Genomic DNA, 115,343 nt, shown 5'->3' on the forward strand with positions numbered 1-115,343 from the left:
GTTTCCCCCCTCAGCGGCCTGGAAGACCGGCGCGGCACGCGCTGCAATGGCGAAAAACGCGCCGGCTTCCTGCCGTGGGCCACCCTGGGGCTGCGCAAGGGCGACAGCTGGAACAACCTGTTCCGCTACAGCGTGACGCCCGCCTTCAGCGACAGCGGCCAGCTCTTCAGCCTGTCCACGCCGCGCGACATCAGCATCGTCACGCGCAATGGGGGCGCGCTGCTGCAGGCGACGGCCTTGAACGATATCCCCGCCATGATCATGTCGCATGGCAAAAACGCGTTTGGCGCCACCAGCGTGCAGGGCCAGCGCCAGGCCGTGCCTTTCGGCAACAATGTCGACGAGCGCAACAATGCATCGAACGCCACCACCTTCATCAGCCGCGCCGCCAGCGGTGCGCAGCAGCCCGGCGGCGAATTCGACGATATCGTCGCCTGGCTGTCGCCGAACATCCTGTTCAACCGCATGGTGGCGGCACAAAGGCTGCCCCGCTGATGCCCATGCTCGCTCCCGCCCTCACCATCGCCCGCTACACCTTGCTCGAAGCGCTGCGCAGCCGCCTGCCGTGGCTGTTCGTGCTGGCCGCCTGCGGCGCCGCCGCCCTGGCCGGCTTCCTGCAGCAACTGGCGCTGACGGAAAGCGGCGCCGTGCAGGCGGCGCTGCTGGCGGCTACCCTGCGCCTGGCCAGCGTCTTCCTGCTGGCCACCTTCATCATCACGGGCATGGCGCGCGAAGCGGCCGACCGGGGCCTGGAACTGCTGCTGGCATTGCCCATGCCGCGCGCGGCCTACCTGCTGGGCAAGCTGCTGGGCTACGGGGTGCTGGCGGCCGTGCCCGCCGTGCTGTTCGGCCTGCTGATGGCGCTGTTTGCCGCGCCCGCGCAAAGCGCGCTGTGGGCCCTGTCCCTGCTGGGCGAATTGTGGATCGTCGCCGCCTTCAGCCTGCTGTGCGCGGCCAGCCTGCAGCAGGCCCTGCCCGCGCTGGCCGCCACGGGCGGCTTCTATGTGCTGGCGCGCATGCTGGGCAGCCTGCAGCTGCTGGCGCACGGCCCGCAGGCGGGCGACTCCGTGGCGCAGCGGGCCGCGGCAGGCGCTATCGACGTGCTTGCCCTGCTGCTGCCCCGCCTCGACGATTTTACGCGCACGCAGTGGCTGCTGTACGCGACCGGCGACTGGCAGGCGCTGGCCGGCGTGGCGGCGCAGACCGTCATCTATGTCGGCTTGCTGGCCAGCTGCGCGCTGTGCGACTTTTACCGCCGCAACATCTGATGGCCACCGCCCAACGCCCCTGGTCCACGGTGCCGCGCCCCCTGTGCTGGCTGCTGGCCGCCTGCCTGCTGCTGCAGCTGGGCTGGCGGGCGGCGCAGCAGCACGCCCCGGCCCAGGCGCGGCCCCTGCCTGCGCCGCCGCCGGCGGGCGTGGCGCGCCTGGCCAGCCTGGGCGAGCCGCTGGCCATGGCCAAGGCCATGCTGCTGTACCTGCAATCGTTCGAAGACCAGCCCGGCGTCAGCCTGCCGTGGCGCCAGCTCGACTACGACCGCCTGGCGGGCTGGCTGGACACGGCGCAAACGCTCGATCCCCGCAGCCAGTATGCGCTGGTGGCCGCCAGCGAAGTGTATGCGGGCGTGGCCGACCCGCAGCGCGTGCAGCGCATGCTGGCCTTTGTGGCCGCCAGCTTTGCCGCCGACCCGCAGCGCCGCTGGCCCGCCATGGCGCAAGCCGTGCTGATGGCCAAACACCAGCTGCGCGACCTGCCGCTGGCGCTCGGCTATGCGCGCGCGCTGCGCCAGCTGGCGACGGGGCCGCAGGTGCCGTCCTGGGTGCGCGAGATGGAAGCGTTCATCCTGGAAGACATGGACCAGCTCGACAGCGCCCGCCTGGTGATCGGCGGCCTGATCGCCAGCGGCCAGATCAGCGACCCGCACGAGCTGGCTTTCCTGGCGCGCCGGCTCGACGAACTGGCCAGGCAACAGGCCGACGAAATTGCCACCAAGAAAGCCAAGGTCGCGCCATGAGCTGCCGTCGGAAATGCCATGCGCGTACGGCGCCATTTGCAGTAAACTGCCATCCCAAGCACTCGCACTTTTTCCAAGGAAATCCCATGCTCCCACGCCGCCAGCACGGCTTCACGCTCGTAGAAATCGCCATCGTCCTGGTCATCATCGGCCTGCTGCTCGGCGGCGTGCTCAAGGGGCAAGGCTTGATCGACAGCGCCAAGGTGAAAAACATCATCCAGCAATCGAATTCGCTGACGGCCGCCGTCAACGCCTACCAGGACAAGTTCCGCGCCCTGCCCGGCGACGATATCCAGGGCACCGTGCACGTGCCCAACTCGGCCGGCAACGGCAATGGCGACGGCCAGATCGGCGACGGCCAGCCGCGCGAATTCACCCTGGCGCCGCAGCACCTGGCGCTGGGCGGCTTCATTACGGGCTCGTTCAACGGCACCTCGCAATTCATGACCAGCGCCCAGGGCGGCGCCGTCTACCTGTACAACGACGAAGTGGGCGGGCGCGCCGGCAACGGCATCCGTTTCGACAACCTGCCCGAGAGCTACGCGGAACAGATCGACAGCAAACTCGACGATGGTGTGGCCAGCACGGGCAGCGTGCGGGCGAACATGCCCTATGGCAATACCGGTGCTATCATTGCCCGCACCGCCGTCTTTTTCTGAGGCGCCAGTCACTATCGAAGGAATACCATGCCACTGCACCGCACACTGCTCCTCTCCCTGGCCGCCAGCTGCGCCTTGCTGGCCGGCAGCGCGCACGCCCAGTACGTGGGCCCGACGGCCGGCCCGGCCGCGCCCGCCAACGTGGCCGCCATCCTGAAAAATCCCGTCGACGACCAGGCCGTCGTGCTGCGCGGCCACCTGCTGCGCAAGGTGGGCAAGGAGAAATACACGTTCTCGGACGGCACGGCGGAAATCCGCGTGGACATCGACGACAAGGTCTTCATGAACCGCAAGATCGACGCCCGGACCCAGGTGGAAATCCGTGGCGAAGTGGAAAAGGACTTCATGGAAAGCCCCGAGATCGACGTCGACGTGCTGACCGTCGTCCCGTAAGCCCCCTTGCCTGCCCGCCGCCATGGCGGGCAGGGCGTCCAGCGCGCGGCGCCGTACCCTCTTCCGTATGCCTTGAGCAAGCTTTTTTCCACTCCAGAAACTAGGCTTGTCAGAACAATCAATTTCGTCTAGCATCTTTTCATTCAACGTCAGCCAGCGCCAGCGTGAGCCTGCCTGTCGATTCATCCATTCTGGGAGCTTTCCGGGTGCAAGATTTGCCTTCGATACGCTCGCGAATTTCATGGCTGGTGCTCGCCTGGGTCATTCCGACGGCACTGGTGTTTCTCCTGCTCGTGGCGCAAAGCTACACACGCGAACGCGACCATGTGGTCAGCGAAACGGCGCAGGCGGCGCGCGCCGTCGCCGCCGCCGTCGAGCGCGACCTGAGCGGCGCCCAGATGGCCGCGCGCGTGCTGGCCGCCTCACCCGCCCTGCAAGGCGACGACCTCAACGCCCTGCGCGCCGTGGCCGCCAGCCTGCTGCAGCCGGGCCTTGCCGTCAATGCCTTCATCGTGTCCGACGCCAAGGGGCGCCAGCTGGTCAATACGGCCCTGCCTGCCAGCCAGGCGCCGCCCCCCTTGCCGCAAAAATGGGCCGCCAGCATGGAACGCACGCGCGACTATGGCAAGCCGCGGCTGACCAGCCTGACCAAGACGCCCGACGGCGCGCCGCAGCTGGCCCTGAACCTGCCCTTGCCGCGCGACCAGGGCCCCGCCTATGTGCTGACGGCGCTGTATTCGCCCGATTACCTGCCCTTGCTGCTGCGCGAGCTGCACCTGCCCGCCTACCTGGGCGCGGCCATCATCAATGGGGACGGCATCAACGTGGCGCGCACCCTGGCGCCGCAGCGCTACGTGGGCCAGCGCAGCGTGGCACCCCTGCTGGAACAGATACGCCAGGCGCGCGAAGGCGTGCTGCGCCATGCCACGCTGGAAGGCCTGGACGTGTATACGGGCTTTCGCCGCGGCCCCGGCGACGCCTGGACGGTGGCCGTCACCATGCGCACCAGCACGGTGGCCGAAGCCCTGCTGCGCTCGGTAGTCACGGGCTCCGTCATCCTGGCCCTGCTGCTGGCGGCCGGCTTTGCCCTGGCCTGGCGCGTGGGCGGCCGCCTGGCCAGTACCCTGCAGGAACTGACCTTGCAGATACACGCGCTGGCACAGGGCAAACCCTTGCTTTCAAATAAGCACACGGACCGCGAATCGGCCGACATGGCAGGCGCCCTGGGCGCGCTGGAACGCGACCTGCGGCGCCACCGCACGCAACTCGAAAGCCTGGTGGCCGAACGCACGCTGGCCCTGGAAAAATCCACGCGCCTGCTGGAAACCGTGTATGCGACGGCGCCCATCGGCATGCTGTTCGTGGGCCTGGACTTGCGCATCGTCATGATCAACCAGTACCTGGCCGCCATCAACGGGGCCAGCGTGGCGCAGCATCTGGGCCGTCCCGTGGGCGCCATGCTGTTCGACGACGCCGTGCGCGCCGACGTGGAGCGCTGCGTGCGCCAGGTGCTGGAGACGGGCTTGCCCATCGTCGATATCGAATTGAAAGGCCACAGCGGGCAGCAGCGCGACCAGTTCAGCCACTGGATCGTGTCGTACCACCCGATCTTCGGCCCGGAACAGCAGTTGCTGGGCGTATCGGGCCTGTGGCTGGACGTCAGCGAACGCAAGCGCAGCGAAGCGGAATTCCGCCGTTCCAAGCACCTGTTCGGCACCATCATCGAAAACATCCCCGCCATGGTCTTCGTCAAGCGCGCGGACAAGCTGAGCTTTGAAATGGTCAACCGCCACGCGGAACTGACCCTGGGACGCTCGCGCGAACAATTGCTGGGCAAGACCGACCACGATTTCTTCCCGCCGCAGCAGGCGGCCGCCTTCGTCAGCGCCGACCGCAAGCTGCTGGCCACGGGGCAGATGGTGGAAATCGAACAGGAAGCCATCAACACGGCGGACGGCACCACGCGCCACTTCACCACGCGCAAGGTGGTCTTGCGCGACGACGCGGGACGCGCCAGCCACGTGCTGGGCGTGTCGATCGACATCACGGACCGCAAGCGCGCCACCGAAGTGCTGCACGCCACCACCTGGCGCCTGGAACAGAACGAGCGCTTCATCCGCACCGTCACGGACAACCTGCCCGGCATGGTGTCGTACTGGGGCGCCGATCTGCGTTGCCGGTTCGCAAATAATTTCTATAACGAGTGGTTCGGCCGCAGCAGCGCCGAGCTGGCCGGCATCCACATGAGCGAATTGCTGGGCCAGGAACTGTTCGACGTGTATGCACCGCACGTCGAGGGCGTGCTGGCGGGGCGGCCGCAAAGCTTCGAGCGCGACCTGCTCGATCCCGCCGGCCAGGTCTGCCACACGTGGACCAATTACATCCCCGATTTCGACGACGGCGGCAGCGTGCGGGGCTTTTTCGTGCTGGCCTCGGACGTGTCCGAGCTCAAGCGCACGGAATTGCGCCTGCACGAACTGAACGAACAGATGGTGCGCGCGCGCGACAAGGCCGAGGCGGCCAGCATCGCGAAGAGCGAGTTCGTCGCCAACATGAGCCATGAGATCCGCACGCCGATGAATGCCATCATCGGCCTGGCGCGCCTGCTGGAAGAATCGCCGCTGGAACGGCGCGAGCGCAGCTATGTGGGCAAGATCCAGATGGCCACGCAGTCGCTGCTCAACATCGTCAACGACGTGCTCGACTTTTCCAAGATCGAGGCGGGCCAGATGGTGCTGGAACAGCGCCGCTTCCAGCTCGAACGCATGCTCGACAGCGTCGGCGTGCTGCTGGCCAGCAGCGCCTGGGCGCGCGGCGTGGAGCCCGTGTTCGTGCTCGACCCGGGCGTGCCGGACGAACTGGTCGGCGACGCCCTGCGCGTGGAACAGATCCTGATCAACCTGGTGGGCAACGCCGTCAAATTCACCTCGCATGGCGAAGTGGTGCTGGCCATCGCCAAGGTGGCAGAGGATGCGGCCAGCGCGACGCTGGAGTTTTCCGTGCGCGACACGGGCATCGGCATCGGCGCGGCCGAGCAGGAACACATCTTCGACGCGTTTTCCCAGGGCGACAGCGGCACCAGCCGCAAATACGGCGGCACGGGCCTGGGGCTGGCCATCTGCCGGCGCATGGTGGAATTGATGGGTGGCAAGCTCAGCGTGAAAAGCGCGCTGGGCGAAGGCTCCGACTTCCGCTTCCGCTGCCGCTTCGACAAGGTGGCGCCGCCGCCCGAGCCGTCCGGCAAGGGGGCTGCCCGGGCCCTGTCGCTGCTGATCATCGACGACAACGCCAGCGTGCGCGCCATGCTGGAAGACTGGTGCGCGGCGCAGGGCTGGCACAGCCGCAGCGCCGATGGCGGCGCGGCCGGCCTGGCGCTGCTGCGCCGCCACGCCGGCGGCCCGGACGGCTTGCCGCCGGCCGCCCACGTGGATATCGTGCTGCTCGACGCGGCCATGCCGGGCATGGATGGCATTTCCATGCTCACCGAGGCGCGCGCCGATGAACGCCTGGTGCTGCCGCCCGTGATCATGCTGGTGGCCGACCAGGACAGCGAAAACCTCGAACGGCTGGCCGACAGCCTGATGCTGGCCGGCATCGTCTCGAAGCCGGCCACCCCGGCGCGCCTGCTGGCGGCCGTGACGGCCGTGCGCGAAGGCCGCAGCACCCCTTCCGCACTGCCCGTGTCCACGCCCCTGTCGGGCTTGTTGGCAGGCATGCGCGTGCTGCTGGTGGAAGACAATGAAATCAACCAGGAAGTGGCGCAGTACATTTTGCTGCACTCGGGCGCGCGCGTGGCCGTGGCCGCCAATGGCCGGCTGGCCGTCGACCTGCTCGCCAGCACGCCGGACGCCTGGGACGTGGTGCTGATGGATTTGCAGATGCCCGTCATGAATGGCTATGATGCCACCCTGGCCATCCGCGCGCTGGGCTTGTCGGACCTGCCCATCGTCGCCATGACGGCCAACGCCATGGACGAGGACCGCCTGCGCGCCATCGCCAGCGGCATGAATGCCCACGTGGCCAAGCCCATCGATGTGGACGAGATGATCCAGACCCTGACCCGGCTGGTGCCGGCGCTCGCGGGCGGCAGCGGCAGCGCTATCCAGGCCGGCAATGCCGCCGCGCAGGCGCCGGACGTGCCGGCCACGGTGCCCGGCATCGACCTGGCGGCGGCCCTGCACCGCTTCGGCGGCGATTACGGCGCCTTCCTCGCATTGCTCAAGCGCTTCGAGAATTCGCAGGGCGACGCCGTCGAGGAAACGCGGCGCCTGCTGGCCGAAGGCCAGGCGCAGCAGGCGGCGCAGCTGCTGCACCGCGTGTGCGGCGTGGCGGCCAACCTGGGCGCGGCCCGCGTCGCCAGCCTGGCCAGCGACACGGAAAAGGCGCTGCAAGGGGGCCGCGCACACGCGGCAACAGCCCTGCTGGGACAACTGGAACTGGCGATGGCCGAAGTCATCGCAGCGGCACGCACCCTGCCCTCGCCCCGGCGGCGCAGCCAGGCGGCAGCAGATGCCGGCGGCAGCGCGCCGGTCGAGCTGCGGGCCGGCCTGGCCAAGCTGCTTGTCCTGATCCGCAATAATAATCTGAAGGCGCTGGCGCAATTCCATGCGCTGCACCCCGCCATACAACAGTCAGACCGGGAAGCGGCCCTGGCGCTGGCCAACGCGATCGAGACGCTGAATTTTTCCGAAGCGGAAAAACTCGTGCTCGATCAGCTGAAACGAGAGGAAAACAAGTGAGCTGGACCAACCTTGCCATGAACGGGCGCATCCTCATCGTCGATGACGCCATGGAAAACATCCAGATCCTGCACCAGCTGCTGCGCGAGGACCACGACGTGCTGTTCGCCCTGAGCGGCGAAAAGGCGCTGGAAATTGCACATAATCAACTGCCGGACCTGATCCTGCTCGACGCCGTCATGCCCGGCATGGATGGCTATGCCGTGTGCAACGCGCTGCGCGAATCGGCCCTGCTGAGCGCCATACCCGTCATCTTCGTCACGGCCCTGAACCAGCCCGAGGACGAGACGCGGGCGCTGGAAGCAGGCGCCGTCGATTTCATCACGAAGCCGTTCAACGCGGCCGTCGTGCGCGCCCGCGTGCGCAGCCAGCTGACCATCAAGCGGCAGGCCGACGCCATGCGCGAACTGTCGCTGACCGATTCGCTCACGGGCGTGGCCAACCGGCGCAGCTTCAACGATACGATGGACAGCGAATGGCGTCGCTGCGCGCGCGACGGCGTACCGATGGCCATCATCATGGCCGACATCGACCATTTCAAGGATTACAACGACACGTATGGCCACCAGGCGGGCGACCTGTGCCTGCAGCAGGTGAGCGCCGCCCTGCGCCGCTGCGCCGTGCGCCCGCCCGACCTGCTGGCCCGCTACGGCGGCGAGGAATTCATCGTGCTGCTGCCGCAGGAAACGCGCGACGGCGCCGAAGTGGTGGCCCAGCGCATCCTCGACGAAGTGCGCGCGCTGGAAATTCCCCACGCCAGGTCCAGCGTCGGCCCCCACGTCACCGTCAGTTTAGGCATGGCCAGCGTCATGCCCACGGAAGGCATGGACCCCAGCGCCCTGATCCGCGCCGCCGACGCGCTGCTGTACCGCGCCAAGCATACGGGGCGGGACAGATATTGCGCGCCGGAGCGGGAGTGAGCAGGCAGGCTAGCGGCTGCGTGCCGGCGCAGCATTGGAACGATTGCCCCCGGAGGGCCGTCCCGTCGCGCTGGGCCAGCCGCCCGCATTGCCCGGGCCTGGACCTCTGCCCGTAGCGCTACTGCCCCTGGCGGCCGCCTTGCCGCTGCCCGTGGCGGCCTTGCCGGCGCCGCCCTTTCCGCTGTTTGCCTGGTTGGACATCATCGCCTCCTTCGCCGGAAACCGCCGGCGCGCCACCAGCGTACACTTGGCGCACGCGCAGGAGCGCACAACTGCCTGCCTTCCCGCGAAGCGGGTGCAAGGTACGGCTCAGGGATAGCAGCGCATCAGAAACTCCGCTACGCACACGGGTTTCGTATCGCCTTCCCTCTCCATGGTGACGGCCCAGTTTACTTGCGCCCCTTCCGGCAAGTCGTCGACGGACAGGATGTCGAGCCGCGCGCGCAGGCGGCTGTTCACGGGCACGGGCGCGGGAAAGCGCACCTTGTTCAAGCCATAGTTGATGGCCATGCGGATGCCGGCCATGTGCAAGGCCCCCTGCAACATGGCGGGCAGCAACGATAACGTCAGGAAGCCGTGCGCCACGGTGCAGCCATACGGCGACTCGCGCGCGCAGCGCTCCGCGTCCACGTGGATCCATTGATGGTCGTTGGTGGCATCGGCAAAGGTGTCGATGCGCTGCTGGGTGATGGTCAGCCAGTCGGAAACGGCCACGTGCTGTCCCGCCAAGGCCTGGAAGCCCGCGATGCCCGCGATATCACGCATGGTTTTCTCCTGCCGGGCGGCGGCCGAACATGCCCATGCCTTCCACCGTCGTCACCACTTCGCCATGCTGGTTGCGCACGCTCCACACGGAAATGACGATGCCGCGGTCCGGCTTCGACGTGGACGGGCGCACTTCCTTGACTTGATAGGTCAGGTGCAGGGTGTCGCCCGCGCGCACGGGCTTGAGCCAGCGGATGCTGTCCAGGCCGGGCGAGCCCATGCTGGACGAATGCTTGAGCAGGTTATCCACCACCAGGCGCATCATCATGCCGCACGTGTGCCAGCCGCTGGCGATCACGCCCTTGAAGATGGTTTTTTCCGCGGCCGCGTGGTCGACGTGGAAGGGCTGCGGGTCGAAATCCGTGGCGAAGGCGATGATTTCCCGCTCCGTCACGTGGCGCTGGCCCAGGTCGATTTCCAGTCCCTGCGTAAAATCTTCAAAATACCAGTGCTTGGGTTTGATTCCGGTCAATGCGGTCATGCGGTCTCCGTCGGCAAGAAGCCCGGCTGGGCGATAAAGCGCTCGATGTGGTGCTCCACGTCGCCCAGGGTCAGGGCGATCATGGACAGGCGCTTGAAATGGTGGGCGGCAGGCAATTCGTCCGTCACGCCCATGCCGCCATGCAATTGCACGGCTTGCTGGCCGACAAAGGTGGCGGCCAGCCCCACCCGCGCCTTGGCGGCGGACACCGTGCGTCGCCGCTCGGCCACGTCGTCGCTGTCGGCCTTGGCGGCCGCCAGCATGGCCATCGAACGCGCCTGCTCCAGGTGGATGAACATGTCGGCCATGCGGTGCTGCAAGGCCTGGAACTTGCCGATGGGCGCACCGAATTGCTGGCGCGTCTTCAGGTACTCGAGGGTGGCGGCAAAAATGGCGTCCATGGCGCCCACGGCTTCCGCGCACAGCAGGGCCGCGCCATAGTCGAGCGCCGCGTCCAGCACGGGCCAGCCCTGTCCCGCCTGGCCGACCAGGGCGTCATGCCCCAGCACCACTTGCACGAGGGTCACGGTGGCGGCGCGCTGGCCGTCGATGTTGCGGTAATCGCGCACGGTGACGCCCGGCGCATCGACGGGCACGAGGAACAGCGAAATGCCGTCCGTGCCGTCCTGGCGGCCGCTGCTGCGGGCCGAGACGATCAGGGCGCCCGCCTGCGCACCATGGATGACGACGGTTTTCTCGCCGTCCAGCACGAAACCGTCGCCGCTGGCCGTGGCCGTGGTGGCGATGTCGTGCATATCGTGGCGCGACTGCCGTTCGCCCAGCGCGCAGGCCAGCTTCATGCTGCCGCTGGCCACCTGCTCCAGCACGCCGTCGTGTCCGCCCGCCAGGGTCAGGAAGCGCGCGCCCAGCACGGTAGCCAGGTATGGTTCGACCACGAGGCCGCGTCCCAGTTCCTGCATCACCAGCAGCATGTCGACAGCCGTGCCATCGAAGCCGCCCGCGGCGGCCGGCAGCGGCAAGGCCGTCATGCCCAGCTCGGCCAGGGTGGCCCAGGCAGCGCTGGAGACGCCCGTGGCCGAGTGGATGATCTGCTTGCGCGTTTCAAATGGGTAATCCTTGTCGACCCAGCGCCCGAGCGCATCGGCAAATTGCTGCTGTTCCTGATTGAATTGAAAGTCCATGTCGTCTCCTTCTGGCTTACAGGCCCAGGATCATCTGCGTGATGATGTTTTTCTGGATTTCATTCGAGCCGCCATAGATCGATGTCTTGCGGTAATTGAAGTAATACGCGGCCAGCGGCGCGGCCAGGTCGTCGCCGCCAGCGCCATGCGGCGCGCTGCCGTCGAGGAACGATGGATCGAACGGCAAGGCTTGCGGGCCGATCGCTTCCACCATCAGTTCCGTCAGCTGCTGCTGCAGTTCCGAGCCGCGCACCTTCAGCATCGATGCCTGCGGTCCCGGCCCCTTGCCTTCTTCGCTGATGACGCGCAAGACCGTCATTTCCAGCGCCATCAATTCGATTTCCAGGGTGGCGACCTTGGCCGCAAAGGCGCGATCGTGCAGCAGCGGCGCACCGCGCTTGGTTTGCTGCATGGCCAGTTGCTTGAGGAAGGTCAGTTCGCGCTTGGAGCGGCCCACGGCGGCAATGCCCGTGCGCTCATGGCCCAGCAGATACTTGGCATAGGTCCAGCCCTTGTTTTCCTGGCCCACCAGGTTGCTGACAGGCACGCGCACATTGTCGAAGAAGACTTCGTTCACCTCGTGCTCTTCATCGAGCATGATGATGGGACGCACGGTGATACCCGGCGTTTTCATGTCGATCAGCAAGAAACTGATGCCTTCCTGCTTGCGCACCGTGCTGTCCGTGCGCACCAGGCAAAAGATCATGTCCGCGTGCTGGCCCAGCGTCGTCCAGGTTTTCTGGCCGTTGACGATGTAGTGGTCGCCGTCGCGTTCGGCCGTGGTTTTCAGCGAAGCGAGGTCGGACCCGGCGCCCGGCTCCGAGTAGCCCTGGCACCACCAGTCGTCGCAGTTCAAGATGCGCGGCAGATAATAGGCTTTTTGTTCCGCGTTGGCGAAGGCCATGATGACGGGCGCCACCATGTTGACGCCGAACGGCAGGATGGGCGGCGTGGCCGCGCGCGCGCACTCGTCTTCCCAGATATGGCGCTGAACGGACGTCCAGCCCGTGCCGCCGTATTCGACGGGCCAGGCCGGCGCGGCCCAGCCTTGTTGCGCGACAATCTTGTGCCAGCGCACGTAATCATCCTTGGCCAGGCGCAGATGCTGGCGCACCTTGCGCTGCAAATCCGCTGGCAAATGGGTGTCGAGGAAGGCGCGCACCGTGTCGCGGAACGCCGTCTCCTCGGCCGTGTAATGCAGGTCCATGTCTGTCTCCTTGTTCTTATCGGTTGCCGTGATGACTGCACGCAAGGAAGTTCAGCGCACAAAAAAGCACGACCGTTCTCAAGGATTGTACAACAGAATGGGAGCAGCGCCAGGGGTTTTACGCGGGCAGGTGCGGCAAGGAAAGCGGGTAGAACGGGCTGAATGCCGCCGTTGGCACGTGGCCCCTGTGCGCGACAGGATATCGATGAGATTGCGAAAGGGTCGCGTACGCAAAACCGCCGTACGCCCAAGATTCATCGCGAGGCCATAGCGCTTTTCGCGACTACCTTTTCAGCAACAGCCCCCGCAGCAGCAATTCCAAAGCTGCGATTCCTTTTATCAAGCGCGCATTGCCTTCCTCACCGTCTGCGATCCAGAACGCCGCTTCTGCCAGGCTGCCGTAGATCAGCGAAGCCAGTGCCTCTGGGCAAGCGTCAGCCACGATGCCTTGCTGAATCAGCTGCTCGATAAGCTTCTGCATCGACTCGAGGCAATGGCGCTGCGAGTCCGGGGCAGCGCCACCGAGGACTGCCCTCGCATCGCGTAAGACGATGCGCTGAATTTCCGGTTCCACGGCCATCTCGAGATAGGCACGGCAGCGGCTGCGAAAGCCTTCCCACAAGTCGTCGGCGCCGTCGGAGATGGCTTGCAGGCGGCCATCCATTTCCGCGTCGATCTGTTCGACCACCGCCAGCAGCAAGCCCTTCTTGTCGCCGAAATGATGATACAGGGCGCCACGCGTCAGCCCTGCCTGCGCCGTAAGGTCGTCCATCGACGTGTCGGCATAACCGCGCTCGCTGAACACTTTGCGGGCCGTGGCCAGCAACGATGCGCGGGTTTCTTCCATTTCCACACGGGTGCGGCGAACCATTGCTTTCTCCTTACATACGCAGCGTATGATTATTTACATGTAGTGCGTATGAATATATACTATTCATACGCGATGTATGTATTATCACGGCGACGTGTTCCCATTGCAAGCAGGACACACGCCGTTTATCGAATGATCAATCAAGGATATGCCCCATGAGTACGTCTCACCACGCTTCCACAGAATCCTCTGGCCGCCATCCGTGGCTGGCGGTCTGCGCCGTCGGCATGGCCACCTTTTCGGTCGTGACGACGGAAATGCTCCCCGTCGGCCTGTTGACGCCGATTGCTGGCGCCCTGGGCACCTCCACGGGCACCGCCGGCCTGATGATCTCGCTGCCAGCATTGCTGGCGGCCTTGTTCGCGCCGCTGGTCGTGCTCGCATCAGGCAGCCTGGACAGGCGCAACATCCTGTGCGGTTTGCTGACGCTACTGGTGCTCGCGAACATTGCCTCGGCCCTGGCGCAGAACATGGCGTGGATGCTGGCTGCCCGTGTTCTCGTCGGTTTTTGCATGGGCGGCATCTGGGCCATCGCCGGCGGCCTCGCTTCCCGGCTGGTTGCGGCACGCTCGATCGGCCTGGCAACGTCGATCATCTTCGGTGGCGTGGCGGCCGCTTCCGTGCTGGGCGTGCCGCTAGGCGCACAAATCGGCGAGGTTGCAGGATGGCGCTGGGCATTCGGCGTCATGGCCCTGTTCAGCAGCCTGGTACTGGCGCTGCATCTGGCCGTCATTCCCGCGCTGCCCGCTGCCGGTGCGGCAAGCTTGCGCCAATTCGGCAGACAGCTGCGCAACAGGCAGTTGCAAGCGGGGCTGCTTCTGACCCTGTTGCTGGTGAGCAGCCATTTCATGGCCTTTACCTTCGTGCGCCCGCTACTGCTGTCCATGTCGGGGTTTGATACGCAATGGCTGGGCACGCTGCTGTTTGCCTATGGCTGCGCGGGCATCCTCGGCAACTTCCTGGCGGGCATGGTTGCCGTGCGGCGTACGGTGCCAACCATCATCGCCATCTCGGGCGGCCTGCTGCTCACGCCGCTGCTGTTCCTGGCTATCGGCGACTCCGGCATCGGCGGCGGCGTGGTGTTGCTGGCCTGGGGACTGGCTTACGGTGGCGTATCGGTCGGCCTGATGACCTTGATGATGAAGGCGGCGCCCGGGGCCGCGGAGATCGTCGCCGCGCTGTATGTCGGTGTCTTCAATATCGGCATTGCCCTCGGGGCATGGACCGGTGGCCAGGCCGTGGACAGGCTGGGCCTCTCAGCCAACCTGTGGCTTGCCGCAGGATGCGCCGCTGCCGCCTTGCTTCTGTCTTTTGGCATGAACTTTATTGAAGCCAAGAAGCAGCCTGGCCCTGCAAGAGACTGACTATGGCCGCCATCAGCCGTACAGATGCAGCAGCACCTGCACGGCCACGATCTTGACGATGGTCATGCTGGGGAAAATCATGGCGTAGCCCAGGTTCGGGCGGTCCGACCTGGCCAGGCGGTTGGCGAACACCAGCACGGCCGGGTTGCCCGTGGCGCCGGCCGCGATGCCCAGCAGCTCGGGAAACGGCAGGCGCAGGAAGACCTTGCCCAGGATTACGACAAGGGCTACCACCACCAGCACCGTCACGGCCCCCAGCGCCAGCATGGGCAAGCCGTCGGCGCCCACCTGCTGCACGAAGGGCAGGCCGGACGCCATGCCCACGGAGGCGAGGAAAATCGTCAAGCCATAATTGCGCATGACCAGGTTGGCCGACAGCGGCAGGCGCCAGCTGATCTTGCCGACCCTGCCCAGGCGCCCCAGGATCAGCGCCATCACCAGCGGGCCGCCCGCCAGGCCCAGGCTGAACGAGCCTATCCACGGCAAGGGGATAGGCACCAGGCCCAGCAGCACGCCCAGCACCATGCCCATGCCCAGCGACACATAGCTGAACTCGGCCGTGGCCGTGATGGAATTGCCGAACAGCTTGCGCACGTCGGCCGCATGTTTGGCCGGCGCAATGGCCATTACCCGGTCGCCGAATTCCAGGGTCAGGAAAGGATGGGGCAGTATCATGGCGTCGCCGCGGCGTATGAAGGCGATCTGCAGGGGGAAATCCTTGCCCAGGTTCAATTCACCCAGCGGTACGCCGACGATTTCCGCATCGGACACGAACACTTCCGTGCCGTCGAAATCGCTGCGGTCCTTCATCAGCCGGCCCGGGTCCAGGTGCCCCAGCGCCGTGCGCGCCGCTTCCACGCCCGCCACCGTGCCCGACACCATCAGCGCGTCGCCCACGCCGAGCACCAGGGACGGGTCGGGCAAGCGGTTCTGGTGGCCCTGGCGCACGCCGATCACCTGCACGCCGGCCAGCGGGCCATCGGCCAGTTCGGACAGGGCGGCGCCCGCCAAGGTCGCTTCATCGATGGTAATTTCCGACACGACGATGGGTGCGGGCGGCGGCGTCAGCACGGGTTTCAAGATGCGCCCGGCCAGGTACAGGCCCAGCATGGGGCCCACGACGCCGAACGGATAGGCGACGGCATAGCCGACGGCCGCGTCGCCATTGCCGTGCGACGCTTCCAGCGCCGCCTGCAGGGCCGCCGTGCTGGTCATGGCGCCGGCAAACACGCCGCTGGCCATGCGCAGCGAAATATCGATCCACTGACCGCCCCAGACGGAGACGGCCAGGCCGCCCATGACGGCGGCAAAGGCGATCAGGTTGTGTTTCTGCCCCGCACCGCGCAAGCCGGCAAAAAACTGCACGCCGTACTGCACGCCTATGCCATACAGAAACAGCAGCAGGCCGATGGAGCCGACCATCGGCGGCGGCACGGACCCGGGGGCGAAGGCGCCCAGCGCCAGCCCCGCGAACAGCACGCCGCCCACACCCAGCGAAAAGCCGAACACGCTGATGCGCCCCAGCGCATAGCCGGCGCCGATGACGAGAAACAGGGCAAGGATGGGCGTGGACTCCAGCGTATGGCGGAAGAGATCTAGCATGGGTGCAACCTTATTCTGGGGATCGCCCAGTTTAGCATGCACAAAAGCAACACGATGGCGATGATGGCAAGCAAGCGTGCGCAGGTTTGCGCATCAAAAACGGGCAAAAAAAAGCCCGCTGCGGGAGCGGGCTGAATCTAATTCCTGTGAGGAAGTAGAGGAGACAAACGCATCATGCCGCATCGCAGCATAGCTATCCAATTGCATGTTGTGATGATGGAAATATGATTTATCAATATCTGCTCCCTTCCCCACCCGTTCACGCCGCTTGCCGCCCCGCCTCCACGCGCAGCGCTGCGCGCACGGCGGGACGCTCGCCCACGCGCGCGATCAGGTTGTTGACCTGCGGGAAGGCCGACAGGTCCACCCGGGCGTATGCCGACCAGCCGAGGATGGTGTACAGATAGGCATCCGCGATGGAATAGCACTCGCCCAACAGGTACGGTCCGCCGGCCGCCAGTTGCCGCTCCACATAGTCGAGGCGCGCCGCGATGCGCGAGCGGGCCACGTCCTGCGCCTGGGTGCCGTATTCCGGATGGAATAGCCAGGGGCTGTAGGCCTTGTGCAGCTCGGTGGCGATAAAGCCCAGCCACGACTGCAGCTGCACGCGCGCCAGCGTGCCCGGCGGCGGCGCCAGGCCGCTGGCCGGCGCCAGGTCGGCCAGGTATTGCACGATGGCCGTGCCCTCCAGCACGATCGTGCCATCGTCGAGCGCCAGCGCCGGCACGTACAGGTTCGGGTTGATGCGCGCATAATCGGCGCCCGTTTCCGTGAGGCGAGGAATGGCCTTGATATCGACGCGCTCGAGTTCCAGCGCAAGGCCCGCCTCGATGGCGACGATATGCGGCGACAGCGAACACGTGCCCGTTGCGTAATACAGCTTCATGATCAGTCTCCTGAAAAAGTTACACGGATGCGGGATCGATTTTTTCCACATCGATGCCGTACTTGCGGATGGCGTCGCCCACCAGGCTGCGCGCCACCCGCCCCTCGTCGGCCAGTGCCGTCAGCGCGGCCAGGACGATGAAATGGCGGTCCACTTCAAAGAAGGTGCGCAGCGATTCGCGCGTATCGGAGCGGCCGAAGCCATCCGTGCCCAGGGTGACGAAGCGCCTGTCGGCAACAAACGGGCGCACCTGGTCGCCGACGATCTTCATGTAGTCGGTGGCCACCACCACGGGGCCTTGCCGGCCGGCCAGGCATTGCGCGATATACGGCACCCGCTGTTCGCTGTCCGGGTGCAGCATGTTCCAGCGCTGCACGGCCAGGCCGTCGCGCCGCACTTCAGTCAGGCTGGTGGCGCTCCACACATCGGCCGCCACGCCGAAATCCTGCTGCAGCAGCATGCCGGCGGCGATCACTTCGCGCAGGATGGAACCGCTGCCCATCAGCTGCACGCGCACTGCCGCTTCCGGGCCTTGCTGCAGCAGATACAGGCCCCGCAAGATGCCCGCCTCGGCCCCTGCCGGCATGGCCGGATGCGGATAGTTTTCGTTGAGCAAGGTGATGTAGTAAAAAATGTCTTCCTGCTCGGCAAACATGCGGCGCAAGCCATCGTGGATGATCACGGCCAGCTCGTAGGCAAACGTGGGGTCGTACGAAATGCAGTTGGGAATCACGGACGACAGCACGTGGCTGTGGCCATCGTCATGCTGCAAGCCTTCGCCCATCAATGTCGTGCGTCCCGAGGTGGCGCCCAGCAGGAAACCGCGCGTGCGGGCATCGGCCGCCGCCCACGCCAGGTCGCCCACGCGCTGCAGGCCGAACATGGAATAAAAGATATAGAACGGGATGGTGGCCAGGCCATGGTTGCTGTAGGACGTGCCGGCGGCGATCCAGGAAGAAATCGCGCCCGATTCGTTGATACCCTCCTGCAAGATCTGCCCATCCTTCGCTTCCTTGTAATAGCTGAGCTGGCCCGCATCCTGCGGCGTGTACAGCTGGCCCAGGTAGGAATGGATGCCGATCTGGCGGAACAGGCCTTCCATGCCGAAGGTGCGCGATTCGTCCGGCACGATGGGCACGATGATCTTGCTCAAGGCGGGGTCTTTCAGCAGGGTGCCGAGGATGCGCACGAAGGCCATGGTGGTCGACGCGCCCCGCTCGCCGCTATCGTTGAGCTGGGTGGCGAACGTGGACAGCGGCGGCACGGGCAAAGGGGCCACCTTGCCGATGCGGGCGGGGATATGGCCGCCCAGCTGCGCCCGGCGCGCGGCAAAGTAGCGCGCTTCCTCGCTGTCCGGCGCCGGTTTCAGATACGGCATTTCTTCCAGCCGGGCATCGCTGACGGGCAGCGCGAAGCGGTCGCGGAATGCGCGCACGGCATCGGCGCTCATCTTTTTCAGCTGATGGTTGATGTTCTGCCCTTCGCCCGCCTCGCCCATGCCGAAACCCTTGACGGTCTTCGCCAGGATCACGGTGGGACGGCCAGGCGTACGCATGGCCTCGGCATACGCGGCATGGACTTTTTCGGGGTCGTGTCCGCCCCGCGTCAGCTGCCAGATCTCGTCGTCCGACAGGTGCGCCACCAGCGCCAGCAGTGCCGGATACTTGCCAAAGAAATGCTCGCGCACATATGCGCCGCTCTGCGATTTGAAGGTCTGGTAATCGCCATCCACGCATTCCATCATGCGCTGACGCAGCAAGCCGCTCGTATCCTGCTGCAACAAGGCATCCCAGCCGCTGCCCCAGATGACCTTGATCACATGCCAGCCCGCCGCGCGGAACGTGCCTTCCAGCTCCTGGATGACCTTGCTGTTGCCGCGCACGGGACCGTCGAGGCGCTGCAAGTTGCAGTTCACCACGAAGATCAGGTTATCCAGGCGCTCGCGTCCGCCCAGCGCAATGGCGGCCAGCGATTCCGGCTGGTCCATCTCGCCATCGCCAAGAAAAGCCCACACCTTGCGGCCCTGGTGTTCCTTCAAGCCACGGTATTCGAGGTAGCGCATGAAGCGGGCCTGGTAGGCGGCCGTCAGCGGGCCCAGTCCCATGGAGACGGTGGGAAATTGCCAGAAGTCAGGCATCAGGCGCGGATGCGGGTAGGAAGACAGGCCCTCGCGCCCCGCTTCGCGGCGGTAATTGTCCAGCTGGGCTTCCGTGATGCGGCCTTCCAGATAGGCGCGGCCATAGATGCCGGGCGCGGAATGGCCCTGGATGTAGACCAGGTCGCCCGCGAACTGCTCCGTGCGGCCACGGAAGAAATGGTCGAACCCCACGTCGTACAGCACGGCCGCGGACTGATAGGTGGCGATGTGGCCGCCCACGTTCGAGTGTTTCGCCGCCCGCAAGACCATCACCATGGCGTTCCAGCGGATGTAGGCGTTCAGGCGGCGCTCGATGGACAGGTCGCCCGGATACGCGCCCTGGCGCTCGGCGGCGATGCTGTTGGTATAGGCGGTGGTGACGCGGCCATGCAGGCCGCCGTGCTGCGCGGCGTCAAGATCGACGAGCTGGTCGAGCAAATAATGGGCGCGCGGACGCCCTTCCACGGCGACGACGGCTTGCATCGCCTCCAGCCATTCTTGGGTTTCCTGCGGATCGATATCGGGCACGGCGAGGGATGTGGGCATGGCGGTCTCCTGAGTGGGCAGTTCATCTACACAAATGATTGCCAATGCAATCATTGCAATTGCAATCGCTATGCCGGCCATTGTATAGCGCTATAATTGCATTTGCAACTGTGATTGATATGGAGGAGTACCGATGTCTGACACCGCGCCTGAAACTGGATCGGCGCCTGCGCCCGACCTGTGGTTTTCGTTCGTGCGCACGCACCGATTGATGATCCGCGAGATCGAACGCCGCCTGGCCGCGGCCAACCTGCCCGTGTATGCGTGGTATGACGTGCTGTGGGGCCTGGAAAGCGGCCAGGACGGTTCGCGCCGCATGCACGAGCTGGCCGATGCGCTGGCCATCGAGCGCTACAACCTGACGCGCCTGGTGGACAAGCTGGAAGCGGACGGGCTGGTGACGCGCATGCGCTCGATGGAAGACGGGCGCGCCGCCTTCGTTTCCATCACGGAAGATGGCAAGCTCTTGCGCAAGAAGATGTGGGCCTTCTACCAGGCCACGGTGGCGGACCTGTTCCTGGCGCAATTTGACGGCGGCGCGCAGCAGGACTTCAGCGCCGCCCTCGCCCGCGCCGCCGAGGCGGCACGGGGCGCCGCTCAGAACAAGGCGTAGCGCCGCAGCGCATAGTCGACGCAGGGCATCGGCAGCGCACCATCGTCGGCCAGCGCCTTGAGCGCCATGACGGCCAGCCAGGGCGCGCTCGCTTCCGTCGCGCTATCGGCGCCGACGGCGATGAAGCGGCCGCGCACGTAGCCACCGATCTGGCCCGCGATATGCTGGCCATAGCCGGTGACGGCGATGACGGGCGCGGCGCTGCCGCCGAGGCAGCGCTGCACATGGGCCAGCCTGGGGACGGCGCGCGGATGGCGCACATTCCACTGCTCCGCCGCCTGCGCATCGCGCGCCAGGCGCGTATAGCTGGGACAACTCCACACTTGTGCGGCAATGTTCCAATCCTCTTCCAGCAAGCGGGCCGCATCGGCAACGACGGCCAGCATCGCTCCCGCCCCGCACAGGCGCACGCGGCATGGCGCCGGCCCCGGCGGCGACACGCGGTACATGCCCAGGCTGGCCGCTGCCGCATCGGCGGCCGACAGGGGCGCCGCCACCGCCGCCTCGTCATGCATGGCCAGGTAGAAATAGCCGGGCTGCCGTTCCACGTACAGGGTTGCCAGGGCGGCGCGCACGATGGCGCGCACTTCCTCGCCGGTGGCCGGGTCGAACGGCGTGCAATCGGGCTGCGCGGCCAGCCATGCGGGCAGCGCGGGCTGCACGCCCTTGTGCCAGCGCGAGGCTTGCGTTTCCGCATCGTTGCAGACGATGCCACGCGCGCGCGCATCGACCAGCACCCCGCGCAAGGCCTGCAGCGAAGCGGGGCGGCACAGGTACAGCAACGGTTTATCGGCGCCATAGCGCAGCGGCCAGGCGCTGGCGGACGCTCTCACGTTCCAGGCATCGTCTTGCCGGTGCGGCACTTCCGCGCGCACGATGCGGATGGCGTCCGCCACACCGGCATCCAGCTGCAGGCTGCCCGCCATGGCGCCCAGCGCGCGGCGCGGCGAGGCCTGCTGCGACAGCAACGGCGGCTGGGCGGCCAGCGCGGCCAGGCAGGCTTGCGCGGCCTGGCGCGCGGCGTCCGGTGGCGGCAAAGGAATCAAGGGGGATGAAGGCATGGCGGCTCCTGTCGCGATCATGCTTGCGCATGGCAGGCATCATCTGTACGATTGCAAATGCAATGATTGTAGTTGCAATCCTTTGCACGGGCAAGCGATATGCATGCCGGTCCACTTCCCTCTTCAAGGTAAAAAATGACGCTGAACAATCCTGAAACCGTGCGCATGGCGTATGCCGTGAAACTGACGAATGCGCAGATCGAGGCGGCAAAGCAGCTGTATGCCACGCACTTCGGCGGCGCCGACAATCCGCAGGCGCTGGCCGCCATCATCGCGGCGCTGGCGCGCAACTACAGCTCGGCCGTAGCGGCAAATGTGCTGTAGCTAAAAAACAGGCAAAAAAAAGCCCGCTGCGGGAGCGGGCTGAATCTAATTCCTGTGAGGAAGTAGAGGAGACAGGTGAATGATGCCGCATTGCAGCATCATTATCCAATTGCATGTTGTGATGATAGAGATACGATCCATCTATATCTCAGCCATATCCCTCTCACCGCCCTCTCATCTCCCTCTTCCCTGCTTACATCAAGTTATCGCCGCGCAAGGTTTTCGCTGCCGCTACCATGTTCGCCAACGCCGGAATGACTTCTTTCCAACCACGCGTCTTCAGGCCGCAATCGGGGTTGACCCACAGGCGCTGCGCGGGAATGCGCTCGGCTGCCTTGCGCATCAGCGTTACCATCTGTTCCTGGCTCGGAATGTTGGGCGAGTGGATGTCGTAGACGCCAGGGCCGATTTCATTCGGATAGTTGAAGTCATCGAAAGCGTCCAGCAATTCCATGTCGGAACGCGACGTTTCAATCGTGATCACGTCCGCATCCATGCCGGCGATCTGCGCGATGATGTCGTTGAATTCCGAATAGCACATATGCGTGTGGATCTGCGTTTCATCGGCCACGCCATTGGCCGTGATGCGGAACGATTCTACGGCCCAGCGCAAATACTCGGCCCATTGCGACTTACGCAGCGGCAAGCCTTCACGCAGCGCCGCTTCGTCGATCTGGATCACGCGGATGCCGGCCTGTTCCAGGTCCTGCACTTCGGCCCGCATGGCCAGCGCCAGCTGGTAGCACGACACGGAACGGGGCTGGTCGTCGCGCACGAAGGACCAGTTCAGGATGGTGACGGGGCCCGTCAGCATGCCTTTCATCGGCTTGTCCGTCAGCGACTGGGCGTAGGTGCTCCACTCGACCGTCATGGCGCGCGGGCGACTGATGTCGCCAAACAGAATGGGCGGCTTCACGCAGCGCGAACCGTACGATTGCACCCAGCCAAACTGGCTGAAGGCGTAGCCGTCCAGCTGTTCGCCGAAATACTCGACCATGTCGTTGCGTTCCGCTTCGCCGTGCACAAAGACGTCCAGGCCCAGGGTTTCCTGTTCCTTGACGCAATGGGCGATTTCCGCCTGCATCAGTTTCTTGTAGCTGGCTTCGTCCAGCTGGCCGCTGCGGAACTGGCTGCGCGCCTGGCGGATTTCCGCCGTCTGCGGAAACGAGCCGATGGTCGTCGTCGGATACAGCGGCAGTTGCAGCAGCGCAGCTTGCTTGGCGGCACGCCCGGCATAGGCGCTGGCGCGCTGGCCCAGGCCGGCATCGATACGGGCCACGGCCGCCTTGACGTCCGGATTGTGCACGCGCGGCGACTGGCGGCGCGCTTCCACGGCCGCGCGATTGGTGTCCAGCGCGGCCTGCACGGCGGCGCGGCCATGGTTCAGGGCGCCAGCGATGGTGTGCACTTCATCGAGTTTTTGACGGGCAAAGGCCAGCCAGGAGCCGATATCGGCATCGAGCTTTTGCTCGCTGTCCAGGTCGACGGGCACGTGCAGCAAAGAACACGAGGGGGCGATCCACAGGCGCGCCTGCAGGCTGCGGTGCACGGGCTCCAGCCAGTCCAGCGCCTCATTCAGGTCCGTCTTCCAGATATTGCGCCCATTCACCACGCCCAGCGACAAGACGCTGGAGCCTGGCAATTGCGCAATCACTTGCCCCACTTCATCGCGGGCGTTGATGGCGTCCAGGTGCAAGCCCTGCACGGGCAGCTTGCACGCCAGTTCCAGATTGCCTTGCAGCTTGCCGAAATACGTGGCCAGCAGCAGCTTGACGGCATGGCCCTTGCTCAAGGCGGCGTAGGCCGTGGCCAATGCCTGCTGCCAGGCGCCGTCCAGCTCCGTAACGAGGATGGGCTCGTCGATCTGCACCCACTCCACGCCCTGAGCGGCCAATTCCTGCAACAGTTGCACGTAGACGGGCAGCAAGCCTTGCAGCAGCGCCAGCTTGTCGGAATCGTCCTTGGCCTTGCCCAGCCACAAGTAGGTGACGGGGCCGATCAGCACGGGCTTGGCTTTCACGCCCAGTTGGCGCGCTTGCGCCAGTTGCTGCAGCAAGCGGCTGCTGTCGAGCTTGAATTGCGTGTCGGCAGCAAATTCCGGCACGATGTAGTGGTAATTGGTGTCGAACCATTTCGTCATTTCGCCGGCGTGGACGCAGCTGCAATCGCTGTCGCTAGCCGAACGGCCGCGGGCCACGCGGAAATAGTTGTCGAGCGCCGCCCCCGTCAGCTTGCGCACGCGCTGCGGCAGGTTGCCCAGAGTAAAGCTCAAGTCCAGCACCTGGTCGTAGAAGGAAAAGTCACCCACGGGCGCCAGGTCCAGCGCGTCCTGGTCTTGCCAGTGGCGCTGACGCAATTCGGCGCCGTGGCCTTCCAGCGCGGCCAGCGTGCTATTGCCCTTCCAGTACTCTTCCAGCGCGAATTTCAGTTCGCGTTTGGCGCCGATGCGCGGGTAGCCCAGATTGTGTGTCGTGACGGTCATGGTGGTAATTCCTCCTGGTGAAGTATGGAGACATCATAGAAGCTTCCATCCATGAAAAATAATGGTAAAATTTCATTCATCCATTATTAATATTCATGTGAACCCATCCATGAGCACATCCGACATGAGCGACACCACCTTGGCAGCGGCCGACCTGGCCACCTTGCAGGACGATTTCAAACGCGCCAGGCTGGCCTGGCCGGAAGGCAAGAACAAGGTGCTGCTGCACTCGTGCTGCGCGCCGTGTTCGGGCGAAGTGATGGAGGCGATGCTGGCGTCCGGCATCGATTTCACGATCTTCTTCTACAATCCGAACATCCACCCGCTGAAGGAATACGAACTGCGCAAGGATGAAAACATCCGCTTCGCGGAGAAATTCGGCATTCCCTTCATCGATGCCGATTACGACCGCGACAACTGGTTCGCGCGCGCCAAGGGCATGGAAAACGAGCCCGAGCGGGGCATCCGCTGCACCATGTGCTTCGACATGCGTTTCGAGCGCACGGCCCTGTATGCGCACGAGCACGGCTTCCCCGTCATCACCAGCTCGCTGGGCATTTCGCGCTGGAAAGACATGAAGCAGATCAACGGCAGCGGCGTGCGCGCGGCGGCCCATTATCCGGAACTGCTGTACTGGGAATACAACTGGCGCAAGGGCGGCGGCTCGGCCCGCATGATCGAGATCAGCAAGCGCGAAAACTTCTACCAGCAAGAGTATTGCGGCTGCATCTATTCCCTGCGCGACAGCAACGAACACCGGGTGGCCATGGGCCGTGAGCGCATCCACCTGGGCGTGAAGTTCTACGGCCTCAACGACGGCACGGAAGACAAAGAGGACAAGGACAGCACGGAAAAATAGGCAAAAAAAAGCCCGCTGCGGGAGCGGGCTGAATCTATTTCCTTGGAGGAGATAGAGGAGACAAGTGAATGATGCCGCGTTGCAGCATATAAAACCACTTTATATTCGTGATGTCAGAAATACGTAGCAGTGATATTAGGGGCAACAGATCATTCCATGCGGCAACTTTTACGCGGCCGCTTCCGTTTTCCCGTCGCCAGAACGCAACATATTCTTGATGCCGCGCAAGGCTTGCCGTACCCTCGCCTCGTTTTCAATCAGGGCAAAGCGCACGTATTCATCGCCATATTCACCGAAACCGATGCCGGGCGACACGCTCACCCTGGCTTTTTGCAGCAGCAGCTTGGCAAATTCCAGCGAGCCCAGGTGGCGGTAGGCTTCCGGGATATGCGCCCAGATATACATCGACGCCTTCGGTTTTTCCACCATCCAGCCCGCTTCATGCAAGCCTTTGACCAGCACGTCGCGACGGCGCTGGTACTGGGCGCAGATCTCCGTCACGCAGCTTTGGTCGCCTTCCAGCGCGGCAATCGCAGCCACCTGCACGGGCGTGAAACTGCCATAGTCGTGATAGCTCTTGATGCGCGCCAGGGCCGCCACCAGTTCCGCATTGCCCACCATGAAGCCGATGCGCCAGCCCGCCATGTTGTAGCTTTTCGACATGGTAAAGAATTCGACGGCCACGTCGCGCGCGCCGGGCACCTGCATGATGGACGGCGCCTTCCAGCCATCGAAAGTGATGTCGGCGTAGGCCAGGTCATGCACCACCAAAATATTGTGCTGTTTCGCCAGCGCCACCACGCGCTCGAAGAATTCCAGTTCCACGCATTGCGCCGTGGGATTGGACGGGAAACCCAGCACCATCATCTTCGGCTTCGGATAGCTTTCGCGGATCGCCCGTTCCAGCTCGGCAAAGAAATCCACGCCCGGCCCCATGCGCACGGAGCGGATATCGGCGCCCGCGATCACGGCGCCCCAGATGTGGATGGGGTAGCTGGGATTGGGCACCAGCACCGTGTCGCCCCGGTCCAGGGTGGCCAGCATTAGGTGGGCCAGGCCCTCTTTCGAACCGATGGTGACGATGGCTTCGCTGTCCGGGTCGATGTCGACCTCGTAGCGCTTCTTGTACCAGTGGGCAATGGCGCGGCGCAATCGGGGGATGCCCTTGGAGGCGGAATAGCCGTGCGTGTCGGGGCGTTTCACCGTCTCGACCAGCTTGTCCACGATGTGGGCCGGGGTGGCGCCGTCGGGATTGCCCATCGACATGTCGATGATGTCCTCGCCACGGCGGCGCGCGGCCATCTTGAGTTCGGCGGTGATGTTGAAAACGTAGGGGGGAAGGCGATTGATGCGCGAAAAGCTGCGCGGAGCTTGGCTGTCGGTCATGGTTATCTCTGTACGTAAGCGCCCGGATCCGTCCGAGCGACGTTGGCGCAGTGGCTGCGCCTGCAACGATACTAACCCGGCTTCGCAAGAACTGGCAAGTGCGTAGTCTAGCCGCTACAATAGCGACTGATCGAAAATGAGCGCACCGGTTGGTAACCCGGTAAGTGCCTGGCACCGTCCAGCATGCTCCCGCCCACGCGGACCCACGGCGCTGACCCTTGGCTGTTACACCAGCCGGGGAGGTGGTCTGGTTCGTGCATTTTTTCCGCCACGCCATCCCTCCCCTGCTTTGATTAGGAAAATAAACGGATGGCAACACACGACACGGCAGTAAGCAGCATGACCCTGGACCGCGCCGGCATGGAGCAGCAGCTGGCGCAAGCGGTGCGCCACTTCATCGATTGCGCGTTCGACGGCGAAAACCTGTCGCGCCTCGATTTGCAGGGCTGCACGTTTGAACGCTGCACCTTTGCCGACACCAATTTGTTCGCCTGCAAGCTGGCACGCAGCATCTGGCGCCGCTGCCGCGCGGGCAGCGCCGATTTCGAATCCGTGGACGCCGTCGACGCCAGTTTCGAAGGCTGCGACTTGAACAACACAAAATGGCGGCGCGCCAAGCTGGCCTCGGCCACCTACCGCGGCTGCAAGCTGACGGGCGCCTCGTTCGAGGAAGTGGCCCACCTGGGCCTCACCTTCGAAGACAGCCTGCTGGTGGGCGCCGACCTGCGCGGCTTTTCGTTCCGCAAGGCGATACTCAAACAGCTGGACTTTTCCGACGCCTACCTGGCCGGCTGCGACTTCCGCGACGCCGTCTTCGAAGGGGGCAGCCTGCGCAACGCCACCATCAAGCTGGCGAAGTTCCAGGGCGCCGACCTGCGGGGCGCCGATATCGACGGTTTCAAACTGAGCGAAGCAGCCTTGCTGAAAGGCGCCGTCATCACGCATGCGCAGGCGGCCAACTTCATGCGCGCGCTGGACCTGGTCGTCATTTAAACGGACAAAAAAAAGCCCGCTGCGGGAGCGGGCTGAATCTATTTCCTTGGAGGAGATAGAGGAGACAAGTGCATCTTGCGGCATCGCGGCATATCACGCCACTTTATCTTCATGATGATAGAAATACCTATCGGTGATAATGAGGCGCCGCCGGGGTTTCAAGCCGTGCGGCGCGAGGCCAGCGGTAAAAATTCTCCCAGCCACACCAGCATGGCCAGGCCTGGAAACGCCATGCCGGTCAACAAGGTTGCTGGCCAGCCATAGCTGGCGTACACCCAGGCGCCAATGGCCGAGCCGGCCGCGCCGCCGGCAAAGAACAGGGCGAAATACAGGCCGTTCAAGCGGCCCCGCACTTCCGCGCCCAGGCTGAAGATGGCACGCTGGCCCAGCACCAGGTTGGCCGCCACGCCCATGTCAAGCACGATGGACGCGATAACCAGCAAGCCCAGCGCCACATGTTTCGACTCGGGCGCAAACATCGGCAAGGCAAACGCGGCGATGCCCAGCGCCAGCGCGGCAGCCGTGGCCGGCAAGGTGTGGCCCGCGTCCGCCAGGCGGCCCGCGATGGGCGACGCCACGGCGCCCGCCATGCCCACCAGGGCAAAGATGGCGATGCCCGTTTGCGACAGGCCGAACGCGGGGCTCGACAGCACCAGCGGCGTGACGGTCCAGAACAGGCTGAAGGCGCCGAACAGGCCCGCATGATAGGCGGCGCGGCGGCGCAGCACGGGTGTGCCCAGCAGCAAGTGCCACAGCGAAGCCATCAAGGCCGGATAACGCATGTTCGACACGGGCTGGCGCACGGGCAAGGCGCGGCGCAGCACCAGCGCCAGCAGGACCATCAGCACGGCGGCGCCGCCGAACACCACGTGCCAGCTGGCGTGCGCGGCCACCAGCGAAGCCACGGGACGGGCCAGCATGATACCCAGCAACAAGCCGCTGACCACCTTGCCCACCGTCTGCCCCCGCGTCGCTTCCTGCGACAGGTGGGCGGCAAACGGCACGATCACTTGCGCCGCCACGGAACCGAGGCCGATGGCCAGCGCGGCGGCCAGGAACACGATGGCGCCCGTGGAGAGGGCTGCCACGACCAGGGCCGTGGCCGTCACCAGCAAGGCCGTGACGATCAGGCGGCGGTTTTCCAGCAAGTCGCCCAGCGGCACGACAAACAGCAGGCCCAGCGTATAACCCACTTGCGTCAGGGTGACGATCAGCCCGGCCGCCTTGGCCGACAGGCCCGTGGAGGCGCTGATGGGCCCGACCAGGGTTTGCGCGTAGTACAGATTGGCCACGATCAGGCCGGAAGCGATGGCCAGCAGCAGCACCATGGCCGGCGCAATGTCGTGGGGGGCAGAAGATGAGGCCTTGTTCATGTTGTTTCCTCGGTTCGATAGGGATGTCGCTATTCTAGGCAAAGCCGGGGCAAAGATAATTAGGGCATAATCATCCTACACTTTTCACATAAGATGAACAATGAAAGCTATCCCATGGACAAGATCAAGGCCATGCAGACCTTCGTGCGCATCGTCGAGGCCAACAGTTTTTCCAAGGCGGCCGAGACCTTGAATTTGCCGCGCGCCGCGCTGACGGCCACCCTGCAAAAACTGGAAGCCTACCTGGGCACGCAATTGCTGCAGCGAACCACGCGCCGCTTGTCCCTGACGCCGGAAGGGGCTGACTACTTTCGCCACTGCATCGACATCCTGAAAGCCGTCGACACGGCGGAACTGGCGTTCCGCGGCCCCGACGCGAAAAAGCCCCGTGGCTTGCTGCGCATCAACCTGCCCAATACGGTGGGTCGGCGCCTCGTCATGCCCCATATCGCGCAATTCCACGCCGCCTGGCCGGACGTGCAATTGCAGCTGAGCCTGACGGACCGCCTGGTCGACCTGACGCAGGAAGGCATCGATTGCGCCTTGCGCGTGGGGACCTTGCAGGATTCCGCCTTCATCGGCAAACAGGTGGGCCTGATGCGCTTCGTCACGTGCGCCGCGCCTGCCTACCTGGCAAAGCACGGCACGCCGCAGACCCTGGCCGACCTGGCCACGCACCGGGGCATCATGCATTACTCGGGGCGCACGGGACGCGCCTTCGACTGGGATTTTCTGCAGGATAATGAAGTGGTGCGCGTGCAGATGGCGGGCCCCATCGCCGTCAACGATGCGGACGCCAGCGTCGATTGCGCACTGCAAGGGCTGGGACTGGCGCAGGCGGCCCAATACCAGGTGCGCCAACACCTCGACAGCGGCGCCCTGGTGGCCGTGCTGCCCGCCTGCCCGCCCACGCCCATGCCCATGTCCTTGCTGACGCCGCAAGGCCGGCTGGCCACGCCCAAGGTGCAGGCGTTTGCGGGCTGGATCACGGCCTTGCTCGATGCCAATATGGATCTGCAGCCGCCGCCTGCCGGGGCGGCCGCCGCATGGGCCAGCTAGCCGGGACGAGCAGGCGCACGCATGCGCCGCCCCTGCCGGCTCTGGCCGTTACGGCATGGCCGGGCCGCTGGCCAGTCCGGCCGGCAGCAGGATGCCTCCGTCGAGCACGCTCAATTGCAAGCCCGGCAGCACCTGGCGCGATGCCGTGCCGGCAACGACAGGCGCGGCTGGCGCGGCCGCCCCTTTGCCGCTATGGGCATGCTCCGCGACCACCATATTGCCCGCCAACGGCACGGCGGCGACGGAAGCGGCCGCTGCCGTCACCGCGTTACGCAGGGCTTCCGCCGGCTTCACCTTCAAGCTGCCGGCAACATAGCCGATCGCATAGTTGTTCGATGTCTGCCCTGCGGCGGCAACCCTGTAGTTGCCGGCAGGCGAACCTGCGCCAGCATCCGTGCTGAACAGCAATTCGCCGCGCAGTTCCGATGCCACGCTGTCGCCTGCCAGCAAGCCCGCATAGCTGGCGTCAAAGACAGGATTAGGGCGTCCCTGGTCTTTCTCGGCATTGTTCACCGTCACGGTCAATTTCGCCTGTGCAATATCGGCCCGCGTCGACGCCGCCGTGTTGACCACATAGTTACCAGCGTCCAGTCCGCTCAGGCGTATGCCATCCACGCGCACCGTCTTGCCCTGTCCCGCATTCTTGTCGGCAAACTGGGCAGCATTACTGCTGATGCTGAGCTGGTCGCCTGCGAGACGGTCATCGCGCCAGTTCACGCTGGCAGCGACGCTCGCATCGTATACCTTGTTGACGCCCGTGATAGCCACCGTCAACGCTGCCGGCGTGATGCTGGCCGTCAAACCGCCCGGGTCGGCCACCGTGTAGTTGCTGGCCGAGCCGCTGGCAGTATCGACCAGGACCGTGCCCGTCACCGTCACTGCCTTGCCCTTGCCCGCGTTCTTGTCGCCGAAGCTGGCCGTCATCCCGGCGATATCCAGGCGTTCGCCTTCGACCAGGCCGGACAGTACACCGCCGCTGAGGCTGGCCTGGCGCGTACCGTCATAGACTTTATCTCCCGCCACCGCGCCCGTCACCGTCAAGGCCTTGGGCGTGATGCTGGCCGTCAATCCGCTCGGGTCGGCTACCGTATAGTTGCTGGCCGAACCGCTGGCCGTGTCGGCCAAGGTCGTTCCCGTCACCGTCACTGCCTTGCCCTTGCCCGCGTTCTTGTCGCCGAAGCTGGCCGCCATGCCGGCGATATCCAGGCGTTCGCCGTCCACCAGACCGGACAGCGTGCCGCCGCTGATGCTGGCCTGGCGCGTGCCGTCGTAGACCTTGTCGTCCGCCACCGCGCCCGTCACCGTCAAGGCCTTGGGCGTGATGCTGGCCGTCAATCCGCTCGGGTCGGTCACCGTGTAATTGCTGGCCAAACCGCTGGCCGTATCGGCCAGGGCCGTGCCCGTCACCGTCACGGCCTTGCCCTTGCCCGCGTTCTTGTCGCCGAAGCTGGCCGCCATGCCGGCGATATCCAGGCGTTCGCCGTCGACGAGGCCGGACAGCACGCCGCCGCTGATGCTGGCCTGGCGCGTGCCGTCGTAGACTTTATCGCCTGCCACCGCGCCCGTCACCGTCAAGGCTTTGGGCGTGATGCTGGCCGTCAAGCCGCCCGGGCTGGCCACCGTGTAGTTGCTGGCCAAGCCGCTGGCCGTATCGGCCAGGGCCGTGCCCGTCACCGTCACGGTCTTGCCCTTGCCCGCATTCTTGTCGCCGAAGCTGGCCGTCATGCCGGCGATATCCAGGCGTTCACCGTCCACCAGGCCGGACAGCGTGCCGCCGCTGACGCTGGCCTGGCGCGTACCGTCGTACACCTTGTCGCCCGCCAGCGCGCCCGTCACCGTCAAGGCCTTGGGCGTGATGCTGGCCGTCAAGCCGCTCGGGTCGGCCACCGTGTAGTTGCTGGCCAAGCCGCTGGCCGTGTCGGCCAGGGCCGTGCCCGTCACCGTCACCGCCTTGTCCTTGCCCGCGTTCCTGTCGCCGAAGCTGGCCGTCATCCCCGTCACACCCAGGCGTTCGCCTTCGACCAGGCCGGACAGCGTGCCGCCGCTGATGCTGGCCTGGCGCGTACCGTCATAGACCTTGTCGCCCGCCACCGCGCCCGTCACCGTCACGGCCTTGGGCGTGATGCTGGCCGTCAAGCCGCTCGGGTCGGCTACCGTGTAGTTGCTGGCCAAGCCGCTGGCCGTGTCGGCCAGGGCCGTGCCCGTCACTGTCACGGCCTTGCCATTGCCCGCGTTCTTGTCGCCGAAACTGCCCGCCATGCCGGCGATGTCCAGGCGTTCGCCGTCAACCAGGCCGGACAGCACGCCGCCGCTGACGCTGGCCAGGCGCGTGCCGTCATAGACCTTGTCGCCCGCCACCGCGCCCATTACCGTCAAGGCCTTGGGCGTGATGCTGGCCGTCAAGCCGCCCGGGCTCGCCACCGTGTAGTTGCTGGCCAGACCCGTATCGCTGGCCAGCACGGCGCCCACCGTCACGGCCTTGCCGTTGCCGGCGTTCTTGTCCGAAAAATAGCCGCTCAGGCCTGACAAGATCACATTTTCCGAGCCGACGAAACCGCTCAAGGTACCGCCCGTTAAGCGCGCGTCGGCCTTGCCATCGTAGATTTTGTCTTGCGCCGCGACGCCGTCGAGCGTCAGCGCCTTGGGCCGGATGGTGCCCGTGATGACGGCGTCCGTGGCGGCCAGGATATAGTTGCCGCTGTCGGCGCCAGCCAGCGTGATATCGCTGACATACACCGTTTTGCCGCTGCCCGCATTCTTGTCCGCGAAATTGCCTCTGGCGGAGACCACGGCAAGACTGTCGCCGCTCACCATGCCGTGCAAGACGGCCGAAGCGCCGCTCAGGCTGGCACGCAGGCCGCCGTCATAGACCTTGTCGTCGGCCTTGAGGCCCGTCACGCTGCTGATGGTGGCCCTGGTGATCGCGCCGCTGAAGTCGCCGATTGGCGCCAGCGTATAGTTGCCGGCCGCACTGCCACCCAGCGTGGCGCTGGCCGTAATGACGAGATTGTTGCCGACATTCTTGCTGGCATAGGAGCCGGATAGCAAAAAGTTCAGCTTGGCCACGTCATCGCCCAGCACGCCACTGAGGCTGCCGCCAGACAGGACGGCGGAGGTGTTGCCGTCGTACACCTTGTTGCCCGCCGAAACGCCATTCAGGCTGATCTGGCGCGGCGTAATGGTCACGCCGCCATCGACATAGCTAATCAGGTAGCCATTCTGGGCCGAGGAATACACGCCGCTGGCCCGCACCACATAGTTGCCGGCATTGACCGGACTGCCGGACGCGTTGTCATAGGTCAGCGAGCCTTGCAGCAAGGAAGGATCGACCACCCTGGAATAGCTGACGGTGACGGGATCGCTGGCCAGACCATCATAGACCTTGCTGCTATGCGACACCGTCACCACCAGGGGCGTCAGGAAGGAACGCAGCAATGGCGTGCTCTGTCCTTCGTAAATCACCCAGGTATTGTTCAAGTCCCAGGCCGGGCTGCCCGCGCCGTTGCTGCCGTTGTAGCTGGCCAGTTTTTTCAGCTCGGCCGAGCTCAAACCTGTGCCGCCCTGGCTGCCCGCCTGCCCGCTGACCTGCGTATCCCAGTAACTGCCCGTGGCATCGGCGGCGGAGGCGCCGCCTGCCAGCCCGCCCAGCCCCGTTGCGCCGCTGACGGCAACGGCCGCATAGCTGTTGCGGATGCTGCCGCCGTGGCTGTCGCCAGCCAGGCCACCCACATTGACGCCGCCCGTCGCGCTGCCCGCCGCGTAACTGTTGACGATTTCGCCCGTATTGCTGCCCACGAGGGCGCCAACCTGCGCATCGCCCGCGACATTGCCGGTAACGAAACTGCCGCTGATTTTGCCCGCGCTCGCGCCGGCAAGCGCACCCACATCGCTGCCGCCGGTGATCCTGGCGTCGCTCAAGCCCAGGTCCGAGATGCTGCCGTTTTTGCCGAGACTGCCGATCAGGCCGACGGCAGCGCCTCCCTGCCGGAAGATGCGCAAGTCGGAAATAATGTGGCCGGCGCCATTGAGGCTGCCCGTGAACGGCGACGCGGCATCGCCGACAGGCACGAAACCGCCGCCGGTCCAGATATCGCCGCCGGCCGTCGCCCCTGCGCTGAAGCTGCTGCCCAGGGTATAGGCTGCCGCCTTGTCCATCGCCATCAGCTGCAGCTGGTGTGGGGAATTGATGGTGGTCGAGTATTCGCCGCTGAACATCGGCAAGGTGCCGCCCTTGCCGTTCATGCTGCCGTCCGCTCCCACCGTCACCCAATTGTTGCCCGTGGCGCCAGTTGCCGTCGTAAAGTTAAATGAGGTATAACTCGATGGATCGCGCATCGCACCGTCCGCCAAGCCAACGATATTGCTCGTTCTGCCGTTGCCTTGGCCCAGGCCCGTCAGGCCGTGGTTGGCGCTGCTGTTGTAATAGGCATTGCTCACGTTGCCACCGAAATCATTGTAGCCAACGATGCCGCCCCGGTTATCGTGCTGCGCATTGACCGCGCCGAAGGAATAGACATTGTCCACACTCCCCCGGTTCCGGCCGACGATGCCGCCCGCATAGTTGCCCGCATTGACGCTGCCGGTGGCATAGCTGTTGCTGATCCTGCCCGCATAAACGTCACCGACGAGGCCGCCAAAACCCTGCTCGGACTGCACATCGCCGGAAGAGTAGACATTGCCGGTCGCATAGCTGTTGCTGATCGTCCCGCCCAGCCGGCCAGCCAATCCGCCGGCGATGGAACTGCCCGTCACGCTGCCCGTCGCATAGCTGTCGCTGATATTGCCTGAGGTGAATGCCGCCAGGCCGCCCGTAAAGACATCGCCCGCGATGTCGCCCGTGGCAAAGCTCTTCGCGATGGTGCCAGCGTTTTCAAGCACCAGCCCCCCGGCCGTGCCCTTGACTACGGTCACCGTCATGCTGCTGCTACTGTTGCTGACGATGCTGCCACGTTGATTTTCAGCAACCAGCCCGGCTGCACCGCCACCATAATTCGGACTGTGCTCGATACTGCCGCTGCTGCGGCTGTTGTTGATCACGCCGCTATTCACGCCCACCAGGCCGCCCGCGTAAATATACCCCGTCAGCTTCAGCTCCCCGTACGCACTGACGTTATCGATCAAGCCCGCGTTTCTTGCCGCCAGCATACCCATCCGGATCTGCCCGTACTTGCCTTCCGGCGCCTGTATCCGGGTATTGACCAGATTGAGGTTGCGCACCACGCCCGACGCGCCGATGGCGCCAAACATGCCGACATCGGCATAGTCCGTCAGCCGGGTGAGGGACAATCCCGTGACGTCATGGCCAAGGCCGTCAAGCCTGCCCGTGAATGGCGTGCCTGCGCCACCGATAGGCACGAAGCCCGTGCCACCGCCCCAGTTGAGCGTGGCATTGGCGTCGATGTGGCGGCCCAGCGCATAGTTGCCTCCCAGGTTAGCATTCATGCCCTGCAAATCGGCTGCGCTCAGGCTGCCAGCAGTACCTACGCTGTTGATCACCGTATAGCTGATCACTGCGCCATCCGTGCCCTGCCTGGTGCTGAAGTTATTACCCGATGGCAAGTCCACTTCCGCCTTCACGTTGTAGGTGGACAGGTTGCCGGCGGCCACACCGCTCTGGCCATACTCGAGCGCCAGGCTGGCCGTGCCGGAACCGCGCAGCGGCGCATTGATATTGATATTGTTGTGCGCCGTCAAGGTCAGCTTGTTGGCCGACCAGCTGATCGTGTCGTTGACATTGATGTTGCCTGCGGCGCCGCCGCTGGAGACCGTTGCGATGGTGACATTGCTGGACTTGAGCGCATTGCTGTAAAACGCGCCGGTCTGGTTGCCGCCCGATGCCGCGATCGTGAAATCGGTCGGGTCGATCAGCCACATGCCCGTCGCGCCCTTGGCCGACGCCGTCGTCACCTTCAGACCATCGTCGATCTTCACGTGCGCGGCCGAGGTGTCGATGAAGCCGCCATTGCCGCCCTCGGGCGCGCTGGCGTCCAGGGTGCCCGCCGCGTTTACCGTGCCGCTTTGCATGTCGCCCAGCAGCTTGATCGTGCCGCCGCGCGTGTCGATGCTGTGTGCCTCGATCACGCCCGTGTTGTTGACCACGGTTTTCAGCAAGTCGCCCGCCGCCTGCGCCGTCAGCACCACGCTGCCGCCATCGGCCTGGATCAAGCCGCCGTTATTGACCAGTGCGCCTACGGCACCCCGGTCCACCGCCACGTTCAGCAAGCCATCGCCCGCCACGTCCAGGGTGATGGCGCGGCCCGCCGCCAGGGCCACCGAGCCCAGGCGGGCCTGGATCGTGCCCTCGTTCGACACCTGCGCACCCAGCAAGGCCACATAGCCGCCCGGCGCGCTGATGCTGCCCTGGTTCAAGACCTTGCCCGTGCCATTGCCGGCAAACTGGTACTTGCCCGCCATGAAGTCGGCGTTGCTGATATCGAGGGTCGAGGCCACCAGGCCCGCCGTGTTCACGGACGCGCCGTGGCCGAACAGCACACCGTTCGGGTTGACGATGAACACCTTGCCATTGGCCGACAAGTTGCCCAGGATGGTCGTGCCGTCATTGCCCAACACGCGGTTCAGGGCCACCGCGTTGCTGTTGGGCTGCTGGAACTGCACCGATTCGCCCTTGCCGATATTAAAACTGGCCCAGTTGATGACGGCGTTCTGGCTGCCCTGTTGGATCACGGTATTGCCCGGCGTACCATTGATGGAAGCCTGGCCCGCCACCACCGTGCCACCCGCCGGCCCCGCCAGGGCCAGGGCCAGGGAACCATACCCGAGCATCAGCGCCGCCGCCATGCTGGTCAGGGCGAAATGCGCGCCGCCCCCGCTGCTGCCCGGCATCGAGCGCTTGCCGGCGGATTTGACGTTTTCGGAAACGGCGGCGTAAGCGCCGGTGGCCTGGTTCCAGATGGAGCGGTAGATGCGGTTCATGGCAGTGTCCTGATAATCTTGATTTAATTTATTTTCAACATCTAAAAAACCGTAGCGAGCGGATGTGAGTTGCGGCTGAGAAGCGCAGCTGTGCGCACGCACAGTGAGCATCGCAAGCTGCAAATCGCGACGCGCAGTAGGTTTTTAAAAGTACTTGACGGCTTGCAGCCAGAAGCGGCCTGCCGCATCCGGTGCCGAGGTCGCCTTGGCATTGCCCAGCTTGTGCGCGTAATACGCCTTCAGCACGAGCGCGTTGGCGCCCGTCCACGTCGCGCCCACACCGGCGCCGCTCAGGGTGCGGCGGTTCTCGCCGGCGCTCCAGGCATCGCGGTTCAGCTTGACGGTGCCCGTATCGGCAAACGCCAGCACCTGCAGCTGGCCGGGAAAGGCCGTGAACGCCGTCACGTTCTGGCGCAGTTCCACATTCAGCACATAGCCTTGGTCGCCATACGCCTCGCCGCCCGGATAGGCGCGCACGCCGCCCACGCCGCCGATGCCCATCTTTTCGGACACATCGAGGTTTTTCGACGCGGCCTGGCCACTGAGAGTGCCGAACAGGCTCGTCTCGCCGCCCAGGCTTTGCACGCGCGCGCCATTGAAGGCAAGCTTGTGGAAGTGGCCGTTGCTCTTCACCGTCACCTGGTCGAGCGCCAAGGTTGCCGGCGTCCCGATATCGATCTTGCCCGTGGTGTACGTGACGGAATACGTGCTGGCGCCGCCACCGCCCCAGCCATCCTTGCTGTCGCCATTCAGATTCAGCATCCACACCTTGGCCTTCTTGTCGTTGACGCTGCCCGTCGATTCCGTACGGTCCTGGAAGGTCTTGTCGTCATAGCTGACCTGCGCATACAGATTGTTGCTGCGCGAGCGGATCAGCGGATAACTGCCGTAGGCGCTGGCGATCTTCGCCGTGCCCTTGGCGTCGAGCACGGCAAATTCCTTGCCCAGCTTGTAGTCCATATACGTGTAGGCGCCGCCCAGGCGCAGCAAGCCTGCCTGCCCCTGGTAGGCCAGGCGGCCATAGTTCAAGCCGTCGGCCGAGGTGAACGCGCGCACGGTGGCCACGTCGCCGATGCCGGCCAGTTCATTGATGTTCAGGGTGGTGCCGATGCGGTTGCGGCCCGTATAGCGGTTGCCCTGGTTATCCAGGTCGATGCTGCCGTTGAACCGCGATCCCGGCTGCACGTCGACGATCAGGTCGGACGCGCCCAAGGACGCCCCCGGCGCCAGGGTCGAGCTCACCTGCACGCCCGGCAAGTCCGACAGCAGCAGCAAGCGCCGCTCGAGCGGCGCCGTGGCGATCGCCTGCCCGTCCAGGCCCGCCAGCACGGTGCCGGCCAGGCCATTGGACAGATTGCTCTGGTTGCGCAGTTGCACCTGGCCATACTGGCCAGGCAAGACGTTGATCGTGACAACGCCATCCTGGATATCTTGCGCGGGCAGATAGGCTTGCGCCAGGAAATAGCCGCGGTTCTGGTAATAGCTGGCAATTTTGGACGCCATGGCGCGCAGCTCGCCCAGGGTCAGCTCGCTGCCCGCGGTAAACCCCGTGGCGGCGACCAGTTCGCTCTCGGTGAAGACTGGCGGTGCCGTGATCTGCAGGCGCTGCACGGTGATGCGCGTGGTGTCGCCCACCGTGGTGGCGGGCACGTTGCCCTGCTGGACACGGATGGCGGGCGGCGCTTTCGGCAACGGCGGTGCGGCGGGAATCTGCTGCAGCTGGCTGCCGGCGCCAGGAGGATCGACGGCCCAGGCGGTCTGTATCAGCGCCAGCAAGGGCAGCAAGGTCAGGGGAAGTAGTTTACAACGCAAGATAAGCCTCTCGGTCGCCGCTGGGGCATGACGAACATGAATAAAGGAAAAAGCATGCGGTGCCGGCAGCGGGCGCCATGCCTCAGGCGCAGGCAGCCATGGCCCTACGCACTGCGTGGCGGATACGCGCTTTGCTGCCGCGCTTGACCGCGCTGCCATTACAGAAAGCCAAATAAAATTTCTTTGTGGGAATGTAACAAGAATGGGAAATTTATAACGGAGCAAATCTGAGCGATTCCCGACAAATTCAGTCGGGATTTACGGCTCGCTGCGGCATGAAGATGAGGGAACTTGGGGAATGCGGCGGGCGCCACGCAAAAAGCAAGGCAAAAAAAGCCCGCTACAAGGAGCGGGCTGAATCTATTTTCTTGGAGGAGAATAGAGGAGACGGGTGAATTATGCTGCATCGCGGCATATCAATCCAATTGATTGTTGAAATGATAGAAATACGCCAGACAGATAACTGACGGGGCGAAAAAAAACCGGCTCCGCGAGGAACCGGTTTTTTACGGCACAACAACGTTTACTTTGCTGCCGCCACCGGCGTTGCCTTGGTGTCCGCGCCATACGGCAAGACCTTGGACGCCATGCGGGTATCGGCCTTGATCAGCGCCACTTCGTCGGCCAGGATGCGCGCCGCTTCGTTCAGCAGCACGTCCTTGGCGCTCTTGGCGGCCGTTTCAGCGTCCAGTTCCGCGCTCAGGGCCCGCTCGTCGCCCTGCAAGCCGTCGTCGGTGCGCAAGGCGCCCTTCACGGCGGCGATCTGCTTGGCCGTCTTGCTGGCCGCTTTCGCGCCTTTCAGCACGTCTTTCGGATCAGGAATCACCACCAGGTCGTCGGACGGATTCGAAATCTGCGCGATCAGGCGTTTTTCACGGGCCTTGGCGCGCGCTTCCTGGGCATCGCGCTCCTTGCGGCGCACGGTTTCATTGAGCGAGATCTGGTTTTCCTTGCGTTGCTTGACGACCAGGGCTATGTCATCGAGCAAGTACTGGAAATCCTTGTCCTTGGCCACGCGCGCTTCATGCTTCTTGTCCAGCAGCGGCACGATTTCCTTCAGGTCGCCCGTCGGCATGTATTGCGCCGGCTTGATGGCCACCCATGGCAGGGCATTGTCATAGCTCGATTCGCCGAAGTTTTCCGTGTCCGACATGGCTGGCAGCTTGATGTCGGGCGTGACGCCGCGCAGCTGCGTGGTGCCGCCATTGATGCGGAAGAACTGGGCGATGGTCATTTTCAGCTCGCCGAAACGGGCTTTCTCGCTGCCGCCGAAACGGTCGAGGTTGAACAGGGTCTGCACCGTGCCCTTGCCGAAGCTGCCTTCGCCGATGATCACGCCACGGCCGTAGTCCTGCACGGCGGCGGCGAAAATCTCGGAAGCGGAAGCGGAGCCGCGGTTGATCAGCACGCCCATCGGGCCATCCCAGGCCAGGCCCGCGTTCGTGTCGCTTTCCACATCGACCTTGCCTTCGGCATTGCGCTGCATCACGACAGGGCCTTTGTCGATGAACAGGCCCGTCAGTTCGACGGCTTCGTTCAGCGAACCGCCGCCGTTGTTGCGCAAGTCGATGAGGACGTTGTCGACCTTGTCCTTCTTCAGCTCGCCCAGCAAGCGGCTGACGTCGCGCGTGGCGCTCTTGAAGTCCTTGTCGCCGCGGCGGCGCGCTTCGAAGTCCTGGTAGAAGGTCGGCAGGGAAATGACGCCGATGCGGCGCTTGACGCCGTTGTCGCGCACTTCGATGACGGATTTCTTCGCTGCCTGCTCTTCCATGCTGATTTTCTTGCGCACCAGCGGCAGGACCACGTGCTTGGCATCGGGGCCGGCGTCGGCCGGCAGGATGTCGAGGCGCACGGTGGAATCCTTGGCGCCGCGGATCAGCTGCACCACGTCGTCGATGCGCATGCCCAGCACTTCGGTGATGGGGCCGCTTTCGCCCTGCCCCACGCCCACGATGCGGTCGCCCACTTTCAGCTTGCCCGACAAGCCGGCCGGGCTGCCTGGCACCACTTCGCGCACGACCGTGTATTCGTCGCGCGTCTGCAGCACGGCGCCGATGCCCTCGAGCGACAAGCGCATGGCGATGTCGAAGTTATCCGAGGCGCGGGGGCCCAGGTAATTGGTATGCGGCTCGATCGACATGGCGTAGGCGTTCATGAAGATCTGGAACACATCCTCGCTGTTGAGCTTGCGCGAACGGGTCGTGTAGCTTTCATAGCGCTTGTCCAGCGTCTCGCGGATGGCCTTGTCTTCCTTGCCCGCCAGTTTCAGGCGCAGCCAGTCGTTCTTGACGCGCTTGCGCCACAGGTCGCGCACTTCCTCGTCGTTCTTCGGCCAGGCGGCCTTTTCGCGGTCGATCTGGTAGCTTTCGTCGGCCGTGAAGTCGAACTTGGTTTTCAGCAGCTCACGCGCATACGCCATGCGCTCGTCGAAACGCTGCTGGTACAGGTTGTAGATGGCAAACGGCGCCGTCAGGTCTTCATTGATGATGGCGTCATCGAGCTTGGTGCGCAGCGGCGCGAAACGGTCGATGTCGGCCTGCACGAAGAACAGTTTTTCCGCGTCCAGGGACTTGAAATAACGGTCGAAGATTTTCTCCGACATGGCGTCGTCGAGCGGCATGGCCTTGTAATGGACGCGCGTCAAGACGCGCGATGCCCACAAGGCGGCCTGCGTTTGCTGGGCCAGCGGCTTCATGGGGGGCGGAGGAGCGGCGCTCTTGTCCGTCTGGGCTGCGCCAGCGTGGGCTGACAGTGCAAGCACCAGGGTGACCAGCATCATTTGCTTCTTCATCGGCTTCTCCGAAAATTAGTTAAATCAATTCCAGGCGGCGCAGCTGCTCATGCGCCAGCCAGCAAGACAGTAAGGGGAATACACGACTGGTCTGCATATTATTCTACAGGATACGGCCTGGCAGTCTCCCATGGAATATCAGTTTCTTCCCGGAAGCTTAAACGCGGATTAAAGGCGGCGTCTCATTCATTACAAAGTGAAACATTCGTGAGCATATGCATCGCCCGCCAGTCCCCGCAAATCGCAATACACCCATGCAAATCCGAAAAGTCAATGGGCTATTTCTGCAATCCTTGATCCAGGTGATGTTTTTATGCGAAAAAGTAATTCTTGCGGGAAACACTTAGTAACAAAACGCAAGCGACATGCTATCATCGCGCCCTGAAATCCAGCTTGCCTGCGCGCGGCTCCCACGCCCGTACGCCTCCGTTTCAAGCGCATTCCCCACCAGATCCCCTCCCCGCGTGTCATGTCATGACCAGGAATGGCCGAGCTGATTACCATTTGCCAGACTCACACTATGCCTACAATTTCCTTCTCCCTCCGCCACTGCAGTGTCGGCGGCAAGATTACCGTCTTCACGTTTGCGCTGGTCAGCCTGATCCTGGCCAGCCTGACTGCACTGATGAGTATCAACACGTCCCGCGTGCTGGAACAGCGCGCCGAAGCGGCCGTCACCAGCGAACTCAATAGCGTCATGACGACCACAGAAGTCTTCCATACGGCCATGGTCAACGAGGCGGCCAGCTTTGCCCGCCTGTTCGCGGCCGAATTTCCCGGCCCGTTCACGGTCGACACGGGCGCCATGGTGGCCGTGGCCGGCAAGGCCACGCCCGCCCTGGCCAACGGCGGCAAGGTGCTCAACCTCGATACGGCCCTGGTCGACCGCTACACGGCGCAGACGGGCGTGATCGCCACCATCTTTGCCGCCAACGGCGATGAATTCGTGCGCATCAGCACCTCGCTGAAGAAGCAGGATGGCGAACGGGCCGTCGGCACCCAGCTCGACCACAACCATCCAAGCTACGGGCCGCTGCGCGCGGGCCAGCGCTTCGTCGGCATGGCCACCTTGTTCGGCAAGCAATACATCACCCAGTACGACCCCGTGCGCGATGCGGGCGGCAAGGTGGTCGGCGTGCTGTTCATCGGCCTCGATATCAGCAAGAATCTGGCCATGCTGAAAGACAAGATCCGCCAGGTCAAGATCGGCCAGACGGGCTACATCTATATCGTCGACACGGCGCCCGGCGCCAACTACGGCCACATGGTGCTGCACCCGAACAGCGAAGGCAAAAGCGCGCTCGACTTCAAGGCCAGCGACGGCCGCCCCTTCATCCAGGAGATGCTGGCGCAAAAGGACGGCGCCATGCGCTACACGTGGATGGCGCCCGGCGAAACGGCTGCCCTCGCACGCGAAAAGCAGCTGTACTACCGTCAATTCAAGGATTGGCAATGGATCATCGCGGGCGGCACGTTCACGGACGAGATCACCGTGGAAGCGCGCCAGCTGCGCAACCAGCTGGCCATTTCCGGCTTCGTCGCCCTGCTCGTCTTTGCCCTGCTGCTGTACTGGCTGGTGCGCGCACTCGTGTCGCGCCCGCTGGCCGCCGCCGAAACGGCCGCCGCGCAAATTGCCGCCGGCGACCTGACCGTGCACCTGGATACGAACAGCCACGACGAGATCGGCCGCCTGCTGCGCGCCATGAACCGCATCAGCGACAACCTGTCGCAAGTGGTCAGCAACGTGCGCGGCAGCGCCGGGCAGATCGCCACGGCGTCCGGTGAAATCGCCAGCGGCAACCTGGATCTGTCGAGCCGCACGGAACAGCAAGCCAGTTCACTGGAGGAAACGGCCGCCTCGATGGAAGAATTGAGCTCGACCGTCAAGCAGAACGTGGAGCACGCGCAGCAGGCAAGCCGCCTGGCGCAGGCCTCGTCCGGCCTGGCAGCCGAAGGCGGCGCGGCCGTGGCGCAGGTGGCCAGCACCATGGACGCCATCCGCAGCTCGTCGAGCAAGATCGCCGACATCATCGGCGTGATCGACGGCATCGCCTTCCAGACGAATATCCTGGCCCTCAATGCGGCCGTGGAAGCGGCGCGCGCCGGCGAACAGGGACGGGGCTTTGCCGTCGTCGCCACCGAGGTGCGCACCCTGGCGCAGCGCTCGACGGCCGCGGCGAAAGACATCAAGGATCTGATCCAGGCATCGGCCGGCACGGTGGACCTGGGCCACGCGCAAGTGAGCCAGGCCAGCGCCACCATGGATACCGTGGTATCCAGCGTGCAGCAAGTGAGCACCATCATGGCCGAGATCGCGCAAGCCAGCGAAGAGCAGCGCAGCGGCATCGAGCAAGTCAACCAGGCCATCGCCCAGATGGACCAGGTGACCCAGCAGAACGCGGCCCTGGTGGAAGAAGCGGCCGCGGCCGCCGACGCCCTGCAGGAGCAGGCGCAGGAGCTGAACCAGGTGGTGGGCGTATTCAAGCTGTAAGCGGCGGCAGGATGCTAAGATGGCGCAGACCACAGCGCCAGGAGACCCGATGCACAACGACTATGTTTTGATAGCCCGGCTGATGATACCCACGGATGCGCACGTCATCCGCGGCTGCCTGGCAGCGGCCGGTATCGACGTCATCCTCACGGATGACCAGCACATGCAGGCCAATCTGCTGCTGGCGCCCGCCATCGGCGGCGCGCGCGTCATGGTGCGGGAGAAAGACTTACCGCGTGCCAATGAAATCCTCGCCGCCTTCGAACGGGGCGACCTGGCGCTGGCCGATGATGCCGACGTGGGCGCGCCGGCGGCCGAGTAAACTCAGGCGTAGAAACAGCGCCCGCACGCCTGGCGGTAACTTTCGTTGCCGCCAATACTGATCTGCTCACCTTCCTTGATGCGGCGGCCCTGCTCGTCCACGCGGATGTTCATCGTGGCCTTCTTGCCGCAAGTACAGATATTCTTCAATTCCTCGATATCGTCGGCCAGCGCCAGCAGATAGGCCGAGCCGGGGAACGGTTCGCCCTTGAAATCCGTGCGCAAACCGTAGCAGATGACGGGCACGCCCTTCACTTGCGCCAGCTGGTGCAGCTGCTGCACTTGCGCCGTGCTGAGGAATTGCGCTTCGTCCACCAGCAAACAAGCCACCTGGGGAATAGCGTCCAGGAAATTCGTGTCGGCATGGAAGATATCGACCTGGCGCTGCGGGCCCAGGCGCGAGGTGACCCTGCCCACGCCATAGCGGCTGTCGATGGCCGCCGTGTACAGGCGCACCTGCTGGCCCTGCTCTTCATAGTTGTGCGCGACCTGCAACAAGGCCGTCGACTTGCCCGCGTTCATTGCGGAATACCGGAAATAAAGTTTTGCCACTGCCGCCTGCCCTGTTCGTCTGGTTTTTCAGGATACTGTTTAGCACCTTTTCGAGGCGTGATTATAAATCGCAATGGCGGGCTTGCAGCAGCTTAATACGGGCGCCATTGCCGAGGCAAGGCGCCTGAAAACGGTGCATACTGCGATGGTTCACATTCCCGGGCATATGCGAAAGCCGCATATGCAAGCATTAAAACATTCGTTCGCAGGCCATGTCCGCAAGCCTACACTCCGCCCTTTTGCACGGAAAGCGGCTCGGGACACAATCCGGAGCGGCTGTTTCGCTGACAGGAGCCACCATGAATGACCGAATGCCCCCCCCACCCTCGCCGCCGGCGTTATACAAGCTGATCGGCAATACCCCGCTGGTCGAAGTGACCAGGCTCGACACGGGCCTGTGCCAGCTGTTCCTGAAACTGGAATCGCAGAATCCCGGCGGTTCCATCAAGGACCGCATCGGCCTGTCCATCATCGAAGCGGCCGAAGCCGACGGCCGTTTGCAGCCGGGCGGCACCATCATCGAAGCGACGGCCGGCAACACAGGCATCGGCCTGGCCCTCGTCGGCCGCATCAAGGGCTACCGCGTGATTCTGGTGGTGCCCGACAAGATGTCGACGGAAAAAGTGCTGCACCTGAAAGCCCTGGGCGCGGAAGTGCACACCACGCGCTCGGACGTGGGCAAGGGCCATCCCGAGTACTACCAGGATTACGCGGCGCGCCTGGCGCGCGAACTGCCGGGCGCCTTCTTTGCCGACCAGTTCAACAATCCCGCCAATCCGCTGGCCCACGAAACGACGACGGCTCCCGAAATCTGGGAGCAAAGCGGGCATGACGTGGACGCCATCGTCGTCGGCGTGGGCTCGTCCGGCACCCTGACGGGCCTGACACGCTACTTCCGCAAGGTGCAGCCGAAGCTGGAATTCGTGCTGGCCGACCCGCAAGGCTCCATCCTCACCGAATACATCGAGTCAGGAAAAGTATCGGACACGAGCGGTTCGTGGGCCGTGGAAGGCATCGGCGAAGACTTCATTCCCTCGATCGCCGACATGGACAGCGTGCGCCGCGCCTACACCATCAGCGACCAGGAAAGCTTTGATTCCGCGCGCGCCCTGCTGCTGGCCGAAGGCATCCTGGGCGGCTCGTCCACGGGCACCCTGCTGGCCGCCGCCCTCAAGTACTGCCGCGAACAGACGACCCCGAAGCGCGTCGTCACCTTCGTGTGCGACACGGGCACGCGCTACCTGTCGAAGGTCTACAACGATGGCTGGATGCGCGACCAGGGTCTATTGCAGCGCGCGCCGTCCGGCGACTTGCGCGACCTGATCGGCCGCCGCTACGACGAGGGCGACGTGGTCAGCGTGGCGCCGGGCGACACCCTGCTCACCGCCTTCAACCGCATGCGCGCCAGCGACCTGGCGCAGCTGCCCGTCATCGATGGCGGCCAGCTGGTGGGCATCCTCGACGAATCGGACCTGCTGCTGCACGTCTCCGGCGACGCCGCCCATTTCGCGTCGCTGGTGGGCGCCACCATGACGAGGCAGATCGAAACGCTGGCGCCGTCAAGCGGCTTGCCCGCCCTGCGCGCCACCCTGGACCGGGGCCTGACGGCCGTCGTCGCCGACGCCGACGCCTTCTATGGCCTGATCACCCGCTTCGACCTTCTCAACCACTTACGCAGGACACTATCTTGAGCCAGCACACTCCCCGCAAGAGCCACCTCGCCACCCGCGTCATCCACGCCGGCCAGTCGCCCGATCCGTCGACGGGCGCGATCATGCCGCCCATTTACGCCACCTCCACCTTCGTGCAGGACAGCCCCGGCGTGCACAAGGGACTCGATTACGGCCGCTCGCACAATCCCACGCGCTGGGCGCTCGAGCGCTGCGTGGCCGACCTGGAAGGCGGCAGCGCAGCGTTTGCGTTCGCCTCGGGCCTGGCCGCCATCTCGTCCGTGCTGGAATTGCTGGACGCGGGCAGCCATATCGTGGCCGGCGACGACATGTACGGCGGCACCTACCGTTTATTTGAGCGCGTGCGCCGCCGCTCGGCCGGCCACCAGTTCACGTATGTGGACCTGACCAATCCCGAAAACCTGCTGGCCGCGCTGCGCCCGGAAACGAAGATGGTGTGGGTGGAAACGCCCACCAACCCCATGCTGAAACTGGCGGACCTGCGCGCGATTGCCGACATCTGCCGCGAGCGGGGCATCATCGCCGTGGCCGACAACACGTTTGCCAGCCCGCTGGTGCAGCGCCCGCTGGAACACGGCTTCGACATCGTCGTGCACTCGACCACCAAGTATCTGAACGGCCACTCGGACATCATCGGCGGCATCGCCATCGTGGGCGCGGAAGAACGCCAGGCGGAATGGCGCGAGCAGCTGGGCTTCTTGCAAAACTCCGTGGGCGCGATTGCGGGGCCGTTCGACAGCTTCCTGGCCCTGCGCGGCGTGAAAACCCTGGCCATCCGCATGCAGCGCCATTGCGAAAGCGCCCTGGCGCTGGCGCAGTGGCTGGAGCAGCAAAAGGAAGTGCGCAAGGTGTTCTATCCGGGCCTGGCATCGCACCCGCAGCACGCGCTGGCGCAGCGCCAGATGGACGGCTTCGGCGGCATCATCTCCATCGACCTCGATACCGACCTGGCGGGCGCGCGCCGCTTCCTCGAGCGTTGCGAAGTGTTCGCCCTGGCCGAAAGCCTGGGCGGCGTGGAAAGCCTGATCGAGCACCCGGCCCTGATGACGCATGCCAGCATCCCTGCGGAACAGCGGGCAAAGCTGGGCATCGGCGACGGCTTGATCCGCCTGTCCGTGGGCATCGAGGATATCGAGGATCTGCGCCACGACCTGCGCACGGCGCTGGACGCGATTTGATATTTCAAATCAACCCAGGACCAGAACGACCGGGGTCGTACCCTGAGGGTACGACCCCAGCTCTTGCTGCGGGTTTCCTTATTCCCCCGGCCGGTACCTGCGTTCCAGGTGCTTCGCCACGTCTTCGGGATAGAACAACACTTCCTTGAACTCGCCGCGCGCATACATGGCCGCCTGGTCCCTGAAATGCGGGGAGCGCGGGTCGCCGCTCTGGCCGCCGGCGAGAATGCTTTTCGCCTTGATGCGGGGACCGAATTCCACGGCCGCCACAAAGCTGTTGCCACGCTCGCCGTAGATCCTGCGCGTGGTGCTCTTGCTGCTCTGGCCGTACGCGGCCAGCGCGCCCCAGTTGCCGGAGGCGTAAGGCACGGGCAGGCTCGGCTGCGCATCGTCGAACGGCTGCACAATATCTCCCGTCAGGCGCTGAAAGCGGTTGATCTCGCCCCACGGCGTTTGCCAGTTGCCGAAATCGCGCTGCAGTTTATCGGCCGCCGTCGCCAGTGCCGCCAGGCGCTGCGCTGCGCTGACCTTGTCCGTGGCCATGAAGTCGACCACAGGCACGCCCAGTTCCCTCGCCTGCTTGCCCGCCAGTTCGGCCAGCTCCTGGCCCCAGAACACGGCCAGCGAGGTGGCCGTGGAATCGAGCGCATAGCGCCAGTCCCAGGCCCGCAGCAGCGCGATCTTGCCGGCCAGCGCCAGCTGTTGCGCGTCGCCGGCCGGCAGCGCATCGTATGCCGCGAACAGCGGCGGCAGCAGGGATTCGAAGGCAGTCAGTTCGCTGTCGTAGGAGGCGGCGATCAGGCTGTCCAGGGTAAAACCGGTCTTGTTCTGGAAGACCTTGACGGCGTGCAGGCCGCGCGCGTTTTCGCCATACACGGACATGTAGGCCGGATAGTCGCTCTGGCGCGGACTGTTGGCGCCGGCCGCCGAATACGGCCAGTTGTTCGTGTTCTGTATCCAGCCATTCTTCGGATTGAACAGGGTGATGGTTTGCGCCACCGTGTGCAGTCCCTGCCACTCGGTGGCCGGATCGCTGCCGTCGACGGGCTGCTTCCAGTTGAAGCGCGGGTCGCGCACGGGGATGAAATTGCCGTGGAAATAGGCGATATTGCCATCCGCATCCGCATACACGGTGTTGTTCGACGAATTCGTGCGCAATTCCATCGTCTTGTAGAACGCCGCATAGTCGCGCGCCTTGGTGCGCGAGTACGATTGCGTGAGCGCCTTCAAGGGCTCGCTCATCAGCCGCACGGCCACCCATTTGCCGTCCTGCGCGCGCACGATGGGACCGTGGTGGCTGTAATAGACGGTGATGGTTTTCGACCCCATGGCGCCATCGGCCAGTTTATATGGCAAGGTGATGGGCACGGCTTTCAAGGGGCGTAAGCCGCCGTCATAGCGGTAGAACCAGGCGCCGTCCTTGTCCACGATGCTTTCCAGGTATTCGTCGATGACGTCGCCGCCGCCCGAGGTATGCATCCAGCCGAGGCGCTCATTGAAACCCTGGTAGACGAAGAACTGGCCCCAGGTGACGGCGCCATATGCGTTCAAGCCTTCGCTGCTGCTCATGTGCACTTCGGGACGGAAGTAGAACGAGGTGTGCGGGTTGATCATCAGCAGCGCATGGCCATTCCTGGTGATGGCGGGCGCGATGGCAAAGCCGTTCGAGCCGCTTGGCTCGGGGTCCAGGCCCGACGCCAACCCGGCTTCGACGCTGGCCAGCGCCACGGCGGCAGGACTGGCCTGCTGGCCGTAAAACGCCGCGAGCTGCGCCAGGTTGATCGATTCGATATCGCCGCCGATGCTGCCTTCGCTGAAGCTCAAGGCCATCCACGGCTCGAAATGCGCGATCAGCCGCGGCTTCACCTGCGGGTGCGTGGCTAGGTAAAAGTTCAGGCCATCGGCAAACGCATCCATCAACTTGCGCAGCCACGGCGGGCTGGCGCGGTACTGCGCCCGCAAGTCAGCCGGATCGATGAAGAGCTTCATGCGCAAGTCGCGGTACAGCTCCCGTTCGCCCTCCACTTCCGCCAGGCGCCCCATGGCGTTGATGTAATTGAGTTCGACTCTCGCAAAATCGTCCTCGGCCTGCGCATACATCAGGCCAAACACGGCATCGGCATCGCTCTTGCCCGTCACATGGGGGATGCCCCAGGTGTCGCGCGCGATGCTGACATTGGCGGCCTGCGCCTGCCAGCGGGCCATGTCCGCGGCAGCAACGGCGCTGGAAGCGGCGGGCGCGGCCAGCGCGGGAATACTGGCGACGGCGACGGAGGCAAACAGGGCACTGCGACGTAACATGCACAAACTCCAGATCAGGATGCGTCAATCAAGGCGGCGATGCGCTGGTTGAGTTCCACGTTCTCCGCCTGCAGCTGCGCCACCTTCTGTTTCAGGCTGGCGATCTCGCCGCGCAGGCGTTCCGCTTCGGACGGTGCCTGGGCCGCGTTCTCGGCCCACGGCTCGTTGCCCGTCTCCGGGGTATCCTGCGGCACGTGGACTTTCGGCTCGCGCGGCGTGCGCGTGGCGGCGCGCTGTTCGCGGATTTCCTTGGCCGCCTGGCGTAATAACTTCTTGCCGCCGGCGACGGCCGCCACCTGTTCTTCCGGCGGCAGCGACGCCACGGTGGCTGCCGCATTGATGGAGATCGTGCCCGAGCGGACCGCTTCGACCAGTTCCGGCGACGCCGCTTTCTGGATCTTCTCGATCTGGCTGATCTGGTTGCTGCTCAGGCGCGCCGCCTTGGCCACCTCTTCGCGCGTGCTCATGGGTGGCTTCGGCGCGTTTTCGCCTTCGGGCGCATCCTGGGCGCTGACGGGCGCCGGACTGCGCGCGGCGACGATTTCCTTCTTGCGCAAGGCCAGCACGCCGCGCTGGAAGTCCGACACGCTGCGGCGCGCCAGGTGATTGTCGATCATCCACAGCATGACGTCGTCGAGCGAGGTAAAGCTGGTGTTCTGGATGGTCTTGAATTCGATGCCGTGCTGGCGGCAGATGGCGTAGCGGTTGTGCCCGTCGATCAGCACGTCGTTCCACAGCACCAGCGCGTCGCGGCAGCCTTCGGCCAGCAGGCTGCGTTCGAGCGCCGCGTATTCGCTGGCGGTCAGCGGGTCGATATACGACTGCAGCACCTGATTGATAGTGATATTCATGGTTGTCCTCAATATTGCGGCGCGATGGTCCGCGCCGGCACGAATGCTACACCATCCGCCCCCCATACAGCTGATCGAAGTCCGCCATCGTCCGCCACAGTGGAAAAAAGCGCATTTTCCCTTTCTTTCACAGACAACTGAACTTATCATTTGGAAATATTTAGCCCCCCGTCCCTGACGCACGCCGGCTTGTGCATGAGCGCGCCCAGGACAAACAAGGAAATCAATGAAAAAATTATGCCGCATCGCCATCGCTGCCCTGTTACTGAGCGGATGCGCCACCATGGAAGTCCGCGAGACGAGCCGCACGATGGAGCGCATCGGCCATGATCCGCAACTGAACATCGTTTCAAAGGTCACGGCAGGTGAAGCGCTATTGTCCACATTCCAATACACAAGCAAAACGGGCTATCAGATCTACGATGGACGCGCCGTGTCCATCGGCGGCGGGCGCGTTGCCGTCATCCAGGGCGACTTCCTGTACCGCGCCGATATTGAAGGCAAGCCCGCTTACTGCACCGAACGCCAGGTCTTCAACATGCTGCTGCCCGGGATGACCAGGAATGCCTGTTTTGCCGACCGCAACAATGATGGCCTGCTGGACCAGGTGATGGTCGCCAGCGATCTGATGTGGTGGCACGAAGATGTCAACCCCGGCATCAAATTCGGCCCGGGAGTGGAAACCGCGCCTATCGACAGGTCCATCAATTCGCAGTTGCTATACCAGGGCTACAGCAATCACACCTTGCGCATTGCCTACAGAGAGTATGCAGGCGACCTGGCACGGCCGTCGTTTTCGCAAGACTTGTCGTTTGAGATCACCAGTTTTCCCGCGGAAGTCACCTTCCGGAAAATCCGCATCCAGATACGCAGCGCAGGAAATCAAGGTTTGGAATACCAGATCCTTGGCGGCTATTGACCCCCGCGTGCAAGCGGCGACCCAACGAGCCATAGCATGAAAAGAAAGTCCGCCACCGCGCTCATTTTTGCCGTCGCCGCCATCGGCTTCACCTGGGTCAGTCCCTACATCGCCATGTACCGCATCAGCATTGCGGCGAAATCCGTGCGCCTGGAAAACCTGGCGCAGCAGGCCGACCTGCCTGCCCTGCGGGCCAGCGTGGCGCGCCAACTGCGGGCGACGGGCGAAACGGCCAGCGAGGCAGAGTTCAAGGAAATGCTCGACACCATCGTCTCGCCGCCCGGCCTGACGGTACTGATCCTGCACGGCAAACAGGGGCCAGACGGCAAGCGCCACGACTTCGGCATGGCGTACCGCTCGTGGAACGAAGTGGTGCTGCGGCGCACGGGCGCCGGCCCCGCCGCCAGCCAGTTTGTACTGCGCCGCCATGGCATCTGGGACTGGAAATTGACGGACATCACCCTGCCGCCGGAATTACTTTGAAGAAACTTGATCTAAAACAACATTTACATAAACCTCTATATTGATTTTGGGAAATATTATGTAGAATGCCAACACTTCAGGCGCACCGGGTCGCCAGGCATCCGAGAGATTGCACAATGAAAAGAATGATGCTTCTCGCTGTAGTGGCACTGGTCACGCTGGCCGGCGCCTTCTATGGCAGCCCGTATTTCACCATGAACAAGATCCGTGCGGCGACCATGGACGAGGATACCCAGGCCCTGGCGGCGCAGATCGACCTGGCGCAGCTGCGCGGCAGCCTGGGAGAGCAACTGCATGCGCTGTTTTCGGCGCCGGAAGTGGCCGACGACATCAGTCCCGACGTCATCGATCCCTTGCTTGACACCATGCTGATGCCCGAGGGTATCGTCGCCCTGATGAAGCTCAATGACCGCTACGAAAACCCGATCGCCAAGGTCAGCGATATCAGCGGCCGCAAGCGCAATACCAAGCCCGACTACAAGCTGCGCTACACCTCGTGGGACAGCGTCGTGGTGCAGCGCGCCCACAGCAAAAGCCATATCGGCGAGCTGACCCTGGCCCGCGACGGCCTGTGGCGCTGGAAACTGGTATCGGTGGCACTGCCGAAGAACTTGCTGGCCGACGCGTAAGGCGCCGGCGCAGCCCTGCTCCCCGGGCGGTCAGCGCCGGTCCGTCACCCTGCCCGTCGTATCGGCAAACCAGCGGCTATGCGACACCACCTGCAGCGCGCCGGCCGCCACCTGCCCCGCCAGCCACGCCAGCAATTCATCGATGACGGCATACGAAGTCTGGTACGTCGACTCGGGCGTCCTGACGATATCGTGGCCGTTCACAAAGACAAAGCTGTCATTGCCCACCGCCTCTTCGATGGCCGTTTGCACCTGTGCAAACGTGACATCGTTCGTCAGGCTCACGGAAGCCGTGTTCAGGATAAACGCAGCCTTGTCCTTGCCGGTAAAAAACACCTGGTCAAAGCCGCTCTCGGCCGTGTAGCCGGCAGCGCGGGCCGACAGGAAACCGGCCTTGCGCATGGCGTCGATGGCCGTATCGGTCCACAGCGATTCGACCCAGGCATGGTGCGATGGGCCATCGCCGCTGATGCCTGCCGTGCGCATCTGGTCGCGACCCACCTGCAGCGCCGTCACATAATTGGCGGAACCCTGCACCACGACATTGTCGTGCACGCTCTGGTGCAGGATGAAGTCGAACAGGCGCGACGGGTCGTCGAAGCGCACCTTCATGCGCTCGGCCGACATGTAGTCGGGCTGTCCCAGCAGGGATGTGACGATGGCAAACGAGGCAGGCAGCCCGTAATACTTCAGGCGCTCCATCAGATACGTATCCCAGGAAGCAAAGCCGTCGTCAAACGACAGTATCACCGTGGGCAAGGTACGCTTGGGCAATGCCGCAAACATGCCCAGCCAGATCGTTTCCGGCTGCGTGGTGGCTGCGGACAGTTGCACCGTAAACTTGCCGCGCGCCAGGGTCGCCGCCGTCGGCACACCTTCGCAATCGAGCGGTGCGTCCAGCTTGGGCACCCACCATTCATTGTCGATGAACATCACCGTGTCCGCCCCGGCCGAGCCGCCGTAATGCAAGGCATTCAGCGCACCGTACCAGTAATTACTCCATTCGCTATCGCCCAGGTAAATCATGCCGCCGATCTGCATGATGGCGGCATTCGTGGAGCGCAAGGCAAAGGAAAAGCGCCGCAAGTCCCAGCCGAAGGGAATGCGGGGCTGGCCTTTGCCCGTCGCACCCGACGTGCCCACGCGCACGACGGTGCCTGCAGGCAAGCCCGCAGGCAAATCCACGCGCAAGGAGGGATAGCCATCCTTGAACGACATGGCGGCATCGAGCGACACCGTGCAGCCCGGCGACACATCGCTGTCCCAGAAGGACAGGTCGTGCGTGGGCATGAATTCCAGCGGCGTATTGGTGACGGGCGGCGGGGGCATGGAAAAGCGAGGGGGTGCGTCGTGGCAGGGGCTGGTCATGGTGCGGCTTTCAAAAGTACTGCGCGCGGCGCCCGACGGACAAACACCGCACGGCAGAAGATGGTCGATAAACATCGCCTCTGGCAAATCTTTCAGCCTCGGGTACTTGTCAACTATATCATTTGATTGCCAATATACAAATAAATAATGCCAATAGTTCATACTTTTCGCGCCCGCCGTGGCGCAGACGGCACGCCTGGCCTTCACGCCAACGCCAAACGCCCGTGCGGCACTGCTATCATCAGGCTTTGATTTCCATCGGAGGCAGCATGTCAGACCTGGTACAACACGCGCTGGCCCACGCGGGCAAACCGGCCACCACGCCCTGGGTGGTGACCTTGGTCAGCGGCGAAAAACTCACGGGCCCCATTTCCCCGCTCAGCGACGGCTGCTATGCGATCGGCCTGGGACAAATCAAGTATTTTTCCAGCGACAAGGTGGCCTGCCTGAATGTGTCGGGCGCGGGCGCATTCCCCATCTGAAGACGCGGCAGCCCGCGCTCAGGCCGCCAAGCGCTCGGCGCCCTGCTGCGTGAGTTCGGGCAAGCGCGCCAGCGCCGCTTTCAAGGCGGCAAAACACTGGGCGTCGATGGCCGTGTCCACCGTTTCAGCCATGATCTCGAGCGCTTTCGGGATGGGGATCGGCCCCCGGTAAGGCCGGTCGGCCGTAATGGCGTCGAAAATATCGGCCGTGGTAATGATGCGCGTTTCCAGGCTGATATCGTCCGCCGTCAAACCCCGCGGATAGCCCTTGCCATCGAGCCGTTCGTGATGGGCGGCGGCAACGACCGCCAGTTCGGCAAAGGCATGGATACGCGACAGTATCGTTTCCGTGTAGCGCGCATGCTGCTGCACGGCTTGCCACTCTTCCGCGTCGAGTTTGCCAGCCTTGTCCAGCACGCTATTGCTGACACCCAGTTTACCCACGTCATGCAGCAAGGCGCCCCGCTTGAGCCAGCGGCGCCGTTCCGGGGTCACGCCCATGGCTTCGGCAATCATGTCCGTGTACAGGGCCACGCGGGCGCTGTGGCCGCTCGTGTACGGGCTTTTCGAATCGACGACCTGGCCGAACGCGGCGGCGATGTCGTCGAGATAATCCTCGTCGACGGGCACGCAGCGGTTCGCCGGCTCCAGCGCCGCCACGGCGGCCGTGATCTCCTGCGAGCGCAGCATGGACCAGAAATTGCCCGCCTGCGCCGCCCGCTCGAAGGCCTGCACCAGTTGCGGGTCGAACCAGCTGCCCGCGCGCTGGCGCACTTCGGCCTGGGCAGCGCGCGCGCCATCGGCCGTATGAAACACGTCGATGACCTGCGCCAGCAAGGCGATGCGGGAAAACAGGGGGATCGCCGGGCCTGCCAGCTTGTCCGGCTTGCCCTGTCCATTGTGGTGTTCATCGAGGCTGTAGATGCCCTGCGCCACGGATTCCGGAAAGCGCAGCAAACGGGCGATGTCGGCGCCCCGCTGGCAACGCGTGGCGATCAGGTCCTGCGCAATTTGCGGCCCGTCGCGCAGAATCGTCATCACGGCGCGGAAGCGTTCGGCCAGGCCCGCCTTCAGGCCCGTGTGCTTGAGGACGAATTTCAGCACCTGCGGCAGGCTGTCGCCCACCGTCTTGAAGCCTTGCTTGAAAGACAGATCGTCCGTCAGGTACAGCTCGCAGATGCGCGCCGCATTGCTGCTGCAGCCCAGATCCTTGAGCAGCAGGGTGTAGTACAGATTCCACAAGTCTTCATCGGGCATGCCCAGTTCGCGTCCCACATGCATGCCGATCCAGCAGCAGCGGATGCAATGGCCTTCTGGCTGCCCTTCCGTGATGTCGAGCGCCTGGCTCAGGGCGCCGATCAGTTCGGAAAGCTGGATGCCGTCACCGGCCGGCGCGCTTGCGGATATAATTGACATAGTAGAAATATAAGTTTCCCATTTGGAATAATTTATATTCTACGCGAAGTCGGGCTTGGATATGTCTCATGGCAACATCGAAGGCAGGTCCTGCGCCAGGCGGCAACGGCAGGCCGGTAGCGGGCCATCGCGCAATGTGGCATCACAACAACATCGGGTGGCGCAAAAAAAAACGGCGCGCTGTCGCGTTTTCCACACCGCGCCCCAGCCGTTGATACGCCATGGCGCCCGGCGTTTTGTGCTGTCGCAGGGAAAACTGCCGTCGGCCGCACCATTGTTTGCGTTGCCGCATGCCTGCCGGCACTCCACTATGCACCCGCCAGATATTGACGACAAATACGATTTTATTCGTGTATTGAGTCGAAACAGATATGAATAGCCGCCGCTGGAAAATGGCATGAATACCAAAACTTTCCGTGCTAGCATGATTTTTCGTCTAGCGGACTAGCGCCAGCCTGGACCTTTCGAACAACCTTGACCGACAGGAGCCGTTTCATGATGACACCGCATGCCAGCACCGTACGCCACACCCTGATTGCCCTGGCAATCGCTGCCGCCTTTCCCTTGCAAGCGATGGCGCAGGACAGCGTCGCGGAGCCAGCCGCCCCGGCGGCACAGGCCGGTCCCGGCCAGCTGGAAACGGTGATCGTGACGGCGCAGCGGCGCGCGGAAAACATCAAGGACGTGCCCATGTCCATCGCCACCCTGAAAGGCGACAAGCTCGACACCCTGACGGCCGGCGGCGCCGACATCCGCTTCCTCAACAGCCGCTCGCCCAGCGTCTCCGTGGAATCGGATTACGGCCGCACCTTCCCCCGCTTTTACATCCGTGGCCTGGGCAATACCGACTTCGACCTGAACGCCTCACAGCCGGTGGGCCTGGTCATGGACGACGTGGTGCAGGAAAATGCCATGTTGAAAGGCTTTCCCGTGTTCGACGTGGACCAGGTCGAGGTGCTGCGCGGCCCGCAAGGCACCCTGTTCGGCCGCAACTCGCCGGCCGGCGTGATCAAGTTCGATTCCGCCAAGCCCGTCTTCAAGACGGAAGGCTACCTGAGCGGCGGCTTCGGCAAGGATGGCATGAAGAACCTGGAAGGCGCGTTCAACGTGCCCGTCAGCGACACGGTCGCCCTGCGCTTTTCCGGCCAGACGCAGCGCCGCGACGACCGCGTGCACAACCCCCGCCCCACCGGCACGCGCGACTTCGAAGGCTATGAAGACAGCGCCGCCCGCCTGCAGGTGCTCGTCAAGCCCACGCGCGACTTCACGGCGCTGTTCAACGTACATGCGCGCAACCTCGACGGCACGGCAACGCTGTTCCGCGCCAACATCCTGAAACAGGGCACCAACGACCTCGTCGACAATTTCGATTACGGCTCCTACCCGACCGACGGCATCAACCGCCAGCACCTGAAAACCAAGGGCGGCAGCATGCGCCTGAAATGGGACTTGCCCGGCGTGACCCTGCATTCGATCACGGGCTACGAAAAGCTCGATTTCTACAGCCGTGCCGACGTCGACGGCGGCTATGGCGCCGTGTATGCCCCGCCCATGGGCCCCGGCTTCATTCCATTCGTCGTGGAAACGGCCGACGTGATTCCTAACCACAAGCAGATTTCGCAGGAGTTCCGCGCCGAATCGTCTGCCCGCGGCCCGCTGCAATGGATAGGCGGCTTGTTCTACTTCAAGGAAGATATCCAGATCGACAGCATCAGCTTTGACAGCCTGGCACCCGGCAATCCGCAAAACAGCGCCTACGCCACGCAAAACCAGAGCTCGAAATCGTATGCAGCCTTCGGCTCGCTGAACTACACGGTCTCGGAAGCCCTGAAACTGCGCGCCGGCCTGCGCTACACGAGCGACAAGAAGGATTTCTCGGCCAAGCGCGTGGAAGCGACCACGGCCGGCCCCTTCAACTTGCATGACACTTCGCACAACGTCAGCTGGGACTTGAGCGGCACCTATGTGCTGACGCCGGAAACGAATGCCTACGCGCGCATCGCCACCGGCTACCGCGCGCCGTCGATGCAGGGCCGCCTGAACGGCCTGGCCGACCGCCCCTCGTTTGCGGGCGCCGAGAAAGCGCTGTCCGTCGAGGCCGGCATCAAGCAGGACCTGTTCGACAAGCGCGCGCGCCTCAGCGTGGCCGTATTCCAGTACCGCGTGAAAGACAAGCAGCTGACGGCCGGCAGCGGCGCCGTCAACATGAACCAGCTGATCAACGCCGACAAGGCCACGGGCCGGGGCGTGGAACTGGACTTCCAGGCCAATCTCAGCGATTCGCTCAGCATGACCCTGGGCGGCAGCTACAACCACACTGAAATCCAGGACAAGAAACTGTTCGTCCTCAGTTGCGGCAATGCGCAAAACAACCCGGCCAGCGGCTGCACCGTCACCGACCCCGTCGGCCCATTCAAGGGCACGGCCTACATCGACGGCAACCCGCTGCCCCGCGCGCCGGAATGGCAAACCAACTTCACCCTGAAATACAGCATCCCCCTCGCCAATGGCGAGTTCTACGCCTACACGGACTGGGCTTACCGCACCAGCTACAACTTCTTCCTGTATGAAGCGAAGGAATACAAGGCCAAGGAATTGCTCGAAGGCGGCTTGCGCGTCGGCTACAAATGGGACAAATACGAAATCTCCGCCTACGGCCGCAACATCACCAACCAGATCCAGTCGCTGGGCGCCATTGACTTCGACAACCTGACGGGCATCATCAACGAACCGCGCACATATGGGGTACAGTTCAAGGCGACGTTTTGATGCTTGATCGGCGACAATAAAACCCGGCCTCGCTCGTGTTGGGGACGGTTCCCCCCCGACACGGCACCTAAGTTGCTGCCAGAAACCCGCACGCGTAACCGCAACTGGTTTTGTCGGATTTAATCAGGAATACAGGAAATGGCGGGACGCAAAAAAAGCCACTAGCCCGTTGATTGCATTGGGCTTAGTGGCTTTTTTATGCTGCCGAATTCTGTGCGCTGGTGCCCGGAGCCGGAATCGAACCGGCACGCCCTTACAGGCGGGAGATTTTAAGTCTCCAGTGTCTACCAGTTTCACCATCCGGGCAGCGCGGCGAGATTCTAGCACAGGTGATGCTCATAACGCCATTCTGTGCCGAATGGAAGTCATTCTGGATGGCGTCTGCGGACTGGCGTGATCGGACCGGGCGGCGCCGCACGCAATGTAATCGCTGGCTCAGCCCTGCATGGCCATGCTCGGCACTGACCTGTTCGAATGGCATGCAGTGAGCACGGTATTGTCATCGAGGTGGAATTCAACAACCTCGAAACGGTCGACATTTCCATCAAGCTGAACCTGAGCGAGCGCGCGGCCGTCAAGACCGGCGAAGCTGGCCGTCTGGACATCAAGCACCTGGCCGAAATACAGCACATGCCGGCCTAGGCGGACGAGTTCTGGAAGCTGTATGACGGCGATACCCTGCTGGCCGAATAGCGAACGCCCGAGGCGACACCGTGAGCGGCGACCTGCACGCTTTGGCAACCTGGGCCGGCGCGTTGCTGGCCAAGCTGCAGCCGGCCCAGCGCCGCGCCATCAATCACAAAGTGGCCATCGACCTGCGCCGCAGCGAGGCGCAGCGCATCAAGGCCCAACAGGGGCCAGATGGCACAGCCTATCCGGCGCGCAGGCCGCGCGAGGAATTCAAGGGCAAGAATGGACGGATCATGCGGCAGAAGGCGGCGCCGTTCGCCAAGATCCGCACCTCAAAACACCTGAATGTAAAGGCCGCCGGCGACGGGATCGAGATCGAATTCTTTGGCTGGGTGGCGCGCGTGGCGCGGGTGCATCAGTTTGGCCAGCAAGACCGCGTTACCAAAAAAGGCCCCGCCCACAAGTACTGGGAGCAACCCCTGCTGGGCTTGAATGATCAGGATCGGACGTTAGTACTCGAATCACTATTACATCACATCAGATCGGGGTGAATAAAGCGATGAATAGGTGCAAACCGACAGTAGAGAAATTACTACCAAGAAACAATTTAAAATGCTAACATTATTTTTTTTGGTATATTTTATGCAAATCTCTCAGGAGAAATAGTGAAATTTTATTCGGCAAATATCCTCCTCATTTTCATAGCCAGTTTCCTCTCGATATCACCTTCACCTGCCAATGCCGACAGCACCGTACATATACACGAGTGTGGTCCTGGAAAAAATGGGCCTATAAAGAGGATGGTACGGAATATTGCAAAACTGACTATACTCCTAGCCCGATCAATTATGGTTTTGGTGGTGCCAAGCCCGGAGACGGAGGCCAAGGTGGTTCGCCGAAAGCTGCACCTACATATGAGAATAATTCGAATATAGATAAAGACTGCCTGTCCGGTGCTCCACAATCGACTGACAATCCAGTGGTTATCGCTACCGGTGAAAAGCACAAGACAGAAACGGATTTTTTCCCAAGGAGAGTACGGGCTTGGACTGGAACGGACCTATCGCAGCCGCCAGGCAACCGGTACATTTTTCGGGAAAAACTGGCTGTCAAAATATGATGTTCCGAGGATTATTGCCAGCAATGCAGGCTGTATCAGAATGGGTTCCATGTGCATTCCAGCGTCAGCGATGGTCACTGATGCAAGTGGAAAACAGTTTACGCATCGCTACAAACGTGATGTCGGCGAGGAAGGTAGCTATATCTATACGCCAGGTGGTAGCGATACGGTCGGGGAATTGCAATATACCTCCGATGGCTGGACTCTGTTCAAAGGAAAACTTATTTACTCCTATGATACGGGCGGGCGCATTCTTAGCATTGTCAATTTGGCTGGCGTAGGTATTTTTTATGAGTACAACGGCGTTAATCGCGTCAGCAAGATCTCCAATCACATAGGTCAAAACATTCAATTTACCTATGGGAGCAATGGCCTGGTTGCCACAGTGCGCGACTCGGCAGACAGTCAATGGAGCTACGAATATAGTGCTTCTGGCCTCCTGGCAAAAGTGACATCGCCGGGCAACTCACCAGACATTCGACAGTACCATTATGAAAATGCCGATCCAGCCTTGCTCACCGGTATTTCGATCAATGGAGAGCGCTATAGCACCTATAGCTACTATCCAGACAAACGCGTACAGCAAAGCCGTTTGGCCGGCGGTGAGGAAGTCGATACCTTCGTTTACGACGCATCGGGAACCACCATCACGACTGCCAAGGGAGACGTGACACGCCATGGTTTTTCCAACATAAACGGTGAGCTCAAAAACACCAGCATTTCCCGGGCAGGAAGCACTACCTGCAGCGCTGCGGCTGCTGCAAGCAGCTATGACGCCAACGGATATTTAAGTACTACGACGGACTGGAATGGCGTAGTGACATCGTACAGCTACAGCGTGGACGGAAAATTGTTGCAAAAAACGACAGCCACTGGCACACCCGCTGCATCGACTACTCGCAATAGCTGGGGTGGCGACAATATAAACCAAACCGAATTTCTCGATTCGACCAATCAAGTCTATGCGCGCATTCAATACAGCTATGTAAATTCAGGACTGGCGACAGGCAAGCTTGAAAGTACCACGTACTCGGATGTCCTCAGCGGAAGCCAACGTGTGCTGCAATACACCTATAATTTCCATGGCAACGAAGCAATCGCCAGCAGCACAGTCAGCGAGTCGTTGCCATCTGGCGCCGCAACATATACATCCACATACGACTTGTCCGGGAACCTGATTTCACGTACGAATCCCTTGGGACAAGTGGAAACTTGGGGCAACTACAACGGGCTCGGCTTACCGATGACCTATGTGAACCTCAATGGCGTCACGACCAGTTACACCTACGACCCACGCGGTAATATGTTGTCACAAAATACGAATGGACGCACCACCGCTTACACATATAACCATGACCGTCAGATCAGCACGATCAGCAATTCAGACGGCAGTGTGCTGCGCTACAAATACAATGCGGCGGGCAGGCTGGAATCTGTCGGAAATGCGCTCAATGAACTCGTAAACCTGGCTGTCGACGTGCCCGGCAACAGCGTGCGCAACAGTTCCCCCCGCCAATATGCGCAGCTCAATGGTACTGTTCCGGTTGCCGTTGGCACGACGGACTTTAGCGCCACCACCGTCCTTGATTCTTTGGGCCGGCCCTATACTCAACTGGGCAATAATGGCCAACGTGTCGAAAAACGCTACGACAATAATGGTAATCAGACAAGCAGTACGGATGTTCTAGGGCGCGTTACTGATTATCAATATGATGCCGCTAATCGGCTAGTGCACAGCACCGCGCCGGACGGCGGAGTAACAACTTTGGAGTACGATGAGCAGGGCAATTTGGAATCGGTAACCGATCCTCGTCCACTACAAACCCGTTATACCTACAATGGGTTTGGCCAGGTTATGAGCGTCGTCAGCCCAGATACAGGAACCACAACATTCAGCTACGACAGTGCTGGCCGCCTGAGTTCAGAAAGCCGGGCAGATGGTAAAACCATCATATATTCCTGGGATAGCCTTGGACGCAAGCGCTCTCGCGTCAGCAATGGTGTCAGCGAAATTTTTAACTATGACGAAGGCGCATACGGCAAGGGGCGCTTGACAAGCTTTAGCGATGCAACTGGTGAAACCCGCTACACCTATAACGCCCAAGGAGAATTGATTACCCAATTTAACCTTGTGTTAGCGAATCATTACATAACAAACTGGACTTATGACAGCGCCGGACGCCTCACAAGCATGACCTATCCACGCGGCATGGTTCTCAACTATAGCTATGATGGTATCGGCCGTCTCTCCAAGATCACAAGTAATTTGGCCGGCACATGGGCAACCATAGCCGATTCCTTCCTGTACCAACCCGCTGGCGGCCCCCGTTATGCCTGGCGTTTCGGCAATAACTCTCCGCGCTTACTACGACTCGATGCCGATGCGTTGGTTACCCAGGTCTTCGGAAGCGCCCAAAACACCGCCTATACCTATTCCAACGTAGGTCAGGTAGGCGCAATGACCGACTCTATCAATCCGGCAATGTCGCAGTCGATTGATTACGATCAGGCAGATCGGGTAGCTGGCATTTCACGCAGTGGCGACCAGCAGGCCTTCTCATGGGATCTCGCGGGCAACCGAACTGGACATAATAGAAGGGGTAACAGCTACAGCTTCATAACGAGTCCACATAGCAACCAATTGGATTCCTGGAGCGGCAATGGTCAATTTCGGCAGTTCTCCTACGATGCCGTCGGTAATGTCGCAAGCGAAACACGACATGACGGTAGTCATAGCTATTCATACGATGCATTCAATCGCCTTTCGGGAATCAATGTCAACGATACTGCTGCAGGCGAATATTATGTAAATGCATTGAATCAGCGCAATTTTAAGAGTACACAGGCAGGTTGGGTACTGTCGATCCACGGCCCCAGTGGCGAGTTGCTGTTAGAAGAGGGAATACTCAACAGCAGCTATGTCTGGTTAGGGGGAGAATTGCTTGGTGTGCTGCGCAACGACCAGTTCTACGCCAGCCATAATGACAAACTGGGCCGGCCGGAAGTGCAGACCAACAGTACCGGGGCTGTCGCCTGGCGCGCCGCCAACGCGGCATTCGACCGCACCGTCATTGTCGACAATATCGGCGGCATGCATATCGGTTTCCCGGGACAGTATTACGACACTGAATCAGGATTGTGGTACAACTGGAATCGCTACTATGATGCATCGCTGGGGCGGTATTTACAGAGCGATCCGATTGGATTGGAGGGGGGGACGAATACCTATGCTTACGCGCTTGGAAATCCAGTATCATACTTTGACGCTAATGGACTTGCCGTTAATTGCAAGGTTGTTCTTAGGTTACCAGGATTTAACATTGAAAGTTGTGATGAGGATGGGAAAACAACTCCTAGCGATCAGGAGGCAAGAAGTGCAAAAAGGATGTCTGAAAAAGAACTTGATAAAGCCTGCAAAAACAATAATTACAAGAATGCGCACGAAATGAAACGTGACTTGAAATTAGATTCAAGATATGACATTTTCTCCGACAAGAACGGAAATATGTATTCCGGACCACGCCAAGGGACCGGATTACCTAAATATCTACATATGAATATTAAGGGGTGGTAAACATGGAGAGCATTGTGAAGGTTTGCTTTGAATTACTTGGAACAAAAATTTCACCAAAAGAAATATCTCAGAAAACAGGGATCTCTCCGAGCACCGAATTGATGCGCGGCGAGAGAAACAAGTTGCGAGATCTTCCAAGACAAAATATTTGGTCATTGGATTCAAGTCTACAATCTGACGAAGTTTCTGAACATTGGCAAGAATTAGAAGGAGTCCTTAATCCCTCTCGTCAGACAATCAAAGAAATTGCTAAGGATGGTACAGCAAAAATAACAATTGTCATCACTAGCGACCATAGGCTGCCATCTATAACGATACCGTCTTCAATGGCAGAATTTGCGGGCTTTGTAAATTCTGTTATTGATATTGATCATTTACAGCAATAGTTTTCTTAATAATAATATTTACTTTTCCAGCCTGACTTCTATCAAATCGAGATCCGTAAGTAGCATGCTCCAATCACTCCATCTTAGCCGTAGCCACTAAGCTGCATATCAACCCGCCCCCGCGTGCATCCGCACGCGGACTTCGGCAACATGCACTGCATGAACGCCGACCTGTCCGACCTCTCCCGCTTGCTGCAAAACATGATTCGCCTGGGCACCATTGCCGAAGTGGACGGCGCCAAGGCGCGCGTGCAGCTCGGCCCTACACTCACCACTGAATGGCTGAAATGGATCACGCCGCGCGCCGGTAACACGCGTTTTTGGTCCGCGCCAACCGTCGGCGAACAGGTCGTGGTGCTGTCCCCAGGCGGCGACCTGACGCGCGGTACAACCCTGCCGGCCCTGTTCTCGCAGGCATTTGACGCGCCGGAACTGAACCAGTCCGTCCATACAACCCATTATCCTGACGGCGCCGTGGTGCAGTACGACCATGCGGCCCACGCCCTGACGGCCAATTTACCCGGCGGCACGGCCACCATCACCGCCGACAAGGTGACATCGAACGCTCCCAGCACCATTTGCACGGGCGACCTGACCGTCATGGGCAATCTGCTTGTCGAGCAATCGGCAACGGTCAACGGCGCCACCGCGCTGAACGGCGGCGTGAACGCCAAGGCCGGCGCGGCTGGCGGCGTGGCCATGGCCGTGCAAGGCACGATCAAAGCCAGCGAGGACGTGCTGGCCGGCGCCATCAGCCTGGCCAAGCATCCACACGGCGGCGTCAAGCAAGGTGGCGACCAGTCAGAGGGGCCGCTACCATGATGGGCATGCACGCCGCCACCGGGCGCAGCCTGATGGGCCTGGGCCAGCGTCATCGTCACGGTGCTGGCCAACAACGACACGGGCATTGCCAGCGCCGAACTGCTGACCACTGTGGCGCGCGCGCTCAACGCCGAGGAAGTGCGTACCCTGGGCGACCGACTGACGGTCCAGGCCGCCCAGGTCATCGACTACCAGATCGAGGCCACCTTGTTTATCGGCGTCGGCCCGGAAGTGCTGCGCAACGACCAGTTCTACGCCAGCCATAACGACAAGCTGGGCCGGCCGGAAGTGCTGACCGGCTCGAATGGCGCCATTGCATGGCGCGCCGCCAACGCGGCATTTGACCGCACCGTCATCATCGACAATATTGGTGGCATGCATATCGGCTTTCCAGGCCAGTATTACGATACCGAGTCAGGGTTGTGGTACAACTGGAACCGTTACTATGATGCCTCGCTAGGACGGTATGTGCAGAGCGATCCGATTGGCTTGGCTGGTGGGATCAACACCTATGCATATGTTGGTGGCGATTTTACATATCCGACACGTGGCGATCTTGAGAAAATTCCACCAAGTGGTGAGGGCGGGATCTGGCACAACGCTCCCCCAAATCCGAACTATAAAGGGAGAAAATATTGAGAACCTTTCACCGACGGAAGGGCATCCTAATAGCGACAGGGCTATCAATTATTGCGTTGCTCGCCATTGGATGCGCCGTTTATTTTCAGCAGTCACGAATCCCCGCAAATGAAGCGCAGCGTGGAGATCGACCGTTTAACCTTACTCAGCGGGATTTTTCTCAAATTGTTGCCGAAGCCGAAAAAGGCAATTGTGTTTCAGCATATAGGCTCGCGCAATATCATTTGTATTCATCGCTAGAGTTACAGCAGGCGGAAAAATATTTCTGGCTGGCCGCGAAATGTCAGAATGCCGGCGCGTTGGTCGGTCTCATCACAATACTTCGGAAGCCGGAGAATGACGCCGAAATTGACGACCTGTTGGTTTCTCTGAAGAAGATTGACGCAAAAAAGGGGGAATCGGCTTCCGAAGAGGTCGCACTTCGGAGGGCAGAGCGACCATCAAAGTAAGCTTTGCTGGGCACGTTGGCGTCAGGCGTATCCCGATTGTGCCCTTTCCGTATCTCACCCGTATCCTATCGTAGGCTATTGCAGAGTGATCCAATTGGACTAGTCGGAGGTATCAATACCTATGCATATGTTGGGGGAAATCCCATTTCGTCTATTGACTCTAACGGACTCGAGACGTGCGTGCTGGTAACAACCAATTCATGGGGATTTCGAGAGCATGCGGCACTTTACATGTCACAGGCGGGCGAAAGAGGACAACCGATTTTATTTGATCCTAGCGGTTCGTACGCACAAAGCAACGGCGGCCGCACTGGTGATGTCGTAGAGGGAAGCACAGCGAGTATAGGTAAATTTTCAAAATACCACACCAACTCGAAAATTGAGAAAAATTGCAAAGATACAAGCAAAAAAGAGGAACAACGGTTATTGCAAAAAATTGAAGGAATGCAAAGCCCAGGTATCGCTCAATGCGCCGTAAATGTTTCAAACGTATTAAATCAGTCGCCATATTTTCCGAACGTAACAAGCGGAACTCTATTCCCAGGAAATATTTTTCGTGACGCAGGTAAAAAAATAATGAAATTAAATATTATCTTTATAGTATTAAGTACCATCTTACAGGTCTTATGGACCTGCTTGATTGCTCGACACTATAACATTTTTGCAATTACGTGCAAATTACTCACTTTTATTTCCCTATCAATATACATATTAAACCGATCTATTTTTACTTATCCATGGTACAACCGAGTACTTTTAGGTGCAATTATAGGATTTATCGGAGGGATTGCAGCGGCGTTTGCTGCAGAACTTGCACTCAGGGGAACATCTATTCTGATTCGAGAATATCCAATTAGCAACTTTTATTTTTTCCCCACACTACTGTTGGGCTGGGTATATGGAGCTATCTTATTCACTATCGGACCTTCGGCATTAGAATCCAGATTAGCAATACCAGTAGATTGGAAGGAAAATATCCCAACTATGCCAGGAGCATATTTAGACTCCGTAAAAAAGAAGGAGCAAACTCCTTTCGAGCACTAGACATGGGATTTAGAGAATGGGCTAAATTGCCACGTTTCCGGAGCTAGATCATGAAAAAATTTTATGAATTTATTGTTGTTTTCTTTGTTTTTGGATTAATTGGTTGCTATTCTGAGAAATTTATAGACATTAGCAATAAAGAAGGCTACTCCAAATTGATCGGAAAAACCTATGAAATTACAGGACCGATAATTGGCCATGGAATCAGAAAACACTCAAATGCGCCAGTTGACTATGTCACGTTGATGCCTCCCCCTGGCATAGGTGGACATCAGATTGCATTTGCCAATTTAGTTCCTATTGGATCAAAAATTAAGATTATCAAAGTCTTAAAAAGCAATCGATTGATCGACTCAGATATAACTTTAATTATTGAAGTCTACGAAGGCGATTTCACATCAAATGTTCCTATAAGAATTGATCTAACAAGAGGTAATGAAGGAAGTAAGTCCACGTTATTGAACGAGAAATTTTATAGAAAGATAGACAACCAACGATTATAAAGCCATTAACTCGCTTATCAACCCGCCCCTGCGTGCATCCGCACGCGGACTTCGGCAACATGCATTGCATGAACGCCGACCTGTCCGACCTCCTCCGCTTGCTGCAAAACCTGATCCGCCTGGGCGCCATCGCCGAGGTCAAAGGGGCCAGTGGGCGCGCGCAGCTCGGGCCGACACTTGCCACTGAATGGCTGAACTAGGCCACTCGGCGCGCCGGCAGCACGCGCACCTGGTCGGCGCCCACAGTCGGCGAACAGGTGATCGTCTTTTCCCCAGGCGGCGACCTGACGCGCGGCATCATCATGCCGGCGCTGTACTCGCAGGCGTTTGACGCGCCCGAAACCAGCGACACTGTCCACACCACGCACCACCACGACGGCGCCGTGCTGCAGTACGATCATGCGGCCCATGCCCTGACGGCCACCCTCCCCGGCGGCACGGCCACCATCACCGCCGACAAGGTGACGTCGAACGCGCCCAGCACCATCTGCACGGGCGACCTGACTGTCATGGGCAATTTGCTTGTCGAACAAGCGGCCACCGTCAACGGCGCCACCGCCCTGAACGGCGGCATGAACGCCAAGGCCTGCGCCACTGGCCGCGTGGCCATGGCCGTGCAAGGGACGATCAAGGCCAGCGAGGACGTGCTGGCCGGCGCCATCAGCCTGGCCAAGCATCCACACGCCAGCGTTAAGGCCGGCGGCGACAGGTCGGGCGGGCCACTGTGATGCTGGGCATGCACGCCGCCACCGGGCGCAGCCTGACGGGCCTGGGCCACCTGCGCCAGTCCGTGACCGACATCCTCACCACGCCCATTGGCTCGCGCATCCGGCGCCGCCGCTATGGCTCCGAAGTGCCCGAGCTGATCGACCAGCCCCTGAATAGCGCCACGCAATTGCGCATCTATGCGGCTACCGCCTTTGCCCTGCGCCGCTGGGAGCCGCGCCTGCAGCTCGCCAGCGTACAGCTCTCGCGCGACACGGACGGCGCCATCGCCCTACTGCTTGATGGCACGGCCAATGGCCAGGGCATCACCCTGTCCGTGCCCGTCAAGCAAGGCGTCACTGTATGAGCACGCCCATCGACCTGACCCAGTTGCCGGCGCCCAGCGTGGTCGAGGTTCTGGACTTCGAAACCATCCTGGGCACACGCAAAGCCCACCTGGTGAGCCTGCTGCCGGAAGCCGAGCACGCCGCCCTCACAGCCCTGCTGGAGCTGGAATCGGAGCCGGCCACCAAGCTGCTGGAAGAAAACGCGTATCAGGAAACCGGAAACCATCCTGCGCAACCGCCTCAACGAGGCGGGCAAGGCCGTTATGCTGGCGTTTGCCCTCGATGGCGACCTCGATCAACTGGGTGCCAACGCCAACGTGGCGCGCCTGGTCATCACGCCGGCCAATCACCTTTCCAGGTCGTATCATGATACCGAGTCAGGGTTGTGGTACAACTGGCATCACTACTACGATGCGACGCTGGGGAGGCATTTGCAGAGTGATCCAATTGGACTTGCGGGAGGCATCAATATCTATGCCTATGTTGAGGGTAATCCAATCTCGTACGTAGACCCGACTGGACTGGCACCTGGTGATCCTTACAAAACTGCCAACGCGGCCACCATTACTGCAATCAATGACATTGTTGGACTGACTGCGAGTTCTGGCGTCGAGTACGGCGGGCGGGTGTATCGTATGCCAAATGGAAAATATTCCTACACAGCGCTTGCTAGAGGCAACAAGAAAATAAGGGAAAAGTTCCTTCTCCGATTTACCCCACACAAGGTACGAATGATGACATTTATCATACTCACTCGAATACCCTAACTGCGGCGAAGGGCACTGGCAATCCGAACATAGTCTCATCTGGCAACCAGTATTGGTCTGATCAGAAAAACGTTCCAGCGTTCGTGGGTACGCCGGCTATTTGCATCTGGAATTTGAAGGCAATATGGTTTACCTTCATCGTGAGGACTTCGCGAGGTCGATACTTCAAAATGGCATCTGCATTGAAAAATGGCACATCAAAATATAGCGAGACCAATTCTGGCGCATCACACTGTAAAGCAATGAATAGTTCCGTTGTTGAAAATTGCAGAAAATCTTGCAACTCAAAATAAATTTCCTCACAAACTTTCGATGAATATCATAAGATCATAAAAATGGATAAAACATTCAATAAAATAATTAAAATAAATTTCACTTTATATACATTATTTATGGCTTGCCTTTTATTTATCCCAAAAACAGCAAGTTTGTGGTGCATATTTACTGCGCCGCTTATATGGGCTATGTGGATTTTTTATTCCGCGACTAATGAAAAAACAATAACGAGAAAAATAATTTATCTATGGTTAATGGCCGACCTCATGTCACTACTCCTGGCTTCAAACACTTATGCCGACTATTCAAGAAGGAATGACTCTGAAATTTATTACATCATCGTATTTCTTCCCATATTCCTACCTGGATTTATATTATCACTACTAACCAATTCTATATTTGACTGGGCAATATTTTTTAACTGGCTTAACGAAGCAACCCTACAACAAGGAATATCTATCGAAATACGGAACTGGTTTGAATTTTCTGCATTTTCCCTAATGTCAACAATTATTTTCCTTTTAATTACTTCCAGTATAAGAAAAATCAATAACAAAAAAAAGCAAAAAATAATTCCCCCATCAAAAGAAATATAGGCATTCATGCAAAATTTTAATGTGAATCGAAAATAGTCAATCTAGCTAGGATCTCCTGCCCTATACCTGGGCGCCATCGCCGAGGTCAAAGGGGCCAGTGGGCGCGTGCAGCTCGGGGCGACACTTGCCACTGAATGGCTGAACTGGGCCACTCGACGCGCCGGCAGCACGTGCACTTGGTCGGTAACCTGACGCGCACCATCAAAAAAACAGGCAGAAACAGCCAGGCGCCAAAGCTACGCCACGACGCAAGAGCACGTTTACACGGGCAAACAGGCGGACTAGCGACGCCCCTGCATGTGTGGTGGCTAATTGAAGAAATACGGAACATCATCCGCGAGAACAGAGAGAAACCTTGCCAACCTACAAGACTGAGTGACGGCAAGGAAACAGCATGAACATGCAACATATGCGCACGCCAAGAGGCTGCCCCACTATTGGCTTGCGATAGAAATCCTGCCAGCCTGGCGTGCCCAGAATCGCCGCACTGAACGCTCGCCGACTGCATGGAGGCCTGAATGTTGCCGCCCGATTTTTCAGCACAATAATCCCGAAGTCGACGTTCGCATCCGAACATGCAACTAATCCGACGCTCCGCTAACTAATAGACAGCAAGCCTGCCGCATCGTAGCCTGGGCAAGCCCGTCGCTACAGGCGGCAGGAGCAAACATTCAAAATGTCTGGGGAGATTTCTGCGTTCTGGCAAGCCACCTCAGCATGAATTCAAATATAGCCTACGCGGGAGGAATGATCATGCAGGATAGAAATGTTTATTGGGATGAGGTGAGGATGCAAAATGAATTTCATCAGCCATCGATCCTGGCAATCGGCGATAGCTGGTTTTGGTATTTATTTCCCGGCGGGTCGCTCTTGAATAAATTAGGAAATTTAGTTGAGACGAAAGAACATTACATTCTGGCTCACGGCAACAATGGTGCCGAAGCCTACGATTATGTATACGGAACCTACAAAAGAAGAATCCAAACGGCGCTACAACTGCATGGGGATTCGTTGTCAGCGGTATTTATCAGCGGTGGAGGCAACGACTTCGCCGGCCTGTCCGACCTGCGCCCGCTACTATTGAATGACTGCTCCGCTTGCACTACAGCGGAAGCCTGCTACCGGCATGGCGACGACGAGCAAAGCCTGGAGTGGCTGTTAAACAAGGTGATCGGAAGCTACATCGCTCTTATCGACAAGATCATTGGGGCGACATGGAATACGGCGCAAAATGCAAACGGGCCCACGAAAATCTATTTGCATAACTATGACTATGCCCGGCCAACCGGCATCCATCTTCCTTTTATCGAAAGTACCAGCTGGCTGCGCGCTGCGCTAGTCGTCGCAAATGTGCCCATTCACCTGCAAGATGCCTGTATCCGTTTTTTGATCGACGAGTTCACCGTGCGGTTGAAAGGGCTGGTCGCTCGTTACCCCGGCCGTGTTCGTCTTATCGATAGCCGCGGCACATTAAGTGACAACGACTGGGCCAATGAACTGCATCCAACACCGACGGGTTTCGAAAAAATTGCTCAAGTCTGGCGCCCCATACTGCAAGCTGACGGGCTTGCAGCATAGTGAGCACTGCCCACATGAAGGCTTTCTCATCTGAACTTCTCCCATGCATGGATAAAGTTGATGCCAGAGAGAGCCTCCGGTTCCGGCCCCCCGCCACTGGCATTTTTGCAACAGCACCGCTCGCTAGGCTCGCTCCCACGCGGTTCCCTACTGATATAATACTTACAATCAAGTAATACCACGAAATCTGCGCCTCAAGGCTCCCGCAACCGTCTGTGTCCCGCTACAGCCCATGAGCTCCTTTTTCGACCACGAGATCATCAAACAGCTGCACAGCGGTTCCCGCTCGCAGGTTTACCGCGCCCGGGCTGCCGATGGCACGGCGCTGGTCGTCAAGAAACCGAATCAGCCCTTCCCCTCCTTTCAGCAATTGGCACAATTCAAGCGCGAGTATGCGATCGCGCGCCGCTGCCGCCACCCTGGCGTGGTGCATCCGCTTGCCCTGCAGCTGCATGGCGGACGCTGGACGATGATCCAGGAAGATACGGGGGGCCAGGCGCTCGACCAGATTCTGCGCGCGCAGGTGGCGGCGCGCAGGACACCGTCGCAGCCCGCGTTGGCGCTCGACGATTTTTTCGACATCGCGCTGCAACTGTGCGCCGCGCTGGAGGAAGTCCATCGCCAGGGCGTGATCCACAAGGATATCAATCCCTCCAACCTGGTATGGAATGCAGAGCAGCGGCGGCTGCAGCTGACCGATTTCGGCATCGCCTGCGAACTGCCATACGAAAGCCAGGGCATCGTCAATCTCAGTACACTGGAAGGCACGCTGCGCTACATGGCGCCGGAACAGACGGGGCGCATGAACCGGCGGGTCGACTGGCGCGCCGATTTCTATGCGCTCGGCGCCACCTTGTACGAATTGCTGGCCGGCCAGGCGCCGTTCGAGACGGGCGACGAGATGGAACTCGTGCATTGCCACATTGCGCGCAATCCCGACTGGTCGCACCCGGCGCTGGCAAGCTTGCCGGGCCAGCTGCTGCCGATCATCCAGCGGCTGCTGGAGAAAAATGCCGATCAGCGCTACCAGAGCTTACAGGGCCTGCGCAGCGACCTCGCAGCCTGCCGCGCGGACAAGCCGGCACAGGCCCTTAAACTGTCCGACCACAATGGCCGCTTCCTTGTCCCGCAGACGCTGCATGGGCGCGAAGATGCCATCGCCGCGCTGCTGGCGGCGTTCGAACGCAGCGCGGCGGGCACCTGCGAAATGCTGCTGGTGGCCGGCCACTCCGGCATCGGCAAGTCGGCGGTCATCAACGAAGTGCAAAAGCCGATCATCGCCCGGCGCGGCTGTTTCCTGTCCGGCAAATTCGACCAGCTGCAGCGCGACGTCCCCTATGCCCCGCTGATCCAGGCCTTCCAGGGACTGGTGCGCCAGTTGCTGGGCCTGCCCGAGGAAGCGCTGCGGCAGTGGTCGGGGAAACTGCACGCCGCCCTGGGCAGTGGCATGGGCGTGCTGGTCGAACTGATACCCCAGCTGGCATTGATCGTCGGCCCCACCGACGCGGTGCCGGAGTCGGCACCGACGCAGGCCCAGCACCGCCTGGACCGGCTTTTCCCCCGCTTCGTCGACGTCTTCGCCACCGCCGGGCATCCGCTGGTGCTGTTCCTCGACGACCTGCAATGGGCCGATGCGGCCACGCTGCGGATGATCGAACTGCTGATGGTCTCCGGCGACAATTGCTGCATGCTGCTGATCGGCGCCTACCGCGACAACGAAGTGGGCGCCGCGCATCCGCTCAGCGCGCTGCAAGACAAGCTGCGCGCACGCGGCGTGCGCCTGTCGACGCTGTTACTGCGCGCACTGACCGAGCCGCAGGTGGCGCAAATGGTATCGGCCACCGTGCGCGTGCCTACCGCCGGCTGCGCGCCATTGACCCGCATTTGCTACCGCAAGACTGCCGGCAACCCATTTTTCCTCAACCAGTTCCTGGCCGCGCTCAATGAGGCGGGCCACCTGCACTACCGGGCCGCCGACGATTGCTGGGACTGGGATCTGCCCGCGATAGAACAGGCCAGATACACCGACAACGTGGTCGAGGTACTGCTGGAGAAAATCCGCCGCCTGCCCGAAGTGACGCAGCGCCTGCTGCAACTGGCCGCCTCCAGCGGCAACCGCTTCACGCTCGACACGCTCGCGCTGGCGGCAAGCCGCACGCCCTGGGACACGCAGCAAGACTTGTGGCCGGCGCTCAAGGCAGGACTGATCCAGCCGCTCGACGAACGCTATAAATACGTGCATGGCGGCACCGACGCGGGCCAAAGCGGCGTCCGCTACCGGTTCCTGCACGACCGGGTGCAGCAGGCCGCCTACCTGGTCGCCGATGCCGGCACGCGCGCGGCCAACCATCTGCTCATCGGACGCCTGCTCCTGCGGCACGCACCGCCGGAACGCCAGGATGAAACGCTGTTTGAAATCGTCGAGCAGCTCAACGCCGGCCGCACGCTGATCGACGATGCAGGCGAGCGCGTGCAGCTGGCCGCGCTCAATCTCCAGGCCGGCGTCAAGGCGCGGCGTTCTGCCGCGTTCCAGGCCACCCTGGAGCACATGCGGATCGGTCTCGGCCTGCTGCCGCCTGAAGCATGGAACGGGCACGCCGGCCTCTGGCTCGACCTGCAGCTGGGCGCGGCCGAAGCGGCCTACCTGTGCGGCCAGTTCGATGCTGCCGAGGCGATCTATCCGCTGGTGCGGGCCCGCTCCCTGACGCCGCTGCTGCAGGTACGCTGCATTGCCATCCAGGCGCACCAGTATCAACTGCAGGGCCGCCTGCTCGACGCCATTGCCGTGCAGCGCGATGGCCTCGCGCAGTTGAATATCGACATACCGCACGAGGTGGCGCAGATGAAGGCGCGCTTCGCCGACATTCTTGCCGAACTCGGACGCCTGCATGGCGCACAGGCGCCCGACACCTTGCTGGCGGCCCCCGAAATGTGCGAGCCGGACGCGCTGGCCGCGATGCAGATGATGCAGGGCCTGTGGATGGCCAGTTACTACGCAGGCCAGCAGGACCTGAGCGCGCTGATGGTGGTATCGATGACGCGCCTGTCCATGCAGCGGGGAAGCAGCGATTTCAGCGCTGTCGCCTATATCGGCTACGCGATGATGCTTGCGCTGTACGGCGGGGACGTCGCGCGCGGCTACGACTTCGGCGCGATGGCGATGGCGCTGGCCAGGCGGCGTGGCAACCTGCAGACGCGCACGCTCACGGGCCTGATGTTCGGCGCGCTCTGCAATCACTGGACGCAGCCGCTACGCAGCTCCGACGCCCTGTACGAAGAAGCCTTTGGCTGGGCACTGGAAATCGCCGATTTCGTGCAGGTGGGCGTGGTGGCAGCCGTGCGCGCCACCGACCGGATGATCCTCGGCGACTACCTGCCGCACCTGATGCACGACATCGAGCACGACCTTTCACTGATGCGCGCCAACGGCCAGCAGGCGATGGCCGATTGCTGTGTCGCCGCCGCGGTCCAGCCGATCAAATGCCTGATGGGCCTCCTGCCCCGCCACGACAGCTACGACGACGCAACGTTCAGCGAGGCGCGCTTCCTCGATCAATATGGCGGCTCGCACCTGTACCGCGCCTACTATTTGCAGGGGAAGATCCGCAATGCCTGCCTGTTCGACAGCGCCGACGCCGAGCTGCTGGCCGGCCAGCTCGGCATCATCACCCAGATCATGCGCGGCCAGGCCAAGGTCGTCGAATCGAGCTACTACGCGGCGCTGATATGGATACGCGCGTTACGGCGCGCTCCAGCGCGTGCCGATGCGGCCGAGGTGCTGGCCACGATCGCGGCGCTGCAGGCGAACCTGGCCGGCTGGGCCCAGCAAGGCTCGGACAATAGCGGCGCCAGGCATCTGCTGGTGATGGCCGAGATGGCGCGCTATCAGGGGGATCTGCAGCTGGCCACGCGCTGCTACCAGCAGGCCATCGACGCCGCCGGCCTGGCGGGCTACGTCAACGTCCAGGCGCTGGCCAATGAGCTGTGCGGCGAATGCTGGCTCGAGCAGGGGCACGCGCGCGTGGCCGCAGTTTTCATCCAGGACGCCATCGCGCATTACGGCCAGTGGGGCGCGGAAGGCAAGGTGGCGCAGCTGCGCGCGCGCCACCATGCGCTGCTGTCCAGGATGGACGGCCGCGGCGCGCCGACACATAGCGGCCCCCACGCGCGCGGCAGTTCCGCGCTCGATCTGGTGTCGCTGCTGAAAGCGACACAGATCCTGTCGAACGAAGTCGGCCTGCGCAACGTGCTGACGCGCCTCATTTCCATCGTGTGCGAAAACGCCGGCGGACAGGTGGCGCGACTGCTGCTGCGCGCCGAAGACAGCTACCAGTTGGAGGCCAGTATCGATGGCGACAGCGATGGCGATGTCGTCACCGTGCTGCAAGCGCGCCGGCTCGACCTGAACGCCGCCAGCGACCCGCAGTTTCCCCTGTCGCTGCTTCGCTACGTCATCCGCACCGGTGCCGAGGTGATCGAAGACAGCATCACGGGCGTCTCGCGCTTTGCCGCCGACCCGTACGTGCAGCTGCAGCGGCCGCGCGCCGTCATGTGCCTGCCGATCCGGCACGGCGGGCAGATCGACGGCATCCTGTACTTCGAGAACCGGCTTGCCGAAGCCTCGTTCACGAGCGAGCGCGTCGCCTTCCTGCGCATGCTCGGCGCGCAGGCGATGATCTCGATCTCCAGCGCCCGGCTGCATGACAGCCTGGAACGGCGCGTTGCCGAACGCACCGAGCAGCTGGAGGACGCCAACCGCAAACTGGCGACCCTGTCCATCACCGACGGCCTGACCGGCCTGGCGAACCGGCGCCATTTCGACGACGTGCTGCGCACCGAATGTGCACGCGCCACGCGCGTCGGCCAGCCGCTTGCCGTCATCATGCTCGATGTCGACTACTTCAAGCGCTACAACGACCGCCACGGCCACCAGGCCGGCGACGCATGCCTGATCCGTGTCGCGCAGGCGCTGACGGCCGGCATGCGGCGCGCAGGCGACCTGACGGCACGCTACGGCGGCGAAGAGTTTTCGATCGTGCTGCCGAACACCGGCGCAGACGAGGCGCGCCAGATCGGCGAAGCGCTGCGGCGCGCCATCGACGACCTGGGCATCGCCCACGCGAGCGCGGATGCGCAGCACGTGACGATCAGCGTCGGCATCGCCATCCAGCCGCCACCGGGCGCCGCCGATCCGGACGCCCTGCTGCGCCTGGCCGACGCCGCGCTGTACCACGCCAAGGATGCGGGACGCAATTGCGTGGTGCTCAAGCTTCTGCCGCCTGGCTGAGCGGCGCGCAGCGCGCTCACGGCGGCTGGCTGCGCCTCAATCGCTGCCGCGACTGCTCTCGCGCGCCTGCTTGCTCGCCTCTTCCCTTGAGGCCAGGCCGTTGAAGAACAGATTGAGCAGCACGGCGACAATGGCGGCCAGCAGGATGCCGCTATGCAGCAGGGGCGACAGGGCCTTGGGCATATGCTGCGCATATTGCTCGGCCACCAGCGGCAGCATGCCGAAGCCGATAGACAAGGCCACGATGAACAGGTTGTTGCGGTTGCTCTTGTAGTCGACACCGGCCAGGATGCGGATGCCGGTGGCGGCCACCATGCCGAACATCACCAGCCCTGCCCCGCCCAGCACGAACGCCGGCACTGCCTCGGCCGTCTGCGCAATTTTCGGGATCACGCCCATGACCAGCAGGATGATGCCGGCCGCCACGCAAACCCAACGGCTGCGCACGCCCGTCACGCCCACCAGGCCCACGTTCTGCGAAAACGAGGTATAGGGGAAAGTGTTGAAAATGCCGCCGATCAAAGTACCAAGGCCATCGACGCGCAAGCCACGGCTGATGTCGGCCTGCGTGATGCGCTTGTCCGTCATCTCGCCCAGCGCGAGGAACATGCCCAGCGACTCGATCATGACGACGATCATCACCAGGCTCATGGTCACGATGGCCACCACGTCGAACGTGGGCATGCCGAACTGGAACGGCGTGACGATGGCAAAGGCCTTGGCGCTGGCCACCTTGGCGAAATCAGCCTTGCCCAGCGCGAATGACAGGGCCGTGCCAGCGATGATACCGACCAGTACCGCAATATTCGACAGGAAACCGCGGCCATACTTGGCCACCAACAAGATAACGGCCAGCACGAAGAAGGCGATGCCCATATTGTCCAGCGCGCCATAGCCGGGATTGGCAATCAGGGGCACGGGGCCGGCTGGCGCGGGCAAGCCGGCCGCCGTGGCCGCTGCGGCCATCTTGAGGAAGGCGGGATCGGCAATTTGCGCCATGGCAGGCGGTCCGCCCATGGCCCAGTTCACGCCCACGCGCATCAGCGACACCCCGATTACGGCGATGATGCTGCCGGTAACCACGGGCGGAAACAGGGCCAGCAGGCGGCTGATGAAGGGAGCGATCAGCATGGACACGACGCCGGCGCCGATCACGGCGCCAAAGATGCCCGTGATGCCCAGGGCCGGGTTGTTGGCCATGGCCAGCATGGGACTGACGGCGGCAAAGGTGACGCCCATCATCACGGGCAGGCGGATGCCGAAGTACTTGCCGATTCCCAGGGACTGGATCAGGGTCACCAGGCCGCAACAGAACAGGTCGGCGCTGATCAGCGCTGCCACCTGCTCGGGCGGCAACTTGAGGGCACGGCCGACGATCAGCGGCACGGCGATGGCGCCCGCATACATGACGAGCACATGCTGCAAGCCCAGGGTGAACAGCTTGCCGGCAGGTAGCACTTCATCGACAGGGGACGGGGCAGCGGGTACGGTGCCGGGAGCGCTGCGGTGGATGGATTTCAAGCGGGGAGAGGCCATTTACGCTCCATTTCCTGGGTTACCGCGGCCCGGATGGGCGCAGATGAAAGGGAAAAGCAAGAGAGAAACGGGACAAGAAACGGGATGACAGGAACACATTAGCGGCCGATGATGCATGCGAAGCTCCTTGGATGGGACGACTCCAGCAAGCCATGCACGCTTCGTGCCAGCGATGATTGTATACAGAAATTGTGCCGAAATATCATCGCGATCATGAAAATCGGGCGCTGAACGCGCTGCGGTGCACTGTTTTCTGGCGCGCCACGACGCGCTGCACCACGACGCGCTGCACCACGCAGCTGCACCAGAAGGCAGCAGCAGACGGCGGCGGGGGCGGCAGCGCAAACCCCATCCGAGAATGGCGCGAGGTAACGATAGCCGGTGCAATACTAGGCCAATGCCAGGCCGCGACCAATCCAAGTGCAAGCCAAGCGCGATAGCCGGCGCGCGCGGCCAAGGGATCGCGCGCGGAGCAGACAAGCCGCAGCGCAGGCATCGGCATCGCGGAATACCAGCCCGTGCTAGCTGCCGGCGCAGCCATCAACGAACGCTGCCAGCTGCAGCACATGAGCTGCGCGCAGCTGCTCGCACGCCAGCAAGGCTTGCGCCTGCGCCTGCGCAAAAATCTCGTGTGCGGCACGGCTGAGCAAGCGCACACGGCCAGGAAATCGCGCGCGGCGCACGTAAACGAGCCGCAGCGCAGGCGCCGACATCGCTGAATTACCGGCCTGTGCTAGCTGCCGGCGCAGCCATCGACGAGCGCTTCCAGCTGCCGCACATAGGCCGCGCGCAACTGCTCGCGCGCCAGCAAGGCTTGCGCCTGCGCAAAAATACCGTGCTGCGGCACGGCTGGCAAGACGGGCGCCGACGGACGGGCAACCTTGCAGGGCACGGCAATGGGCAGCGTTTCCGTTGCCGCTTCCTGCGCCGGCCGGCCTGCAGCGCAGCCGCCCAGCAGGCAAACCAGCAGGCAAGCCCATACACAGGCCGGCAAGCAAGCACGCCAATAGTTCCAGGCCCGCAGCGTGGTCCACAGCAGCGGCGCCGCACGCGTCATTGCCGCGCTCATGGCGTCCCGCCAGCGATTCTTTCAGCCGTTTCGCGGGCGATCAGCGCCTCGGCAGCGCGGCAGGCATCGCCTTCGGGCTGCAATGCCAGGATGCGCGCCGCTGCCGCCTGCGCGTCTGCCTGTCCGGCCTGCGCCGTGGCCAGCGCCTGCCTTGCCCGCGCCGACCGTCGCACGCCCTCCTCCCGCAAGGCATTCAGCGCCTGGTTCTGGCGCCGCAACACGCCCTGCACCTGCAGCACCTGGGCCGCGCACGCGGCACGGCCCGCTTCGCGTCCCCAGCGCTGGGCGCAAAACACGGCCGCGCCCAGCAACAACAGCATGACCACTATGGTCAACGACGGCTTCATGCCAGCACCTTGCGCGCGACGACATACAAGGCCAGACGTTCGGCCAGGCCGTTTACGCCACCGTTGATGCGGCGCGTCACACGCTCCTGGTCGCCCGCATCGGCCAGGCGGTTCAAGCCGCGCGATTGCCAGAACCAGCCTGCCGAGCGGCAAGCGGCAGCCGTCTGCTCCAGCAACTGCGGCGCCGCCAGCAGGTCCAGGCCCAGCGCCACGCCGCACGCCGCATAATTGGCGCGCCCCGTCACCTGCAGCAAGCCGCGTCCCTTGAAGCGCACGCCATCGCCGGCGACCACGTTCCCCAAGTCGGCGCGTCCTTCATAAGCGGCGCCGCTGGCCAGCTCGCGCACATAGCGCAGCTGCCCCGATTCGTGGCCCACCTGCGCCAGGAATGCCGCCTGGCGCAGCGGCGTATCGATGCCGAATTCCGCCATCGCAGCATTCAGGGGCGCCAGGAACAGCGTAGCGCGGCGGCCGGCCAGCGGCATGATCTGCATCAATTGCGCGCCTGTCACAGCATGCCCCGCACGTCCTTGACGGCAGCGGCCGCATCGGCCGCCAGCTCGCCGATATCCTTGCCGCGCCGCTTGTCGAACCAGCGCACGCAGGCGCCCAGCACCCACCAGGCGGGCAAGCCGGCCGCCACCATCAGCGGCGCGGCGATGAAGAGGAAACCCGTGGCCGGGTCGCCGCCATACAGGCCGGCCACCGTCTTCGCGCTGTCGAACAGGCTGGGCCACCACGACAGCACGGCGGCCACCAGCACGGGGCCGAGAAAGGTGGAAATAATGATGCTGGAACAAAAACGGATGAATGCCTCCTTCGTGGATCGGGGCCACATGAACATGAAGCCCAGCGACGTGGCGGCGGCGCCGGCCAGCACGGGCACGCCAAACAGTTTGATCAATGCGCCGCCGGCGGCGGTAGTTTCGAGGGCCATGGTTGCCTTTCAAGGGGTGGAAATAAAAAAACCCGCCGAAGCGGGTTGAAATGTAGCAAGCACAATCGTTATGCCACCTTCACAATCACACGGGCGCGCCCATCATCTTCGATGGCGATGACCTTGCCGATGGCGCGCATGTATTGCTGGAGTGTCAAGTCCTCCTCATTGATAGCAGTGCCTGCAATGCCATCACCATGCTGTACCGGCACGATGAACTGGCCGGGCACTGCCCCCTGAATGTTACATGGCACCTGGCCGGCGAAAGCGACGCGGTCCACCGTCTGGCGCAGCGCTTCGAGTGCCGCGTCGAAGGCAAGTCCGGGAGCCTGCCGCGCTGCCCACTCGTCATCGGTATCGCCCGCCAGCTGCACTTCGCGATACACGGCAGCCTTGGCGGGAATCGCCGGCGTGATCAGGGTGAGGCCATCGTAGACGGCCTCGACAGCTGGTTGCGCCTCGCTGACCAGTTGCGATTCAACGCGATCAACAGTACGTGTCACGGATGCCGGACGCTGGCCAAGTTGTTGCGACCATTTGTCGCCGCCCACCATGCAAGGATCCGTGGATTTCACGGCAAACGAGATAGCGTCGGCCCAACGATCGGTAAGCTTGCCATCTGCGCCGATGCCGATCACTTGCCCTGCCGCGACGATGCCGCATGCAGGGGTCTTGAACAGGTATTCGGCATAATCGGCGCCGCTGGCATTGATCGTGCCGGCGGCATTGATGCTGCGGCCAGTGGCCTGGACGCCCACATACAGCACGGCGATGCTCCCTGCCCACGATGCCGTACCGGCGCCAGCCAGTACCGCCAGGGTCGCCGTCGCCGGTTCGCCAGTACGGCCCACGTACAGTATCTCTCCCGCCGGTGTCGTGTCCTTGTAAATAGTATGGAGATCGCGCGCCCCCGCGCTTGTGGAGGCAGGACCGCAGCGCATATTGCCCGGCCACGCCACCTGGCCCGTGCCAGTAATGCCCAGCAAAGGTGCGGAGAAGGTCCCGCTGCTTTCGTCATAGGCCCGCAGATTCATCTTGTAGCCTTGATAGTAAAGGCTACCGGATCCTGCCGAGGTGGACCAGAGGAAGCGGCCGGGAAACGCAGCACCAGGTATGCCGCCGACACCAAGCGCGCCCACTTCGTAATATGTGTTTGCCAACAGTGGATTGCCGCCATTCGGTATCGACAAGCTGCTTTGCTGTGCGCCGCGCGTACCAGCATGAATGGTTTTAGGACCATTTAACGTAGAATTGGTGTGCAACTCGACGGCTCCCGGTCGCACCGTCATGGCTGGTGCGCCGCCAACACTCACCGCATACACAGCGATGGCATCCCACGAATCCTTGGGCGGCTCGGTACCCAGGAACTCCAGCTTTTGCTGAAACCACATGTTTGAATCGATGTAGCAGGACAGCGTGGAAAACTGCACCGCGCCCACATAGATGACGCCATCGCTGCCTATCTTTACTCCCTGAATATCGGCATGCTTGCCATCGCCGGTGCTGTACCAAGAGCCGCGAATCTTGCCGTCGTTATCACAACGCAGCAAAATCACCGTTTCGATACCATTGGAAAAACCTTCATAGGATGAATACGAGGTCGCGCCGGAAATCCGGATAGTGGCTTCGCCACCCGATGCAGCCACATTAAACTTCGCAACGCGCCACCAGCCATTGCTTAATCCAACATTCTGCTGCTGGCCAGGGCCACGCACCGCCATGGTAATGAAGCTCGGCGTCGTGATCGGTCCTGACATGGTGCCGCCAGTTAAAGGCAGCGCATTGTACGGTCCCGCAGCAAACGCCCTATCCATTTCATTCAATTTCTCGTTGACGTTAGGCATACCGTCATAAAATTTATCGGCCATTCAGATTCCTTCAATTTGTAGTGGTGCAGAATAAGTGTCAAAGTACGGCGTAGTTACCGCATCGCTATTACTGGCTTTGCCATACAGCATGTAGTCCTGCTCCAGCAGCGGATCCGGGTTTTCCGGGAACAAGCTGAACAGCATCGCCTTGCCCTTGCCGTTCTCGCGCAGGATGCGCATGAAGCGGGCGCGGTCCATGGGCGTCAGGTGCGTCAGATTGATGCTCAGCTTGTCGCTGGTCGCGCCCAGTGCGGTTTTCAAGGCGCCAGCACCCGTGCGGTAATTTTCACTGCTATCGAGCGTCTGCAACTGGGCGCCATACTCGGCGTTACATTGCGGTGACCAGTAGTTGCCCACCACCAGGCGCGAAATTTCCAGGTAGCCTTCCGGGCTTTGTGGCGCAGACACGTCGATCACTATCTGGCGCACGCGCGCAGGGGCGAACCATGTCACGCCGTCGGAGCCGCCGCCGCGCGCCCAGGTATTCACGCCACCCCATTGATAGGCGTTCCAGCCGAGCGGCAGTGCGCCCCAGGGATAGGAACCATGCACAGCAGCCGGGCACGGGAAGACGCTGCCTGTGTCGAATACCGGCACGGCATCGCCCGGCTGGGCATAGCCGCGCACGCGCATGCGCGCGCTGCTGGTCATGTTGGTGGAGATCAGCGCCACGCAGGCGATGGACTCCTGTGTCGGCCAGGTGGCGGTGATGGTCTGTGCAGTGCCGCTGGCGCGTAACACGGCATTCTTGCTGTCGCGCTGCAGGTTGGCCGGACCCAGTTCGCCGGTTTGGCTTGATGCCGTCAGCACCGCGCGGTCAGCGGCGTTGTCGTGGATGATGCGAAGATTGCTCATGGCAGCAGTGCCCTTTCCAGAATGAGATCAATGGTTGGTGAAATAAACCCAGTGGCAGCGCCGATATGCTCGGTGGCGGCATATTCCCGGCGCCGCTTCGACAGCATCACCTCGACTATCCCGGTACTGGTGGACGAAATAAAAAAACCCGCCGAAGCGGGTTTGGGGTGAGCGACTGATTTGCTACACGGCTTTGACCATCACGTAGGCCCGGCCGTCCGGCTCGATCGAAATGACGCGCCCGACCGCCTGCAGGTACTGCTTCATGGTGAGGTCGTCCTCGCGCACGGCGATGCCCTTGATGCCGGCGCCGTCCTGCATGGGCACGATGTAGTCGCCCGGCTGGGCGCCCAGCACGTTGACCGGCACGCGGCCGGCGATGGCGATGCGGTCGACCTTCTGGCGCGCCGCTTCCAGTGCTGCGTCGAAGGCGGCCATGGCCTCGACGTCCTGCTGCACGGCGACGTTGTGGGCGGCCAGTGCAGCACCATAGGTGGCCTGCTTTACTGCCCATTCCTCGTCGCTGTCGCCCGGCTCGGTTACCACGTCCTCGTATTCTGCCGGGTCAGTATCAGGTATGGGGTGCGGCATAGCCACGTCTGCACGACGTGTGGGCTGAATCGGCACCGCTCCAGCTAGTGCAGTTGGCTCCATGCCAATGCCGTCAGACCAAGTATCACCGCCAACGAACGCAGGTGCCGTGGACTTGATGACAAACATGATTGAATCTGTCCACTTATCTGTAATGGTGTTGTTGGCAGTGATACCGATGATCTGACCGGCCCGAATAGAAGCACAGCCGTTACATTTGTAGATGTATTCGGCGTAATCATTACCGCCTGTATTTACGCTACCTTTGGCGTTAATGCTGCGGTTTGTTGCACTATGAGTACGTATCTGTAGAGCTGTACCCAATGCCGAACCCTGTTCGCCATCAACCTTGTAGAAAATTGAGTTGTTGGTAATTATGTGTCGAGACTCACCCTGCACACCAGCGCCAGCCACCCCGACAACGAACGACCCCGGAGCTGTAATAACGCCACCACTCAACAGACTGGCAGTAATAGGTTGCGCCGGATCAAGTAACGAAACGTTCAAATAGCCATTCGATTTCGTTTTGACCAGAGAATTTGGAGCTGGAGCGGTAATAACTTGCCGACTAGGAAAAGTAACCAATCCAGCGGACTCGATGCGGCCATACGTTGTCGAAGGTGCCAGATTGACTAGACGAGAGCCGTTAGGCACCAAAGCGTCAACGACTGGCGAATACATATTCAAAGAGGCCTTACTGATTCTCCCTTGGGCAGCCTCAAGGATCTGTTCCTGGTTTAGGGCCGAGCGCCATACTGTGAAATCGCTGAATTCGTAGCCATTGCTGTTGAAACCTGCATTATCGCTACGTCCACCAAAAACGACTGTATCATACGATTGATTTTTCGCAGGGGTAGATACAGCGCTACCTTGAAAAACACCGTCAATATACAACTTCCACTCAGCAGAAAAATAGTTAAAAGTAACCATCGCACAATGCTCATCGAACGTGGAGGTAGAAACGGTAGATACAATGCCACCTTCACCATTTCCAAAAACCAGTTCCAGCACATCAATCGAATTTCGCAAGCGTACAGATTGAAATACCCCAGACGAATGCTCCATGCAAATTAATGGCTTGCCAGACAAGCCTGCGGCAGTGCGACGAATACGACACATTACTGAGAAACTGCCGAAATCATTTTCCGAGGTATAGCGTATAGGAATTGCACCATTTAGCATTTCCGTTACCGCTATGGTACGCGGATTAACGAATTCAGGAATATACACCAGTCCACTGGTCAAACTTTCAATCAAGGATAGAGGAAACGCGCGGTACATGGCTTCATGTCCTGCATCGTTAGGATGCAAGGCATCATCCCACATTCCCGTACGCCATTTACCGGTCCCGTCGTCAACTGCTCCAAGAAAGTTGACATAAGGAATATCGGAATTCTCCAGTTCCTGATCGGCCTGGAGCAAATATTGATAATCCGTTTCGGTGTATTGATTATTGGAATAAACACCTGCCACTATTACCTTATAGCCCCGCTCCCTACACATAATAACCAATGCACGTATTCCATTAATATACGCATTATAAGTTGCTTCTTTATTTACACTACCAACAAGTCCCTCATTGCCGAGGGACATACCGACAATTACCGTATCAGGATGTTCCGACACCACATCGGAATAAAATCTTCCCATCAGCGCTGCAGCATTATTCCCTGCGACAGACTTGTTAACTATGGAATAACCGGCAGGAGCCAGCGCAACGGATAACTTGTATGCCCAACCCTGCATATTTTTAGCCCCGTACCCTGCCGCTACTGAGGAACCAAAAATAACTATCTTTTTGGAGCGCTTAATGGGATTGTATAGCATGTCAAACTGACGAAGTCGCTGCGTTACTTTTACAGCCGGTCCTGATACTGGCGCATAGCCCATGTAATCGGTCCCATCAGGGCTGGCCAATTGCTCCGCAGACAGGTTAGGCACAAACCAAATGGTCCCATTCCATGTCTTCTCTGCATTAGCTGTTGTATCAAAATATCTGTCACCAACTCTGCGAGGGCTACCGTCCGGGCGCGTTGCAGGTACTGTTGCCGACACTCCATAATATGATTGCTGCACCGTCGCGCTATTCGACAACTGATTAAGCTGGTGAATAAAGTCTTTCTGTCCGGCGTAAAAAAAGGCTGTCATTTATATTTCCTCGATTTCGATGTTGGTGGCATAAGCCTGGAAAGATGGCGCGGTGATGGCGGCCAGGTTGGCCAGGCGTCCATACACCTGGTGCGTCTGCTCCAGCTCGACGTCGTCGCTATCGGGATACAGGCTGACGAAAAGCGGCAGCGACAAGCCGTTGCCGCGCACGATGCGCCACAGCTCGGCGCGGTCCAGCGGCGTCATGTGATCGAGCGTCAGCGACAGCTTGCGGTACCTCGCGCCCCGTTCGACCTTCTGGCTGCCAGCGCCGTTGCGGTATTGGCTGCTGGTGTCGACCGGCGTAATGCCAGCCCCATACGACGCATTCCGCTCAGGACTCCAGTAAGCGCCCGCCACCAGGCGCGCAGCTTCGATATAACCGGCCGGATTGTCAGGATCGGCCAGGTCGATCACCAGTTTCCTGATGCTGCGCATCTGGAACCAGCAGCGCGCGTAGGTACCGCCGCCGTAGCTGTAGGCGTTCACACCCAGCGGCAGCGCCCCCCAGTCCCACATGCCCAGCCGCGCATACTCGCACGCCGGCATGACGCCGGAATCGAACGCTGGCCCAGCATCGCCAGGCTCGATATAGCCGCGCACGCGAATGGTCGCCGCTGGAGTCAAGTTGCAAAACGGCAGCGCCACGCCACCGACAATTTCCGGTAACGGCCACGTTGCCGTAATGCTTAACTGGGTGCCAACCGCACGAAGCACCGAGGACTTGCTTTCACGTTGCAGGTTAGCCGGGCCCAGCGTGCCGGCCTGGCTCGATGCCGCCAACACTGCGCGGTCGGCCGCGTTGTCATAAATAATACAAAGATTTTTCATATAGATTCCAGTAATGAACTTTATGGCAGAAACTGCCCGTCGATTACGAAGAAAGGAGAAGGATCGCTGACCGTCGACCCTTCCGGCGGATTCCCGTTCATGAGGCCCGACATGAACATCAGACCTGTCGAATATGCGACGCGATCATTTTCACGCAGCAGAAATTGCCGGCTATCCACCTTTATATAACCGGGTTCCCGGTCGATATAGTCAACGTCGTAGTAAGGACTGTTACCGATGGCAACTGGACGGCCAGTGGCGGGCAAGTACGCAGCGGAAGACACATTGCCCGCAGCGACAGGAAACGTGATATTGGGCGCTGCAAAGTCATGGGCAATGGCGCCATTGCTATTTCTCAATAGCAAACCAAACCCTGAACTGCCCCGTGAACTGGCTGCGGAAATCGTTGAAAATGCCCATATATCAACCGCGTACTGCTGATCGAATCCCGCATAATCGGGGTTGCCGCCGCAATAGGCGCCGATGGTGTATACGCCATTTTTATAGCCGGTACCGACAATACCTACCCGCCGGCCCAGGGGCAGATCGACAGCCCATAAAACAGGCCTGGCGGAGGTGAAGGTATACCTGGAATAACCGGCGGTGCGAACGCCTCCGGAAGTCGATGGCTGTTCCACATGCGATAATGTCGCCTTGCCAATACACTCCGTGCCACGTGATTCGCTGTGCACTACCAATTCCTGCATTGCATTGCTGATCCTGAGTCCAGTATTCATTTGAGATAGATTCCTGCAAATGTGCGGTTTTGAGAAGATCCCGTTCCCCTTGCCGGAAAACTGAAACGCGGAACGCCCGATCGTTCGTCGTAGCTCCAGTTACTGTGCGTCGCGCCATCGCTGTAGACCACCATCGGCGTACGGCCTCTTGGCATAAGGGGATAGGAACGCACAATCTCGGCACCCGATATTTCAATGATGTCGAGACAAACTCCCCCGGCAGCAATGCGCGAATCGAAGACCACCAAACCGTCGCGGCGGATTTTCAGACCGGTACTCATTTGATATATTCCCCCAACTCAATATAGGGCAGCGAATTGACGCCGTCGTAAAAATACAGTCCGCTACTGGTCATGTCGTAACCTGCCCCTTTCCCTTCAGGAATACGGCCTGCACTGCGTATCAGTTGAAACGAGCCCGTCACCCCGGACAAGGTGCCGCGAAAAGTGCCACTATTCGCATGAAGATTCCCATTTCGATCCAGGCACCATCCCGTCGTACTGCCACTCCCATTCCAATTGCTGCTATAAATATCACCGCCAATCTGTGCATTTACAATGGCAGCGTTGGCGATGTAGGTCGGAGAAGTGGACGGCGTGATCTGGCCGTAAAGATTGTCCCCAAATCCGGCTCCTGGGCCATCAGCCCAGGCCGATGGAACCGTCTGCGCGGCAAGCGCCACGCCGAAATACCACAGGGAGATGAAGAGATAGGGGTCGGTTCCGCCATCGCCTACAAGAACACAACGCGCCGAGGCATAAGCGGCCCCGGCCGGGGCCGTGGCAAATAGTGTCGATCGGGGCCAGTCACTCAGGGCGCCCGTTACGGCGATGTTGTCTATGACATTTCCGGGTATCTCCGATAGATAAGTGCCATCCATTTTGTAGAAGGCGATGTTGACGGCGCCTTTGCAGCGATGGGAAGTCATATAGGCACTAAGCTCATAGCGCATGCCGGGAATCACTGGAAATTTGCGGAATTTCCCATCGTGCATTGGAGAGGCAATAGCATTGGAGCCTGCTGAAACGGTTCCCGTGCAACAGATATAAATACCACCTGCGCCGCCCGGCAGGTAGGGAGCGTAACTCGGCGCGAAAATAGTCGTGCCCGGTGAGTACGAATACACCAAACCGTAGCCGCCAACCGTGCCTGGATAGGGACCGGAGTTGCTGATCAGGTTACCCGCGCCTATGCCTGCATCCAGGTAGTTCGACGTCAAGGGCGTGCCGGCGCCGAGAATAACCTTGCCGTCGCGGTCCTTTATCGCCAATCCGCGTGCATCGATTTTTTCAGCCGTGACGGAGTCCGCTGCCAGCGCCTTTGTTGCCACTGTTCCAGGTACAAGCAGGTTTCCATTTAGCACGGTTCCCAGTTCCAGCCATGCACCGTCGACAAAGAATTTTGTCATCACATGCGTCGCGTCATACAAGGTCACCACATCGCGGTTGAGCGGCGCGCCATAGCCTGCACGCCCCAGCTCATACACGGCCGACGCATCCGACCAGACCGAGTAACCAGGTGCCGTCACCGTCACCGTGCCGCGCTGGCCGGGGGCGCCATCGGCGGCCAGGCGCGCGGCGGCCGCCCATTCGCCTGGGGCGATGTCGTCGGTGGCCGCGCTTGAAACAGCCGTGGCGCCGGACATGAACAGATAGGCGCCGCCCGCCGACGGCACCTGGGTCGACCAGCCGTTGTTCAGTCCCGACAATTTTCCCGTGGCAAACGTAAACGTGCAGACGGCCGTGGGCAGCGGCGGCGCAATATTGGTCGCGCCACGCTGGTAGATGGGCACGGAAATCACGTTCAAACCATCGACGCCGTCCTTGGCCAGTTGCACGGCCCCCGCCCACTCATTGGCGGCGATACTGTCCGTGGCATTGCGCGAACTGGCAGCGGCCACGCGCACGTACAACGGCGCCGTGCCGGGCGGAATATTCTTCGACCAACCATTGGCCAGGTCGTTGCCGGCCGGCGTCGTGATCGCGGCGATAGCAAAGTTAAAGATTACGCCGCCCGGGGTATCACCGGGCGGCGCAGCGGCACGCTTGTAGGCGAAGGCCTGGCCCGTGTTCAAACCGGACAGGCCTGTCTCACCGGCAGCGCCATCGAAAACCTTGCTGATCATGTAATTAGCTACATAGTCGACGCCAAACTCCCGGATACGGGCCTGCACCAGGGCCGTATCGGTAGTCATACTGGAAAAATCAACCGTGGCCACGTTGCCGTTGACCCGCAACGCCGTGCCGGACGATACCGAAAACACGATATCGCCCGTCACGTTCACGGGCTTGGCGGTAATGGCGATCGACCCAGGCGCACCCTCGCCCGCGCTATTGACGCGAAACACGGGCGTGCTGGCGGCCATCAGGATCGCCTTGCCATCGGCCGTCGTGCTGAAGCGCTCCGCAGTCGCCTGCAACAGCGTATCGCGTTCCCCCACAATCGCGCTCATACGAGCACCCCCACCGTCACTCTGCCCGTCAGCCAGAAGCGCGACAGCAGCACCACCACGCCCGGCACGCCATCCTGCAAGCCAAAGCGTTCGGCGCGCAGCCGCACGGGCTGCCCCAGTTCCAGCATCATCATCTCGGGTTCTCCATCGAATTCATAAATGGTGCGCGGCACCTTGTTCAGGGCCAGGCGCCGCTGCGCTTCCGCGCGGGCGTCGGCCCGCGTCTTCAGGCAGGTATCGATCTGCACCGGGTCATCGCTCAGGCGATAGCGTGTGCGCACCGCCTCGTCCACCACGGTCTCCGTCAGCCATTCCGTCGCATACAGGTCGGCATGCGCGGGCGGAATGCTCGTCGTCAGGGCTGCCTGCAGCGTCCAGTTGCGGTCGAAGCCGATCTTCACGGCGGCCGTCACGGGCAGACGCTGCGCGGGACGCAGAGAGCGCTCGCGCATCTGTTCCGGACCGATTTCCAGCGGCACGCCGGCGGCCGGCAAGGCGATCTGCACCAGGCGCAACTGGCCGGTGCGCGACATGACCGCCTGGGCGCCCACGCTGGCCGCCAGTTGCTGGATCGCTTGCGCCTGGTTCGTGCGGTCCGCCACATACAAGCCCACGGGCTGCGGGTGGGCCGCATCGAAGGCGGCCAGGTTGACCAGGTCCAGGTCGGCCGGGGTAAAGCGGTCGGCCGCCTTGCCGTAGGCAGTGGCGATGCGCTGCACCAGCGGGGCGATGCGCGGCGCATAGCCGCCGCCCTTGTCGCCCTGCACACTGGCCGTGATCGTCGTGGAAAACGGATCGGTGGTCAGGTTGAAGCGTCCCGCCTGGTCATTGAGCGCCACGGCAATCGGCTTGCCGTTGGTGCGCACCTCGAAGGTCGACTCCACGGCGCCGAGAAAACCGTACTCCAGGGTGGCCGGGTTGGTCAGCAATGGCGTGACGTTGTGGCACTCGCCAAACGGTATCGGCAGGATGGCGTCCTTGTTGGGCGTCGCGCCCCCCAGCTTCGCCTCGGAGATCGGCGTATTCAGGCGCTGCAGCTTGTCGCGCAGTACCAGGTTGACCGACTCGCGTCCCGGGCTGGCCACGTCGGCGATGATGCCGTCGAAGACCAGCTGGAAGTCGGCGCGCGGCCAGGAAGGATCGCCGGCCCAGGCCTTGATGGGCCGGTTCATCCATACGTCGCCCAGCCAGCCATCGAGCGCGCCATCGGCGTTATCGAGCTCGATATCGCCGCCCGACAGCCCCGCCTCGCCGGACAGGCTGACCTGCTCGGTGAAGGCCAGGCCGCCCTTGGCCAGCGGCTGGTAGACGGTATTTGCCGGCACTTCAGCCGGACCGGTAATGTATGGCCGCGAGGCGATATACCGCGTCACCTCGCTGCCGGCCACATTCACCTGTGCTTCGATCAGCACCATGCGGATGGCCGACGGACTTTGCAGCCACTGCTGAAATTGCGCATCGGTCATGCGTACTCTCCTTTCACTGCATTGGCCCAGGCGGATGCCCGGGACGATTTGTCCACGCCATCGACCACCGTCCTGGCGGCATGGGCGTTCGATTCGACGGTGGCCTGGATGGTGGCGCCCGTCTGCGCCCGCTGGTCGGCGCGCAAGCCTTCCAATTCGGCGCGCATGGCCTGGTTGTCTTCGCGCAGGCCGCGGATTTCCGCCACCAGGACGTCGGCACCCACGTTCGCCGCCGACGAGTAGCGCACGGGGTCGAACACGGCCGCCGTGACGGGAGAAGTCATCGCCGCCAGCGAGGCGACGGCGGGAGGATTGCTGAACTGCACGCCAAGATCTGCCGCACCGCCCATCGCCGCCCGCAAGCCGGCAATGGCCTGCGCTACCGTCAGCACGCTGTCATTGATCTTGACCAATCCCGATACCTGGGCATTGAGCGCATCGAGACTGGCCTGCTGCACGTCGACTTGCGCGGCAGCCCATTTCAAGGCTTCCTTGTTCGCTTCCACCACGCGGGCGTAATCGGCCGCATAGCGGGCGTCGGAAGCGTTGACCACCTGCGACGCCGTCAGGAAGGCCTGCTCGGCAGCGGACAAGCCCGACTGCGCCGTCGCGTCGCCCGCGTTCGCGGCCGCCAGGGTCTTCTCGAACTGGGCCCGCGCCTCCGCATACTTCTGCTCCGGCGTGAGCGTCGACTGGGCGCCCAGCGCCATGCTGGAATTGAGGCCATTCAAGGTCGTCACCCACGATTTCGATTTCTCCAGCGCCGACTTGGCCGCCGCCGATTCCGTTTCATACGCCTTGGCCAGCGCATCCTTCGCGCTGGTCACTGCCTTGACGGCCTGGATCTGGTCGAACAAGCCCCGGTTGCCTTCCGCGACGCTGGCGCGCTGGGCGGCCAGCAGCTGCGCTTCGCTTTGCATCAGCTGGTTCAATTGCTGCTGCAGGTCCTTGCGCTCGCCAGCGATCTCGCTGGCCGTCTTGCTTGCTTCGGCCAGTTCGCCAGTGGCAGCGGCCAGGTCGGCCGCATAGTCGGCCGCCTTCTTGAACGGTTCGGCGATGGCAAGCAACTGCACGTACATGTCCTGGCCCGCAGCGGTATTCAAATCCTGCGCCAGGACCAGCGCCTTGAATTGCTCGCTCGTCGTCACGCCAGAGTGCCCCATCGCCGCCATGGCGCTGCGCACCGACTTGGTGATGGGGTCCATCTGCTCTGCCTCGCTCAGGAAGTTCTGCACGAAGAAGCTGGTGCCGCTGGTCAGGGTGTCGAGGTCGCCCGCCGCGTGTATCAGGCTTTCGCTCAGTGCCACTGCGGACATTCCCGTGGTGTTGAACGACTTGCCCAGCACGGCCAGCACGTCCGATACCTGCATATAGTTGTTGGCAACGCGGGCCAGCGTTTCCAGGTAGCCCTCGCCCACTGCCTGGTATTTCTCCAGGCCGCCCACGCCGAACTTCGCCATGTCGTCGCCCAGCTTCGAAAAGGCCGCTTCCAGGGCCTTCTGCACTTCGTCGCCCTTCAAGTCCTTCAGGCTGATCTTGCCCAGGTTGACGACGAAAGAATTCAGGCGCGAGGTAAAGGCATCGCCGCCCATTCCCAGCAAGTCGGCGGCCGAGACGATGCTCGTGCGCAGGCCCAGCACGATCTTGGTAAACTGGTCGTTCGTTTCCGCGCCCATGGCCGTGAGATTCGTGGACTTCTTGTCGCTGGAAAACCAGCCGCCGGATTTCTTGGTATCGACGTACGAATTCACATTGAAGCCGGCATTATCCAGCGCGCCCAGACTCGATGAATTGGTGACGATCCCCACATCCTGCACGGTGGTCTTGCCGCCAAAAATGCTGCTGACGACATTGCCGACGAAGCCGCCGCTGGCGCTGCCCTTGGTACCCAGCGCGGCAGTCAGAATATCCGAGCGCACCAGCAGGCTGCCCAGGCCACCGATACCCGAGACGATCTGCTTGAGCGAGATCACCATCGACGAGGAGTACGCCAGGCCCAAGCCGGAATTTTTCTCCATGATTTCCAGGCTCTTGGCAATCGAATCCGACTTCGCGGACGAATCACCGAGCACCGTGCCGGTGCCGTTGGCGGCCTGGCGATCCTTGGCAGTGGTATCGCCACCACCACCACCGCCAGAAACGGCAACGCCGATTGCCAGCAACATGCCTGCCACCATGGCAAATGCGCCTATATTGGCGGGAAACGGTGCCGCCAGGGCCGATGCCAGCGCCGACACGCCATACGCGCTGGACTTGGCCGTTTCCGCGGCAGTTACCGGTGCGACCGATGCCGCCGCACCGGCGACTTCCGCCGTCGTCGCGGCAGTTTTTGCCGTCGTCACCATGGTGATACTGGTCAGCTTTTCAAACAGCGACTTGGCATTCATGGCAAATTCATAGGCGCGGAAGCCTTTTTCCACCTTTTCCATGAGTTCATAGCCGGCCGACTTCTCCTTGAAAAAGCCCTTCGCGGCAGTCGCCATGTCGTGATACTGCTTGACCGTGGCCTTTTTCTTGTTTTCCTGCGCCTTTTCCTGCCCTTTCTCGGACGGGTCTTCCTTCACTTCCTTGGCGAAGTTGAAGTCGATATCCTCTTGCGCCTTGCCGAAGCCGACCATGGCAGCAGTCATTTTTCCGATGGTCCCGCCGACCTTGCCAAAGGCCTTCTCCAGTTTTGTCGCCAACTTATCGGCAAACTCCCCTGTCTCCTTCCACTCCGCCTCGCTATATTTGCGCGTGGGCGCTGCCGGTGCCGCCGGTGCCGCCTTTGCTTTGGCATCCGCCGCGTCTTTTCCGGCGGTATCGAGCTTGTCCTGGCGCTGTTCATCAAACGCAAAAGCGCCATATTTGGCGCCTGCGCCGGCCGTGGCGGCGCTCCCCGCGGCGCGGAAGGCCGCCAGCCGCGTATAGGCATTGCCCAGCCCACTAACCACTTTGCTGGCATCGGCCAGCGATTTCGCCTCGCCGCTATTGAGTTCCCCAAGGGCCTTCGAGGCAGCGGTGGCATCGCGTGCCTGCTCCGCCAGGGCGCGCAGCAACAGCGCCGACGATTCCGCCTCCGTATTGGCCGCCTTCATGCCTTCGGCCGCAGCCAGGCTGGCCTCGCTGATTGCTTTCAGTACCTGCGCGGTGTCGGTCGCCTTCGTCAAGTCAATGACAAGTTTTAATTCTGTTATCTCTGGCATGGTTGGCCCATAAAAAAAGCCGCGCATGGCGGCCGGGTTGAAAAATGCGGGTCAGCCCGCCGCATGCTGGTGCGACAAAAACAGCGCGTCGAGCTGGTCCAGCAACTGGTGCTCGAACGGCTCGATGGCGATGCCGTGGCGCGCCTGCCAGGCGAGGATTTCCGTGCTGGCTATAGGATTGACGGCCATGCCGTTCTGGCGCTTGCGGTTCAATTGCGCGAACCATTCCCACACGTGGGCCAGCTCGAACGGCATGGGAGGCGTCGCCTCCTCGGGCGGCGCGCGGTACAGCGGATGGCGCCGCGCGGCATCGATATGCTCGCCCTTGGCATGGCCGTCGGCCGCCCGCGCGCCGCGCTCGAACTGGTGCCCGGCGTAGCGCAGCAGGCTGGCCGTCAGAGTTTCAAAAAATTGGCCTCGTTTTCCAGCGCTGTGGTGACCTTTTCCTGCCAGGTCGGGTATTTTTCAAAGGCCGCTTCCAGCAAAGCTGCGTCGAGCGGCACGGGCGCGCCGTTGCTGGTGAAGCCGTACCAGCCCGTGACCACGGCCAGCGCCAGACGCTTCTGGTTGCCGTCGATGGCTTGCACCAGCAATTCGGCGCCTTCGTCGGTGGACGCGTCGATGGCCGTCTTGCGGCGCGCCGATTTCTTGTAGCCTTCGGCGCGCACGGCGTTGTTGGCCACGCGGTATTGCTCGCTGTTCTTGCCGACGATGGTCAGGCCGGCCACCGCTTCGCCGTCCGCGTCGAAGATGACGGGCACGTCGAAGGTGACGGGCGCGGCCACCGCGTTGATGTTGCCGATGTCGAAACCTGCCTGGATTTTTTGTGCGTTGTTCATGTGTGCTGCTTTCTCGATCAAGGTAAAAAGTAAAAGGGCCGCCACAATGGCGGCCCCGGTGCAGGTGCTAGCTGGTTACAGCGCGCTGTCCTGGATGGTCAGGGTGGTCGCTTCGTGCTGCGCATCGGCGCCCTTGTAGCGCAGGACGTCGAAGGCGCAGGTGACGATCTTGTTTTTCTCGCCGTCGTCGATCTTGGCCGAGGTGATCTTGATGCGGCCCATGGCCAGCGCCAACACGTCGGCGGCGGGCGCCGTACCCGATGCCATGGCGTAGGCCAGCGGGATTTCCGTCTCGGACTTGAAGTAGTCGAGGTAGGTGGCGTCCTGCAGCAGCACCGTGAACTGGCCCGAGCCCATCACCTTGCCGCGCGAGGCGGCTGTCGCGTACTTCGAGCCGATCACGGGATCGACCTTGACCTGGCCGTCGAGCGAGACGGACATGCCGGTGCAGATCTGCGACGGGATGCCGTTCACGGACAGCATCGCCGTGGCGCCCGAGAACTTGCCATTGCCCGGCGCGGCCAGCGGCGCGGGGAAATACGGCACGGCCGTGGTCGGGCCTTCCGCCTTGCCCATCAGGGTGAAGTCCAGGCTGGTGATGCCGTTCGGCTGCACGGCGATGTCCATCTTGCTGACCAGCTGGTCGACGAAGCTGCGGTGCACGCCGATCTTCGGGTCCTGCACTTCGGCCGTGAACCAGTCGGTGGTGTGGCCCGTCAACGGGGTGAAACTGCGCTTGCCCACCGCCGCCACGCCGACGGAATCGCCGGCCGCCTTGACGATCATGGCCGAACCGTCCATGAACTGGCCATTCAGGTTGGTGGCCGTCACCGAGGTAACGAAGAAATTCTTCGCATTGTTGGCGGCGGCCGGCGCCGTCATGCCCGTGATGCGCACCACGCTGCCGGCGCGGAAGCCTTCCGACAGCCAGGAACCGGCGCTGCGGGTCAGGCCCGTGGCGGCGGCCGCGATGGTGGTTTGCGCGGCAGCGACGCCGCCGGCCGTAAAGTCGCGGCGCAGCAGCGCGGCCATCAGCGGCGCATATGTGCCGCATGCCGCTTCAGCCTTGATGGCGCCCGTGGTGCGGAAATTGCCCAGGCGGGTATCGCCCTGCTGCTGGCTGGCGTCGATTTCGGCGCTTGCGTATTTGTCCGCTTCCGTGTCGAAGGTGGCCGTGACGCGGGGATAGATCTGGCCGCCGCCGGCGGCGGCCTTGCTGCCTTCTGCGCTTTGTTTGCTGATAACGATCAAGCTGTCGATGCCGTTTGCTGTCGATGCCATAAGTAATACCTTTCGTGGGATGAAAAAAAAGACCGCGTCTGCGGTCTTGAGGGGGGAACTGCTGGTAATCAGGAAAATAAAAAGCCCGCGCACGGTGAGATGGCGGGCTGGCGTCCGGACGGCACGGGGCCGTGCCGGACGAAAGATGGGCGTAAGGGCCGTGAAGGCCGTGAAGGCCGTTCGCTGCGCTGATTTCTCCTATCGGTGTCGCGCCGTGAGCACGTCTATTACGAGTGGAGAAGCATGTGGTACTGCCGTACTGCCATGTTGCCGGTGTTGCTGTTGCTGCGTGATCGAGACTCTATTGTAGGGGCGTTTTTTTCATCACCAGGCATATTGCAAAATCTTTTTAGTGACCGAGGCGGCGCATGGCACGGGCGCCGTGCGACTGGAAGATCGATTCCAGCTCGCTGACCATGTCCTTGATCCGTTCGAGCTCGAAGCCGCCAGAGCAGCTGATGGCCGCTTCGCCGGCGCCGTGGCAAGCCTTGCAGGCGACAGGCGCGCCGGCGTGCATGGCGGCGACCACGCCCGTGCCGTGGCAGACCTTGCATTTGCTGTCGAGCCAATGCGCGAGCGACGCTTCGGCCACGCGGCGGTACAGGGTAGTAGCGGCCTGCGCATCCCAGGCCGTCTGCGCCTTGACCCAGCGCCGCGCACGGCCTTTTTCCGCCACGGCCGCCGTCCAGGCGCGCAGCAATTGGGCCAGGTTGCCCGCATTGCCTTCGAACAGGCGGCTGACGGTGCCATCCGCATACTTGACGCGGCACAGCAAGGCGCCCATGTCGCCGGCCAGCGCCGCCGCCGCGATGACATCCAGGTCGTGGTGGACGGCATCGTCGCGCAGATTCTGCGATGACAGCGATGCGATGAATTTTTCTGCAAACCCCATGATTTCTCCTCGTTGATTCTTGTCTTAGTTTTCCTGCGCCGGCCCGAACAGGGCCGCCACCAGCGGATCGCGGCGCGCCGCACCACTGGGCCAGCACGCCGTGCGGCGCACCTGCGGCGGCAGCTCCGCCCAGCCGTCGGCGTCGTCATCCTGTTCGCCCAGCGCGTACAGGGCGGGACGCTGGCGCCCCGGTTCCGTGCAGTGACGCTGCGCCAGGTGGATCTGTCCCATGCCGCACATGTGGCGCAGATAGCGGCTCATGGTGCCCGCATCGAGTCCCAGCAGGGCGGACAATTGCGCCGCGCTGGCCTGGCCCTGCTCGCGTATGTACTGCGCAATGCGGGCAATATGCAGCTGCGACTTCTTGCTGCGTCCCTGTAACTGGCGCCCCTGCCGCGGCACCGCCCTGCTTTCAACCAACTGACTGCTGTTCAACATCTGCCTGACCTCCCATGGTGTCGCCAACCGGCAGACGCTGTAGTGCGTTTGCGACAGGCAACATGTAGACTTTATCAATCGCTAATGTTAAAGTCAAGCATTTGGTAATTTATCAAACGGTAAATTTCAGGTTTAATGTGGAGATGAATATGTATCAATACAGACGCGACCGCCTGCTGGCCCTGATCGGCGAGCGCTACGACAACACGCGCAAGAAAATTTCCGACGTCAGCGGCTGGAGCGAAGCGCGCATCTCGCAAATCCTCTCGCCCACGTACCGCGAGGGGCGCGCCTTCAGCGAAAAGATCGCGCGCAAGCTGGAAGCGGACCTGCAGCTCGACAGCATGTACTTCGACCAGGGCGCGGCGCCCGACCAGGCGGCGCTGGCCGCGCGCGCGCTGGGCGAGGTGCAGCCGGTGGAGGTGGTCGACGGCGAAGATGAGCGCTTCTATCCGATCCGCAAGGTCAAGTTGCGCCTGTCGGCCGGCATCACGGGCTTTGCCATCGAACCGGAAACGCACGACGGCAGCACCATCAGCGTGCCGCGCAGCTGGGTCGAGCGCAATGGCTACCGCCCTGAAAAACTGGTGGCGATCAAGGTCAAGGGCGAGAGCATGGAGCCGGCCCTGTACGAGGACGACGTGGTGATCATCAATACGGCCGACAACCGGCCGGCCGACGGCATCGTGTTTGCCGTCAATTACGAAGGCGAACCGGTGGTCAAGCGCATGGCGCGCGACATCGGCGAGTGGTGGCTGACCTCGGACAACCCGGACCAGCGCAAATACCACCGCAAGCTGTGCCGCGGCAATGAATGCCTGATCGTGGGCAGGGTCGTGCGCAAGGAAAGCGACCGCATCTGAGAGCGAAATTTATCGATTGATAAACTTCGCTCTCAACTTGGCGTTTACGCCAGTGCTGCCTGGATCTGCTGCAGCGATGCCGGGTCGTCCATCGACGTCAGGTCGCCCGGGCTGCGTCCTTCGCAGATGGCCTGGATCGAGCGGCGCAACAGCTTGCCCGAACGCGTCTTCGGCAGCTGCGCCACGAACAGCACGCGCGCGGGCCGCGCCACGGCGCCCAGCTGGCGGTCGACCACGGCCATCACTTCGCGCTCCAGCGCCGCTTTCGCTTCGACGCTGTCGAAGCCCTGCGGGTCCTTCAGGATCACGAAAGCCATCGCCACCTGTCCCTTGAGCTTGTCCTCCACGCCCACCACCGCCACCTCCGACACGTTCGGATGGCTGGTGATGCTTTCCTCGATTTCGCGCGTGCCCAGGCGGTGGCCTGCCACGTTGATCACATCGTCGGTGCGGCCCAGAATGAAATAGTAGCCGTCCGCGTCGCGCACGCCCCAGTCGAACGTGGAATACACTTGCCGGCCGCTGAAGGTGGACCAGTACGTGTCGACGAAACGTTCATCGTCGCCGTACACGGTCTGCATGCAGCCGGGCGGCAGCGGGCCTTCCAGCACCAGCACGCCCTTCTCGTTCGCGCCGCACTCCTCGCCCGTCGCCTCGTTGAGCAGTTTGACCTGGTAGCCGTACATGGCCATGCCCGGGCTGCCCAGGCGCGTGGGCGTATCGGCTACGCCTTTCGCCACCGACAAGATCGGCCAGCCCGTCTCCGTCTGCCAGTAGTTGTCGATGATGTCCACTTGCAGTTCATCGGCGATCCATTGCGAGGTGGTTTCATCGAGCGGTTCGCCCGCCAGGTACAGCGCCTTCAGGGAAGACAGGTCGTATTTGCGCATCAGTTCCACCGGGTGCTTGCGCAGCACGCGGATGGCCGTGGGCGCCGAAAACATGCGCGTGACCCGGTATTTTTCAACGATGCTCCACCAGATGCCCGCATCGGGACAGATGGGCAGGCCTTCGTACAGGATGGTGGCCATGCCGGCGATCAGCGGGCCGTACACGATGTAGGAATGGCCCACCACCCAGCCGATATCCGAGGTGGCAAAGAAGGTCTCGCCGGGCTTGCCGCAGAAGTTGTACTGCATCGACGACGCCAGCGCCACCGCATAGCCGCCCACGTCGCGCTGCACGCCCTTGGGCTTGCCCGTCGTGCCCGAGGTGTACAGCACGTACGACGGTTCGTTCGATTCGAGCCACGCGACGGGCACCTGCGCGTCGAAATGCTGCGCGCGCAGCGCCGCGTAATCGACGTCGCGGCCCGCTACCAGTTCCATCGGCACCAGGTGGCGGTCGACCAGCAGCACGTGCTGCGGCTTGTGGCTGGCCAGGCGGATGGCTTCGTCGAGCAGCGGCTTGTAGGGGATCGCCTTGCCATTGCGCGAACCCGCATCGGCGGAGAACACCAGCTTGGGCTGCGCGTCGTCGATGCGGCTGGCCAGGCTGTTGGCGGCAAAACCGCCGAACACCACGGAATGCACGGCGCCGATGCGGGCGCAGGCGAGCATGGCGAAAGCCGCCTCGGCGATCATCGGCATGTAGATCAGCACGCGGTCGCCCTTGACCACGCCCAGCGACTGCAGGATGGCGGCGCAGCGCTCCACTTCGCGCTGCAGCTCGCGAAAGCTGTAGCTGCGCTCCGTATTGGTTTCCGTGGAAATGGCGATCAGCGCGGCGGCATCGCCCTGGCTGTCCACCCAGCGGTCGACGGCGTTGTGGCACAAATTGGTGGTGCCGCCGACGAACCATCGGGCGAACGGCGGGCGCGAATAATCGAGCACTTGCGAAAACGGGGCATGCCAATCGATCTTTGCCGCTTCCTCACGCCAGAAAGCGTCAGGCGTGTCGATCGAGCGTTGATAAAATGCTGCGAAATTCATGTCTCCTCCAGTAGGCGTGCAAACTGTCGTTGTTGTTGGTGTTGGTTACTGCATGTTGTGCTTATCTGTTCATCTGCGGCCTCCGGTATCGCTATCCTGCGTCGCGAGCAGCTGCGTTGCAAACAATGCCGGCTGCGCCGCCGCGCAGGCACCCCGTTCCTGCGCGATGCGCGCGCGGTTTTGCGCCAGACTGGCGCCATCGAGGGGCATGCCGAACTGCCCGTCGCCGGGCGCCCCAGTCATGGGCGACATCAGGCGCTGCAGCACGATATCGCCCAGCGCCTTCTTGAAATGCCCCGCTTCCCAATACCAGCGGGTGGCACTATCCCGTTCATTGGCGGCGGGAATGCGCTCGCAGTTGTACGCGCCATAGCCGCTGAAATCAGTGAGGGAAATGCGCGCATCCGGGTACTGCGCCTTGACCGCGCCCATTGCCAGCACCAGCCCGGCCTTCCACTCGTCGAACAGGGGCCACAGCCCGGCCGCTTCAAACATGGCCAGCATTTGCGCGTGATACGGATAAATCACCAGCTTGATGTCGGCCTGCGTGGCCGCCATCGCCAGCAAAAAGGCGCGCAAGGCGTGAAAGTCTTCGGTGGCAAGGCCGCGCGTCGATTTCCGGCGCAAGTTGGCGGCGCTTTCCTGCGCCCGTTGCGCAAACATCTTGTGGTATCCATCGCGGCGCACATGGGCGCCATATTCCAGCAAGGGATTGAAGCCATCCGCCGTCAGGGTGGCAGCCTGCGCGTCATGCTGGATGCGCAGCGTATGCACGGCATCCTTGACGGACGCCAGGGAAAAGAGCGTATCGAAGCGCCAGAACGCGCGCGCAGGAGCCGGGGCCATGGTGGTGGCGACAGGGCGTGCGGCCGGCGCGGCAGCGGGGTTGAGAAAATCGATGAATTCCACGCCGACGATGACCGTGCGTGGCTGCACGCCAGCCTGCCGCAATTGCGCGAACTGGCTGGCGGACGTGGCCAGGCCCGTGCCGGGAATCGCCAGGTTATAGCCGGCGCCCAGCGCCGACAAGGCGCTGGCGCGCGGATCGAAGCCGATTTCGGCGCGCGAGTTGCCGAGGATGATGAATTGCGGCCGCCTGCGCAGCGCAAGCTCCTGCTTGATCTGGTTCTGGTAGCGGGTCAGGCCCGGCTTGACCGCATTGAAATCGTCGCGCAGCACAAGGCCATACAGGCCGTAAGGATCGACGACGGCCACGAAAGCGCCAGCCAGCAAGGCGCCTGCCGCCATCAGCAGCGCCAGGGTGGCCAGATACGATTTGAAGGGGGAGGCCGTCATGTTCTGCCCTCCCCTAGAACTGGAAATACAAAAATTCGGCGGGACGGTTCAGCGCCAGCATGCTCGCCAGCGCCAGCAGGGCGATGGCCGCCGCCCACGCGGGCGAGGCACGCCAGGTGAGCAGGCGCCGCACACCCCGCCCGCCCTGCCCGTCCGCTGCGGCACTGGCCTGGAAATCCAGCGCGGGATCGAAACGGCGCATGATCTGCTGCGTATTCGGCATGGCAAACGTCAGCAGCGCCGCCACCGCTATCCACGTCCAGGTCTCGATGAAGACGGTGCCGCCGCCCAGGTAAAAGCCCGTGCCCATGGCCGTCAGCGCAGCGTGCAGCGGCAGCAGATGGGCAGCCAGCGCATCGGGCAGGGCGAGGCCAAAGCCACCCGCCATGCCCTTGATGATCGTCAGGGCGACGGGCATGTCGGGAGCGCGAAAGAAGACCCAGGCAACACAGACGGCGGCAAAGGTGAGCAGGGTCGCCAGGACCTTCCCCACGCGCGTATCGCCCGCCAGGTGAAACCGGCGCGCGGCGGTGCTCCAGCCCTTGTGGATGACCAGGTAGGCGCCATGCAGAGCCCCCCATACGATGAAATTCCAGCCGGCGCCATGCCACAAGCCGCCCAGCACCATCGTGATCATCAGGTTCAGGTAGCGCCGCACGGGGCCGCAGCGCTTGCCGCCCAGCGGGATGTACAGGTAATCGCGCAGGAAGCGCGACAGGGTCATGTGCCAGCGGCGCCAGAATTGCGCGATATTGCGCGATTGATAGGGCGAGTCGAAATTCAGGGGAAGGCGCACGCCGAACAGGCGCGACAGGCCGATGGCCATGTCGGAATAACCGGAAAAATCGAAGTACAGCTGGAAGGCATACGCCAGAACCCCGCCCCAGGCGATCAGCAGCGATGGCGTACCCGGGTTGTCGAACAGCGGCGCTGCATACGGGCCGATATTGTCGGCAATCAGCACTTTTTTTGCCAGGCCGATGAAAAAGATGGTGCTGCCGATGGCGACATTCCTGGCCGACAGGCGAAAGATGCGCCGGTCGGCGAACTGCGGCATCATTTCCTTGTGGTGCAGTACGGGGCCGGCAATCAGATGGGGGAAGTACGTGACAAACAGCAGGTAGTGGACGAAGCGGCTTTCCTGCGCCCTGCCCTTGTAGGTATCGACCAGAAAGGCGATCTGGGTAAAGGTAAAAAATGAAATGCCGATCGGCAGAATCACATGCAAGGCGGGCAGCGGCTGCGCCAGCAATTGCGCCGCGCTGGCAAGGAAAAATCCCGCGTACTTGTAGTAGGCGAGCAGGCCAAGGTTGGCGGCGATGGCCGCCGCCAGCAAGCCTTTGCGGTGGCTGGCGCGTCCTGGCGCAAGCAGGGCCGCGCAGCCGTAATTGAAGATGACGGAGCCCAGCAGCAATGGCAGGTAGCGGTAATCCCACCAGCCGTAGAAGAACAGCGAGGCGCCTGCCAGCCAGGCTGCCGCCCCCCATTGACTGCGGCGTCCCAGGATGAAAAATCCCGCGACCGTGATGGGCAGATACGCAAACAGGAAGACGTAGGAATTGAATAGCATCTGTTCACCGGTCTGGCAGGGTTAAGGTGTGCTGATGGTGGCCACGTGCCGCAATGGCGCGGCGTCACGCCATTTTTCCCCGTCGTTCAGTTTCCGGCTAGCGGAAAAATCAATTTTTCTTGAGATTCACGACAGGCCGGGCCCCTGCGGCCCGGCCAGCAAGGCTTATGCGCTGAAGGAATCGCCAGGAATGCGCACGGCCCCCTCCATCAGCACGCGCGCGCTGCGGCTCATGATGGCCTTGGTGACGCTCCAGGCGCCATCGACCAGCGCCGCTTCCGCCCCCACCATCAGGGTACCGGACGGATGGCCGAAACGTACCGAGTTACGCGCGCCGCCGCCCGCCGCCAGGTTGACCAGGGTGCCGGGAATGGCGGCCGCCGTGCCGATGGCCACGGCCGCCGTGCCCATCATGGCGTGGTGCAGCTTGCCCATGGACATGGCGCGCACCAGCAGGTCGATCCCGCCCGCGTCCACCTGCTTGCCGCTGGACGACACATAGCTGGCCGGCCTGGCGACAAACGCCACTTTCGGCGTGTGCTGGCGTTTGGCCGCTTCATCCAGGTGGGAAATCAAGCCCATGCGCAAGGCGCCATGCGCGCGGATGGTCTCGAAGCGGGCCAGCGCGGCCGGATCGCCATTGATGGCGTCCTGCAGTTCCGTGCCCGTGTAGCCGATGGCGTGCGCGTCGACAAAGATCGTCGGGATGCCCGCATTGATCATCGTGACTTTCAACACGCCGATGCCGGGCACGTCCAGGTCGTCGACGAGGTTACCGGTAGGGAACATGGCCGAGCTGGCGCCGTCGCCGCCCTCCTCGTCTGCCGCCGGGTCGAGGAATTCCAGCTTCACTTCAGCGGCCGGGAAGGTCACGCCATCGAGCTCGAAGTCGCCCGTTTCCTGCACTTCGCCATGCGTCACGGGGACATGGGCGATGATGGTCTTGCCGATATTGGCTTGCCAGATGCGCACCGTGGCGATGCCGTTTTGCGGCACGCGCCCTGGATCTACCAGGCCGCTGGCGATGGCGAACGAGCCGACGGCGGCCGACAGGTTGCCGCAGTTGCCGCTCCAGTCGACGAACGGCTTGTCGATGGAAACCTGGCCAAACAGGTAGTCGACGTCGTGCTCGGGCTGCGTGCTGGCCGACAGGATCACCGTCTTGCTGGTGCTGGACGTGGCGCCGCCCATGCCGTCGATCTGCTTGCCGTACGGGTCGGGGCTGCCGATCACGCGCAGCAGCAAGGCATCGCGCGCCGCGCCCGGCACTTGCGCGCTGGCCGGCAAATCCTGCAGGCGGAAGAACACGCCCTTGCTGGTGCCGCCACGCATGTAGGTGGCGGGGATTTTGATTTGGGGGATGTGGGTCATTGTATATTTCCGCAGAAGTTCTTTGCCTGCGCTGCGAAGACGACAGCCTCCCCGCCGCACAAGGCTGGGGTCAGACCCGGCGGGTCTGACCCCTGGTTTACGCCGCCTTCGACGACTCGAGGAAATCCTGCGCGAAGCGCTGCAGCACGCCGCCGGCCTCGTAGATCGACACCTCTTCCGCCGTGTCGAGGCGGCAGGTGACGGGCACTTCCACCGTTTCGCCGTTCTTGCGGTGAATGAGCAGGGTCAGGGTGGAGCGCGGCGTGCGCTCGCCCGCGACGTCGTAGGTTTCGCTGCCGTCGATGCCCAGGGTCTTGCGGTTCACGCCAGGCAAGAATTCCAGCGGCAAGACACCCATGCCCACCAGGTTGGTGCGGTGGATGCGCTCGAAGCCTTCGGCCACGATGGCTTCCACGCCGGCCAGGCGCACGCCCTTGGCGGCCCAGTCGCGCGAGGAACCCTGGCCATAGTCGGCGCCGGCGATGATGATCAGGGGCTGCTTGCGCTCCATGTACACCTCAATGGCTTCCCACATGCGCGAGATCTTGCCTTCCGGCTCGATGCGCGCGAGCGAACCCGCCTTGACCTTGCCGTCTTCGATCACCATCTCGTTTTTCAGGGTCGGGTTGGCAAACGTGGCGCGCTGCGCCGTCAGATGGTCGCCCCGGTGCGTCGCGTAGGAATTGAAGTCTTCCTCGGGCAAGCCCATTTTCGCCAGGTATTCGCCGGCCGCGCTGTCGAGCATGATGGCGTTCGATGGCGACAGGTGGTCGGTCGTGATGTTGTCGCCCAGGACGGCCAGCGGACGCATGCCCTTCAATGGACGCGCGCCAGCCAGCGCGCCTTCCCAGTACGGAGGACGGCGGATGTATGTCGTCTGCGGACGCCAGTCGTACAGGGGGCTGACCTTGATGCCGTCATCTGCCTGCGCGGCGAACATGGGGATATACACCTTGCGGAACTGCTCCGGCTTGACGCTGGACGCGACGATGGCGTCGATTTCCTCGTCGGACGGCCAGATATCCTTGAGCAGTATAGCCTTGCCATCCGCGTCATGGCCCAGCACGTCCTTCTCGATATCGAAGCGGATGGTGCCGGCGATCGCATACGCCACGACCAGCGGCGGCGAGGCGAGGAAAGCCTGCTTCGCGTACGGGTGGATGCGGCCGTCGAAATTGCGGTTGCCCGACAAGACAGCCGTCGCGTACAGGTCGCGCGATACCACTTCATCCTGGATCACGGGATCGAGCGCGCCCGACATGCCGTTGCACGAGGTGCAGGCAAACGCCACGACGCCAAAGCCCAATGTTTCAAGCTCCGGCATCAGGCCCGCTTCCTGCAGATACAGCTCCACCGTTTTCGAGCCGGGCGCCAGCGACGATTTGACCCACGGCTTGCGCGTGAGGCCCAGGCGGTTCGCATTGCGCGCGATCAGGCCGGCGGCGATCATGTTGCGCGGGTTGTTCGTATTGGTACAGCTGGTGATGGCCGCAATGATGACGGCGCCGTCCGGCATCTTGCCCGGCTCGTTTTCCACCACGCCGGAAATCCCGCGCGCCGCCAGTTCCGACGTCGGCACGCGGTTGTGCGGGTTCGACGGACCCGCGATATTGCGCACGACGGACGACAGGTCGAAGCTCAGGACGCGCTCGTACTGCGCGTCGGCCAGGCTGTCGGCCCACAGGCCCGTCTCTTTCGCATACAGCTCCACCAGCTTCACCAGTTCGTCGTCGCGGCCCGTCAATTTCAGGTATTTGATGGTTTGCGCGTCGATGTAGAACATGGCGGCCGTGGCGCCGAATTCCGGCGCCATGTTGGAAATCGTGGCGCGGTCGCCCAGGGTCAGGTGCGACGCGCCCTCGCCGAAGAATTCCAGGTAGGACGAGACGACCTTCTGCTTGCGCAAAAATTCCGTCAGCGCCAGCACCGTATCGGTCGCCGTAATGCCCGGCTGCGGCTTGCCCGTCAGCTTGACGCCGATGATGTCGGGCAGGCGCATCCACGAAGCGCGGCCCAGCATCACGCTTTCCGCTTCCAGGCCGCCCACGCCGATGGCGATCACGCCCAGCGCATCGACCATCGGCGTGTGCGAATCCGTGCCCACCAGGGTATCGGGATAGGCCACGCCATCCTGGACCTGGATCACGGGCGACATGCGCTCGAGATTGATCTGGTGCAGGATGCCGTTGCCTGGCGGGATCACGTCGACGTTCTTGAACGCTTTCTTGGTCCAGTCGATGAAGTCGAAACGGTCTTCATTGCGGCGGTCTTCGATGGCACGGTTCTTGGCGAAGGCGTCCGGGTCGAAACCGCCGCATTCGACGGCCAGCGAGTGGTCGACCACCAGCTGCGTCGGCACGACGGGATTGACCAGGGCCGGGTCGCCGCCCTGGGCCGCGATGGCGTCGCGCAGGCCGGCCAGGTCCACCAGGGCCGTCTGGCCCAGGATGTCATGGCAGACCACGCGGGCGGGGAACCACGGGAAATCGAGGTCGCGGCGGCGTTCGATGAACTGGCTCAGGGAGGCGTTCAGGGTGGCCGGGTCGCAGCGGCGCACGAGGTTCTCCGCCAGCACGCGCGAAGTGTAGGGCAAGGTGGCGTAGGCGCCTGGCTGGATCGCATCGACGGCGGCGCGCGTGTCGAAGTAGTCTAGCTGGGTGCCCGGCAAGGATTTGCGGTGCAGGGTATTCATGTTGGCGTTCATTATTTGCGGTCCTTGATCGGGACGAATTCCAGGTCTTCCGGACCCACGTAGTTGGCGCTCGGGCGGATGATCTTGTTGTCGATGCGCTGCTCGATGATGTGGGCGGCCCAGCCCGAGGTGCGCGAGATGACGAACAGCGGCGTGAACATCGCCGTCGGCACGCCCATCATGTGGTAGGACACGGCCGAGAACCAGTCCAGATTCGGGAACATGTTCTTGATTTCCCACATGACCGATTCCAGGCGCTCGGCGATGTCGAACATCTTCGTGGAACCCGCTTCCAGCGACAGATTGCGCGCCACTTCCTTGATGACCACGTTGCGCGGGTCCGAGATCGTGTAGACGGGGTGGCCGAAGCCGATCACCACTTCCTTGTTGGCCACGCGCTCGCGGATGTCCGCTTCCGCTTCGTCGGCGTTGTCGTAGCGCTTCTGGATGTCCAGCGCCACTTCATTGGCGCCGCCGTGTTTCGGGCCGCGCAGCGCGCCGATGGCGCCCGTGATGGCCGAGTGGATGTCCGAGCCCGTGCCGGCGATCACGCGGCTGGTGAAGGTGGAGGCGTTGAATTCGTGTTCCGCGTACAGGATCAGCGAGGTGTGCATGGCTTTTTCCCACGAGGCCGACGGTTTTTCGCCGTGTAGCAGGTGCAGGAAGTGGCCGCCGATCGACTCGTCGTCCGTTTCCACTTCGATGCGCTTGCCGTTATGGCTGTAGTGGTACCAGTACAGCAGCATGGAGCCGAACGACGCCATCAGGCGGTCGGCGATGTCGCGCGCGCCCGGCGCGTTATGGTCGTCCTTTTCCGGCAGGGTGCAGCCCAGCGCGGACACGCCCGTGCGCATCACGTCCATCGGGTGGGCGGCGGCAGGCAGCGCTTCCAGCGCCAATTTCACTGCCGACGGCAGGCCGCGCAGAGACTTCAGCTTGGCCTTGTAGCCTTTCAGTTCGGCGCTGGTCGGCAGCTTGCCGTGCACCAGCAGGTAGGCGATTTCCTCGAACTCGCAGCTGTCGGCCACGTCCAGGATGTCATAGCCGCGGTAGTGCAAATCGTTGCCGGTCTTGCCGACCGAGCACAGCGCCGTGTTGCCGGCGGTGACGCCGGACAGGGCGACGGATTTTTTAGGCTTGAAAGTGGCGGCTTGCGGTGCGGTCATTGTGTTCTCCAGATTGAATAGTCTCGGGTGCGTCACTGCGGGACCGACATGCGGCCCCTGCTTCTCTATTTATTTCTTTTGCGCAGCGAACAGCGCATCGAGCTTTTGCTCGAAATCGTGGTAGTTGATCGATTCATACAGCTCCATGCGCGTCTGCATGGTGTCGACGACATTCTTTTGCGTGCCGTCGCGGCGCAGCGCCTGGTAGACGTTTTCCGCCGCCTTGTTCATGGCGCGGAACGCCGACAGCGGATACAGGGCCAGGCCCACGTGGGCGCTGCGCAGTTCGTCCAGGGTGAACAGCGGCGTGGAACCGAATTCCGTGATGTTGGCCAGGATGGGCACGTTGACGGCCTTGGCGAACGTGGCGTACATGTCCAGGTCCGTGATGGCTTCCGGGAAGATCATGTCGGCGCCCGCCTCCACGCAGGCGACGGCGCGCTCGAGTGCCGCTTCCAGGCCATCGACGGCCAGCGCATCGGTGCGCGCCATGATGACGAAGTTCGGGTCCGTGCGCGCATCGACGGCCGCCTTGATGCGGTCGACCATTTCTTCCTTGCTCACGATTTCCTTGCCCGGACGATGACCGCAGCGCTTGGCGCCCACCTGGTCTTCGATATGCAGGCCGGCCGCGCCGAACTTGATCATCGATTTCACCGTGCGCGCCACGTTGAAGGCGGACGCGCCGAAGCCCGTGTCGGCATCGACCAGCAGCGGCAGGTCGCACACGTCGGTGATGCGGCGGATGTCCGTCAGCACGTCGTCCAGGCTGGAAATGCCCAGGTCGGGCAAGCCCAGGGAACCGGCCGCGACGCCGCCGCCGGACAGGTAGATGGCCTTGTAGCCGGCGCGCTTGGCCAGCAAGGCGTGGTTGGCGTTGATGGCGCCGACGACTTGCAACGGGGATTCTTCCTGGACGGCCTTGCGGAATGCGGCACCTGCGGAGTATTGAGTCATGTGTTCACCTTATGGGTTTCGGATGGTCCCGAATGTTTCACGGAGTGGCTATGAGCATCAGTAGTGCAAATGCCGTGCCAGGCCGGCGAGGCATGGCGCACAACACGTGGACGGCAGAGTGAAAACCGGCGAAAAGTGGCCAGCCAGCGCTGCTCCAGGGCTGTCACGCCACGGAACGGCGATGTCACGTTTGTCCAGTGCGATGCTTCATTATTGTTTCACTATTTCATTTTGAAACACAATATTGAAACATGCAACAACGCTGGCTGAAAAGATGGAGGCAGGCAGAGGCGCCGCCGGTGGCGCGCAATAAAAACAGCCGGCGGATGCCGGCTGCGGGAACACTGAAAGAGCAAAGAACTAGGCCAGCCGTACCAGCGGGTTGGCGATGATGTTGTCGATCTGGCGCACGGCTTCTTCGCAGGCGGCGGCAATGGCGCCCTCCTCGTCGTCGCGCACGAACTGCATGGTCGAGCCTTCGAACACTTCCAGGCCTTCCGCCGTGGCGCGCTCGATGTCGCAGCTGGCCGACCATTTGCCATCGGTGGTGGGCACGGCCAGGGGAACGATTTCCCAGCCTTTATAGTGAATTTTAGAACTGCTATTCATGGGGTGCCTCCTTCGTGGCTGACTCAATGGGGAAATCGTAGCATGAAGCGCGGCCGCTAGCGACGTGTTTCACGCGCCAGCCTAAGCCAGGCGCACTTTCGGGCTAAACGATTTACGCTGGCTCAAGGGCGCAGCAGATTATCGACTTCCGTCTTGGCCACTTCCAGGCCGGCCGTGCAAGCCGTTTCAGGCGCCGCATAGCCGCCCAGGGTGCGGCTGCGCGTGATCGCCTGCGCCGCCGTCTCGCCTTCGCGCTGCAGGCTGTAGGTAAAATCCCATAAATCGTCATTGTCCTTTTGCGGGGTCACCGAAATCGTAAAACCGCGGTATTGCTCGCTGCGTGCAGTGGTATCGTTCATGAATTCCTCCTTGTAGGATGAGGTTACCACGCAGCAAGCGCCAGGGTGCGCACGACTGTGACGGGCGCATGCCTGCCCGCTTATCTGTTTTCCGCATGTTAAATGTCAATTTTCAACATTTTTTCAGCGAACTCTGGCGCTATAATGCCCTTCCCTGTCCATCCCTTGCCCGTCCCTTGCCGCCGCGATGACCCCACAAATCCAAGCCTTCTTCGACCCCACCACCGCCACCGTCACCTATGTTGTCTACGAGGCGGATGGCCAGGACTGCGCCATCATCGATTCCGTGCTCGACTACGATCCGAAGGCGGGCCGCACCTCGACCACGTCGGCCGACAAGGTGATCGCCTTCGTACGCGCGCACCGCTTGCAATGCCGCTGGCTGCTGGAAACCCATGCGCATGCAGACCACCTGTCCGCCGCTCCCTACCTGCAGCAGCAGCTGGGCGGCGACGTGGCCATCGGCGCCGCCATCCAGACGGTGCAGCAGGCGTTCGCCGCCGTCTACCACCAGGGTGCGGCCAAGGCCGACGGCTCGCAGTTCGACCAGCTGTTCGCGCCCGACCAGGTGTTTTATATCGGCAAGCTGGAAGTGCGCGCGCTGCACGTGCCCGGCCACACGCCGGCCGACCTGGCTTACCAGATCGGCGACGCCGTGTTTGTCGGCGACACCCTGTTCATGCCGGACGTGGGTTCGGCCCGCTGCGACTTCCCCGGCGGCTCGGCCGCACTGCTGTACCGTTCCGTGCAGCGATTGCTGGCGCTGCCGCCCCAGACGCGGCTGTTCATGTGCCACGACTACCCGCCCAACGGCCGCGAGGCGCGCTGGGAAGTGACGGTAGCCGAACAGCGCGCCAGCAACATCCACCTGCGCGACGGCATCACGGAAGAACAGTTCGTGGCCATGCGCACGGGCCGCGACGCCACCCTCGACATGCCGACCTTGATCCTGCCCGCCATCCAGGTCAACATCAATGCGGGCAAGCTGCCCGAGCCGGAAGAAAACGGCGTGCGCTACCTCAAGATACCGCTGAACGCGATCTGACCGCCCCGGCATTCCCTGCCCGCCGCCCGTCCTTTCTTGACACCACGCAAGTTCCACCTCAGGCAATCCGCATACAGTGCAGATTGCCCGAGCTCGCTTGGGCGACGCTTTTCCTCATTAACGCTGACGGAGCGCCCGCATGTCGCCCGACCCCACGCTAGCTGGCAACTGCATCCTGCTCGCCCAAGCCGAAGGCACGGCCTTGTTCAGCCATGCGCTGCTCCAGGCCGTCACGCGCCTGCCCCGTCCCGGCATCGTCATCTTCGTGCATGGCGTCAATTCCGATGGCGAATGGTATGAGCAGGCCGAACAAGGCCTGTGCGCGGGCCTGAATGCGCGCCTGAAACGCCGCGACGAGGATCTGGCGATCCCGGGCCCGGCTGCCGGGCAAATGCAGGCCGCCACCTACACGCGCGAATTGACGGATGACGGCTTCCTCAATCCCAAGCGCAACGCCACCACCTTCCTGCAGGCAGACGATGCCAATTCCCCCGTGATCCGCTTCCGCTGGGGCTACAAGGCCAATGGCGAGGAATTGCAGGCGTTTGGCGACGGCATCTATCTCAACGAAAAGAATTACTGGGGCGGCGGACCGTTCGCCAACGGTTGCAGTGCCCTGCCGGATCTGTGGGGCAAGGGATTGTCCGAGGAACTGTTCCTGTGGATGCATATCCAGCACATGAACCCGACGAATGACCGGCAAGTGTATGCCTGCCCGCCGCGCCCGTATTTCGTGTTTGCCGCCTGGCGTCTGGCGCGCCTCGTGCAATCGATCAGGGCATGCCAGCACGACGCGCCCGTCACCATCGTCTGCCATAGCCAGGGCAATATGGTGGCCATGGCGGCCGCCTTTCTCGGTGAAACGCTCGGGCCGTCCGCCGTGGCCGACAGCTACGTGCTGTGCAACCCGCCCTACAGCCTGCTCGACAGCAACTTCACGGAAAACTGGGTCAGCGGCCATTTGACGGACGAACATGGCAATACGGGCCGGCAAAAATACGCGGCGCGCACGCAAACCTTGAAAGCGTTTTTCAACATCCTGCGCGCCCGCTCGGCAATGCAGCAGGATGCCGCCTTCGTCGACGAGTGCAGCGCCAATCGCAAGCCTGAGCGCAAGGACAGTTATACGGCCGCATTCGACCGCGCCGACCACGGCTTGCATGGCTCCACCTATGGCCGGGTCACCTTGTATTTCAATCCGCACGACCAGGTGATCTCCGCCACGCCCGTGCAGGGCATCGGCTGGCGCGGCATGTCGGCACAGGAAATTGCCGATACGGGCGGCGACGGCGTCTTCACCCAGCGCGTGTTTGCGCAAAATCACCTCGTCGGCCAGGAAAATGAACAGGACTACGATATCTGGCAGCGCAATGGCCAGCCCCTGACACCGGACAGCATCGATTTCTGGCACCCACGGTCACTGGTCGCCGAGTACTCGATCGAAAAAGGCATGCGGGCCAGCAAAGGCATCGGCCGCAAGATACTGACCTTCTTGTTCGCGCCCATCGTCATCATTCTCGCCAAGACGGCCGGCACGCGCATCAACGCCCTGCCGCCCAAGACCTGGCGGCTGCCGATGAAGGCGCCCAAGCTGCCTGTGCCCTTCCTGCCGCATTCAAAACGCTTTGCCGACATCGGCGATGCGTTTGACGAAGGCTGCGATGCCCCGGCCGACTCCCTGCACAAGGACCGCGCCGCCGACGCCGATGACGCGTATGCGCCTTACCGCTCCCGGGGCAAGGGCGATGCGCACACCGAGGCAGCGCTGCGCTACGAACAGAACGGCATGCTGCGCATGCAGGCCAGGCGCGACGGCTGGGTGGAAAAAGGCAAACCTGAGACGCCGGTGGACCAGCCGGACAAGGCTTCCAAGGAATTCAACGCCTGGCGCAAGCATGAAATCCAGAACTACCTGGCCGCCAATATCGACACCCACGCCACCGATCACTCGACCATCATGACCAATCCCGAGCACGCGGAAAAGGCGCTGGCGTATGACGTGGCGGTGGGGGTGTGCACGATTGGGCAGGAGGCGTTGAACAAGTTACGGGTGGCGGCGGATTGGAGCCTATTGAAAGGCGCCTCTTTCGAGTCTAGCGAGTTCTTTGAGTACTACGACAACGGCACATTTAAAACTGTCCCTTTATTTATTTGGGCAAATGACAAAGACAGCCCTGCCAGAAAGCCGAAAGGCATCATAGACGAACGCCAGAATGCCAAGCCCGCCAGCACTTCCAGCAAATTTGCGCTGAGGACTCACGGTGCGTAAGCTCATTGCCACGCCGCACCAGCGACTGGCCTGCGCCCTCGCCACATTTCTCTGCGTCATTTTCCTGGCACTTTGGTTCACCTGGCCCGGTGATGCCGGTCACCAGAATGTCCATTCACCTGGAGACTTCATGAAACAGTTCCTCGCGCTGCCCATG

Annotated in this window: 90 protein-coding genes, 1 tRNA gene and 2 pseudogenes (2 of these 93 only partly in view); 43 read left to right on the forward strand and 50 right to left on the reverse strand. The window is 62.2% G+C overall.

The window, feature by feature from the left end:
- The 7 genes from VPH41_RS13170 to VPH41_RS13200 all read left to right on the forward strand — a co-directional run.
- Positions 1 to 495: the 3' portion of a type II secretion system protein gene (locus VPH41_RS13170; RefSeq protein WP_328570360.1), read on the forward strand. Its footprint begins 222 nt before the window's first position; the window shows 495 of its 717 coding nt (coding positions 223–717); its start codon lies off the left edge, out of view; the stop codon is at positions 493 to 495.
- A complete protein-coding gene (locus tag VPH41_RS13175; RefSeq protein WP_328570361.1) occupies positions 495 to 1,268 on the forward strand; it encodes an ABC transporter permease subunit in 774 nt (257 codons plus the stop codon). The genes VPH41_RS13170 and VPH41_RS13175 overlap by 1 nt, the downstream gene beginning before the upstream one ends.
- Positions 1,268 to 2,014, forward strand: coding sequence for a hypothetical protein (locus tag VPH41_RS13180; protein ID WP_328570362.1), 747 nt, complete (start codon positions 1,268 to 1,270; stop codon positions 2,012 to 2,014). The genes VPH41_RS13175 and VPH41_RS13180 overlap by 1 nt, the downstream gene beginning before the upstream one ends.
- A gap of 86 nt (positions 2,015 to 2,100) precedes the next feature.
- A complete protein-coding gene (locus VPH41_RS13185) occupies positions 2,101 to 2,673 on the forward strand; it encodes a prepilin-type N-terminal cleavage/methylation domain-containing protein (protein WP_152259650.1) in 573 nt (190 codons plus the stop codon).
- Positions 2,674 to 2,700: 27 nt separating this feature from the next.
- A complete protein-coding gene (locus VPH41_RS13190; protein WP_328570363.1) occupies positions 2,701 to 3,066 on the forward strand; it encodes a NirD/YgiW/YdeI family stress tolerance protein in 366 nt (121 codons plus the stop codon).
- A gap of 278 nt (positions 3,067 to 3,344) precedes the next feature.
- Positions 3,345 to 7,805, forward strand: a complete 4,461-nt coding sequence (locus tag VPH41_RS13195; protein ID WP_328570364.1) for a PAS domain-containing protein — start codon at positions 3,345 to 3,347, stop codon at positions 7,803 to 7,805.
- Positions 7,802 to 8,725, forward strand: coding sequence for a diguanylate cyclase domain-containing protein (locus VPH41_RS13200; RefSeq protein WP_328570365.1), 924 nt, complete (start codon positions 7,802 to 7,804; stop codon positions 8,723 to 8,725). Before VPH41_RS13195 ends, VPH41_RS13200 begins: the two co-directional genes overlap by 4 nt.
- Positions 8,726 to 9,034: 309 nt before the next feature.
- Here the strand turns inward: VPH41_RS13200 and VPH41_RS13205 are convergent, their stop codons facing one another.
- The 5 genes from VPH41_RS13205 to VPH41_RS13225 all read right to left on the reverse strand — a co-directional run bounded on the left by VPH41_RS13205 (position 9,035) and on the right by VPH41_RS13225 (position 13,191).
- The gene (locus VPH41_RS13205; protein ID WP_328570366.1) at positions 9,035 to 9,490 is read right to left on the reverse strand and encodes a MaoC family dehydratase; all 456 of its coding nucleotides are present in this window, start codon (positions 9,488 to 9,490) and stop codon (positions 9,035 to 9,037) included.
- Positions 9,483 to 9,971 carry a MaoC family dehydratase gene (locus tag VPH41_RS13210; protein WP_152259193.1) on the reverse strand — a complete coding sequence of 163 codons (489 nt, stop codon included), beginning with the start codon at positions 9,969 to 9,971 and terminating at the stop codon, positions 9,483 to 9,485. Before VPH41_RS13210 ends, VPH41_RS13205 begins: the two co-directional genes overlap by 8 nt.
- A complete protein-coding gene (locus tag VPH41_RS13215; RefSeq protein ID WP_328570367.1) occupies positions 9,968 to 11,113 on the reverse strand; it encodes an acyl-CoA dehydrogenase family protein in 1,146 nt (381 codons plus the stop codon). The genes VPH41_RS13210 and VPH41_RS13215 overlap by 4 nt, the downstream gene beginning before the upstream one ends.
- A gap of 16 nt (positions 11,114 to 11,129) precedes the next feature.
- A complete protein-coding gene (locus VPH41_RS13220; protein ID WP_328570368.1) occupies positions 11,130 to 12,320 on the reverse strand; it encodes an acyl-CoA dehydrogenase family protein in 1,191 nt (396 codons plus the stop codon).
- Positions 12,321 to 12,603: 283 nt separating this feature from the next.
- Complete coding sequence (locus VPH41_RS13225) at positions 12,604 to 13,191, reverse strand: TetR/AcrR family transcriptional regulator (protein WP_328570369.1); 588 nt, start codon at positions 13,189 to 13,191, stop codon at positions 12,604 to 12,606.
- Positions 13,192 to 13,346: 155 nt separating this feature from the next.
- On the opposite strand from VPH41_RS13225, the gene VPH41_RS13230 reads away from it, so the two are divergent.
- On the forward strand, positions 13,347 to 14,555 hold the full coding sequence (locus tag VPH41_RS13230) for an MFS transporter (protein ID WP_328570370.1): 1,209 nt from the start codon (positions 13,347 to 13,349) through the stop codon (positions 14,553 to 14,555).
- Positions 14,556 to 14,567: 12 nt separating this feature from the next.
- On the opposite strand, the gene VPH41_RS13235 is transcribed toward VPH41_RS13230, so the two are convergent.
- From VPH41_RS13235 to aceE, 3 genes are all read right to left on the reverse strand, one after another.
- A complete protein-coding gene (locus VPH41_RS13235) occupies positions 14,568 to 16,157 on the reverse strand; it encodes an aspartate:alanine exchanger family transporter (protein ID WP_152259198.1) in 1,590 nt (529 codons plus the stop codon).
- Positions 16,158 to 16,416: 259 nt separating this feature from the next.
- Positions 16,417 to 17,043, reverse strand: coding sequence for a glutathione S-transferase family protein (locus tag VPH41_RS13240; RefSeq protein ID WP_328570371.1), 627 nt, complete (start codon positions 17,041 to 17,043; stop codon positions 16,417 to 16,419).
- A 19-nt stretch (positions 17,044 to 17,062) separates the two neighbouring features.
- Positions 17,063 to 19,726, reverse strand: a complete 2,664-nt coding sequence (gene aceE / locus VPH41_RS13245) for a pyruvate dehydrogenase (acetyl-transferring), homodimeric type (RefSeq protein WP_328570372.1) — start codon at positions 19,724 to 19,726, stop codon at positions 17,063 to 17,065.
- 133 nt (positions 19,727 to 19,859) lie between these two features.
- On the opposite strand from aceE, the gene VPH41_RS13250 reads away from it, so the two are divergent.
- Complete coding sequence (locus VPH41_RS13250; protein ID WP_328570373.1) at positions 19,860 to 20,339, forward strand: MarR family winged helix-turn-helix transcriptional regulator; 480 nt, start codon at positions 19,860 to 19,862, stop codon at positions 20,337 to 20,339.
- On the opposite strand, the gene VPH41_RS13255 is transcribed toward VPH41_RS13250, so the two are convergent.
- A complete protein-coding gene (locus VPH41_RS13255) occupies positions 20,324 to 21,400 on the reverse strand; it encodes a transketolase-like TK C-terminal-containing protein (RefSeq protein ID WP_328570374.1) in 1,077 nt (358 codons plus the stop codon). The genes VPH41_RS13250 and VPH41_RS13255 overlap by 16 nt on opposite strands.
- A 135-nt stretch (positions 21,401 to 21,535) precedes the next feature.
- Here VPH41_RS13255 and VPH41_RS13260 point away from each other — a divergent pair, with 135 nt between their 5' ends.
- Positions 21,536 to 21,724, forward strand: coding sequence for a hypothetical protein (locus VPH41_RS13260; RefSeq protein WP_328570375.1), 189 nt, complete (start codon positions 21,536 to 21,538; stop codon positions 21,722 to 21,724).
- 193 nt (positions 21,725 to 21,917) lie between these two features.
- Here the strand turns inward: VPH41_RS13260 and metE are convergent, their stop codons facing one another.
- A complete protein-coding gene (metE, locus tag VPH41_RS13265) occupies positions 21,918 to 24,206 on the reverse strand; it encodes a 5-methyltetrahydropteroyltriglutamate--homocysteine S-methyltransferase (RefSeq protein ID WP_328570376.1) in 2,289 nt (762 codons plus the stop codon).
- Positions 24,207 to 24,330: 124 nt separating this feature from the next.
- On the opposite strand from metE, the gene VPH41_RS13270 reads away from it, so the two are divergent.
- Positions 24,331 to 25,065, forward strand: a complete 735-nt coding sequence (locus VPH41_RS13270; protein WP_442906268.1) for an epoxyqueuosine reductase QueH — start codon at positions 24,331 to 24,333, stop codon at positions 25,063 to 25,065.
- Between the two features lie 168 nt (positions 25,066 to 25,233).
- On the opposite strand, the gene alaC is transcribed toward VPH41_RS13270, so the two are convergent.
- Positions 25,234 to 26,451 (reverse strand): alanine transaminase, encoded by a 1,218-nt coding sequence (gene alaC, locus VPH41_RS13275; RefSeq protein WP_152259207.1) that lies wholly within the window; start codon positions 26,449 to 26,451, stop codon positions 25,234 to 25,236.
- 309 nt (positions 26,452 to 26,760) lie between these two features.
- On the opposite strand from alaC, the gene VPH41_RS13280 reads away from it, so the two are divergent.
- Positions 26,761 to 27,444, forward strand: a complete 684-nt coding sequence (locus VPH41_RS13280) for a pentapeptide repeat-containing protein (RefSeq protein ID WP_328570377.1) — start codon at positions 26,761 to 26,763, stop codon at positions 27,442 to 27,444.
- Between the two features lie 158 nt (positions 27,445 to 27,602).
- Here the strand turns inward: VPH41_RS13280 and VPH41_RS13285 are convergent, their stop codons facing one another.
- The gene (locus VPH41_RS13285) at positions 27,603 to 28,817 is read right to left on the reverse strand and encodes an MFS transporter (protein ID WP_328570378.1); all 1,215 of its coding nucleotides are present in this window, start codon (positions 28,815 to 28,817) and stop codon (positions 27,603 to 27,605) included.
- A gap of 114 nt (positions 28,818 to 28,931) precedes the next feature.
- Between VPH41_RS13285 and VPH41_RS13290 the strand changes: the two genes are divergently transcribed.
- Positions 28,932 to 29,876, forward strand: a complete 945-nt coding sequence (locus VPH41_RS13290; protein ID WP_328570379.1) for a LysR family transcriptional regulator — start codon at positions 28,932 to 28,934, stop codon at positions 29,874 to 29,876.
- Between the two features lie 48 nt (positions 29,877 to 29,924).
- Here VPH41_RS13290 and VPH41_RS13295 read toward each other — a convergent pair whose 3' ends face one another.
- The 3 genes from VPH41_RS13295 to VPH41_RS13305 all read right to left on the reverse strand — a co-directional run bounded on the left by VPH41_RS13295 (position 29,925) and on the right by VPH41_RS13305 (position 41,412).
- Positions 29,925 to 36,809 (reverse strand): YDG domain-containing protein, encoded by a 6,885-nt coding sequence (locus VPH41_RS13295; protein ID WP_328570380.1) that lies wholly within the window; start codon positions 36,807 to 36,809, stop codon positions 29,925 to 29,927.
- A gap of 144 nt (positions 36,810 to 36,953) precedes the next feature.
- Positions 36,954 to 38,621, reverse strand: a complete 1,668-nt coding sequence (locus VPH41_RS13300; RefSeq protein WP_328570381.1) for a ShlB/FhaC/HecB family hemolysin secretion/activation protein — start codon at positions 38,619 to 38,621, stop codon at positions 36,954 to 36,956.
- Positions 38,622 to 39,144: 523 nt separating this feature from the next.
- On the reverse strand, positions 39,145 to 41,412 hold the full coding sequence (locus VPH41_RS13305) for a carboxy terminal-processing peptidase (RefSeq protein ID WP_287772309.1): 2,268 nt from the start codon (positions 41,410 to 41,412) through the stop codon (positions 39,145 to 39,147).
- Between the two features lie 520 nt (positions 41,413 to 41,932).
- Between VPH41_RS13305 and VPH41_RS13310 the strand changes: the two genes are divergently transcribed.
- Both VPH41_RS13310 and VPH41_RS13315 read left to right on the forward strand, forming a co-directional pair.
- Entirely contained in the window at positions 41,933 to 43,903 is a 1,971-nt protein-coding gene (locus VPH41_RS13310; protein WP_328570382.1) for a methyl-accepting chemotaxis protein, read from the forward strand.
- A gap of 19 nt (positions 43,904 to 43,922) precedes the next feature.
- On the forward strand, positions 43,923 to 44,225 hold the full coding sequence (locus VPH41_RS13315; protein WP_328570383.1) for a putative signal transducing protein: 303 nt from the start codon (positions 43,923 to 43,925) through the stop codon (positions 44,223 to 44,225).
- 2 nt (positions 44,226 to 44,227) lie between these two features.
- Here the strand turns inward: VPH41_RS13315 and VPH41_RS13320 are convergent, their stop codons facing one another.
- Positions 44,228 to 44,776: a thymidine kinase gene (locus tag VPH41_RS13320; RefSeq protein WP_099667472.1), complete on the reverse strand. Its 549-nt coding sequence runs from the start codon at positions 44,774 to 44,776 to the stop codon at positions 44,228 to 44,230.
- Positions 44,777 to 45,075: 299 nt separating this feature from the next.
- On the opposite strand from VPH41_RS13320, the gene VPH41_RS13325 reads away from it, so the two are divergent.
- Both VPH41_RS13325 and VPH41_RS13330 read left to right on the forward strand, forming a co-directional pair.
- Positions 45,076 to 46,467: a cystathionine beta-synthase gene (locus VPH41_RS13325; protein ID WP_328570384.1), complete on the forward strand. Its 1,392-nt coding sequence runs from the start codon at positions 45,076 to 45,078 to the stop codon at positions 46,465 to 46,467.
- On the forward strand, positions 46,464 to 47,645 hold the full coding sequence (locus VPH41_RS13330; protein ID WP_328570385.1) for a trans-sulfuration enzyme family protein: 1,182 nt from the start codon (positions 46,464 to 46,466) through the stop codon (positions 47,643 to 47,645). Before VPH41_RS13325 ends, VPH41_RS13330 begins: the two co-directional genes overlap by 4 nt.
- A 78-nt stretch (positions 47,646 to 47,723) precedes the next feature.
- Here VPH41_RS13330 and VPH41_RS13335 read toward each other — a convergent pair whose 3' ends face one another.
- Positions 47,724 to 49,946 carry a penicillin acylase family protein gene (locus tag VPH41_RS13335; protein ID WP_328570386.1) on the reverse strand — a complete coding sequence of 741 codons (2,223 nt, stop codon included), beginning with the start codon at positions 49,944 to 49,946 and terminating at the stop codon, positions 47,724 to 47,726.
- A gap of 14 nt (positions 49,947 to 49,960) precedes the next feature.
- A complete protein-coding gene (locus tag VPH41_RS13340; protein WP_287778616.1) occupies positions 49,961 to 50,797 on the reverse strand; it encodes a hypothetical protein in 837 nt (278 codons plus the stop codon).
- Between the two features lie 226 nt (positions 50,798 to 51,023).
- Here VPH41_RS13340 and VPH41_RS13345 point away from each other — a divergent pair, with 226 nt between their 5' ends.
- From VPH41_RS13345 to VPH41_RS13355, 3 genes are all read left to right on the forward strand, one after another.
- Positions 51,024 to 51,716, forward strand: a complete 693-nt coding sequence (locus VPH41_RS13345) for a hypothetical protein (RefSeq protein WP_328570387.1) — start codon at positions 51,024 to 51,026, stop codon at positions 51,714 to 51,716.
- Between the two features lie 36 nt (positions 51,717 to 51,752).
- Positions 51,753 to 52,199, forward strand: coding sequence for a DUF2939 domain-containing protein (locus tag VPH41_RS13350; RefSeq protein WP_328570388.1), 447 nt, complete (start codon positions 51,753 to 51,755; stop codon positions 52,197 to 52,199).
- Positions 52,200 to 52,324: 125 nt separating this feature from the next.
- Positions 52,325 to 52,828: a DUF2939 domain-containing protein gene (locus VPH41_RS13355; protein ID WP_328570389.1), complete on the forward strand. Its 504-nt coding sequence runs from the start codon at positions 52,325 to 52,327 to the stop codon at positions 52,826 to 52,828.
- A 30-nt stretch (positions 52,829 to 52,858) separates the two neighbouring features.
- Here VPH41_RS13355 and VPH41_RS13360 read toward each other — a convergent pair whose 3' ends face one another.
- Positions 52,859 to 54,196, reverse strand: coding sequence for a hypothetical protein (locus tag VPH41_RS13360; RefSeq protein ID WP_328570390.1), 1,338 nt, complete (start codon positions 54,194 to 54,196; stop codon positions 52,859 to 52,861).
- Between the two features lie 269 nt (positions 54,197 to 54,465).
- Here VPH41_RS13360 and VPH41_RS13365 point away from each other — a divergent pair, with 269 nt between their 5' ends.
- Entirely contained in the window at positions 54,466 to 54,678 is a 213-nt protein-coding gene (locus VPH41_RS13365; protein WP_099763360.1) for a hypothetical protein, read from the forward strand.
- 18 nt (positions 54,679 to 54,696) lie between these two features.
- Here VPH41_RS13365 and VPH41_RS13370 read toward each other — a convergent pair whose 3' ends face one another.
- Positions 54,697 to 56,094, reverse strand: a complete 1,398-nt coding sequence (locus VPH41_RS13370; RefSeq protein WP_328570391.1) for an HD-GYP domain-containing protein — start codon at positions 56,092 to 56,094, stop codon at positions 54,697 to 54,699.
- A gap of 498 nt (positions 56,095 to 56,592) precedes the next feature.
- Between VPH41_RS13370 and VPH41_RS13375 the strand changes: the two genes are divergently transcribed.
- Positions 56,593 to 58,863, forward strand: coding sequence for a TonB-dependent receptor (locus VPH41_RS13375; protein WP_328570525.1), 2,271 nt, complete (start codon positions 56,593 to 56,595; stop codon positions 58,861 to 58,863).
- A 219-nt stretch (positions 58,864 to 59,082) separates the two neighbouring features.
- Here the strand turns inward: VPH41_RS13375 and VPH41_RS13380 are convergent.
- A tRNA-Leu gene (locus tag VPH41_RS13380) sits at positions 59,083 to 59,169 on the reverse strand.
- Positions 59,170 to 59,337: 168 nt separating this feature from the next.
- On the opposite strand from VPH41_RS13380, the gene VPH41_RS13385 reads away from it, so the two are divergent.
- The 17 genes and pseudogenes from VPH41_RS13385 to VPH41_RS13470 all read left to right on the forward strand — a co-directional run bounded on the left by VPH41_RS13385 (position 59,338) and on the right by VPH41_RS13470 (position 77,586).
- Positions 59,338 to 59,505: a phage tail protein gene (locus tag VPH41_RS13385; protein WP_328570392.1), complete on the forward strand. Its 168-nt coding sequence runs from the start codon at positions 59,338 to 59,340 to the stop codon at positions 59,503 to 59,505.
- Positions 59,506 to 59,576: 71 nt separating this feature from the next.
- Entirely contained in the window at positions 59,577 to 60,044 is a 468-nt protein-coding gene (locus VPH41_RS13390; protein WP_328570393.1) for a phage virion morphogenesis protein, read from the forward strand.
- A 444-nt stretch (positions 60,045 to 60,488) separates the two neighbouring features.
- Positions 60,489 to 64,187 carry an RHS repeat-associated core domain-containing protein gene (locus VPH41_RS13395; RefSeq protein WP_328570394.1) on the forward strand — a complete coding sequence of 1,233 codons (3,699 nt, stop codon included), beginning with the start codon at positions 60,489 to 60,491 and terminating at the stop codon, positions 64,185 to 64,187.
- Between the two features lie 2 nt (positions 64,188 to 64,189).
- Positions 64,190 to 64,573: a DUF4279 domain-containing protein gene (locus VPH41_RS13400; RefSeq protein WP_215408985.1), complete on the forward strand. Its 384-nt coding sequence runs from the start codon at positions 64,190 to 64,192 to the stop codon at positions 64,571 to 64,573.
- Positions 64,574 to 64,732: 159 nt separating this feature from the next.
- Positions 64,733 to 65,395 (forward strand): phage baseplate assembly protein V, encoded by a 663-nt coding sequence (locus VPH41_RS13405; protein ID WP_328570395.1) that lies wholly within the window; start codon positions 64,733 to 64,735, stop codon positions 65,393 to 65,395.
- A 60-nt stretch (positions 65,396 to 65,455) separates the two neighbouring features.
- Positions 65,456 to 66,034, forward strand: coding sequence for an RHS repeat-associated core domain-containing protein (locus VPH41_RS28465; protein WP_442906261.1), 579 nt, complete (start codon positions 65,456 to 65,458; stop codon positions 66,032 to 66,034).
- Positions 66,031 to 66,483: a hypothetical protein gene (locus VPH41_RS13420; RefSeq protein ID WP_328570396.1), complete on the forward strand. Its 453-nt coding sequence runs from the start codon at positions 66,031 to 66,033 to the stop codon at positions 66,481 to 66,483. The genes VPH41_RS28465 and VPH41_RS13420 overlap by 4 nt, the downstream gene beginning before the upstream one ends.
- Positions 66,484 to 66,561: 78 nt before the next feature.
- A pseudogene (locus VPH41_RS13425) lies at positions 66,562 to 66,642 on the forward strand (RHS repeat-associated core domain-containing protein); the annotation flags it as partial.
- Between the two features lie 21 nt (positions 66,643 to 66,663).
- Positions 66,664 to 67,527 carry a hypothetical protein gene (locus VPH41_RS13430; protein ID WP_328570533.1) on the forward strand — a complete coding sequence of 288 codons (864 nt, stop codon included), beginning with the start codon at positions 66,664 to 66,666 and terminating at the stop codon, positions 67,525 to 67,527.
- A 50-nt stretch (positions 67,528 to 67,577) separates the two neighbouring features.
- A complete protein-coding gene (locus tag VPH41_RS13435; RefSeq protein ID WP_328570397.1) occupies positions 67,578 to 68,030 on the forward strand; it encodes a hypothetical protein in 453 nt (150 codons plus the stop codon).
- Positions 68,031 to 68,098: 68 nt separating this feature from the next.
- Positions 68,099 to 68,230, forward strand: a complete 132-nt coding sequence (locus tag VPH41_RS13440) for a hypothetical protein (RefSeq protein ID WP_328570398.1) — start codon at positions 68,099 to 68,101, stop codon at positions 68,228 to 68,230.
- A gap of 15 nt (positions 68,231 to 68,245) precedes the next feature.
- Positions 68,246 to 68,758: pseudogene (locus VPH41_RS13445) on the forward strand (phage baseplate assembly protein V); the annotation flags it as partial.
- Positions 68,758 to 69,102 (forward strand): GPW/gp25 family protein, encoded by a 345-nt coding sequence (locus VPH41_RS13450; protein WP_328570399.1) that lies wholly within the window; start codon positions 68,758 to 68,760, stop codon positions 69,100 to 69,102. The pseudogene VPH41_RS13445 and the gene VPH41_RS13450, both read left to right, overlap by 1 nt.
- Before the next feature lie 243 nt (positions 69,103 to 69,345).
- A complete protein-coding gene (locus tag VPH41_RS13455; protein ID WP_328570400.1) occupies positions 69,346 to 69,849 on the forward strand; it encodes an RHS repeat-associated core domain-containing protein in 504 nt (167 codons plus the stop codon).
- A 335-nt stretch (positions 69,850 to 70,184) separates the two neighbouring features.
- On the forward strand, positions 70,185 to 70,721 hold the full coding sequence (locus VPH41_RS13460; RefSeq protein ID WP_328570401.1) for a hypothetical protein: 537 nt from the start codon (positions 70,185 to 70,187) through the stop codon (positions 70,719 to 70,721).
- Positions 70,722 to 71,474: 753 nt separating this feature from the next.
- Positions 71,475 to 72,299, forward strand: a complete 825-nt coding sequence (locus VPH41_RS13465) for an SGNH/GDSL hydrolase family protein (RefSeq protein ID WP_328570402.1) — start codon at positions 71,475 to 71,477, stop codon at positions 72,297 to 72,299.
- 232 nt (positions 72,300 to 72,531) lie between these two features.
- The gene (locus tag VPH41_RS13470; RefSeq protein ID WP_328570403.1) at positions 72,532 to 77,586 is read left to right on the forward strand and encodes a diguanylate cyclase domain-containing protein; all 5,055 of its coding nucleotides are present in this window, start codon (positions 72,532 to 72,534) and stop codon (positions 77,584 to 77,586) included.
- 36 nt (positions 77,587 to 77,622) lie between these two features.
- On the opposite strand, the gene VPH41_RS13475 is transcribed toward VPH41_RS13470, so the two are convergent.
- The 20 genes from VPH41_RS13475 to VPH41_RS13570 form a co-directional block, all read right to left on the reverse strand.
- Positions 77,623 to 79,122, reverse strand: a complete 1,500-nt coding sequence (locus tag VPH41_RS13475; protein WP_328570404.1) for a nucleobase:cation symporter-2 family protein — start codon at positions 79,120 to 79,122, stop codon at positions 77,623 to 77,625.
- Between the two features lie 521 nt (positions 79,123 to 79,643).
- Positions 79,644 to 79,772 (reverse strand): hypothetical protein, encoded by a 129-nt coding sequence (locus VPH41_RS13480; protein ID WP_328570405.1) that lies wholly within the window; start codon positions 79,770 to 79,772, stop codon positions 79,644 to 79,646.
- Positions 79,773 to 79,855: 83 nt separating this feature from the next.
- Positions 79,856 to 80,191, reverse strand: coding sequence for a hypothetical protein (locus tag VPH41_RS13485; protein ID WP_328570406.1), 336 nt, complete (start codon positions 80,189 to 80,191; stop codon positions 79,856 to 79,858).
- On the reverse strand, positions 80,188 to 80,538 hold the full coding sequence (locus VPH41_RS13490) for a hypothetical protein (RefSeq protein WP_328570407.1): 351 nt from the start codon (positions 80,536 to 80,538) through the stop codon (positions 80,188 to 80,190). Before VPH41_RS13490 ends, VPH41_RS13485 begins: the two co-directional genes overlap by 4 nt.
- Entirely contained in the window at positions 80,535 to 81,032 is a 498-nt protein-coding gene (locus tag VPH41_RS13495; RefSeq protein WP_328570526.1) for a glycoside hydrolase family 19 protein, read from the reverse strand. The genes VPH41_RS13490 and VPH41_RS13495 overlap by 4 nt, the downstream gene beginning before the upstream one ends.
- A gap of 14 nt (positions 81,033 to 81,046) precedes the next feature.
- Entirely contained in the window at positions 81,047 to 81,475 is a 429-nt protein-coding gene (locus tag VPH41_RS13500; RefSeq protein WP_152257883.1) for a hypothetical protein, read from the reverse strand.
- Between the two features lie 68 nt (positions 81,476 to 81,543).
- Positions 81,544 to 83,343, reverse strand: coding sequence for a hypothetical protein (locus tag VPH41_RS13505; RefSeq protein ID WP_328570408.1), 1,800 nt, complete (start codon positions 83,341 to 83,343; stop codon positions 81,544 to 81,546).
- Positions 83,344 to 84,198, reverse strand: coding sequence for a hypothetical protein (locus VPH41_RS13510; protein WP_328570409.1), 855 nt, complete (start codon positions 84,196 to 84,198; stop codon positions 83,344 to 83,346).
- A 183-nt stretch (positions 84,199 to 84,381) separates the two neighbouring features.
- Entirely contained in the window at positions 84,382 to 86,937 is a 2,556-nt protein-coding gene (locus tag VPH41_RS13515) for a GDSL-type esterase/lipase family protein (RefSeq protein ID WP_328570410.1), read from the reverse strand.
- Positions 86,938 to 87,768, reverse strand: coding sequence for a hypothetical protein (locus tag VPH41_RS13520; protein WP_328570411.1), 831 nt, complete (start codon positions 87,766 to 87,768; stop codon positions 86,938 to 86,940).
- Between the two features lie 20 nt (positions 87,769 to 87,788).
- Entirely contained in the window at positions 87,789 to 88,505 is a 717-nt protein-coding gene (locus tag VPH41_RS13525; RefSeq protein ID WP_328570412.1) for a hypothetical protein, read from the reverse strand.
- The gene (locus VPH41_RS13530) at positions 88,502 to 88,786 is read right to left on the reverse strand and encodes a hypothetical protein (protein WP_328570413.1); all 285 of its coding nucleotides are present in this window, start codon (positions 88,784 to 88,786) and stop codon (positions 88,502 to 88,504) included. Before VPH41_RS13530 ends, VPH41_RS13525 begins: the two co-directional genes overlap by 4 nt.
- Complete coding sequence (locus VPH41_RS13535) at positions 88,783 to 90,957, reverse strand: hypothetical protein (RefSeq protein WP_328570414.1); 2,175 nt, start codon at positions 90,955 to 90,957, stop codon at positions 88,783 to 88,785. Before VPH41_RS13535 ends, VPH41_RS13530 begins: the two co-directional genes overlap by 4 nt.
- A complete protein-coding gene (locus VPH41_RS13540; RefSeq protein ID WP_328570415.1) occupies positions 90,954 to 92,423 on the reverse strand; it encodes a hypothetical protein in 1,470 nt (489 codons plus the stop codon). Before VPH41_RS13540 ends, VPH41_RS13535 begins: the two co-directional genes overlap by 4 nt.
- Positions 92,420 to 95,572: a hypothetical protein gene (locus VPH41_RS13545; protein WP_328570416.1), complete on the reverse strand. Its 3,153-nt coding sequence runs from the start codon at positions 95,570 to 95,572 to the stop codon at positions 92,420 to 92,422. Before VPH41_RS13545 ends, VPH41_RS13540 begins: the two co-directional genes overlap by 4 nt.
- 87 nt (positions 95,573 to 95,659) lie before the next feature.
- Positions 95,660 to 96,070 carry a phage tail assembly chaperone gene (locus VPH41_RS28470; RefSeq protein WP_442906269.1) on the reverse strand — a complete coding sequence of 137 codons (411 nt, stop codon included), beginning with the start codon at positions 96,068 to 96,070 and terminating at the stop codon, positions 95,660 to 95,662.
- Entirely contained in the window at positions 96,004 to 96,447 is a 444-nt protein-coding gene (locus VPH41_RS13555; protein WP_152283476.1) for a hypothetical protein, read from the reverse strand. Before VPH41_RS13555 ends, VPH41_RS28470 begins: the two co-directional genes overlap by 67 nt.
- A gap of 75 nt (positions 96,448 to 96,522) precedes the next feature.
- Complete coding sequence (locus tag VPH41_RS13560) at positions 96,523 to 97,728, reverse strand: phage tail tube protein (RefSeq protein ID WP_328570417.1); 1,206 nt, start codon at positions 97,726 to 97,728, stop codon at positions 96,523 to 96,525.
- A 349-nt stretch (positions 97,729 to 98,077) separates the two neighbouring features.
- Positions 98,078 to 98,620 (reverse strand): hypothetical protein, encoded by a 543-nt coding sequence (locus tag VPH41_RS13565; RefSeq protein ID WP_152283474.1) that lies wholly within the window; start codon positions 98,618 to 98,620, stop codon positions 98,078 to 98,080.
- Positions 98,621 to 98,644: 24 nt separating this feature from the next.
- Positions 98,645 to 99,058: a FeoC-like transcriptional regulator gene (locus VPH41_RS13570; RefSeq protein ID WP_152283473.1), complete on the reverse strand. Its 414-nt coding sequence runs from the start codon at positions 99,056 to 99,058 to the stop codon at positions 98,645 to 98,647.
- Positions 99,059 to 99,207: 149 nt separating this feature from the next.
- On the opposite strand from VPH41_RS13570, the gene VPH41_RS13575 reads away from it, so the two are divergent.
- Entirely contained in the window at positions 99,208 to 99,921 is a 714-nt protein-coding gene (locus tag VPH41_RS13575) for a S24 family peptidase (protein ID WP_152257897.1), read from the forward strand.
- A 44-nt stretch (positions 99,922 to 99,965) separates the two neighbouring features.
- On the opposite strand, the gene VPH41_RS13580 is transcribed toward VPH41_RS13575, so the two are convergent.
- From VPH41_RS13580 to VPH41_RS13620, 9 genes are all read right to left on the reverse strand, one after another.
- Positions 99,966 to 101,852 (reverse strand): propionate--CoA ligase, encoded by a 1,887-nt coding sequence (locus VPH41_RS13580; RefSeq protein WP_328570418.1) that lies wholly within the window; start codon positions 101,850 to 101,852, stop codon positions 99,966 to 99,968.
- A gap of 69 nt (positions 101,853 to 101,921) precedes the next feature.
- On the reverse strand, positions 101,922 to 103,148 hold the full coding sequence (locus tag VPH41_RS13585) for a hypothetical protein (RefSeq protein ID WP_328570419.1): 1,227 nt from the start codon (positions 103,146 to 103,148) through the stop codon (positions 101,922 to 101,924).
- A gap of 13 nt (positions 103,149 to 103,161) precedes the next feature.
- Positions 103,162 to 104,718, reverse strand: coding sequence for an MBOAT family O-acyltransferase (locus tag VPH41_RS13590; RefSeq protein ID WP_328570420.1), 1,557 nt, complete (start codon positions 104,716 to 104,718; stop codon positions 103,162 to 103,164).
- A 165-nt stretch (positions 104,719 to 104,883) separates the two neighbouring features.
- Positions 104,884 to 106,089 carry a 2-methylaconitate cis-trans isomerase PrpF gene (prpF, locus tag VPH41_RS13595; RefSeq protein ID WP_328570421.1) on the reverse strand — a complete coding sequence of 402 codons (1,206 nt, stop codon included), beginning with the start codon at positions 106,087 to 106,089 and terminating at the stop codon, positions 104,884 to 104,886.
- Positions 106,090 to 106,186: 97 nt separating this feature from the next.
- Positions 106,187 to 108,781, reverse strand: a complete 2,595-nt coding sequence (gene acnD, locus VPH41_RS13600; RefSeq protein WP_328570527.1) for a Fe/S-dependent 2-methylisocitrate dehydratase AcnD — start codon at positions 108,779 to 108,781, stop codon at positions 106,187 to 106,189.
- 11 nt (positions 108,782 to 108,792) lie between these two features.
- Positions 108,793 to 109,947 (reverse strand): bifunctional 2-methylcitrate synthase/citrate synthase, encoded by a 1,155-nt coding sequence (gene prpC / locus VPH41_RS13605; RefSeq protein ID WP_328570422.1) that lies wholly within the window; start codon positions 109,945 to 109,947, stop codon positions 108,793 to 108,795.
- Positions 109,948 to 110,016: 69 nt separating this feature from the next.
- A complete protein-coding gene (gene prpB, locus VPH41_RS13610; protein ID WP_070220951.1) occupies positions 110,017 to 110,904 on the reverse strand; it encodes a methylisocitrate lyase in 888 nt (295 codons plus the stop codon).
- A gap of 360 nt (positions 110,905 to 111,264) precedes the next feature.
- Positions 111,265 to 111,513, reverse strand: coding sequence for a hypothetical protein (locus VPH41_RS13615; protein ID WP_034751890.1), 249 nt, complete (start codon positions 111,511 to 111,513; stop codon positions 111,265 to 111,267).
- A gap of 122 nt (positions 111,514 to 111,635) precedes the next feature.
- On the reverse strand, positions 111,636 to 111,872 hold the full coding sequence (locus VPH41_RS13620) for a hypothetical protein (RefSeq protein ID WP_152283466.1): 237 nt from the start codon (positions 111,870 to 111,872) through the stop codon (positions 111,636 to 111,638).
- A gap of 187 nt (positions 111,873 to 112,059) precedes the next feature.
- Here VPH41_RS13620 and VPH41_RS13625 point away from each other — a divergent pair, with 187 nt between their 5' ends.
- From VPH41_RS13625 to VPH41_RS13635, 3 genes are all read left to right on the forward strand, one after another.
- Positions 112,060 to 112,917: an MBL fold metallo-hydrolase gene (locus VPH41_RS13625; protein WP_328570423.1), complete on the forward strand. Its 858-nt coding sequence runs from the start codon at positions 112,060 to 112,062 to the stop codon at positions 112,915 to 112,917.
- A gap of 139 nt (positions 112,918 to 113,056) precedes the next feature.
- Positions 113,057 to 115,186, forward strand: a complete 2,130-nt coding sequence (locus VPH41_RS13630) for a T6SS effector phospholipase Tle3 domain-containing protein (protein ID WP_328570424.1) — start codon at positions 113,057 to 113,059, stop codon at positions 115,184 to 115,186.
- A gap of 130 nt (positions 115,187 to 115,316) precedes the next feature.
- Positions 115,317 to 115,343, forward strand: partial view of a hypothetical protein gene (locus VPH41_RS13635; protein ID WP_328570425.1) — the beginning only. It continues 1,302 nt past the right edge of the window; the window shows 27 of its 1,329 coding nt (coding positions 1–27); the start codon lies at positions 115,317 to 115,319; the stop codon falls past the right edge of the window.

It is taken from the genome of Janthinobacterium sp. P210006, from assembly GCF_036231885.1.
GTDB lineage: Bacteria > Pseudomonadota > Gammaproteobacteria > Burkholderiales > Burkholderiaceae_D > Janthinobacterium > Janthinobacterium violaceinigrum.

Coding starts and splice junctions, on each gene's coding strand:
- VPH41_RS13175 (WP_328570361.1), top strand. CDS start 495: ATGCCCATGCTCGCTCCCGCCCTCACCATCGCCCGCTACACCTTGCTC.
- VPH41_RS13180 (WP_328570362.1), top strand. CDS start 1,268: ATGGCCACCGCCCAACGCCCCTGGTCCACGGTGCCGCGCCCCCTGTGC.
- VPH41_RS13185 (WP_152259650.1), top strand. CDS start 2,101: ATGCTCCCACGCCGCCAGCACGGCTTCACGCTCGTAGAAATCGCCATC.
- VPH41_RS13190 (WP_328570363.1), top strand. CDS start 2,701: ATGCCACTGCACCGCACACTGCTCCTCTCCCTGGCCGCCAGCTGCGCC.
- VPH41_RS13205 (WP_328570366.1), bottom strand. CDS start 9,490: ATGCGTGATATCGCGGGCATCGCGGGCTTCCAGGCCTTGGCGGGACAG.
- VPH41_RS13210 (WP_152259193.1), bottom strand. CDS start 9,971: ATGACCGCATTGACCGGAATCAAACCCAAGCACTGGTATTTTGAAGAT.
- VPH41_RS13215 (WP_328570367.1), bottom strand. CDS start 11,113: ATGGACTTTCAATTCAATCAGGAACAGCAGCAATTTGCCGATGCGCTC.
- VPH41_RS13220 (WP_328570368.1), bottom strand. CDS start 12,320: ATGGACCTGCATTACACGGCCGAGGAGACGGCGTTCCGCGACACGGTG.
- VPH41_RS13225 (WP_328570369.1), bottom strand. CDS start 13,191: ATGGTTCGCCGCACCCGTGTGGAAATGGAAGAAACCCGCGCATCGTTG.
- VPH41_RS13230 (WP_328570370.1), top strand. CDS start 13,347: ATGAGTACGTCTCACCACGCTTCCACAGAATCCTCTGGCCGCCATCCG.
- VPH41_RS13235 (WP_152259198.1), bottom strand. CDS start 16,157: ATGCTAGATCTCTTCCGCCATACGCTGGAGTCCACGCCCATCCTTGCC.
- VPH41_RS13240 (WP_328570371.1), bottom strand. CDS start 17,043: ATGAAGCTGTATTACGCAACGGGCACGTGTTCGCTGTCGCCGCATATC.
- aceE (WP_328570372.1), bottom strand. CDS start 19,726: ATGCCCACATCCCTCGCCGTGCCCGATATCGATCCGCAGGAAACCCAA.
- VPH41_RS13250 (WP_328570373.1), top strand. CDS start 19,860: ATGTCTGACACCGCGCCTGAAACTGGATCGGCGCCTGCGCCCGACCTG.
- VPH41_RS13255 (WP_328570374.1), bottom strand. CDS start 21,400: ATGCCTTCATCCCCCTTGATTCCTTTGCCGCCACCGGACGCCGCGCGC.
- VPH41_RS13260 (WP_328570375.1), top strand. CDS start 21,536: ATGACGCTGAACAATCCTGAAACCGTGCGCATGGCGTATGCCGTGAAA.
- metE (WP_328570376.1), bottom strand. CDS start 24,206: ATGACCGTCACGACACACAATCTGGGCTACCCGCGCATCGGCGCCAAA.
- VPH41_RS13270 (WP_442906268.1), top strand. CDS start 24,331: ATGAGCGACACCACCTTGGCAGCGGCCGACCTGGCCACCTTGCAGGAC.
- alaC (WP_152259207.1), bottom strand. CDS start 26,451: ATGACCGACAGCCAAGCTCCGCGCAGCTTTTCGCGCATCAATCGCCTT.
- VPH41_RS13280 (WP_328570377.1), top strand. CDS start 26,761: ATGGCAACACACGACACGGCAGTAAGCAGCATGACCCTGGACCGCGCC.
- VPH41_RS13285 (WP_328570378.1), bottom strand. CDS start 28,817: ATGAACAAGGCCTCATCTTCTGCCCCCCACGACATTGCGCCGGCCATG.
- VPH41_RS13290 (WP_328570379.1), top strand. CDS start 28,932: ATGGACAAGATCAAGGCCATGCAGACCTTCGTGCGCATCGTCGAGGCC.
- VPH41_RS13295 (WP_328570380.1), bottom strand. CDS start 36,809: ATGAACCGCATCTACCGCTCCATCTGGAACCAGGCCACCGGCGCTTAC.
- VPH41_RS13305 (WP_287772309.1), bottom strand. CDS start 41,412: ATGAAGAAGCAAATGATGCTGGTCACCCTGGTGCTTGCACTGTCAGCC.
- VPH41_RS13310 (WP_328570382.1), top strand. CDS start 41,933: ATGCCTACAATTTCCTTCTCCCTCCGCCACTGCAGTGTCGGCGGCAAG.
- VPH41_RS13315 (WP_328570383.1), top strand. CDS start 43,923: ATGGCGCAGACCACAGCGCCAGGAGACCCGATGCACAACGACTATGTT.
- VPH41_RS13325 (WP_328570384.1), top strand. CDS start 45,076: ATGAATGACCGAATGCCCCCCCCACCCTCGCCGCCGGCGTTATACAAG.
- VPH41_RS13335 (WP_328570386.1), bottom strand. CDS start 49,946: ATGTTACGTCGCAGTGCCCTGTTTGCCTCCGTCGCCGTCGCCAGTATT.
- VPH41_RS13340 (WP_287778616.1), bottom strand. CDS start 50,797: ATGAATATCACTATCAATCAGGTGCTGCAGTCGTATATCGACCCGCTG.
- VPH41_RS13345 (WP_328570387.1), top strand. CDS start 51,024: ATGAAAAAATTATGCCGCATCGCCATCGCTGCCCTGTTACTGAGCGGA.
- VPH41_RS13350 (WP_328570388.1), top strand. CDS start 51,753: ATGAAAAGAAAGTCCGCCACCGCGCTCATTTTTGCCGTCGCCGCCATC.
- VPH41_RS13355 (WP_328570389.1), top strand. CDS start 52,325: ATGATGCTTCTCGCTGTAGTGGCACTGGTCACGCTGGCCGGCGCCTTC.
- VPH41_RS13360 (WP_328570390.1), bottom strand. CDS start 54,196: ATGACCAGCCCCTGCCACGACGCACCCCCTCGCTTTTCCATGCCCCCG.
- VPH41_RS13365 (WP_099763360.1), top strand. CDS start 54,466: ATGTCAGACCTGGTACAACACGCGCTGGCCCACGCGGGCAAACCGGCC.
- VPH41_RS13370 (WP_328570391.1), bottom strand. CDS start 56,094: ATGTCAATTATATCCGCAAGCGCGCCGGCCGGTGACGGCATCCAGCTT.
- VPH41_RS13375 (WP_328570525.1), top strand. CDS start 56,593: ATGACACCGCATGCCAGCACCGTACGCCACACCCTGATTGCCCTGGCA.
- VPH41_RS13385 (WP_328570392.1), top strand. CDS start 59,338: ATGGCATGCAGTGAGCACGGTATTGTCATCGAGGTGGAATTCAACAAC.
- VPH41_RS13400 (WP_215408985.1), top strand. CDS start 64,190: ATGGAGAGCATTGTGAAGGTTTGCTTTGAATTACTTGGAACAAAAATT.
- VPH41_RS13405 (WP_328570395.1), top strand. CDS start 64,733: ATGAACGCCGACCTGTCCGACCTCTCCCGCTTGCTGCAAAACATGATT.
- VPH41_RS13435 (WP_328570397.1), top strand. CDS start 67,578: ATGAAAAAATTTTATGAATTTATTGTTGTTTTCTTTGTTTTTGGATTA.
- VPH41_RS13440 (WP_328570398.1), top strand. CDS start 68,099: ATGAACGCCGACCTGTCCGACCTCCTCCGCTTGCTGCAAAACCTGATC.
- VPH41_RS13450 (WP_328570399.1), top strand. CDS start 68,758: ATGCTGGGCATGCACGCCGCCACCGGGCGCAGCCTGACGGGCCTGGGC.
- VPH41_RS13455 (WP_328570400.1), top strand. CDS start 69,346: ATGCTGGCGTTTGCCCTCGATGGCGACCTCGATCAACTGGGTGCCAAC.
- VPH41_RS13460 (WP_328570401.1), top strand. CDS start 70,185: ATGGATAAAACATTCAATAAAATAATTAAAATAAATTTCACTTTATAT.
- VPH41_RS13465 (WP_328570402.1), top strand. CDS start 71,475: ATGCAGGATAGAAATGTTTATTGGGATGAGGTGAGGATGCAAAATGAA.
- VPH41_RS13470 (WP_328570403.1), top strand. CDS start 72,532: ATGAGCTCCTTTTTCGACCACGAGATCATCAAACAGCTGCACAGCGGT.
- VPH41_RS13475 (WP_328570404.1), bottom strand. CDS start 79,122: ATGGCCTCTCCCCGCTTGAAATCCATCCACCGCAGCGCTCCCGGCACC.
- VPH41_RS13485 (WP_328570406.1), bottom strand. CDS start 80,191: ATGAGCGCGGCAATGACGCGTGCGGCGCCGCTGCTGTGGACCACGCTG.
- VPH41_RS13490 (WP_328570407.1), bottom strand. CDS start 80,538: ATGAAGCCGTCGTTGACCATAGTGGTCATGCTGTTGTTGCTGGGCGCG.
- VPH41_RS13495 (WP_328570526.1), bottom strand. CDS start 81,032: ATGCAGATCATGCCGCTGGCCGGCCGCCGCGCTACGCTGTTCCTGGCG.
- VPH41_RS13500 (WP_152257883.1), bottom strand. CDS start 81,475: ATGGCCCTCGAAACTACCGCCGCCGGCGGCGCATTGATCAAACTGTTT.
- VPH41_RS13505 (WP_328570408.1), bottom strand. CDS start 83,343: ATGGCCGATAAATTTTATGACGGTATGCCTAACGTCAACGAGAAATTG.
- VPH41_RS13510 (WP_328570409.1), bottom strand. CDS start 84,198: ATGAGCAATCTTCGCATCATCCACGACAACGCCGCTGACCGCGCGGTG.
- VPH41_RS13515 (WP_328570410.1), bottom strand. CDS start 86,937: ATGACAGCCTTTTTTTACGCCGGACAGAAAGACTTTATTCACCAGCTT.
- VPH41_RS13520 (WP_328570411.1), bottom strand. CDS start 87,768: ATGAAAAATCTTTGTATTATTTATGACAACGCGGCCGACCGCGCAGTG.
- VPH41_RS13525 (WP_328570412.1), bottom strand. CDS start 88,505: ATGAATACTGGACTCAGGATCAGCAATGCAATGCAGGAATTGGTAGTG.
- VPH41_RS13530 (WP_328570413.1), bottom strand. CDS start 88,786: ATGAGTACCGGTCTGAAAATCCGCCGCGACGGTTTGGTGGTCTTCGAT.
- VPH41_RS13535 (WP_328570414.1), bottom strand. CDS start 90,957: ATGAGCGCGATTGTGGGGGAACGCGATACGCTGTTGCAGGCGACTGCG.
- VPH41_RS13540 (WP_328570415.1), bottom strand. CDS start 92,423: ATGACCGATGCGCAATTTCAGCAGTGGCTGCAAAGTCCGTCGGCCATC.
- VPH41_RS13555 (WP_152283476.1), bottom strand. CDS start 96,447: ATGAACAACGCACAAAAAATCCAGGCAGGTTTCGACATCGGCAACATC.
- VPH41_RS13560 (WP_328570417.1), bottom strand. CDS start 97,728: ATGGCATCGACAGCAAACGGCATCGACAGCTTGATCGTTATCAGCAAA.
- VPH41_RS13565 (WP_152283474.1), bottom strand. CDS start 98,620: ATGGGGTTTGCAGAAAAATTCATCGCATCGCTGTCATCGCAGAATCTG.
- VPH41_RS13570 (WP_152283473.1), bottom strand. CDS start 99,058: ATGTTGAACAGCAGTCAGTTGGTTGAAAGCAGGGCGGTGCCGCGGCAG.
- VPH41_RS13575 (WP_152257897.1), top strand. CDS start 99,208: ATGTATCAATACAGACGCGACCGCCTGCTGGCCCTGATCGGCGAGCGC.
- VPH41_RS13580 (WP_328570418.1), bottom strand. CDS start 101,852: ATGAATTTCGCAGCATTTTATCAACGCTCGATCGACACGCCTGACGCT.
- VPH41_RS13585 (WP_328570419.1), bottom strand. CDS start 103,148: ATGACGGCCTCCCCCTTCAAATCGTATCTGGCCACCCTGGCGCTGCTG.
- VPH41_RS13590 (WP_328570420.1), bottom strand. CDS start 104,718: ATGCTATTCAATTCCTACGTCTTCCTGTTTGCGTATCTGCCCATCACG.
- prpF (WP_328570421.1), bottom strand. CDS start 106,089: ATGACCCACATCCCCCAAATCAAAATCCCCGCCACCTACATGCGTGGC.
- acnD (WP_328570527.1), bottom strand. CDS start 108,781: ATGAATACCCTGCACCGCAAATCCTTGCCGGGCACCCAGCTAGACTAC.
- prpC (WP_328570422.1), bottom strand. CDS start 109,947: ATGACCGCACCGCAAGCCGCCACTTTCAAGCCTAAAAAATCCGTCGCC.
- prpB (WP_070220951.1), bottom strand. CDS start 110,904: ATGACTCAATACTCCGCAGGTGCCGCATTCCGCAAGGCCGTCCAGGAA.
- VPH41_RS13615 (WP_034751890.1), bottom strand. CDS start 111,513: ATGAATAGCAGTTCTAAAATTCACTATAAAGGCTGGGAAATCGTTCCC.
- VPH41_RS13620 (WP_152283466.1), bottom strand. CDS start 111,872: ATGAACGATACCACTGCACGCAGCGAGCAATACCGCGGTTTTACGATT.
- VPH41_RS13625 (WP_328570423.1), top strand. CDS start 112,060: ATGACCCCACAAATCCAAGCCTTCTTCGACCCCACCACCGCCACCGTC.
- VPH41_RS13630 (WP_328570424.1), top strand. CDS start 113,057: ATGTCGCCCGACCCCACGCTAGCTGGCAACTGCATCCTGCTCGCCCAA.